At 58.6% G+C, this 82,003-nt stretch carries 55 protein-coding genes (1 of these 55 cut by a window edge); 29 read left to right on the top strand and 26 right to left on the bottom strand.

From position 1 onward, the window contains the following. The first annotated feature begins 538 nt into the window (after positions 1 to 538). The 4 genes from BLR16_RS23540 (at position 539) to BLR16_RS23520 (ending at position 5,089) form a co-directional block, all read left to right on the top strand. On the top strand, positions 539 to 1,855 hold the full coding sequence (locus BLR16_RS23540) for an MFS transporter (RefSeq protein ID WP_003434304.1): 1,317 nt from the start codon (positions 539 to 541) through the stop codon (positions 1,853 to 1,855). Between the two features lie 487 nt (positions 1,856 to 2,342). Beyond that, positions 2,343 to 2,612, top strand: coding sequence for a helix-turn-helix domain-containing protein (locus BLR16_RS23535; RefSeq protein WP_003363345.1), 270 nt, complete (start codon positions 2,343 to 2,345; stop codon positions 2,610 to 2,612). A gap of 182 nt (positions 2,613 to 2,794) precedes the next feature. Continuing rightward, a complete protein-coding gene (locus tag BLR16_RS23530) occupies positions 2,795 to 3,526 on the top strand; it encodes a hypothetical protein (protein ID WP_074809286.1) in 732 nt (243 codons plus the stop codon). Positions 3,527 to 4,219: 693 nt separating this feature from the next. Continuing rightward, the gene (locus tag BLR16_RS23520; RefSeq protein ID WP_074809291.1) at positions 4,220 to 5,089 is read left to right on the top strand and encodes a hypothetical protein; all 870 of its coding nucleotides are present in this window, start codon (positions 4,220 to 4,222) and stop codon (positions 5,087 to 5,089) included. Between the two features lie 4 nt (positions 5,090 to 5,093). Here the strand turns inward: BLR16_RS23520 and BLR16_RS23515 are convergent, their stop codons facing one another. Then, positions 5,094 to 6,170, bottom strand: coding sequence for a diguanylate cyclase (locus tag BLR16_RS23515; RefSeq protein ID WP_065350364.1), 1,077 nt, complete (start codon positions 6,168 to 6,170; stop codon positions 5,094 to 5,096). Positions 6,171 to 6,467: 297 nt separating this feature from the next. Next, entirely contained in the window at positions 6,468 to 7,670 is a 1,203-nt protein-coding gene (locus BLR16_RS23510; protein ID WP_054082160.1) for an MFS transporter, read from the bottom strand. Positions 7,671 to 7,780: 110 nt separating this feature from the next. Here BLR16_RS23510 and BLR16_RS23505 point away from each other — a divergent pair, with 110 nt between their 5' ends. Next, a complete protein-coding gene (locus BLR16_RS23505; RefSeq protein WP_003434308.1) occupies positions 7,781 to 8,689 on the top strand; it encodes a LysR family transcriptional regulator in 909 nt (302 codons plus the stop codon). A gap of 33 nt (positions 8,690 to 8,722) precedes the next feature. Here BLR16_RS23505 and BLR16_RS23500 read toward each other — a convergent pair whose 3' ends face one another. The 3 genes from BLR16_RS23500 to BLR16_RS23490 form a co-directional block, all read right to left on the bottom strand. Further along, positions 8,723 to 9,313 carry a DcrB/PsbP domain-containing protein gene (locus tag BLR16_RS23500; RefSeq protein WP_058397172.1) on the bottom strand — a complete coding sequence of 197 codons (591 nt, stop codon included), beginning with the start codon at positions 9,311 to 9,313 and terminating at the stop codon, positions 8,723 to 8,725. Between the two features lie 135 nt (positions 9,314 to 9,448). Continuing rightward, complete coding sequence (locus tag BLR16_RS23495) at positions 9,449 to 10,261, bottom strand: MlaA family lipoprotein (protein WP_003363329.1); 813 nt, start codon at positions 10,259 to 10,261, stop codon at positions 9,449 to 9,451. Further along, complete coding sequence (locus BLR16_RS23490) at positions 10,254 to 11,552, bottom strand: hypothetical protein (protein WP_003363327.1); 1,299 nt, start codon at positions 11,550 to 11,552, stop codon at positions 10,254 to 10,256. Before BLR16_RS23490 ends, BLR16_RS23495 begins: the two co-directional genes overlap by 8 nt. A gap of 1,180 nt (positions 11,553 to 12,732) precedes the next feature. Here BLR16_RS23490 and BLR16_RS23480 point away from each other — a divergent pair. From BLR16_RS23480 to BLR16_RS23470, 3 genes are all read left to right on the top strand, one after another. Further along, entirely contained in the window at positions 12,733 to 13,587 is an 855-nt protein-coding gene (locus BLR16_RS23480) for a glycine betaine ABC transporter substrate-binding protein (RefSeq protein WP_074809293.1), read from the top strand. Between the two features lie 234 nt (positions 13,588 to 13,821). Beyond that, positions 13,822 to 14,133, top strand: a complete 312-nt coding sequence (locus BLR16_RS23475) for a DUF485 domain-containing protein (RefSeq protein WP_003314526.1) — start codon at positions 13,822 to 13,824, stop codon at positions 14,131 to 14,133. Further along, positions 14,130 to 15,788, top strand: coding sequence for a cation acetate symporter (locus BLR16_RS23470; RefSeq protein WP_003363323.1), 1,659 nt, complete (start codon positions 14,130 to 14,132; stop codon positions 15,786 to 15,788). Before BLR16_RS23475 ends, BLR16_RS23470 begins: the two co-directional genes overlap by 4 nt. Before the next feature lie 117 nt (positions 15,789 to 15,905). Here the strand turns inward: BLR16_RS23470 and BLR16_RS23465 are convergent, their stop codons facing one another. Then, complete coding sequence (locus BLR16_RS23465; protein ID WP_002552554.1) at positions 15,906 to 16,064, bottom strand: DUF3309 family protein; 159 nt, start codon at positions 16,062 to 16,064, stop codon at positions 15,906 to 15,908. Between the two features lie 316 nt (positions 16,065 to 16,380). Between BLR16_RS23465 and BLR16_RS23460 the strand changes: the two genes are divergently transcribed. From BLR16_RS23460 to csrA, 4 genes are all read left to right on the top strand, one after another. Further along, on the top strand, positions 16,381 to 16,758 hold the full coding sequence (locus tag BLR16_RS23460) for a DUF2784 domain-containing protein (protein WP_074809294.1): 378 nt from the start codon (positions 16,381 to 16,383) through the stop codon (positions 16,756 to 16,758). A 103-nt stretch (positions 16,759 to 16,861) separates the two neighbouring features. Continuing rightward, the gene (locus BLR16_RS23455; protein ID WP_003363320.1) at positions 16,862 to 17,677 is read left to right on the top strand and encodes an SDR family oxidoreductase; all 816 of its coding nucleotides are present in this window, start codon (positions 16,862 to 16,864) and stop codon (positions 17,675 to 17,677) included. Positions 17,678 to 17,998: 321 nt separating this feature from the next. Further along, positions 17,999 to 18,331: a YnfA family protein gene (locus BLR16_RS23450; protein WP_003363318.1), complete on the top strand. Its 333-nt coding sequence runs from the start codon at positions 17,999 to 18,001 to the stop codon at positions 18,329 to 18,331. Positions 18,332 to 18,501: 170 nt separating this feature from the next. Beyond that, positions 18,502 to 18,696, top strand: coding sequence for a carbon storage regulator CsrA (gene csrA, locus BLR16_RS23445; RefSeq protein WP_003363316.1), 195 nt, complete (start codon positions 18,502 to 18,504; stop codon positions 18,694 to 18,696). A gap of 78 nt (positions 18,697 to 18,774) precedes the next feature. On the opposite strand, the gene BLR16_RS23440 is transcribed toward csrA, so the two are convergent. From BLR16_RS23440 to BLR16_RS23425, 4 genes are all read right to left on the bottom strand, one after another. Continuing rightward, the gene (locus BLR16_RS23440; RefSeq protein ID WP_003314533.1) at positions 18,775 to 19,002 is read right to left on the bottom strand and encodes a YheU family protein; all 228 of its coding nucleotides are present in this window, start codon (positions 19,000 to 19,002) and stop codon (positions 18,775 to 18,777) included. A gap of 67 nt (positions 19,003 to 19,069) precedes the next feature. Further along, positions 19,070 to 20,266 (bottom strand): osmoprotectant NAGGN system M42 family peptidase, encoded by a 1,197-nt coding sequence (locus BLR16_RS23435; RefSeq protein WP_003412697.1) that lies wholly within the window; start codon positions 20,264 to 20,266, stop codon positions 19,070 to 19,072. Positions 20,267 to 20,345: 79 nt separating this feature from the next. Next, positions 20,346 to 22,094 (bottom strand): N-acetylglutaminylglutamine synthetase, encoded by a 1,749-nt coding sequence (gene ngg, locus BLR16_RS23430; protein ID WP_054082162.1) that lies wholly within the window; start codon positions 22,092 to 22,094, stop codon positions 20,346 to 20,348. A gap of 3 nt (positions 22,095 to 22,097) precedes the next feature. Next, complete coding sequence (locus BLR16_RS23425) at positions 22,098 to 23,870, bottom strand: N-acetylglutaminylglutamine amidotransferase (protein ID WP_024661722.1); 1,773 nt, start codon at positions 23,868 to 23,870, stop codon at positions 22,098 to 22,100. 284 nt (positions 23,871 to 24,154) lie between these two features. Between BLR16_RS23425 and BLR16_RS23420 the strand changes: the two genes are divergently transcribed. Then, positions 24,155 to 24,337: a type II toxin-antitoxin system HicA family toxin gene (locus tag BLR16_RS23420; protein ID WP_003434313.1), complete on the top strand. Its 183-nt coding sequence runs from the start codon at positions 24,155 to 24,157 to the stop codon at positions 24,335 to 24,337. 35 nt (positions 24,338 to 24,372) lie between these two features. After that, positions 24,373 to 24,777, top strand: coding sequence for a type II toxin-antitoxin system HicB family antitoxin (locus tag BLR16_RS23415; protein WP_058397167.1), 405 nt, complete (start codon positions 24,373 to 24,375; stop codon positions 24,775 to 24,777). Between the two features lie 16 nt (positions 24,778 to 24,793). Here BLR16_RS23415 and BLR16_RS23410 read toward each other — a convergent pair whose 3' ends face one another. The 4 genes from BLR16_RS23410 to mnmC form a co-directional block, all read right to left on the bottom strand. Beyond that, positions 24,794 to 25,873, bottom strand: coding sequence for a lipocalin-like domain-containing protein (locus BLR16_RS23410; protein ID WP_074809295.1), 1,080 nt, complete (start codon positions 25,871 to 25,873; stop codon positions 24,794 to 24,796). Then, the gene (locus BLR16_RS23405) at positions 25,863 to 28,343 is read right to left on the bottom strand and encodes an ABC transporter permease (protein ID WP_058397165.1); all 2,481 of its coding nucleotides are present in this window, start codon (positions 28,341 to 28,343) and stop codon (positions 25,863 to 25,865) included. Before BLR16_RS23405 ends, BLR16_RS23410 begins: the two co-directional genes overlap by 11 nt. Further along, positions 28,343 to 29,011, bottom strand: coding sequence for an ABC transporter ATP-binding protein (locus BLR16_RS23400; protein WP_003434317.1), 669 nt, complete (start codon positions 29,009 to 29,011; stop codon positions 28,343 to 28,345). The genes BLR16_RS23405 and BLR16_RS23400 overlap by 1 nt, the downstream gene beginning before the upstream one ends. 174 nt (positions 29,012 to 29,185) lie before the next feature. After that, positions 29,186 to 31,168 (bottom strand): bifunctional tRNA (5-methylaminomethyl-2-thiouridine)(34)-methyltransferase MnmC2/FAD-dependent 5-carboxymethylaminomethyl-2-thiouridine(34) oxidoreductase MnmC1, encoded by a 1,983-nt coding sequence (gene mnmC, locus BLR16_RS23395; protein WP_074809297.1) that lies wholly within the window; start codon positions 31,166 to 31,168, stop codon positions 29,186 to 29,188. Between the two features lie 148 nt (positions 31,169 to 31,316). Here mnmC and pap point away from each other — a divergent pair, with 148 nt between their 5' ends. After that, a complete protein-coding gene (pap, locus tag BLR16_RS23390; protein ID WP_003363296.1) occupies positions 31,317 to 32,813 on the top strand; it encodes a polyphosphate:AMP phosphotransferase in 1,497 nt (498 codons plus the stop codon). A gap of 38 nt (positions 32,814 to 32,851) precedes the next feature. Here the strand turns inward: pap and BLR16_RS23385 are convergent, their stop codons facing one another. Beyond that, positions 32,852 to 33,265 carry a YbaN family protein gene (locus tag BLR16_RS23385; protein WP_003434320.1) on the bottom strand — a complete coding sequence of 138 codons (414 nt, stop codon included), beginning with the start codon at positions 33,263 to 33,265 and terminating at the stop codon, positions 32,852 to 32,854. Positions 33,266 to 33,275: 10 nt separating this feature from the next. After that, positions 33,276 to 33,863, bottom strand: coding sequence for a UPF0149 family protein (locus BLR16_RS23380; RefSeq protein WP_003314545.1), 588 nt, complete (start codon positions 33,861 to 33,863; stop codon positions 33,276 to 33,278). Between the two features lie 177 nt (positions 33,864 to 34,040). Here BLR16_RS23380 and recQ point away from each other — a divergent pair, with 177 nt between their 5' ends. The 3 genes from recQ (at position 34,041) to BLR16_RS23365 (ending at position 39,004) form a co-directional block, all read left to right on the top strand. Next, positions 34,041 to 36,170, top strand: a complete 2,130-nt coding sequence (gene recQ / locus BLR16_RS23375; RefSeq protein ID WP_003363290.1) for a DNA helicase RecQ — start codon at positions 34,041 to 34,043, stop codon at positions 36,168 to 36,170. Between the two features lie 93 nt (positions 36,171 to 36,263). Continuing rightward, positions 36,264 to 36,698, top strand: coding sequence for a MarR family transcriptional regulator (locus tag BLR16_RS23370; protein ID WP_058397161.1), 435 nt, complete (start codon positions 36,264 to 36,266; stop codon positions 36,696 to 36,698). Between the two features lie 95 nt (positions 36,699 to 36,793). Beyond that, positions 36,794 to 39,004, top strand: coding sequence for a motility hub landmark protein FimV (locus BLR16_RS23365; RefSeq protein ID WP_074809301.1), 2,211 nt, complete (start codon positions 36,794 to 36,796; stop codon positions 39,002 to 39,004). Positions 39,005 to 39,036: 32 nt separating this feature from the next. Here the strand turns inward: BLR16_RS23365 and BLR16_RS23360 are convergent, their stop codons facing one another. Then, positions 39,037 to 39,384: a topoisomerase DNA-binding C4 zinc finger domain-containing protein gene (locus tag BLR16_RS23360; protein WP_003434325.1), complete on the bottom strand. Its 348-nt coding sequence runs from the start codon at positions 39,382 to 39,384 to the stop codon at positions 39,037 to 39,039. A gap of 255 nt (positions 39,385 to 39,639) precedes the next feature. Here BLR16_RS23360 and BLR16_RS23355 point away from each other — a divergent pair, with 255 nt between their 5' ends. The 4 genes from BLR16_RS23355 (at position 39,640) to BLR16_RS23340 (ending at position 48,718) form a co-directional block, all read left to right on the top strand. Continuing rightward, positions 39,640 to 41,193: a methyl-accepting chemotaxis protein gene (locus BLR16_RS23355; protein ID WP_371124878.1), complete on the top strand. Its 1,554-nt coding sequence runs from the start codon at positions 39,640 to 39,642 to the stop codon at positions 41,191 to 41,193. A 647-nt stretch (positions 41,194 to 41,840) separates the two neighbouring features. Next, the gene (locus BLR16_RS23350) at positions 41,841 to 44,846 is read left to right on the top strand and encodes an autotransporter serine peptidase EprS (protein ID WP_092194491.1); all 3,006 of its coding nucleotides are present in this window, start codon (positions 41,841 to 41,843) and stop codon (positions 44,844 to 44,846) included. A 90-nt stretch (positions 44,847 to 44,936) separates the two neighbouring features. Further along, on the top strand, positions 44,937 to 48,053 hold the full coding sequence (locus tag BLR16_RS23345; protein WP_074809304.1) for an autotransporter serine protease: 3,117 nt from the start codon (positions 44,937 to 44,939) through the stop codon (positions 48,051 to 48,053). Positions 48,054 to 48,427: 374 nt separating this feature from the next. Further along, on the top strand, positions 48,428 to 48,718 hold the full coding sequence (locus BLR16_RS23340; RefSeq protein ID WP_003418233.1) for a hypothetical protein: 291 nt from the start codon (positions 48,428 to 48,430) through the stop codon (positions 48,716 to 48,718). A gap of 52 nt (positions 48,719 to 48,770) precedes the next feature. On the opposite strand, the gene BLR16_RS23335 is transcribed toward BLR16_RS23340, so the two are convergent. The 3 genes from BLR16_RS23335 to BLR16_RS23320 form a co-directional block, all read right to left on the bottom strand. Continuing rightward, complete coding sequence (locus tag BLR16_RS23335; RefSeq protein WP_074809306.1) at positions 48,771 to 49,325, bottom strand: BRO-N domain-containing protein; 555 nt, start codon at positions 49,323 to 49,325, stop codon at positions 48,771 to 48,773. 1,000 nt (positions 49,326 to 50,325) lie between these two features. Continuing rightward, entirely contained in the window at positions 50,326 to 50,895 is a 570-nt protein-coding gene (locus BLR16_RS23325; RefSeq protein WP_074809307.1) for a hypothetical protein, read from the bottom strand. Then, positions 50,895 to 52,361: a DUF6861 domain-containing protein gene (locus BLR16_RS23320; protein ID WP_074809309.1), complete on the bottom strand. Its 1,467-nt coding sequence runs from the start codon at positions 52,359 to 52,361 to the stop codon at positions 50,895 to 50,897. Before BLR16_RS23320 ends, BLR16_RS23325 begins: the two co-directional genes overlap by 1 nt. Before the next feature lie 368 nt (positions 52,362 to 52,729). Between BLR16_RS23320 and BLR16_RS23315 the strand changes: the two genes are divergently transcribed. Together BLR16_RS23315 and BLR16_RS23310 are read left to right on the top strand one after the other, a co-directional pair. After that, a complete protein-coding gene (locus BLR16_RS23315) occupies positions 52,730 to 54,283 on the top strand; it encodes an McrB family protein (protein WP_074809311.1) in 1,554 nt (517 codons plus the stop codon). Beyond that, complete coding sequence (locus BLR16_RS23310; protein WP_074809313.1) at positions 54,280 to 55,539, top strand: McrC family protein; 1,260 nt, start codon at positions 54,280 to 54,282, stop codon at positions 55,537 to 55,539. The genes BLR16_RS23315 and BLR16_RS23310 overlap by 4 nt, the downstream gene beginning before the upstream one ends. Here BLR16_RS23310 and BLR16_RS23305 read toward each other — a convergent pair. From BLR16_RS23305 to BLR16_RS23290, 4 genes are all read right to left on the bottom strand, one after another. Further along, the gene (locus tag BLR16_RS23305; protein ID WP_074809315.1) at positions 55,434 to 56,882 is read right to left on the bottom strand and encodes an ATP-binding protein; all 1,449 of its coding nucleotides are present in this window, start codon (positions 56,880 to 56,882) and stop codon (positions 55,434 to 55,436) included. The two genes, BLR16_RS23310 and BLR16_RS23305, sit on opposite strands and share 106 nt — an antisense overlap. Continuing rightward, on the bottom strand, positions 56,879 to 57,562 hold the full coding sequence (locus BLR16_RS23300; protein WP_003314561.1) for a response regulator: 684 nt from the start codon (positions 57,560 to 57,562) through the stop codon (positions 56,879 to 56,881). Before BLR16_RS23300 ends, BLR16_RS23305 begins: the two co-directional genes overlap by 4 nt. A gap of 260 nt (positions 57,563 to 57,822) precedes the next feature. After that, positions 57,823 to 58,059, bottom strand: coding sequence for a hypothetical protein (locus BLR16_RS23295; RefSeq protein WP_003434339.1), 237 nt, complete (start codon positions 58,057 to 58,059; stop codon positions 57,823 to 57,825). Positions 58,060 to 58,331: 272 nt separating this feature from the next. After that, complete coding sequence (locus tag BLR16_RS23290; RefSeq protein ID WP_003434341.1) at positions 58,332 to 59,543, bottom strand: multidrug effflux MFS transporter; 1,212 nt, start codon at positions 59,541 to 59,543, stop codon at positions 58,332 to 58,334. 148 nt (positions 59,544 to 59,691) lie between these two features. Here BLR16_RS23290 and BLR16_RS23285 point away from each other — a divergent pair, with 148 nt between their 5' ends. The 3 genes from BLR16_RS23285 (at position 59,692) to BLR16_RS23275 (ending at position 75,185) form a co-directional block, all read left to right on the top strand. Then, on the top strand, positions 59,692 to 60,288 hold the full coding sequence (locus tag BLR16_RS23285) for a TetR/AcrR family transcriptional regulator (RefSeq protein ID WP_003434343.1): 597 nt from the start codon (positions 59,692 to 59,694) through the stop codon (positions 60,286 to 60,288). Positions 60,289 to 60,321: 33 nt separating this feature from the next. Continuing rightward, on the top strand, positions 60,322 to 60,918 hold the full coding sequence (locus tag BLR16_RS23280; RefSeq protein ID WP_003434345.1) for a cytochrome b: 597 nt from the start codon (positions 60,322 to 60,324) through the stop codon (positions 60,916 to 60,918). Between the two features lie 659 nt (positions 60,919 to 61,577). Further along, on the top strand, positions 61,578 to 75,185 hold the full coding sequence (locus BLR16_RS23275; RefSeq protein ID WP_092194490.1) for a non-ribosomal peptide synthetase: 13,608 nt from the start codon (positions 61,578 to 61,580) through the stop codon (positions 75,183 to 75,185). 260 nt (positions 75,186 to 75,445) lie between these two features. Here BLR16_RS23275 and BLR16_RS23270 read toward each other — a convergent pair whose 3' ends face one another. Continuing rightward, positions 75,446 to 76,693, bottom strand: coding sequence for a ribonucleotide-diphosphate reductase subunit beta (locus BLR16_RS23270; protein ID WP_002554639.1), 1,248 nt, complete (start codon positions 76,691 to 76,693; stop codon positions 75,446 to 75,448). A gap of 225 nt (positions 76,694 to 76,918) precedes the next feature. Continuing rightward, positions 76,919 to 79,831, bottom strand: a complete 2,913-nt coding sequence (locus BLR16_RS23265; protein ID WP_003363268.1) for a ribonucleoside-diphosphate reductase subunit alpha — start codon at positions 79,829 to 79,831, stop codon at positions 76,919 to 76,921. A 708-nt stretch (positions 79,832 to 80,539) separates the two neighbouring features. Between BLR16_RS23265 and BLR16_RS23260 the strand changes: the two genes are divergently transcribed. After that, a complete protein-coding gene (locus tag BLR16_RS23260) occupies positions 80,540 to 81,283 on the top strand; it encodes a response regulator (protein WP_024661551.1) in 744 nt (247 codons plus the stop codon). Positions 81,284 to 81,287: 4 nt separating this feature from the next. Further along, positions 81,288 to 82,003, top strand: partial view of an ATP-binding protein gene (locus tag BLR16_RS23255; RefSeq protein WP_092194489.1) — the start only. 895 nt of this gene lie beyond the right edge of the window; only the first 716 of its 1,611 coding nucleotides appear in the window; the start codon lies at positions 81,288 to 81,290; its stop codon lies beyond the right edge, outside the window.

Here is an 82,003-nt window from a genome sequence, read left to right as displayed (position 1 = left end):
TGCAGGTCTCGACGCTCTGCGTCGCCAAGAGGACGCGGAGCGTCCGGAAAGGCATGCGACGCGGAGCGCCGCACGATAGTTGAAGTGATCGTTCCTCACGCTCCAGCGTGGGAATGCAGTTCTCGACGCTCTGCGTCGTCAAGAGGATGCGGAGCGTCCGGAACGGCATGCGACGCGGAGCGCCGCACGATAGTTGAAGTGATCGTTCCTCACGCTCCAGCGTGGGAATGCAGTGCTCGACGCTCTGCGTCGTCAATAGGACGCGGAGCGTCCGGAACGGCATGCGACGCGGAGCGCCGCACGATAGTTGAAGTGATCGTTCCTCACGCTCAAGCGTGGGAATGCAGTTCTCGACGCTCTGCGTCGTCAAGAGAACGCGGAGCGTCCGGCACGGCATGCGACGCAGAGCGTCGCACGATAGTTGCGATCATCGTTCCCGCTACAGGCCTCAGCTTCGTATCAGTGCGCCCGCAAGCTTTGCTATTCTTCGCGCCCTGTGAGCGCCAAGCGCTTTTTTCAGCCATGTTTCGGGGGCGTCATGACGGCCATCGTTCAATCCACTCCGCAACCTTTTACCAAAGGCGACTACAAGACCCTGAGTCTTGCGGCGCTGGGTGGGGCGCTGGAAATCTACGACTTCATCATTTTCGTATTCTTTGCACTGACCCTCAGCCAGCTGTTTTTCCCACCCGACATGCCCGAGTGGCTGCGTCTGCTGCAAAGCTTCGGGATCTTCGTGACCGGCTATCTGGCGCGCCCGCTGGGCGGGATTCTCATGGCGCACTTCGCCGACCGGCTGGGCCGCAAGCGCGTGTTCAGCCTGAGCATTCTGATGATGGCCCTGCCTTGTCTGCTGATCGGCATCATGCCCACCTACGCACAGATCGGTTACTGGGCGCCGCTGGTGCTGCTGGCGCTGCGCATCCTGCAAGGGGCCGCTGTGGGCGGCGAAGTGCCAAGCGCCTGGGTATTCGTGGCAGAACACGCGCCCAAGGGGCACCGCGGCTATGCACTGGGTGTACTGCAAGCCGGCCTGACGTTCGGGTACCTGCTGGGTGCACTGACCGCGACATGGCTGGCACGGGTCTTCAGCCCTGGCGAAATCCTCGACTGGGCATGGCGTATTCCGTTCCTGCTCGGTGGCGTATTCGGCGTGGTGGGCGTCTGGTTGCGCCGCTGGTTGAACGAAACCCCGGTATTTATCGCGATGCATGCCCAACGTGAACATCTGACAACGCTGCCACTTGGCCAGGTCCTGCGTGAGCACCGCCAATCCTTGCTGCCTGCTGCGCTGCTGACCTTTGTGCTGACCTCCGCAGTGGTGGTATTGGTGGTGATCACCCCGACCGTCATGCAGCAGCGCTTCGGTATCAGCGCCAGCGATACCTTTGCCCTGAGCGCCGTCGGCATCGTGTTTCTCAATATAGGCTGTGTGTTGGCAGGCATGCTGGTCGACCGCATCGGCGCCTGGCGCGGCATCATGTTCTACAGCCTGCTGATGCCGATGGGCATTGGCGTGCTTTACACCAGCCTCATCGAGCAATGGATGCCACTGGGCATCGCCTACGCGATTGCCGGGCTGGCGTGCGGGATTGTCGGTGTGGTGCCGTCGGTGATGGTCGGACTTTTCCCGGCGAACATCCGGGTGTCAGGCATCTCGTTCACTTACAACATCGCCTACGCCTTCTGGGCCAGCACCACGCCATTGATGCTGATTGCTCTGATGCCCTGGAATATCTGGGTGTGCGTGCTGTATAGCCTGATCATGGGCGCCACGGGCCTGATGACCGCTGCGGTATTCGGTCTGCGCCGGGGCGTGGTGGTGGATGACCTGGCAAGCGGTAAAGCCGGATAACACCAGGCCGGTTGACACGGCGAATGCCGTTCTCGCAGAGACCGGCGACATCCGCTGCTCACCTCTGCTGTGGGGTGAGTAGCCGTTCAAATATGAGCGCAAAGTTCCTGGCACCCGACGCTTTCAATTGTAACAAGTGATTGTAATTCCGTTTCCTCAAGTCTATCTTGCGCCTCTCTATACTGTTTACGTTATTTATCTAATGTGCTCTTGGGTCGTGCCTGTGGAAAATGTTTCTTCAGGTGGATCATTCGCAGTGTCGATACGTTGGTAGGCGTAATTATTCCGCGTTTCATGTAGGAGCTTTCCTCAATATTTTATTATTAAAGATTTTTCTTACAGCTTTCGGCTGTATTGCAGGACTTTTAAGGTGTATCTCGTGTTTATGCAAAACAAGACTAAATAAAATGATTTCTGTGCCGATTGACTGTTTGGGCCATGGAAGACGAATGTAAGAAACATCCTACAAATTTGCCTATTAGGCAAAATGATGGCAAGGGGAAGTATCATGTGGGTGACAATGAGAGAGCAGGAGGTTCTTGGCCTGTTGTTGCAGGGATGTACGAACAAGGAAATTGCCAGGCAGCTCAGTATCAGTGACTACACCGTTCGCGATCACGTATCTTCGCTGCTAAGAAAGAATCAGGTAAGGACGCGTGCCGAGCTCATGGCCAGGTGCGTATCTCTATTGCTTCCGGGGAACACTGCCCGACCCCCTACATCTGTCGGATTGCGTAGCGAGCCAGCACATACATAATGTGTCTTGTCGCAACCTGTAACGTGTTAATGCAATGAGCACTGCTGACGTTTTGCGGTGCAATCAATAATACCGTGCTGCTCTGTGACTGCTGTCGGCCACTGTTTCCCGGCTGTCTGCAGAAAGGAATATCCGAAACCTGCTCGCACGACGAACTGTAAACAATAAAAAAGGAGCCACTCATGACTGTTTGTTTTGTTCGGGGCGAGTCAGGTGCCGACACGGCGTTGCGGCTGGATCCGCAGCGGCCTGATTTTAATATGACAACGGACTTCCAGCATCTGGCAACCCGGCAGTCCGCGCTTTCGGTGACGCAACTTGCCGAGCAACAGGCAAAGCTGTCCGGCCCTGTTGGCCTGTTTGCCAAACTCTGTCGGCAGCTTCGTTCGCAGGGGCGTCAGGCACCGTTACTCGAAGAGGTTACCCGACTTGAGGGCCGTAAACGTCAATGGCTGGCCGAGCGCGCCGTACAATTCGCACTGGGCCTGCACGGCCGTCGGTCAGAAGCCGAGAACCCGTTCAAGGGCCTGGTGCGCGAAGACCTGTGCTGCATCGTATTCGATGAGCCATCGCCGCACACGCTGGTCGAGCGTTATGCCGCCAGCGAAGCGCTGCGAGCTCAGGACAGTGAGTACTTCGTCAAACTCATTGCTACCACGCGCAATACCGTCGAACGGCGAATCGTCTTTCATGGTCTGCTCGAACACTTCGACCGGCTGTTGCCCATCGAGAAGAGCATCTATCCGCTCAACTATCGCGCTGTTCAGCAAGCGTACCTCGATCATGAAGAAGCGCTCTATGGCGCGCTGATAAAGCAGCAGCCCCTCGGCACATTGCTTGAGAGGCATACGCCTGAGTGGCTGTTGGATAACCTGTCCTCATTTGAACTTTCCATCGATCAAGCGTGTGGCTAATCAGGTCTCGGACGTGGGTATTTATACCAGTCGGTTGATGAGGTTTTACAAGCGCTTCAGGTCTTTTCTAAAAAAACATGTTTAATCAGAGTGCGCGTTAGCGCGCTCGGTGAATGATAAAAAATAACGGTTCGTGCAGATGCTTTCAAGCCTGCGGCTTTCGCACAGCCGATGAATTTGATTTATAAATATTGGAGTACATCTATGAAAAAAATAGCACCTTTGCTTGTGTTGTTAGTGTCGGCTGCCAGCCAGGCGGGCGATTATTCTGTTACGACTACCCGAACACCGACGTTTATCAATGGGCCTGGTCCCAGTGCGTTTTCCCGACACCAATTGAGATTGGCTGATTACCCCCGCGGCGCGGCGAATAACTCTCGGTTGCAAAAGATTTCCTGGACCGCGACTACTTTTCCGGAAAGCGTGAACGAACGCGCAAATCTTTGTTTTAGGAGAGGCGGTGTACATGATTCTGATTGTATCTCTATAACGCCAGGCGTGCCTGGCAGTACTGAGAGGTTCAACAGTCTTGGTTTTAGCTATGCCTCCGACGTCATGATTAGGCACAGCGCTGAAAGTGGACCTTGGCAAAGCAAGCCTGCCGGGCCAGAAACAGTCACCTTTCATTTAACGTATTGATTGTTAATCCCTGGCGAGAACCGCCAGGGATCTTTCGGGGCAGGAGCCAACGTCATGCGAGTCATAAGTTCCGGAGCAGATGCACTAATAGCCGCGCAACAACTTGACGATAAAAGAGCGGCAAAAAACATGCCCTTAATTGCCAATTCACCCCTCCGATCAACCTCTCCAGACTCTGCGGTGACCATCAGCGGCCAGGCCCTCCTGAAACACAGGGTATTTGGGGGCGCGGACTCTGCTGGTTCTGCGCCCATGCTAGGAAAAGCCGAATGTGGAATGTCCATGCCCGAGGCGTTTTTTTTAACCCGGGATGATCGCAGGCTGCTGGGTGATGTTTACGAGTGGGCGAGCGCTCAGGGAGCTGATCTAGGCTATGTTGATGATCTGGCTTTTGGACTGGCCTCGTACAGAGAGAAAGATGATGGAAGAATATGGGGCCGCCAGAACCAGGGCAAAACATATGACATGGAAGGCCACAAGGTGTTCTACAGTTTTACCGAGTCGCACGCGGCCACCGCCAAGCGTATTACCGAAAGCGATGGGTTAAAAACAACGCGGCTGGATCAGGGGTTTGTTCGCTTCATCACCGACAAGGACTACGGGTCTATAGGCCACAATAATTTTGAGTTCATGGAAAAAGTCATCAACAGGTTTTCAACGGCGGGGGAAAGAGACGAGCAACTGGGCGCAGATTTCGCGACCTATAAAAGCCAGAAGAGCGACTACATAAGGACGCTGTCCAAGGAAAAATACACGCCTGGCGAAGGCGACTCTCGAGAAACGGCCGCCGTAAAAAAATCCACCAAACCCAAGGAAATCACTCTGGAAAGCCTGCGTGCCGATATGCGCGAGGCGTTCTTCAAGGCGATGGGGGTCAAGAGTTTCTCATCCCTGTTCGACATGCTGTTCAAGCATAAGCGTTGACGGATCAGGCCTGTGCGCCAAGCGACTGGTGGTCTGACGGCGCATCCTGAGGGCTGACTACGCGGTTGCGACCGGTGCTTTTAGCCAGATACAGGGCTTTGTCTGCTTCATGCAGCCACGAGGAGGCATCCGGCATTTCAGGGGAATAGGCGGCAATGCCGATACTGAGGCTGACCTTGAGATCGCAATGCAGGGTATAGGTCATTTCATCTATCGCCAGGCGCAGGCGCTCAAGGATTTCCTTTGCCTGAAACAAGCTGGTATCGGGCAGAATGACGCAGAATTCATCGCCGCCACAACGCCCGATCAAGTCGGAGTCGCGCAGGTTTTCTATCAGTGCTTCGCTGATACTCTGCAGCACCGTGTCGCCCATCAGGTGGCCATAAGTGTCGTTGATGACCTTGAAGTGATCGATATCGATCAGCGCGATGACGCACTCCTGATACGCGCCTTGGTTACTGGCGTACTTCAGGTCAAGCAGGTCCTTCCATGCGCCATGATTGAGCAGGCCGGTGAGGCTGTCTGTGCGGCTTACCTTGCGCAGGATGTTGCGGTGTTCCCACAGCTTGAGGGTGACCTGATGGCTCAGCCAGCCAATGAAAATGGGGTAGATCACCAGTACAGGAAGACAGGCATAGATCTGCGCCATGTTGCCGTGCAGATTGACCACAGGGTTGAGCGCGGCCAGTGAAATCAGCACGCCCAGTGCCTGTGCGCACAAGCCCTGGAGCATCAGGCGTGGCCCGGCGGCGGCCATGTTATGCATGGCCATCATGGCAAGGACGGTGACCCCGGGAACCGCACTGAAACCCATCGCACCCACCCAGAAACCGCCCAACAGCGAATCGAAAAGCAAATTGCGCCATTCGGCTTCATAGGGCTCGCGCGACTTTCTTGCAATCTGGTAGGCAACGTGCGGCCATACCAGAGCGTTGAACAGCGCCAACAACCACAGCCAGTGTGCAGCATTCACGTAATATAAAGACACAGCAACCGTCACAAAACCAACGCTTACACCGAGTGATCTCGGGGCGTAGATCCGCTTGGCGAATGCCATCCCTTTGCGGTGATAGGTGCTCATAGGTGCTTACCGGACATTACTTTTGAATCGGTCAGAAACCGCCACCACCTGACCGAAAGGCTGGAGTTTGAGCGTTCGCTAGTGTCAAGGGAAGTGTATTTTGCCTGGAGGTGTCAAATAGCTACATGGTGAGGAAAGATCACTGTTTAAAAGTCAATTAAATGACAGAAACAGTGCTAAAGCCTGTTCAAAAATATGACGATATATAATTCAACACACGGTAAATAACCGGGGCAGGGTGTCTGGGTGTTTGCAGACACACTGCCCGGCGAGTTCAATAAAGCGACAGTCAGGCGGTTATAACGGTGCCTTGTTTTTCTGAATGCTGGTCATCCATGCGACGGCAATGGACAGCAGCGCAACAACAGCGGCGACATACCCTACGGCACCCAGGCCCAGATGCTCGATGGTAAGGCCTCCGATGATCGAGCCCAGGCCGATGCCGGCATTGGCGGCCGAGACATTCAGGGTCCCTGCCAGTGCCTGGGCCTGAGGCGCTGCTTTCATCACCCTGATCTGGCAGATTGGAAACAGCGCCGTATGCGCGATGCCCCAAATCACCAGCACCACGGCCAGCAGCGGCATGGAGCCTGCGGCGGGTACGCTTGCGGTCATGCCCAGTGCGAGCAGCAGCGCAAAGGCCATGGTCGAGCCGAGGGGGCTGCGGTCCACATAACGTCCCCCCAGTGCATTACCGATCAGGCCGACCGCGCCGAAGCCCATCAACCACCATCCCACTTGAGCCGATTCGATGCCTGCGATGCGTTCCAGCGTGTCAGCCAGGTAGGTATAGGCACCGAACATGGCCGTGAACAGCAGGATGGACAGCAGCAGGTTGAAGAGGAAAAACGGATCCCGGAGAATTTTTGCCTGCTCGGCGAGGCCGACCTTTGCAGTAGGTTCGATACGGGGCATCGACAGTGCCAGCAACAGGGCCATCAACGCTGATAGCAGCGTCAGCGCCCAGAATGCGCCGCGCCAGCCCACGGCATCGGCAAATACTGTACCCAGCGGAATACCGAACAGCATGGCAGCCGAGATGCCGAGGTACACCTGCGCAACGGCCTTGCCGGCGCGCTTGGGTCCGGCCAGCAGACTTGCCGTTTCACTGGCCGTGCCCCAGAACACCGGCAAGGCCAATGCCGGAATGAACCGCGCCAGCGCCAGCACCCAGATGTTGCTCGACACCGCCGCCAGTGCGTTGGAGGCGGCGAAGATCAGCAGAATGACGATGAACGTGCGCTTGCGGTCCAGGTGCGAGAGCATGGCCGTCAGCGGTGGGCCAAAGAGCATCACCGTGAAGGCGAACAGCGTCACCAGCAAACCGGCAGTTGATATGGAAATTCCCAGATCGCGGGCCATTGAAGGCAGCAGACCGATAATGAGAAATTCTGTGGTGACGATCACGAAGCCGGCCAGGGCCAGAATCGCGATGGACAAACCGGCACCGGTCGAGCTTTCGCTGCGGGTGCCGGCAGCAGTGGTTTCCAGAGAAGGCATGGTACAGACCCCGTAAAAAATAAGTCCGCCAGCTTATTGCAGAAAAGAATTCCTATCTTTGGTAAATTTTCCCTGCATTATGGATTGAATTTCACCAATCGAGGTTTCATGTGCTGTCGACTGACCGCCTCAAAGGTATCGAAACGTTCGTTGCCGTTGCCAACGCGGGAAGCTTTACCGCAGCCGCTGAACGCTTGAACCTGACCAATTCTGCGGTCAGTAAAAGTGTGGCGCGCCTGGAAAGTCGTCTCGGCATGCGCCTGTTCGAGCGGACTACTCGCAGTCTGGCGCTGACGGAGGAGGGCGCGGCCTATCACACCGTGTGCGTGCGGATGCTTGCCGACCTGGAGGCTGCTGAAACTGCGCTGGCGGCTCAACGCACAGAGCCCGCCGGACAATTGCGCATCGATCTGCCTGCGACCTTCGGCCGTTTGCATGCGCTGCCGTTGATTCTTGCCTTCACCGGGCAGCATCACAAGTTGCGCCCGCGAATAACCTTCACCGACCGTTTCGTCGATATCCTTGAAGAGGGCATCGACCTGGCCGTGCGTATCGGTGGTCCACGGGTCTGGCCCGCAGGCGTCGCGCACCGGTATCTGGGCACCGAGCGGGTGATCTTCTGCGCTGCACCGGCGTATCTGCAGCGTCACGGCACCCCGCATACGTTCGAGGACCTGGCCAGTCATGCCTGCATTCTGTTTGGCCGTGGCGATGGCAGTACCAGCCCCTGGCTGTTTGTCGATGAGCAGGGGCAGCGGGAGGCACGCGCTGTAGAAGCACGACTGGTTATCGGCAACGCAGAGGCCCAGGTGGCAGCGGTGACGTCGGCATGGGGAATTGCCCAGCTGGCAACCTGGTTGATCAGGGAGCAGCTGCAGCGCGGCGAATTGGTGGAGATCCTCCCGCAACTGGCCACCGATGGCCTGGCCTTGCACCTGGCCTGGCCGCGTAACCGCGAGTCCCTGCCCAAGGTGCAGGTGCTGGTCGAGCGGTTGTCAGAGGCGTTGCGGGTGGACTGAGTCGTATCGGACCGGCTGACCGGTCCGCGCAGATCACTGGCCGATGACAGTCTTCACCAGCGCAGCATGCTCTTTCGGATTCTTTGCATTGGAGACCACGTTCAGCACCGCTGCGCGGGTACCCGATGCAGCGACGATCGATGTGCTCAGCACCTGGGCGTCGCTCATGGTCGCTGAGGTGTCCAGCTGGCGCACACCAAGACCGTTCTTCTTGACGATCTTCTTGTCACCCAGTTTTTTGAAGTCTTTGTAGCCGGTACTCTGCTGGGCAAGGATGCCGGTGACCAGTCCATCAAGTACTACACCGTCGTTATCGCTGGCCTGCACGCCCATTGGCATCGGCGTTTCGGTAACGATCAACACGCGCTTTTCAGCCGCATTGGTGTACAGCGACCCCGTCACACCCTGGGCCTTGGCTTTTGCGTCAATCTCGGGCATCTCGCCCTGTACGTAGCCCGCAGGAATGGTGAAGGTCAGTTTGCCGCCCAGCAGTGAAGCGTTTTGCACCGCAGCAGCGGTGGGCGCAGCAGCCTGCGGCTTGGTGGCAGCCTGAACGCTGACCATGCTCTGACATGCTGTCAGTGCGACACACACAGCGATTGCCTTGAAACCGAAAGAACGCATGGAAATTCCTTTTTTGTCTGTTAATGACACAGGCGTTTGCGCCTGAGGCATGTGAGTGACCGGGCAGGTAAAAGTGCCCATAAAAAAACGACCAGTCCGATCACTCAGGCTGGCCGTCGTTTTGCTGCGTTACGCTTATTCGGCGATTTGCAGTTTGCGCGACTCGGTGTAGACGTAACGCACTTTTTCATACTCGAACGGCGAGTTGAGCTGGCCGTAACGGAAGCTGGTGACGTAACGGCGATCAATGGCGCGCAACACGGTGATTTCCGGATGGTCGTTGCTGACTTCGGCCACGTTCAGGAAGTTGATCTGGTTTTCAGCCGTGTAGTCGAACAGCATGCCACCGGTGTCACGCAGGTTCGATGGACCGAACAATGGCAACACCAGATAAGGCCCTGCAGGCACACCGTAGAAGCCCAGCGTCTGGCCGAAGTCTTCGCTCTGACGCGGCAGGCCCATCATGGTCGCCGGGTCCCACAGACCGGCGATGCCGATGGTGGTGTTGAGCAGCAGACGGCCAGTGGTGTCCAGCGAGCGCTCGCCCTTGAACTGCAGCAGGCTGTTCAGCAGGTTGGAGACATCGCCCAGGTTGCTGAAAAAGTTGCTCACACCGCTGCGCACGAAGCCAGGGGTGATGTAGCGGTAGCCGTCCACGACCGGCAGGAATACCCATTCATCGAAACGGTAGTTGAAGTGGTAAACCCGGCGGTTCCAGGATTCCAGCGGATCATAGACTTCCAGTGCGTTGATGGAGGCGCGCTCGAACTCACGCTGATCCAGCCCCGGGTTGAATTGCAGCGACTTCAGCGGCTGGGTGAAACCGTCAGCATCGGTCTGACGGGCCACAGTGGCCGGGTGCTGAGCCTTGTTGCTGGTATCCGCGTCAGCGGCCTGGACTGTGCCGGCACAGAGCAGAGCGGCAAGAAGTAAAAGACGTTTAGCCACGGAAAAACTCCAGCATGGCGTCGGTGTTGACGCGGTAATTAAGGTTGCCGCAATGCCCGCCGTACGGGTAAACGGTCAGGCGATCGCCAAAGGTCTTGCGCAGGAAGCCGAGGTCACCCGAGCCCAGAATCACGTCGTCGGCGTTGTGCATGACGGCAATCTTGGTGTTGCTGTGCAGGTAATCTTTTAGGGCGTAGAGGCTGACCTGGTCGACCAGTTGCAGAAGGCTACCGCCGTCGGTGCGTGCGCGCCACATCGGGATGACCTGTTCGGTCAGGTAGCAATCGAAGTCGCACTGCAGGGCACGCTTGAGGAATGGCGTCAGACTGGTGCCTTCGGTGATCGGGAATTTCGGTGGCGTGATCAGACCGCGACGGTTGATCAGGTCGGAGGTGAACGCGATATCCGCCGACGAGAAGCGGAACGAGGTACCGATCAGCATCGCCATCTGTTCATTGGTCAGGTGCTGCTTGGACTGCTGGAAGTCGAACAGCAGTGCATCGTTGAGGTCGATGTAGCCCTTCTGGCGGAAGTAGCGAGTCAGCTTGGCCAGCACCAGTTCATAGAACGTAGTGGTGTTGTTGATGCCCTTGACGTTGGTTTGCACCAGTTTGTCGAGGTTGCTGATCGAGGTGTAGAGATTGACCGGCGGGTTGAGCAGCAGGACTTTCTTGAAGTTGAAGCTGCGACGGGTTTCGTCCAGCTTGCTGACGAATGCAGCATTCAGTGCGCCGAGGCTGTAACCGGTCAGGTAATAGTCGGTTACCGGCAGTTGCGCCTGCTGAGCCCGAATGGCCTGCATGACGCGATAAATGTCTTCTGCGTCGTCGGTGGAGACGCCGGGAGTCGCAAAGCGCGAGGCCGAGCTCATGAAGTCATAGCTGGTGGGCGAAGACAGCTGCACGACGTGGTAGCCCGCGCCGTAATAGAGCTTTTTCAGGAATTCATTGATGGTGCTGTTATACGGCGCGCCGGTGCCGGCGATCAGGAAGATCAGCGGGGCAGCGTGGTCCTGTTTGGCCAGGCGATAGTGCAACTTTTTCACTGCCCAGAAGTTGTCGGGCAGGGTGAACTCGCGCTCGGGATGCAGGTTCAGGGTGTAGACATCCTGATCGATATCTTCATCGTCAGGCAGGTCGGGGCGCAGATCGGGCGGTGTGGTCGCAATGGTCGCTTCAAACGGATTAGTCAGCGGGTAGCCATAGGTGGCGGAGTCGACATTGGTTGCCAGAGCGGACGCACTTAAACACAAGCCACCTATAACGGTGGCGAGGCGCAGAAAACGGAGCATGACTAAATCCCTTGGGAAAGAAGTGCTGATGAGATACGCAGGCTATGACCAAGGTGTAGTGCCAAAGTGCCCCATCCACCGGTTAACCCTGTAAATATGACGGAACAATACACGTTCTTTGGATTTTGCAATGCAGATATGCGGTTTATTTTTGCATGGCTAGTGTATTTGCTGCCCCGGCGCGACGTTTACACGGGCTGGGAACGGTAGGCAGGCCCTGGCCTGGCGGCGAATTTTCCGGCTTGCGGAAAGCACAAAGGAGAGCCGTAGCTCTCCTCCAATGTGGTTCACGTGCTCTTTTTATTGTTATAGGGCGGCCTGTTATTGTTGTTGGCGGCCAGTCCCTTTACAGCGTTGTTGTGCGACCCCCATCCGGGGTCAAGAGCAAACGTATTTTTTTGAGCGCTGATTCGCTTTAATCACCTGTCTGCACAACGGGTTGATCCCACCGGTTCTGGAGCTACCTGACGGTAGTTTTATTGTTCTCGGTCCGGTCGCGAGGCCTTCCATTGAAAGGTCCCTGTAAAGCGGGTCCACTCCAAAAAAATCTGTTAGCTGCGCCTCTGTCCGTTTTGTTCTTGTTGTGTCAGAGCCGTTACGTCTTATTTTTATTGGTTTGCTGCATCATTTCTTGTTTTTGTTGTACCAGAGATATAGCAGGACCCGTGCCAGTTTTTGAAATTCCTTTTAAATCATTTGTTTATGAATTCTGATGGTTGTCAGTTAGTCATAGAGCCGGAAAAAATGTTTCCGTGTTACCCGTTCACGGTGGTGATCGTAAACCTGCGGTAACACATCGTGTTTCCTTCGCAGTATGAGCCGGAATGGTGCGCCGCAAGTCTCTGTCGTCTATACGACGATGGTATGGGGGCCGGCGCTCGCCATTGGACAAAACGGTGCGTCTCCTGCCGTTGATGGCTGGATCGAGGCGTTTTTCGCTGTGCGTTGTCGTTGATGGCTCGATGTTGTCGTTTCCCATTGCCCCGGTGTCGCAGACAGAGCATGCCCGCCTGTCCGGCAGGTCGATGATCAGTGTGGCGTTGCAGTGCGTTTGATTGCGCGCGGCAGCGATAAAAACGTGCAAGGCGCCGCGTGCCCCAAGGTCGGGCGCGGGGCGGTCTGGAGAACAACGTTAACCATGCCCCGACACCCGTCGGTGCAGACTTCCGGGGAAGCGACAATGATGATGCGAAAAATACTGGGGGCGGGTGCCGCTCTGGTACTTGCGGTCAGCTCCACGCTGGCGGTTGCTGAAACCAAGACCCTGACCATCGGCTATGTGGAAGGCTGGTCCGACAGTGTCGCCACCACCTTCGTGGCCTCCGAAGTGATCAAGCAAAAGCTTGGTTATGACGTCAAGTTGCAGTCTGTCGCTGCAGGGATCATGTGGCAGGCGGTGGCCACCGACAAGCTCGACCTGATGCTGTCTGCGTGGCTTCCAGGCACGCATGGCGAGTACTACGCCAAGTACAAGGACCAGGTCGTCAACTATGGCCCCAACTTCAAGGACGCCAAGATTGGCCTGATCGTGCCTGAATACGTGAAGGCCAAAACCATCGAAGACCTGAAGACCGATGCTTCCTTCAACAAGAGGATCACCGGGATCGATGCGGGCTCGGGCGTGATGCTCAAGACCGATCAGGCTATCAAGGACTATGGTCTGGACGGCTATAAACTGCAGGCGAGCTCCGGCGCAGGCATGATTGCCGAGCTGACCCGCGCCGAGAAGGCGAAGAAATCCATCGTCGTCACCGGCTGGGTGCCGCACTGGATGTTCGCCAAATGGAAGCTGCGTTTCCTCGACGACCCGAAAGGTGTCTACGGTGAAGCTGAAACCGTCGACAACGTAGGCAGCCTTGGGCTGGAGAAAAAAGCCCCTGAGGTCGTGGCCTTCCTGAAAAAATTCCAGTGGGCATCCAAGGATGAAATCGGTGAGGTGATGCTGGCCATTCAGGACGGTGCCAAACCTGAAGCTGCAGCCAAGGACTGGGTAGCCAAGCACCCGGACCGTGTTGCTGCATGGACTGCCAAATAGTCTCAAAGTGTCTGAACAGCCGTTCTCGAGGCCGTCTGGTGTTATCGCCAGACGGCCTTTTGTTTTCCTGCCCCGGAGTGTTTTCGGTGCGACCGACTGCCGGCGGGTCCAGGCCGTGCGAGAAGAGCTATCTGCAGCTAATGTCGTTCTAATACTAAGGTCGTCTGGAGTGCGCGCCGGACCCGACTAAAGTGCATTACGTGACATCTCATCTGTGCTGCGAGGACAAAAACAATGAACGACAGCATTTACCTCTCGATTCAAAACAGCCCGCGTTTCAAGGAGCTGGTATCCAAAAGAGAGCGGTTCGCCTGGATTCTCTCGGCGATCATGCTTGGCCTGTATGCGGCCTTTATTCTTTTGATTGCTTACGGACCCCATATTCTGGGGGCCAAACTGAGTCCCACTTCGACCATTACCTGGGGAATGCCGATAGGCGTAGGGCTGATCCTTTCCGCGTTTATATTGACCGCCATCTATGTTCGCCGTGCCAACGGTGAATTCGATGACCTGAATAACGCGATCCTGAAGGAGGCTCAGCAATGATCCGGCGCCTATCAGCAGCACTTGGCCTGGCCGCCTTCGCGCCGACCCTCTGGGCGGCAGACGCGTTGACGGGTGCAGTGCAGAAGCAACCCCTGAACGTCGCCGCGATCGTCATGTTCGTGGTCTTCGTAGCCTTCACGCTGTACATCACCTACTGGGCGTCGAAAAAGAACAAGACCGCGTCGGACTATTACTCGGCAGGTGGCAAGATCACCGGTTTCCAGAACGGGCTGGCGATTGCCGGTGACTACATGTCGGCAGCCTCCTTTCTGGGGATTTCCGCACTGGTCTACACCTCCGGCTACGATGGCCTGATCTACTCGATCGGCTTCCTGGTGGGCTGGCCGATCATCCTGTTCCTGATCGCCGAACGCCTGCGTAACCTGGGTAAATACACCTTTGCCGACGTGGCCTCGTACCGCCTCAAGCAAAAGGAAATTCGTACCCTGTCTGCCTGCGGCTCGCTGGTGGTGGTGGCGTTTTACCTGATTGCGCAAATGGTCGGTGCCGGCAAGCTGATCCAGCTGCTGTTCGGTCTGGACTACGCCGTTGCGGTGGTGTTGGTCGGGATCCTAATGTGCCTCTATGTGCTGTTCGGCGGCATGCTCGCCACGACCTGGGTGCAGATCATCAAGGCGGTGATGTTGCTGTCCGGTGCGTCGTTCATGGCACTGATGGTCATGAAGCACGTCAACTTCGACTTCAACATGCTGTTCTCCGAAGCGATCAAGGTTCACCCCAAAGGTGAGGCGATCATGAGCCCTGGCGGGCTGGTGAAAGACCCGATCTCGGCGTTCTCGCTGGGTCTGGCCCTGATGTTCGGTACCGCAGGCCTGCCACACATCCTGATGCGCTTCTTCACCGTGAGCGATGCCAAGGAAGCCCGCAAGTCAGTGCTCTACGCAACAGGCTTTATCGGCTACTTCTACATCCTGACCTTCATCATCGGTTTCGGCGCGATCCTGCTGGTCAGCACCAATCCGGCGTTCAAGGATGCAGCGGGCGCCTTGCTGGGCGGTAACAACATGGCAGCGGTTCACCTGGCCGATGCGGTCGGTGGCAGTCTGTTCCTGGGCTTCATCTCGGCAGTAGCCTTCGCCACCATTCTGGCAGTGGTTGCCGGTCTGACTCTGGCGGGTGCTTCGGCGGTTTCCCACGACCTGTATGCCAGCGTCATCAAGGCAGGCAAAGCCAACGAGAAGGACGAGATCCGTATCTCGAAAATTACCACCATCGCTTTGGCGGTCGTGGCGATCTTTCTGGGTATTGCCTTTGAAAGCCAGAACATCGCCTTCATGGTGGGCCTGGCGTTCTCGGTCGCGGCAAGCTGCAACTTCCCGATCCTGTTGCTTTCCATGTACTGGAAAAACCTGACCACCCGTGGCGCCATGATCGGCGGCTGGATGGGCCTGATCAGTGCAGTGGTGCTGATGGTGCTGGGTCCTACCATCTGGGTGCAGATCCTGCATCACGAGAAAGCCATTTTCCCTTACGAATACCCGGCGCTGTTCTCCATCGCCATCGCCTTCGTAGGTATCTGGTTCTTCTCCATTACCGACAAGTCGAAAGCGGCAGAGGGCGAGCGCGCGCTGTTCTTCCCGCAATTCGTCCGCTCGCAGACGGGGCTGGGTGCCAGTGGTGCGGTTTCGCACTAAGTTCAGGTTGTTGTGAACGAAGCAGCCTTCGGGCTGCTTTTTCATGGCCGATAAAAAACCCCGCTTGAAAAAGCGGGGTTTTTATTGGCTACATGCGCTGCTGCGTGGAGCAGCAGGTCATATCTTGCCGAGCAATACCAGAATCAGCAGGATCACCAGGATCGTACCGATGATGCCCGACGGACCGTAGCCCCAGCTGCGCGAGTGCGGGAATACTGGCAAACCGCCAACTAGCAGCAGAATCAAAACGATGATAAGAATAGTGCCGATGCCCATGGTGAGTTCCCTCTTTACATTAGTGTTAATTAACAGATGCAGTTCAAACGTCATGCCGGACGGTATGAAGTTGCCTGCTTGACTCATCGGACTCTGGGCCTCGGAGAAAGGTTCGATCTATTTTTAATAATTTATTACATATTTGAAAATCATTGAAAATCAGGGGTTTGTCGCATTTTTGTCTGACAATAACTCGGTCTTTTTTTGACCTTATGCGTTTGATTCAGTCTTAAAAATAATTGAACTAAACACCTTGGAAGGTCTCCGCGCGGCGTGAACTTTCTACCTGAGGCATGGCCCACAAGAGGACACCGTGATGATTTATCGAGTGGCGGCGGATGCCGTGGTCGTGTTTCATCTACTGTTCATTGTGTTCGTCCTGTTCGGCGGACTGCTGGTATTGAGAAGGCCCTGGCTGGCACTGCTGCACGTTCCTGCTGCGGCCTGGGGGACAGCGGTCGAGTTTCTGCACCTGTATTGCCCGCTGACACCGCTGGAAAACACCCTGCGCAGCAACACTGGAGGGCAGGGCTACACCGGGGGCTTCGTGGAGCATTATCTGATCCCGCTGATTTACCCGGCCGGGCTTACGACGGGCATACAGCTTTGGCTGGGCGGCATTGTCGTGCTGCTCAATGTGTCGGTGTATGGCCTGTTGCTGGTGCGGTATGTGACACGAGCGAGGCGTTCATAGGGCTGCGGTTTGCACCAGGCATTCAGCGTCTTGATGGTGGGGTTGTGGCGCTTCCACTGTGATTACACTCAGGCAACTCCTGCACATCACAAGGCTCTCGGCTATGCAAAACCGCATCATGATTACTGGCGCCGGCTCAGGTCTGGGCCGTGAAATTGCACTGCGCTGGGCGCGCGAAGGGTGGCGGCTGGCACTGTCGGACGTGAACGATGCAGGCCTGCAGGAGACCCTTGCGCTGGTACGCGAGGTGGGTGGTGACGGTTTTGTGCAGCGTTGCGACGTTCGCGACTACAGCCAGCTCACCGCGTTTGCCCAAGCGTGCGAACAGCGCTTTGGCGGTATCGACATCATCGTCAACAACGCGGGTGTCGCTTCCGGTGGCTTCTTCAACGAATTGTCGCTGGAGGACTGGGACTGGCAGATCGCGATCAATCTGATGGGCGTGGTCAAAGGCTGCAAGGCGTTCCTGCCGATGTTGCTGGCCAGCAAGGGCCGGATCATCAACATCGCCTCGATGGCAGCGCTGATGCAGGCCCCGGCGATGAGCAATTACAACGTCGCCAAGGCCGGGGTCGTCGCGCTTTCCGAGAGCCTGCTGGTCGAACTGCATGACCAGGGGGTTGGTGTACATGTGGTCTGCCCATCGTTCTTTCAAACCAACCTGCTGGATTCCTTCCGTGGCCCTACGCCCGCAATGAAGGCGCAGATCGGCAGGTTGCTGGAGAAGTCGCCGATCACCGCCGCAGATATCGCCGACTACATCTTCAGGCAGGTGGGCGAAGGCGAATTCATGATCCTGCCCCACGAAGAGGGCCGTATGGCCTGGGACCTGAAGCGCAAACAGCCACAGGCGATGTATGACGAAATGACCGTCATGTGCGCCAAGATGCGCGCCAAGGCGCAAAAGGGGCATGCCTGACTAGCCCGGACGCTCCGCGTCCTCTTGCGACGCAGAGCGTCGCGATCTGCATTCCCACGCTGGAGCGTGAGGAACGATCACCTCAACTATCGTGCGACGCAGAGCGTCGCGATCTGAATTCCCACGCTGGAGCGTAGGGAACGATCACCGCAACTATCGTGCGACGCTCCGCGTCGCATGCCTTTCCGGACGCTCCGCGTCCTCTTGGGGGTACGGCGTTGCCTGTTCAAGGTTATCAAGGTCATGACCTATCAAGGTCATGACCGCACGGTTTTCTGGTAGGGTTGCGCGCATCTTTCAGCCCTGTCCTGAGAACCTTTCATGCTCAATTATCTGTGGTTCTTCCTCGCCGCCCTGTTCGAGATATTCGGCTGCTATGCCTTCTGGCTATGGCTGCGCCAGGGCAAGAGCGCGCTGTGGGTGATCCCTGCGCTGGTCAGCCTGACGCTGTTTGCACTGTTGCTGACACGTGTGGAGGCGGCTTACGCGGGGCGTGCCTATGCGGCGTATGGCGGGATCTACATTATTGCGTCGATCGCCTGGTTGGGGCTGGTCGAGCGGGTCAGGCCGCTGGGCACGGACTGGCTGGGTCTGGCGTTCTGCGTCCTCGGTGCGACCATCATTCTGCTGGGGCCACGTTGGTCTGCCTCCTGAGTAACCACCGCCGCGAACGAAATTTCCCACGGATTTGGCCGGAAAGTAAGACGTTTCCTTCAGTCTTTTCCGGTGCTGTTGCAGGACGTTACTGATTTGCCATCAGTGCATTGAAGCGCCACGTTTCGCCATGCACCCTGCCTCTTTTGCGCAACGCAAGGGTGGGAAAAATGCTGGTACTGATGCGGGAAATTGGCGAAACGTTTTCCATCGGTGATGACATCACCGTGCAGATTCTGGGGATCAACGGCAATCAGGTCAGGCTCGGGATCAATGCCCCGAAAGACGTCAAGGTGCACCGCGCCGAGGTCTACAAGCGCATTGCCAGGACGCTTTCGCAACAGGCAACGACGCCGCTTCAGTGAGCGGCGTTGTCAGCAAGCGATCTTATGGGCAGATGACCTGACTCGGCCTGTCGAAAACCCGGCTAAGGCACCGTGGCGTTATTCAAAAAACTCCTTGGGTACGTCGTGCTTGAGCATCAGCTGACACTGCTGGCTCTCCAGGTCGAAAAAGATCACCGCCTGGCCCTTGGTCAACGCATGACGCACGCGCAGTACCCGGGTTTGCAGCGGTGTTTCATCGCCATTATCGGTGCCCTCACGGGTGACGAAATCCTCGATCAGGCGAGTGAGGGTGTCAGGTTCCAGTTGGTCGTAGGGGATCAGCATGGCGGTTCTCGTGTCGATGAGCGGCGATGATAGAACTGCGGTGCCATGCACCGCAATTCACAGGGCCTCAACTCTCTTCGCGATTCTGCCCGATCAGGCTGTCGACCGGTGGCACGCGGGTATCGGATTCCATCTGCGCATCGTGCTCGATCTGATGGCTGAAGCGCTCCAGCGAGCTCTGCGCAGGCTTGGCATCGCTGGCGAATACCGGTGGGCTGAGCATGTAGGCACCGAGCAACTTGCTCAGCGCTGCCAGACTGTCGATATGCGTGCGCTCGTAGCCATGCGTCGCGTCACAGCCGAAGGCCAGCAGGGCGGTGCGGATGTCATGCCCCGAGGTCACCGCCGAGTGCGCATCACTGTAGTAATAGCGGAACAGGTCACGACGCACCGGCAGCTCGTTGTCCACGCCCAGCCGTAGCAGATGACGAGACAGGTGGTAGTCGTAAGGACCGCCCGAGTCCTGCATCGCCACGCTGACGGCGTGCTCGCTGGAGTGTTGACCCGGCGCAACCGGTGCAATGTCGATGCCGACGAATTCGCTCACATCCCAAGGCAGCACACCGGCTGCGCCCGTACCGGTTTCTTCGGTGATGGTGAACAGCGGGTGGCAATCGATCAACGGCTCGGCACCGCTGTCGACAATGGATTTCAGCGCGGCGAGCAGTGCCGCCACACCGGCCTTGTCATCCAGGTGACGGGCACTGATGTGTCCGCTCTCGGTGAACTCCGGCAGCGGGTCGAAAGCCACGAAGTCACCGATGCCGATGCCCAGTGATTCGCAGTCGGCGCGGGTGGTGCAATAGGCATCCAGGCGCAGCTCGACGTGGTCCCAACTGATCGGCATTTCGTCCACGGCGGTGTTGAACGCATGTCCGGAAGCCATCAGCGGCAGAACGCTGCCACGGATTACGCCGGTGTCGGTGAACACGCTGACCCGGCTGCCTTCGGCAAAGCGGCTCGACCAGCAGCCGACTGCAGCCAGCGCCAGGCGGCCGTTGTCTTTGACTTCCCGAACACTGGCACCAATGGTGTCCAGGTGCGCCGATACGGCCCGGTCGGGGCTGTTCTGCTTGCCCTTCAGCGTGGCGCGAATCGTGCCGCGGCGGGTCAGTTCGAACGGGATGCCGAGTTCTTCGAGGCGCTCGGCCACGTAACGCACAATAGTGTCGGTAAAGCCGGTAGGGCTTGGGATCGCGAGCATTTCCAACAGAACTTTCTGCAGGTATTTCAGATCCGGATCGGGGATATTTGCAGGGGTCATGGATGCTCCTCATGGAACAGTTGCAAGCCACGGGCTGCAAAGGCTGATGCGCCATTTGCAGCCGTGCCCGCAGCTGCGATCAGATATGCACAGGCAGGCTGTGCGGAAACAACAGATCGACGAAACGTTCGGCGGTGGGTTGTGGTTCGTGATTGGCAAGGCCTACGCGTTCATTGGCTTCGATGAACACATATTCAGGCTGATCGGCGGCCGGCACCATCAGGTCCAGACCGACGACCGGGATATCCAGCGCCCGTGCAGCACGTACTGCTGCGTCGCTGAGCACCGGGTGCAGAATGGCCGTGACATCTTCCAGGCAGCCGCCGGTGTGCAGATTGGCGGCACGGCGCACGGCCAGGCGCTGATCCATCGGCAGAATATCGGCGTAGTCAAAACCGGCCTCGCGCACCGTGCGCTCGGTTTCCTGATCCATCGGAATGCGGCTTTCGCCATCCGTTGCCGCGGCGCGGCGTCGGCTCTGGGCTTCGATCAACTGTTTGATGGTGTGGCGACCATCACCAATGATTTCAGCCGGACGGCGTATCGCCGCAGCCACGACCTGAAAGCCGATCACCACGATGCGCAAGTCCAGGCCTTCGTGAAAGCTTTCCAGGATCACGCGAGTATCGAACTGACGAGCCTGTTCGATGGCGGCTTGCACGTCTTCGATAGTGCGCAGATCAACCGCCACGCCCTGGCCTTGTTCACCGTCCAGCGGCTTGACCACGATTTGCCCGTGCGCTTCGAGAAACGCCAGATTATCGTCTGCGTTGCCCGCCCTTTGCTGTTCGGGCAAGCGCAGGCCGGCGGCCTTCAGGGCACGATGTGTCAGGCTCTTGTCCTGACACAGGGTCATGCTCACTGCGCTGGTCAGATCACTCAACGACTCGCGGCAGCGGATGCGACGACCGCCGTAGCTGAGAGTGAACAGCCCGGCATCCGCATCATCCACCTGCACGTCAATGCCGCGCCGGTGGGCTTCCTCGACAATGATCCGCGCGTACGGATTGAAGTCCGCCTGCGGGCCAGGGCCGAGAAACAATGACTCGTTAATGCCGTTTTTGCGCTTGATGGCGAAGGTCGGCAGGTTGCGGAAATTCAATTTGGCGTACAGCGCCTTGGCCTGATCGTTGTCATGCAGCACCGACAGGTCGAGGTAGCTCAGGCCGCGACTCATGAAATGCTCGATCAGGTGCCGGACCAGTACTTCGCCGACGCCCGGACGCGTGCATTGCGGGTCGACGGCCAGGCACCAGAGGCTGCTGCCTTTTTCCGGGTCATTGAAGGCCTTTTGATGATTGAGGCCCATGACGCTGCCGATGATCGTTTTGCTGCCCTCATCCTCGGCCACCCAATAGACCGGGCCACCTTCGTGGCGTGGGGTCAGCAGCTCGGGGTCGATGGGCAGCATGCCGCGCGCCAGATACAGGTTGTTGATGGCCTGCCAGTCACTTTCATTGTGCGCACGGCGGATGCGGTAGCCGCGAAACACACGGTGCGCCGGGCGGTAATCGCTGAACCACAGGCGCAACGTGTCCGACGGGTCGAGAAACAACTGCTGCGGCGACTGCGCCAACACCTGTTGCGGCGCTGCCACGTACAGGGCGATGTCGCGCTCGCCGGGTTTTTCGTTGAGCAGGTCCTGAGCCAGCGCGGCCGGATCAGGGTAGGTATGACCGATCAGCAAGCGTCCCCAGCCACAATGCAGCGCCAGAGGGTCTGCATCTATCTGGCTGCCGTCTTCAGCGAGTCGTGCCTGCAGACGTTCGTACGAGGGCGACTGGCCGCGCAACAGGCGCTGGCTATAAGTCGTCGCGTTCTGTTTCATCGATCACAGTCCCTGTTCGCTGAGCCACAGGTTCAGCGCTGCCAGTTGCCACAGCTTGGAGCCGCGCAATGGCGTGAGCTGGCCCTCGGGGTTGGTCAGCAGCTTGTCGACCATGGCAGGGTTGAACAGGCCGCGGTCCTGACTGGAGTCGGTCAGCAACTCGCGTACCCAGCTAAGCGTGTCGCCCTGCAAGTGTTTGAGGCCAGGCACCGGGAAGTAACCTTTTTTGCGGTCGATCACTTCCGAAGGAATGACCATGCGCGCAGCTTCTTTCAGCACCTGTTTGCCACCGTCGGGCAACTTGAATTTGCCGGGGATGCGAGCCGACAGTTCGACCAGACGATAGTCAAGGAACGGCGTGCGCGCTTCCAGGCCCCAGGCCATGGTCATGTTGTCGACACGTTTGACCGGGTCATCGACCAGCATCACCGTGCTGTCCAGGCGCAAGGCCTTGTCGACGGCGGCGCTGGCGCCTGGCTGGGCAAAGTGATCGCGAACGAAATCACCGGCGGCGTCATTGGCAGTGCGCCACTTCGGCTGCACAGTCTCGGCGTATTCCGCGTAGCTGCGGTCGACGAATGCATCGCGGTAGGCCGCCACCGGATCGCTCGCGCCGTCGACTTGCGGGTACCAGTGGTAACCGGCGAACAGTTCATCAGCGCCCTGACCGCTCTGTACCACCTTGCAGTGTTTCGACACTTCACGCGACAGCAGATAGAAGGCGATGCAGTCGTGGCTGACCATCGGTTCGCTCATGGCGCGGAACGCCGCAGGCAACTGCTCGATGATCTCACGTTCCTGGATACGCAACTGGTGATGGCGCGTGCCGTAGTGCTTGGCGATCAGGTCGGAATACTGAAATTCGTCGCCACGCTCGCCGCCGGCATCCTGGAAACCGATAGAGAAGGTCGACAGGTCCTCGACACCCACTTCGCGCAGCAGACCCACCAGCATGCTCGAGTCGACGCCGCCGGACAGCAGCACACCGACGTCCACGGCAGCACGCTGACGGATCGCTACCGCTTCACGCGTACTGTCCAGTACGCGGTCGCGCCAGTCTTCGAGGGTGAGATTTTTCTCGTCTTCGTGCGGGCCGTAGGGCAGGGTCCACCAGACTTTCTGTTCGACCTTGCCGCTGGCGTCGATACGCATCCAGCTGGCTGGCGGAAGTTTTTCGACGCCGGCCAGCAAGGTGCGCGGCGCAGGCACCACCGCGTGGAAGTTGAGGTAATGGTTGAGCGCCACCGGATCAAGCATCCCGCTGATGTCACCACCCTTGAGCAGGGCAGGCAGCGAGGACGCGAAACGCAGGCGCTTGTCGGTTTTCGACAGATACAAAGGCTTGACGCCGAGGCGGTCACGGGCGATGAACAGATTCTTGCTGTCACGTTCCCAGATGGCAAAGGCGAACATGCCATTGAGCTTGGGCAGCATGTCTGCGCCCCAGGCGTGATAGCCCTTGAGCAACACTTCGGTGTCACCGCCGGAATGGAACTGATAGCCAAGGCTTTCCAACTCGGCACGCAATTCAGGGAAGTTGTAGATCGCGCCGTTGAAGGCCATGGACAGGCCCAGATTGCTGTCGATCATCGGCTGCGCCGAGCCATCCGACAGGTCCATGATTTTCAGGCGACGATGACCAAGGGCAACTGGCCCCTGACTATGAAACCCCCACGCATCCGGGCCGCGAGGCGCCAGCTCATGGGTAATGCGTTCAACAGCGGCTAGGTCCGCTGGTTGATGGTCGAAACGTAATTCACCTGCTAATCCGCACATAAGTCCTTACCGGGTTTCCGTTGGGGAGGTGACTGAGAAAGTGCAGTCACCCAGAAACTGACCCAGTGAGGGCATGGTAGTTTTAGATCAAAAAGTTATAAGAGTTTGTTTTCAGCTGGTTTGGCTGCATTGGCTGGCTCCCTCGTCGAGCCAGGCAACCACAGGCTAGTCTTCGCGAAATAAGTTGTGAAGGAATAAAAAAGATAACTCTGGGTGCCTTTTTTGTATTGTCTTAACATGCGCCCAGGGTTATATTTTTTAAGTCGAATGACTGGAGGGTGGGGCTGCAGAGCAGGCAATTGATAAAGGAGCTTGAAGCAGATGGATGGATTCTGGATCGTGTTTCAGGCAGTCACCATATGTTCAAGCATCCTGAAAAACTTCAGACAGTCCCCGTACCGCATCCCAAGAAAGACTTGCCATTCGGAACGGTGCGGGCCATCAAAAAGCTTGCCGGGCTGGTTTAGTCCAGTTTTGCCCTGATACCCTTTTGGAGAAAAAAATGAAATATCCAATGTGCATAGAATGGGGAAGCGAAACCACGGCGTTTGGTATCCAGATTCCCGATATCCCAGGTGCCGTAACCGCAGGCGATACGTTCGAGGAAGCCCACGCCGCGGCGGTGGAGATTGCTCATATCATGCTTCAGGAAATAGCAGCTGGTGGTGGAACCATACCCAAGGCCGGCACTGTTGCCGAGCACGCCAGGAATACCGATTTCGCCGGAATGGGCTGGGGCATGATCGAGATTGACGTAACGCCTTATCTTGGTAAGACGGAGAAGGTCAACGTCACACTGCCTGGTTTCGTGATCAAGCAGATCGATCGCTATGTACGGGATCACAGCATCAAGAGTCGTTCCACCTTCCTGGCCGACGCGGCGCTGGAAAAACTGGGCCGGGCATGACGGCTAATCGGAGTGCTCAATACCCGGTCATCTCCAGATACCCCACGCCTTCCTGACTCCCGCTGAATCTCACCGGCCCCTCCCAGTAGGGAATACTCACGCCCATCCAGGCGACCGGATTCAGCGCATCGGTGGTGATGTCCAGGTTTCGATCGGGGACCCTGACTCTCCAGCGGGTGGGCACTTTATGCTCGCCGATCACGGTTTCCTTTAATGGCTCCAGGCTGATCTCGTTGGCGTGCAGCATCCGGGTAGTGCCGTCGGCGCTTATCCAGTTACCGGTCAGGTAGGGGGCACCGTTCTTGTGGCGGATGCGATAGAGCATCAGGCGATCGCCATCTGCAAGTTGCAGCGAAAACCAGTCCCAGCCGCTCTGGTTGGCGGTCAGTGGCTGGCTGCTCCATTCCCGGTCCAGCCAGGCGTGGCCGGTGACCTGATAGGACTTGCCTTGTATTTCCACGCTGCCTTTGGCGTCGAAGAACGGCTGGCTGTAGTAGTAGGACGCCTGGCCCGCCTCCGATTTCTGGCTGTAGCCCTGTTCACCCTGCAGCACCAGCGGTTTGCTGGATGTCAGGTTCAGGTCGTAGCGAAAGTCCTTGCCGCTGGCCTTCAGTTGCATGGCAGTCAGCGGATCACCGCTGCGGACATTGCTGGTAAAGGCCCAGTCATCAATCCACGCCGAGAACGGGGCCAGTGTCACGTCGGCCTGACCGATACCGCCGCGCCCATAACGCTCCGCCACATAATGGCCGCTGCTTGAAGTCGCCGCCGCATGGCCCAGCCAGATCGTGCCGTCATTCCAGCCGCTGCCGGTCTGTTGGCCGGGGCGCAGGGCATTGCGAAACAGCGTCCACTGCACGCCGAACTGCTGGCCGGCGTCATCCTTGAGGGTGGCGGTGATGTACCACCACTCGATACGAAAGTCGGGGTGCTGGCCGTGGTCCTGCGGGAATGAAAAGACCTTGCCGGGTGTCACCTGCGCATAGCTGTCGGCCGTATTGCCCAGACCGGCGAAACCGCTTTCAGGCTGCGGTTTGTCGTCGCAGGCGGTGAGTAGCGCTGCGATGACCAGCGGCACCAGCCATTTACTGTTCATTGGCGAATGTCCTGATTAGATCCGCTGGACGACTACGGTACAGCCTCAGCAACGGCCAGGCCGAGGCCAGCAAAGTCGCCAGCATCGCCAGCGCCATCAATTGCAGCAGTTGCAGCGGGAACACCTGCAGCGGCAGGCGCCAGCCAAAGGCGCGAACGTTGACCACCGCATCCAGGCACCAGGCCAGCAGCAGCCCCAGTGGCAGCGCGAGCACCAGTGTCAGGACCGCCAGCAGCCAGGTCTGCCCCAGGTTGAGCAGCATCAATTGCCGTCGCGTGACGCCCAGCGCCCACAACGGGGCAAGCTGCCCGAGGCGGCTCTGGCTCTGGGTCAGCAGGCTGATGAACAGCGCCACGCCAGCCACGCCCAGTGTCAGGCTGTTGAGTGCGGCAGTGGCGGCAAACGTACGTTCAAAGACCTGGCTCGACCAGCCCTTGAGCTGGCTTTGATCGATGATGTGATTGTCGTCCAGCTTGAAACGCGCTTGCAGCCGGGTGACCAGCGACGGGATTGTCGCCTGATCGACCCTCAGGTTGAAACGCACCGGCATCGATTGCGGCCAGTGGGCGAGCAGGTGCCGGGCATTGACCAGGAGATGGCCTTTGGGGTTGCCATAGTCGGCATAGATCCCGACGATGCGTGGGGTCCACTTGCCAGTGGGCACCGGGACATTCAGCGTATCTTCCAGCCCCAGTTGAAGGCGGCGGGCCAATTGTTCGCTGAGCATGACTGTGTCTTCATCGCGCAACAGATTCCACGGATCACCGGCGACGGATTCCAGCAACGCCCAGTGCTGGCGATAGGTGTCGTGATCGATCACGCCAAACAGGTCCGCTGGCCAGCCCTTGACTTGCACCGGCACTTGCCAGTTGGGCAGCACGGCGCGGATATCCTGTTGCTGGCTCAGCCAAGTGTTCAGCGGCTCGGCCTGCTCCGGATTCTGCGGGCTGACATACAGTTCGGCGGTCAGGCGTTGCTCCAGCCAACTGTTGAACGTCTGACGAAAACCCGACGTCATGCTGCCTGCGCCGATGTTCGCGGCCATCGCCAGCAACAGGGCCATCAGCGCCAGACTCAGGGCGGGCAACTGTTGACGGCAATCCGCCAGAAACCATTGCCCGAGCACTGAGCGACTGCGCTTCAACAGACCGCCAAGCATGGCGTCCAGTAAAACCGGCAGGGCCAGTGCGGCACTGAGCAGCAGGGCGGACACCATCACAAACCCCAGCATCAGACTGGTGCCGAACGACAGCGCGCTCACGCCAACCACAACGCCCAGCACCGCCACCCACGCCTGACGCCGCAACCAGCGTGCATGGGCTTGCTGCCATGCCTGTGCATCGGCCAGCGCCAGCAACGGCAGGCGCGCAGCCCGCAACAGGCTGTTGGCACCGGCCAGCAACGCGCCAAGCAGACTCAGGCCGATACCGCTCAGCCACCACCACAGACTGAGGTTCAACTGGCCGGCGACCTCCGCGCCGTACAAGCCGCGCAGGCTGGCCGCGACATCCGGCAATAACAGGCTGGCCAGCAAGTAGCCGCTGACCACGCCAAAAATACCGCCCAACAGGGCCAGCGCACCTAGCTCCACGCCCAGCGCAGCTATCAACAGGCGTGCGCTGACGCCACAGGCACGCAAGTTACGCAACAGCCCACGGCGCTGTTCGAGGGCCAGGCCAATGGCCGCGTGGACAATGAACAGGCCGACGATGAAGGACAGCACCCCGAGCGCATTCAGATTGAGGTGGAAGCTTTCGGTGAGACGCTCCAGATTGTTTTCTTCGCCGCTTTTCTTGATCACCAGCAGGTCATTCAGGGCTGCCGGCAGTGCAGGGTTCTGCCGGGCAAAATCCTTGGCCAGCAACATTCCGGACAATTGCCCCGGCTGGCCCAGCAACGGTTGCGCAAAGCCTATGTCAGTCAGCAAAACGCCGGGCGCCATGTCGGGTTTGGCGTGCAAAGGGGGCAGCGGAACACCGGTTTCGGTCAACGGCTGCTGGCCTTCTTCGAGCCCCAGCGCTTGCAGGGTCTGCGGTGCAATCCAGGTCATGCCCGGCGGCGTGAGGAAGTCCACGACCTGTTCGGCGTTCAGCGTCTGCCCGGCCAGTGCCGAGCCGGTCGGCAAGGTCACCGGCTCGATACCCATCAGTTGCAGGCGACGGTCTTCGCGCCCTTGAAGCACGATACGGCCTTGCAGCATGGGCGATACGGGCCAGCCTTCGCGGCGCAACTCGATAAACAATGCCTGCGGGAACAGCCCGCCGCTGCTGGCGGCGATACGGGTCTGCGGCTCGCCACCAATCAGCTGGCTGGCGCGCTGGTAGCTTTCCCGCGCCTGGCTATTGAGCGCCTGCACACCAGTAAGTAGCGCGGTGGCCAGCCACAAGCCGGTCAGCAAACTGAAAAACTGCACCGGATGACGGCGCCAATGGCTCAGCAGGGCGCGCAGCGTCCAATAGAAAACCCGCATCAGCGTTCGCCTTCGTCAGCCAGACGCCCCATATGCAGTACCACTTTACGCGACAGGCGCTGCGCGACGCGCGGGCTGTGGGTGACCATCAGCAGGCTGGTGGGGCTGTCGGCGAGAATATCCAGCAGCAGTTGCAGCACCTCGTCGCTGGTGGCTTCGTCGAGATTGCCGGTGGGTTCGTCAGCCAGCAGCAGGCCGGGTCGAGAGGCGAGCGCGCGGCCTATTGCCACTCGTTGCTGCTGTCCGCCGGAGAGCTGTTCGGGATAGCGATCCAGCAGTGCGGCCAGACCCAGGCGCTCGATCAAATGCGCCTGCCAGGCTGCATCTACGCGCCCGGCCAGTCGTGCCTGAAATGCCAGGTTGTCGGCTATCTTCAGGCTGCCGATCAGGTTGAACTGCTGAAACACCAGACCGATCTCGGTACGCCGCCAGTTGGCCAGTTGGCTTTCGTTCATCAGGTCCAGACGCTGGCCTGCAACCTCGATGCTGCCATCGTCGACCTGATCCAGGCCCGCCACCAAATGCAGCAAGGTGCTCTTGCCACTGCCGGACTCACCCATCAACGCCAGGCTTTCGCCCTGTGCCAGATGCAGATCGACACCACGCAAGACATCCAGCGGTCCCTGTGCCGTGGTGTAGCGCTTGAATACGTTTCGCACTTGCAGCATGAGCGGCTCTATATGCTTGACTGAGTTCAAAGAGTAGCGCCTGAGCGCAAGCGCGTCGCGACCAGATATCAGCTATCGTGCGACGCTCCGCGTCGTCATGCCGTTCAGGACGCTCTGCGTCCTCTTTGCTACGCAGAGCGTCGCGACCAGCATTCCCGAACGACAATCATAAAGCTACTTCCCGCCGCCGCGAATCAACCCGCGCAGGGCAAAGCGGTTGGGGTGACAGGCCTCGGCCACGCTGCGTGGCAAAGGCAGTGGTTCGTTGTCGAGCCAGGCGGCGATCAGTTCGCCACACAGCGGCGCGGTGATCAGCCCGCGCGAACCGTGGCCGCTGTTGACGTACAGGCCGTCCAGCCACGGGCAGGCGATGTCCGGCACCTGACGTGCGTCCTTGCCCAGCGCGGCATAGGTCTGCATGAACGCCTTGCGGTCGGCCAGTGGGCCGACGATGGGCAGGTAATCCGGGCTGGTGCAGCGAAACGCCGCGCGCCCCTGCAATTGCTCGTGCGCCAATTCGGCGGCCCCAAGGCGCGAACTGAGGTCTTCCGAGATCTCCCGCAACAGCCCCAGATTGTCCAGATGATCGGCCAGGTTCGGCGTCAGGTCAGTGCTGTTGAAATCGAAACTGGCCCCCAGCGTATGTTCGCTCAGACGCGCCGGAGCCACATAACCCTCGGCGCACACCACGCTGCGCAATGCCGTGCTGGCCTGAGTCTGCGGCAAACGGGTGATCTGTCCGCGGATGCGTTTGAGCGGTAAGTCGGCACTCTGCGAAAACTGCTGGATATCAGCTGCCCCGGCCAGCACCACGACCGGAGCACTGTCGATCAACTGTTCGTCACTCCAGACCTGCCACTGATCATCGACGCGTCTCAGCTCCAATGCCTGCTGATGAGCGATCAGACGGATATTGGCGTGCGCGGCCTGTGCGTGACACAGCGCAGGCGGATGAACCCAGCCGCCTTCGGGGTAAAACAGCCCGCCACTGTTCAGCGCAACGCCGCTCTGCGCTTCGGCCGCAGGCTGGTCCAGCAGGTGCAGGAGTGATTCGGGGAAGGCATCGGCCAGCTGTTTCTGACGCAGCGCTTCCTTGTCATCGAAGGTCAGTTGCAGCACCCCGCAAGCGTCCCAGTCGACGCCGCGCTGCAAGCGTTCAAGCAGCCTTCGCGTATGACCGAAACCACTGAGGATCAACTGTGACAGCGCTGTACCGTGCGCCGACAGTTTCAGGTACAGCACGCCCTGCGGGTTGCCGGATGCTTCCAGTGCAGGTGCGGCGTGGCGCTCCAGCAGGCTGACCTGCCAACCGCGTTGCGCCAGACTCTGCGCGGTGGCGCAGCCGGCCAGCCCCGCGCCAATCACCAGCGCTTTGCGCTCGCCGCCAATCGGCGCGGGGCGGGCGAACCAGGGCTTGGAGGCAGGCGGGTGCGCCACGTCCTCTGGCCAGGCGATAAAAGTGCCGCGCAGCACTTCCCATTTATGGCCGATGCCCGGCACGCGCTTCATCTTGAAACCTGCCGCATTCAGCGAGCGGCGCACCCAGCCGGTGCTGGTGAAGGTGCCAATCGTGGTGCTCAATGTGGACAGGCGCGCCAGTTCGGCAAACAGCTCGGGGGTCCACATTTCCGGGTTTTTCGCTGGCGCAAAACCGTCGAGAAACCAGGCGTCCATCTGCCCGTCCAGTTGCGGCAGCATCTGCAGCGCATCGCCAATCAGCAGCGTCAGGGTTACACGGCCGCCAGCGAACACCAGACGCTGAAAGCCTTCGTGCACAGCCACATATTGATCGAGCAATTGACCCGCGAACGGCGACAGCTCTGGCCACAACGCCAGGGCACGCTGCAGGTCGGCGCGGCTCAGCGGGTATTTCTCGACGCTGACGAACTGCAGGCGCGCATTGGCGGGCGCGCACTCGTCGAACAACTGCCAGGCACAGAGGAAATTCAGCCCGGTGCCGAAGCCGGTTTCACCTATGATCAGCCTGCCGTCGTCCGGCAATTCGGTGAAGCGTCGGCGCAGGTCGTTCTGCAACAGAAACACATGGCGCGTTTCGTCCAGACCGGACTCGGTGGAAAAGTATACGTCGGAAAAATCGCGGGAACGCGGGTTGCCGTGTTCGTCCCAGTCGATCTGGGCGTGGCGGGTAATGGTCATGTCGGGCTCGGCAGAGGCAGTGGCGGCATTTTAGCCGTCTGCGCAGAGAAAAGTGCTATCAAGGACGTGCGGATTGACCGATGCCTGCAATCAATGGTCACAATCCCCATCAGGCGTTCTCTGAGCCAACATCAATCAGGAGTTGTGCATGTTTGAATCCGCTGAAATCGGTCATGCCATTGACGACGAGACCTACGAAGCTGCTTTGCCCGAGTTGCGCGAAGCCTTGCTGGAAGCTCAGATAGACCTGCACGAGCAGGCCGGTCGACAGATCATCGTATTGATCAACGGCATAGAGGGCGCAGGCAAGGGCGAGACCGTCAAACTGCTCAGCGAATGGATGGACCCGCGCCTGATCGAGGTGCGCACCTTCGATCAGCAGACCGATGAAGAACTCGCTCACCCGCCCGTCTGGCGTTACTGGCGGCAATTGCCGGCCAAGGGCCGCATGGGTATTTTCTTCGGCAACTGGTACAGCCAGATGCTCCAGGACCGGGTTCACGGTCGCTTCAAGGACGCGGTACTCGATCAGGCCATCAGCGGTGCCGAGCGATTGGAAAAGATGCTCTGCGATGAAGGCGCGCTGATCTTCAAGTTCTGGTTTCACCTGTCCAAAAAACAGATGAAGCTGCGCCTCAAGACCCTCAAGGATGATCCGCTGCACAGCTGGCGCATCAGCCCGCTGGACTGGCAGCAGTCCAAAACCTACGACAAGTTCGTGCGCTTCGGCGAACGTGTCCTGCGTCGCACCAGCCGCGAATACGCCCCTTGGCATGTGATCGAGGGTGTGGACGCCAACTACCGTAGCCTGACCGTCGGCCGCCTGTTGCTGGAAGGCATGCAGGCCGCGCTGAACAAGGCCGAGCCCGAGACCGCTGCGCTGACGGTCGGGCCGCTGGCGATTCACAGTAACGAGCTGACGCTGCTCGACAGCCTCGACCTGAGCCTGAACCTGAGCAAGGACGACTATCAGCAGCAGTTGATTGCCGAGCAGGCGCGGCTGTCCGGCAACATGCGCGACAAGCGCATGAAAAGCCACGCGCTGCTGGCAGTGTTCGAAGGCAACGATGCGGCAGGCAAGGGCGGTGCGATCCGTCGCGTTGCGGCGGCACTGGACCCGCGCCAATACGCCATCGTACCGATCGCCGCGCCGACCCAGGATGAGCGCGCGCAACCGTATCTGTGGCGTTTCTGGCGGCAGATACCGGCGCGCGGCAAATTCACTATTTTCGACCGTTCATGGTACGGCCGTGTGCTGGTCGAGCGGGTCGAGGGCTTTTGCAGCGAGTCGGACTGGAAGCGCGCCTACTCGGAAATCAATGACTTCGAAGAGCAGCTCACCGACGCAGGCGTTGTGGTGGTCAAGTTCTGGTTGGCCATCGATCAGCAGACCCAGCTGGAACGCTTCAAGGAGCGCGAAAAGATCCCTTTCAAGCGCTACAAGATCACCGAGGACGACTGGCGCAACCGCAAGAAATGGCCTGACTACCGCCAGGCAGTCGGCGACATGGTGGATCGCACCAGCACCGAAATCGCGCCGTGGACATTGATTGAGGCCAACGACAAGCGCTGGGCCAGGGTCAAGGTGTTGCGCACCCTCAACGAAGCGCTGGAAGCGGCCTTCGACAAGGACAAGAAGAAGTGATGGTCTGAGTGTTGCGGTGGCGTCGGCTTTGCTCGGCGCTACCTCTTGCAACTGCCCGGTGCTCGCGTCTTCTGCCTGAGAATATAGATCGTCACCAGCACTGCGCTGGTCAGCATGAAGACTCGTGCCCAAGGTGATGGAACCAGGTAGCAGGACAGGCTGATGCTGAGCCACATCAGACCGATGGCGTACACCTTGCCCTTGAGCGGGATGCCGTTGCCTTCGAGGTAATCACGAATCCACGGACCGAGCTGCGGGTGGTTGACCAGCCAGTCGTAGAAGCGCGGAGAGCTGCGCGCGAAGCAGGCAGCGGCCAGCAGCAGAAAGGGCGTGGTGGGCAGCACCGGCAGGAAAATACCGACGACGCCCAGTACCACGCTCAGCCAGCCTACCGCTACAAGCAGATAGCGCACCGCTCTGTGCCGGCTGGTGCGCGGTGAGCCTTGCGCCATAGGCGCCGACTCAGTGATGGCGGGGCTTGAGGATCGCCGGCTTTTCGTCGGGTGCCTGGCAGAGCAGGTACAGGGCGGTCAGCGCTTCGGGGATCTGCACGATCATGTCGTCCATCAGGTTGGCGTCCTGGGCGATGTCGGCGAACTCCGGCTGCTCGTCGAACAGACCCGAACCGACCATGATCGGCAGGAGCATTTCGCTGACTTCTTCCTCAGCACTTTCGAACCATGCGTTTTCACGCAGGAACACGCCTTCCATGAAGCCGATGCACCAGCCGCGCAGATCGGAATCATCCGGGTCGTCGCCCAGGTCCAGATCGCACGGCAGCTCGAACTCTTCATCCGAGGCCAGCTGGCGGGCAATGTGAGCCTTGAGGGCAATCAGCGTCGCTTCGACTTCTGTCTGTTGCGCTTCGCTGGAGTACTGCGGCGGCTCGGAGAACAGTGCGTCGATCCACTCGCGCTCCGGCACCTCTTCAGCGCAGATGGACAAGGCGGTCAGGTAGCCATGCGCGGCCACGTAGTCCAGTGCTTCTTCGTGCAGTTCATCTGCATCGAGGAAGACTTGCAGGCGGGTTAATTGCTCAGCGAAGGACATGGAAGCGCTACCTTGAAAATAAACGATGCTGGATTCTAGGCCCTGAGCGTCCGTGGCGCCAGCGCGCAGGCCAATTGCAGTTAATTTCGACCGCTCATGTCCCAGTCATCCATTGCTCCCGAGCGCTCGGGTATACTCCTCCGTTTTGCAGTGCAGCAGGATATTCCGGGGTTTTTTATGCTTGAGCAGGCACAACGCGTACTTAAAGACATCTTCGGTTACGACAGCTTTCGTGGTCGCCAGGGTGCCATTATTGAGCGTGTAGCCAGCGGTGGTGATGCGCTGGTGCTGATGCCCACCGGTGGCGGCAAGTCCCTGTGTTTTCAGGTGCCGGGGCTGTTGCGTGACGGGCTGTGCGTGGTTGTGTCGCCACTCATCGCGCTGATGGACGACCAGGTTGCGACGCTGGATGAACTGGGCGTGTCGGCCGCTGCACTCAACTCGACCCTCAGCGCCGAGCAGCAGCGTGACCTGGCCAATCGCATTCGTCTGGGCGAAGTCAAAATGCTGTACCTCGCCCCGGAGCGTCTGGTCCAGCCACGCATGCTGTCATTCCTGCAAAACCTCAAGATCGCCCTGTTTGCCATCGACGAAGCGCACTGCGTGTCGCAATGGGGCCATGACTTCCGCCCTGAGTACCTGCAACTGGGGCAACTGGCCGAGCTGTTTCCGGATGTACCGCGCATCGCGCTGACCGCCACCGCCGACAAGCGCACCCGGGAGGAAATCGTCACGCGTCTGCACCTGCAGAACGCCGAGCGCTTTCTGTCCAGCTTCGACCGGCCCAACATCTTCTATCGCATCGTGCCCAAGGAACAGCCGCGCAAACAGCTGCTGGCTTTCCTTTCCGAGCGCCGCAGTGATGCCGGTATCGTCTATTGCCTGTCGCGCAAGAAAGTCGATGAGGTCGCCGTCTTCCTCAGTGAAAACGGCTACCCTGCGTTGCCTTATCACGCCGGTCTGCCGTCCGAAACCCGGGCGGCCAACCAGAAGCGCTTCCTTAACGAGGAAGGGCTGATCATGGTCGCCACCATCGCGTTCGGCATGGGCATCGACAAGCCCAACGTGCGCTTCGTGGCGCACATGGACCTGCCCAAATCGCTTGAGGCTTATTACCAGGAAACCGGCCGGGCAGGGCGTGACGGTCTGCCCGCCGATGCCTGGATGGCCTACGGTCTGCAAGACGTGCTGATGCTCAAGCAGATGCTGCAGAACTCCGAAGGCGACGAGCGCCACAAGCGATTGGAGCAGCACAAGCTCGATGCCATGCTGGCCCTGTGCGAAGAAACCCGTTGCCGTCGGCAGACCCTGCTGGCCTATTTCGACGAAGACATGCCCAACCCGTGCGGCCATTGCGACAACTGCGTCGATGGCGTGCAGACCTGGGATGCCACCGAACCTGCGCGTCAGGCGCTGTCGGCCATCTACCGAACCGGCCAGCGCTATGGCGTCGGTCATCTGGTCGACGTGCTGCTCGGCAAGTCCAACGACAAGGTAGAGAGCTTCGGCCATCAGCACCTGTCGGTATTCGGGGTGGGCAAGGCGCGCACCGAGGCCGAGTGGCGCTCGCTGTTCCGCCAGCTGGTTGCGCGTGGTCTGGCGGACATCGACCTTGAAGGCTATGGCGGCCTGCGCCTCAGCGAGACGTGCCGCCCTCTGCTACGTGGCGAAGTTTCTTTGGAACTGCGCAAGGACCTCAAACCACAAACCACGTCGCGAAGCAGCTCCGGCAGCCCGGCCAGTCAACTGGTGCGTGGCGAAGAGCGCGAGCAGTGGGAAGCCCTGCGTGCCTTGCGCCGCAAGCTGGCTGAAGAGCACGGCGTCCCGCCTTACGTTATTTTTCCGGACTCGACCCTGCTGGAAATGCTACGCAGCAAGCCCGGATCAATGGCCGAGATGGCCAAGGTCAGCGGCGTCGGTGCGCGCAAGCTGGAGCGTTATGGCGAAGCCTTTCTTGAAGTGCTCAGTGGCAAGGCCGAGGCTCCACGCGTGGTCGCCGATGTGCGTCACGAACTGATCAGCCTGGCGCGCGCGGGCATGACCCCGACGCAGATCGCCGGTCAGTTGCAGTGCTCGGAAAAGAATGTCTACACCCTGCTGGCCGAGGCCATCGGCAAGCAGCAGTTATCCATCGAGCAGGCGCTGGACTTGCCGGAGGACCTGCTGGGTGAGGTGCAGGACGCCTTTCTCGATGGCGAAGGAGAACTGCCGCCGGTGTCGGCGATTGCCGAGCAGTTCGCCGGGCGGGTGCCTGAGGGCGTGCTGTATTGCGTGCGTGCAGCGCTGCAATCGGAGTTTGAGGTATAACAGCGTGCGGCGGAGCGTCACCGTCCCGTGCTTGCTTGAACATAAGGACCATGCTTAGCTCGCTAATAATTAGTTTGAATCACGAGTTTCCTTATGCCAATGACTGATGAACATCGTTTCGGGATGCAACTCGGACACCTCACGCGAGGCTGGCGTGCCGAGCTGGATCGCAGGCTGGCCGATCTTGGCCTGTCTCAGGCTCGCTGGCTGGTCCTGCTGCACCTCGCGCGCTTCGCCGAACCGCCCACCCAGCGCGAGCTGGCGCAAAGCGTAGGCGTAGAAGGCCCCACCCTGGCGCGTTTGCTCGACAGTCTTGAAAAACAGGGCCTGGTTCAGCGTCAGGCGGTGCTCGAGGATCGACGTGCGAAGAAGATCCTGCTCAGTGACACGGCATTGCCCCTGATCGAAAAAATTGAAAACATCGCCAATGTCTTGCGCATCGAGCTGTTCGAGGGCGTGAGCGAAGAGGATTTGCGCGTCAGCATGCGCGTGCATTCGCAGATTCTCGCCAATCTGGAAAGATCCTGAGACGAAGCTGCGCATTCTCAACCATAATCGTTCAACGGATACTGACGTCCATCTGATTACGTGAGAAGCCTGCCGTGGTTTCCATAAGGGTTCGCATGCTGAAGAGTTCACTGGCTGCTGTCGAAGGTGCAGGTCGCAGGGCGCGCATGGCGTTGGGCAAGGGCGTGCTGGCGGTCTCGTTGCTGACCTGCTCTACGCTGGCGTCTGCGTTGGGCCTGGGTGAAATCACCTTGCACTCGGCGCTCAACCAGCCATTGAATGCCGAGATCCAGTTGCTGGAAACCGGCGGTCTGAGCAATGAAGACGTGATCGCCCGGCTTGCATCGCCTGAAGCGTTCGCCAAGGCGGGTATAGAACGTGTGTTCTTTCTCAATGACCTGCGCTTCACGCCGGTACTGCGCGGTGACCGCGGCGTGATCCGGGTGGTTTCCAGCAAGCCGGTTACCGAACCCTACTTGAGTTTTCTCGTCCAGTTGGCGCGGCCGAATGGCGATTTGCTGCACGAGTATACGGTGTTGCTTGATCCTGCCACTTCGGCACAAGGTCTGGCCGCCACGCGCAGTCGCAACCAGCAGCGCTCGGCCACCTCCGCTTCGGAAAGCCGCATGCCGATCGCGCCACCGGCGGCCGTGCAGGGCAAACACTATACGGTCGCCAGTGGCGACACGCTCAATGGTATCGCCAGCCGCTTGCAGGGGCCGGGCAATAAGGTGTCGGCAAGCCAGCTGGCGGACGGTATTCGTTCGCTCAACCCACAGGTATTTGCCGCAGGCGCCGGTTCTGCGCTTAAAGTCGGTCAGGACCTGTTGCTGCCGGACGCAGCCGTATTGCCAACCGCCGCAGCGCCTGCCGCAAGCGCTGCTGCGCCGTCGCCAAAACCTGCTGAATTGCAGCGTACCGCCGAGCAGTTGTCAGCTGCGGCCATCGAAAACCAGCAATTGGCTCAGTCGCTGGAGGCGCTCAAGGCTCAGACTCAGGAACTGCAAGAGCAGATGAGCGGCAAGGACAAACAGATCATCGCCTTGCGCAGCGATCTGGCCGCCTCGCAATCCGCTGCCACGCCATCTGCACCTGCAACAGCCACGCCTGCACCTGCAACACCTGCGGCTGCGCCGGCCACTCCTGCTCAGCCTGTTGCTGCATCGGGTGACGACTCATTCCTGAGCCTGCCGATACTGCTCGCTGCCGTATTGATCGTGCTTCTGATGGTGGCGTTTGCTTATTCGAAACGACGTCAGCAGCGCAAGGACTCAGCAGCGCCCGCCGTTACCCCGGACGACCCATTGATCAAGCCCGCGCAGGCCGCCATGCTTCCGGTGTTCGAAGTTCCTGCGGTGGCGCCGCAACCCGTGGTGCAGACCCCGTCACCGGCACCGGCCAAACCGTCGCCAGCGCAACGCTCGCCAGGCTCTGCTCCGGATGCGCTGGATGGCGTGAGCATTTACATTGCCTACGGACGCTTCACCGAGGCGATGGGTATTCTGCGCAGCGCCCTGGAAACCCAGCCCGAGCGTGATGACATTCGCATCCGCCTGCTGGAGTTGCTGGCGGAGCAGGGCGATGGCAGCGGTTTCGTTCGCGAAGAACAGGCCGCGCTGGAGCATGGTGTCGACCCGCAGACCATTCAGGATATTCGTGATCGCTTCCCACAGCTCAAGGCTGCCGAGGTCGCTCCCTTGGCGGCGGTCGTCCCGGCTGTCACAGTGGCGGCCAGCACATTGTCGTTCGACAAATCCGAACCCGAGCCTGCGCTCTACCTGCAGCCCGAGCCTGAGCCAAAACCCGCCGCGCAGCTGGATGAAAGCGCCGCTGCGGCGCTGAATCCACAGCATACCGACGAGTTTCAGTTGAACCTGGATGACCTGTCGATGGACGCCGACTGGGATCTGGTCGACCCGTTCGACAGCCCGCCGCCGCGTGCCAAGCCTGCCGCTGCGCCAGCGCCCGCTGAAGTCGACCCCGGTTTTTCATCGGACCTGACCCAGCTGCCGGAAGTCTTCGAACTCTCGGACGAACAGTTCCTCAGTGATTTTTCCGAGCCCGAAATCGTGGAGCCTGTCGAGGTCATTGCGCCTTCTGCCGCCGACGGCCTGAGCGACGATTTCCTCGACAGCTTCATGAACGATGACGCCGATTTCGACCTGCTGGATCTGGAAGAACCGCCCCTCAGCCAGATCAATCAGGCGCAGGTGCTGATTGAGGACGGCGATCTCGAATCGGCCCGTGAAATCCTCCAGCAAGTCATTGACGAGTCCGACGAAGAGCATCAGCGCATGGCGCGCGAGCTGCTGGCCAGCATTACCTGAGCGACGCTGTCGAGGCGCGACCGGTCTGGCGTTTAGCGAAAGATCGGTCGGATCCCCCGACATTTCGGATAGGCCACACAACCCCAGAATTCTCCGGCGTTCTTGCCGGTGCGGGCCACCTTGATCACCATGGTTTTCCGGCAATGCGGACACGCAGGCGCCGCCGGCTTTGCCGTGGGTGTTGGCGGCGCAGGTGTGCGGGGCTGTTTGCCGGGTTTGGCACGGCGGGTTTTGACAGGCACTTGCGGTTCAGGCGGGAGCGCTTCAGGCGCAGCGGGCTCCGGGTGCTGTCGCTGCGGCGTGCCTCCTGCAACCCGGCTCAATAACCCGCGCAGTGTCTTGATCAGTGCGTTCAGCGCAGAGGCTGCGTTGCGTGCCATTGGAGTGCCTTGGGTCGGGTCGCGATCAGGGCAGCATGGTGCAGGCATCCTCGTCGTGGCGCAAACACTTGATTTCGCCATCATGCCTGACGTTCCTTGAACAGCGTATTCCCGCTAGCTGTTAAATCCCTGAGTCGTGTGGGCGATAACAGTGCATCATGACGATCGGTTGTCACTTTGAAAGGCAGTGCTACACCTTCAACAGCTGCCCGGAGTATCAGCATCATCACGGAGCGATTATCAATGCGCGTCAACATGCCTATCACGCAGACTGAACGGACTTTCCCTGCCTCTGAACGCCTCATTTCCACCACCGACCTCAACAGCCACATTACTTATTGCAACGACGCCTTCGTCACGCTGAGCGGCTTCACTCGCGAAGAGCTGGTCGGGCAGCCGCATAACCTCGTGCGCCACCCGGACATGCCAGCCTCGGTGTTTGCGCATATGTGGGAAACCATCAAGCAGGGCAAGCCGTGGATGGGTGTGGTCAAGAACCGCTCCAAGCAGGGCGATTACTACTGGGTCAGCGCTTATGTGACGGCGGTGTACGAAAACGGCCGGATCATCGGGTACGAGTCGGTGCGCTCGCTGCCGACCCGCGATCAGGTGCGGCGCGCCGAAGCGCTGTATGCGCGCTTGCGGGCGGGCAAGTCGGCAGTTTCCGCCAGCAGCTCAGCGACCTATCACCTGATTCGTCAGTTACCGATGATCCTCTGCGCGCTTGCGCTGGCTGTGGGTGTCTACCTGCTCGACGATTTGCCGTCGATCATCATGATCCCGATTGTGATGGTTGTGCTGGGCGTTTTTCTTGAAGTGCGCCAGCGCAGCAGCATCCGCAAAACCCTTGAAGAACACCCCAAGGCCTTCACCAGTGCACTGATTGCGCTGACCTACAGCGACAATCGCGGCCCGCAGGCGCAGCTCGACCTGGCCATGCTCAGCGAAGAGGCGCGCCTGCAAACGGCCCTGACGCGTCTGGCGGATACCGGGGAAAGCGTGCGCCAGCATGCCGGGCGGTCAGCGCAATTGTCCCTGCGCCAGGCCGAGTCGCTGGATCAGCAGCGCAGTGAGGCCGATCAGTCAGCCACGGCCATCAACCAGATGGCGGCGACCATTCAGGAAGTCACCCACAACGTGCAGAACACTGCCCATGCTGCCGAAGAAGCCGACAAGCTGGCACAGCAAGGGCGTGGTCTGGCCGATGAAAGCCTGTTGGCGATTCGACACATGGCCACCTCGGTGACCGACATTGGCAACGCTGTGGGGGAACTGGCTGACGCGACCCAATCGATCGGCAGTGTGGTCGATGTGATCACCTCGATCGCTCAGCAAACCAATTTACTGGCGCTCAACGCGGCCATCGAAGCGGCGCGTGCCGGTGAACAGGGACGTGGTTTTGCAGTGGTAGCTGATGAGGTGCGCTCACTGGCGTCTCGCACGCAGTCGTCGACCGAGCAGATCCAGCAAATCATCACCTCGCTGCGCGATGGCGCCGATCGAGCGGTACAGACCGCCAGCAAGGGCGAGCAGATCTCTCAGGAGAGTGTCGCCAGTGTTGAAGCCGTGCAGAAGGCGCTGGATGGCATCAGCCAGTCGGTGACCCGCATTACCGGCATGAGCCAGCAGATGGCGTCGGCGTCTGAAGAACAGAGCCACGTTGCGGAAACCATCAGCCAGCAAATCACCCGCATCGCGCAACTCTGCGACGAAAGCGCCAGCCAGGCGCAGCAAGGCTCGCAGATCAGCAGCGAGCTGGAAGAAATGGCGCATTACCTGCACAGCCTGGCCGAGCGGTTCAGTCGCTAAGCATGCGCAGAGGACGCAGAGCGTCCGGAACGGCATTACCACGCGGAGCGTGGTAACGATGATCTGCGTTGGATTTGGCCATGTACGCTGATCGCAGACCCCGGAATCTTGCGCTGTTCCGCACTCTCTGGATTGGACACAGAGCGTCCTGAGCGGCATTACCACGCGCAGCCTGGTAACGAGAGTCGGGGGTATTGCGGCTGCGTGCGTTTACGCAAAACCCAACCCCACCACCTATCGTGCCCATCGCTCCGCGTGGGCATGCAGTTCATGACGCTCCGCGTCATCTGTTTGCCGTAAAGCAGACTCCATTTGGGTGATTATCAATTATTGTCGGACAATTATTGGTATATCCGAATAAATAAGGCGCTTAACTGAAGTTGTTGAAGATATTGGCTGGAAAACTAGAAAAAGTGGAGGGCGTGCAATTAAATTGCCACTACTCAATTCAATTATCTCCATATCAAAAAAACAAAAAAACTCAATACATTCAAACGGATATCACTGAACTATATATCCAGTAATGCATTATCCTTATGTACTTAAACTTGTATCAGAATTGAAATAAATCTGTTGCCAAGTGCATAACTGCAGACTATGTTCTGGAATCGCTCAATGAAGAGCCGACCATTATCAGGTGTGCAGGGATGCGAAAGTCCAAGCGTTTGGGTGTTGTCCGTTATTCGTTCAAGCCTGTAGCAACAGGCGCGCTTTGTGCGCTGTCTTTTACGTTTGGCTGCTCGGCTTATGCTGACTATGTCGAACAGGGCAAGCCGGGTGACGCTGCCAGTTGGCGGTCGGCAGAATTCCAGAGCGATTGGGGGCTGGGCCGTATCCAGGCTGATCAGGCTTACGCCGCTGGCATCACCGGGGCCGGTGTCAAGATCGGTGCGCTGGACTCGGGTTTCGACCCGTCCCACCCGGAAGCCACGCCATCCCGCTACCACGCAGTCACCGCTACCGGTACTTACGTTGACGGCTCGCCGTTCAGCATCACCGGTGCCATCAACCCGAACAACGACACCCACGGCACGCACGTCACCGGCACCATGGGCGCGGCGCGCGATGGCGTCGGCATGCACGGCGTGGCGTATAACGCTCAGATCTACGTCGGCAACACCAACCAGAATGACAGCTTCCTGTTCGGCCCCAACCCCGACCCGCAGTATTTCAAGGCGGTGTACGGCGCCTTGGCGGATGCCGGCGTGCGCGCCATCAACAACAGCTGGGGCAGCCAGCCGGCCGACGTGACCTACGCCACCGAAGCCGGTGTGCGCGCTGCCTACGCTCAGCACTACAACCGCGGCACCTGGCTGGACGAAGCGGCGAATGTCTCGCGCAAGGGTGTGATCAACGTGTTCAGCGCCGGCAACAGCGGTTACGCCAATGCCAGCGTGCGGGCGTCGCTGCCGTTTTTCGAGCCGGACCTCGAAGGCCACTGGCTGGCCGTGTCGGGCCTCGACAGCAGCAACGGTCAACGCTACAACCAGTGCGGCCTGTCCAAATACTGGTGCATCACCATGCCCGGTCGGCTGGTCAACAGCACCGTGCCGGGCGGTGGCTACGGCATTAAATCCGGCACTTCCATGTCCGCGCCGCATGCCACTGGCGCGCTGGCGCTGGTGATGGAGCGCTTCCCGTACATGAACAACGAGCAGGCGCTGCAAGTGCTGCTGACCACCGCCACCCAGCTCGACGGTTCGATCACCCAGGCACCGACCAATAGCGTCGGCTGGGGTGTGGCGAATCTGGAACGGGCGATGCGCGGCCCCGGCCAATTGCTCGGCACCTTCGATGCCAATCTGGGCGCAGGTTTGACTGATGTGTGGAGCAACGATATTTCCGATCAGGCGCTAATCCAGCGTCAGGCCGAGGACAGCGCCGAGCAGGCGACCTGGCAGCAGACGCTGATCAACAGAGGCTGGCAGAACGGCGTTGCCAGCACCGCCAGCCAGCAGGATCAGGCCGACTACGCCACCGGCACCGCTCGCGCCGCTGCTGCTGCGCAACGCCAGTATCAGGGCAGCCTGATCAAATCCGGCGCAGGCCGCCTGATTCTCGACGGCGCCAACACCTATCGCGGTGACACGCTGGTCAATGGCGGCGTGCTGTCGGTCAATGGGTCGCTGGTGTCAGCCGTGCAGGTCAATGCCGGCGGCACACTGGGCGGCAATGGCCAGATCGGCGGGCTGACAGCGCGCAACGGCGGTATCGTCGCGCCGGGCAATTCCATCGGTACATTGCAGGTCAATGGTGATGTGACCCTCGAGCCGGGTTCGACCTACGCCGTGGAGCTTTCACCGACCGCCAGTGACCGCATCGTCGCCACTGGCAGCGCTACCGTGTCAGGCGCGAACATGACGCTGGCTCTGGAGAATACAACGCCAGTGGCCTTGAGTTCTGCACCGATCCAAAGCGTGGTAGGTCGCCAGTACAACGTGCTGCAAGCCGCCAACGGTATCAACGGCCAGTTTGGCAGCGTCTCTTCCAACTACGCCTTCCTCGGTGGCCGACTCGACTACGCAGCCACCGGCGTGACACTGAACGTTGAGCAAACCGCCGCTTTCAATAGCGTGGCGCAAACCCCTAATCAGGCTGCCGTGGCGACTGCCGCCGAACAACTCGGCGCCGGTAACGCGGTGTACGAAAACCTGCTGCTTACCCAGAGCGCCGCCTCCGCACGCGACAGCTTCCAGCAATTGTCCGGCGAAATTTACCCGGCTATCGGCAGCGTGTTGATCAACGACAGCCGTCAGGTCCGCGATGCCGTGGGTGAGCGCCTGGGCGCCAGCGTGTTTGGCACCGATGGCAACACTGCCGCACAAGATAACGTCTGGCTCAAAGCCCTGGGCGCATGGGGCAAGACCGACTCGCGCGACGACACCGCCGGTTACACCTCCTCGATTGGCGGGCTGCTCGCCGGTGTCGATGGCAACCTTGCCGATGACACCCGTCTGGGCGCCGTCGCAGGCTACAGCGACAGCTCGTTGAACATGGGCTCCGGCACGCATTCCCGGGCTTCGGTGGACAGCTACCATCTGGGCGCTTACCTCGGCCATGAAATCGGCGCACTGCGCCTGACCCTCGGCGCCGCACACAGCTGGCATCGCATCGATGCGCAACGCGACGTGCAGGTCGGCGGCGCAGCGGGCAAGGAGAAAACCAAACACGACGCACAGAGCACCCAAGTGTTCACCGAGGCGGCGTATCGCATTCACCTGCAACCCGCGACGCTTGAGCCGTTCGCCAATCTGGCCTATGTCCACCTGAACACCGATGGCTTCACCGAGAAGGGCGACGCTGCCGCGCTGTCTGCCGGTAGCGACAACCGTGATGCGGTACTCAGTACCCTGGGCCTGCGTGCCCTGAAGAGCATCGCGATCAGCGACCGCCAGAAGGTCGACCTGTCGGGCAGCCTCGGCTGGCAGCACAACCTGAGCAACACCGACTCCGAACAGCATCTGGCCTTTGCCTCCGGTGGCAGCAGCTTCGCTATCGAAAGCTCGCCACTGGTGCGTGACGCTGCGCTGGTGGGTGCTCATGCCAGCCTGGCGTTGAGCAAAGAGGCGAGGATCAGCCTCGATTACAGCGGCCAACTGGCCAGTCGTGAGAAAAGTCACGGTGTGGGCCTGAGTCTGAACTGGCAGTTCTAAGCAGTACGCAACCCTAAAACCAAAAGAACGACGCGCATGCAGATGCATGCGCGCGGAGATTCGTGCGCGTTAACTAAGGACGGTAGCTTGATGAAAGATGCATTCAACACTCGACACACCTCTGTCAAACCCTTGGGCCACGCCATTCGGGCGATCAATCGCGCCTCCTGCGGCGCGCTCGCCTGCTACCTGGCGACACTGGGCGTGGCGCATGCCGCACCGTATGTGGAAGCAGGGCAGGCGGGCAATGCGGCCAGCTGGCGCAGTGCCGAATTCAATGCCGACTGGGGCCTGGGCGCGATCAATGCTGATCAGGCCTACGCTGCAGGCTACTCGGGCAAGGACATCAAACTGGGCATCTTCGACCAGCCGGTCTATGCCCCGCATCCGGAATTCGACAGCCCCAACAAGGTGGTCAATCTGGTCACCAGCGGCATCCGCGAATACACCGACCCGTATATCCCGGTGAAGGCGGGCGACGCTTTCCGCTACGACGGCGCACCGAGCCTGGACTCCGGCGGCAAACTCGGGAACCACGGCACCCACGTGGGCGGCATCGCCGGTGGCAATCGCGATGGCGGTCCGATGCACGGCGTGGCTTACAACGCGCAAATCATCAGCGCCGACAACGGCGACCCGGGCCCGGAAGACGGCATCGTGCTGGGCAACGACGGCGCGGTGTATCAAGCCGGCTGGAACGCGCTGGTCAACAGCGGCGCGCGGGTCATCAACAACAGCTGGGGCATCGGCATTACCGACCGTTTCAGCAAGGGCGGTCGCGATCCGGCGTTCCCGCACTTCACCGTGCAGGACGCACAAGTGCAGTTCGACCAGATCCGCCAGATCCTCGGCACGCGTCCGGGTGGCGCGTATCAGGGGGCCATCGACGCGGCACGCAGCGGCGTGGTGACCATCTTCGCCGCAGGCAACGACTACAACCTCAACAACCCCGACGCAATGGCCGGACTCGGCTATTTCGTACCGGAGATCGCCCCCAACTGGCTGACCGTCGCCGCCCTGCAACAAAACCCGGATGCCGCAGCGGCCGCCACCACGCCCTACACGCTGAGCACCTTCTCGTCGCGCTGCGGCTACACCGCCAGCTTCTGCGTCTCGGCGCCGGGCACGCGCATCTACAGCTCGGTGCTCAACGGCACCAGCCTTGCAGACCTGACCGTCGGCTGGGCCAACAAGAACGGCACCTCGATGGCCGCACCTCACGTCGCAGGCAGTATGGCTGTGCTGATGGAGCGCTTCCCGTACATGACCGGCGCGCAGGTCGCCGACGTGCTGAAGACCACCGCCACCGACCTTGGCGCACCGGGCGTCGACGCGCTGTACGGCTGGGGCATGATCAACCTCGGCAAGGCTATCAACGGCCCGAGCATGTTCGTCACCGAGGCAGATATTCCTGCCGAATTCCGTATCGACGGCGCCTACGGCGACAGCCAGTTCGTGGCTGACCTGCCAGGCGTCGGTGCGATCGTCGATGCCGGCAAACCGACGCAGCGCACCTGCACCGGGCCGCAATGCGGGCTGGATGTGTGGAGCAACAACATCTCCGGCCACGGCGGCCTGACCAAACAAGGCATCGGCACCCTGGTGTTGAGCGGGGCCAACAGCTACAGCGGCCCGACGCTGGTCAATCAAGGACGCTTGGCCATCAACGGCTCGCTGGCCTCTGCCGTCACCGTCAATAACGGCGGCATTCTGGGTGGCAACGGTAGCGTCGCGTCGCTGACCGCCAACCGTGGCGGCACAATTGCACCGGGCAACTCCATCGGCACCCTGCAAGTGGCGGGCAACCTCAACCTGGCACCGGGCTCGACCTACGCGGTTGAATTCTCGCCCACTGCCAGCGACCGCATCGTGGTCGGCGGCACCGCGACCGTAAGCGGCGCCAACATGGCCCTGTCCCTGGAAAACGACAACGCAGCACTGCTCAGCAGCAACCAGACCCGCAGCGTTCTGGGTCAGCAGTTCAACGTACTGCAAGCGGCTGGCGGCATTCAGGGTCAGTTCGGTTCGGTGACGGATAACTACGCATTCCTCGACGGCAACCTGAATTACACCGGCACTGGCGTAACCCTGGCCCTGGAGCGCAATGGCGACAGCTTCGCCAGCGCGGCGCAAACGTCCAATCAACGCAGCGTGGCCCAAGCCATTGAGCAACTGAGTGCGGGCAACTCCGTCTATGAGAGCATCATCCTCAGCCAGGACGCCGCCAGCGCACGCCGCGCATTCACCCAACTGTCCGGCGAAGTGCACCCGGCCATCGCCACGCAATTGATCAACGACAGCCGCCAACTGCGCGACGCCGTGGGTGACCGTCTGCGCGTGGAAGGCTTGTACGACCAGCCAGCATCGGGCACTGAAGATAACTCGGTGTGGGTCAAAGCGCTGGGTGCCTGGGGCAAAAACAGCGGCAGCAGTGACAGCGCCAGCTCGACCTCATCGCTGGGTGGCCTGCTGGCAGGCGTCGACGGCCTGATCAGCGAACACACCCGTTTGGGCGTGATGGCAGGTTACAGCGACACCTCGCTGAGCCTGGGCGACGACACCCACTCGCGGGCCTCGGCAGACAGCTACCACCTGGGCGCCTACATCGGCCACGAACAGGGCGCACTGCGCCTCACCGCAGGCGCGTCGCACAGCTGGCACCGCATCGACGTGAAACGCGATCTGCAATTCGGCGCGTTCGCCGATCGTCAGAAGGTCAAGCGCGACGCCCAGTCGAGCCAGGTCTTCACCGAAGCCGCCTACCGCCTGAACCTGCAACCGCTGGCACTGGAGCCATTCGCCAACCTGGCTTACGTCCACTTCGACAGCGACAGCTTCACCGAAAAAGGCGGCGCCACGGCCCTCAAAGGCAGCGACGACACCCGCGACACCGTGCTCTCGACCCTGGGCATGCGCGCCGGCAACCGCTTCAACCTCAACGACACACAAAAACTCGACGTCTCCGCCACCCTCGGCTGGCAGCACAACCTGAGCGACACCTCGTCCGAACAACACCTGGCCTTCGCCAGCGCCGGCAACAGCTTCAACGTGCAAAGCGTCTCAATGGACCGCGACGCCGCCGTAGTCGGTGCCCGCGCCAGCCTGGCCTTGGGCAGGGACGCACGCATCAACCTGGACTACAACGGCTTGCTAGGTGCACGCGATAAAACCCACGGCGTGGGTCTGTCGCTGGATTGGCAGTTCTGATGTGGGATGCCTGCGGGGTGCAGTAGCCCCGCAGGCACTCGGTAATACCTATCGTGCCAATGCTCCGCGTTGGCACGCATCTCGTGACGCTCTGCGTCACATCCAAGCCATCACGCGAATGCTGGATCACTCATAAGTCCAAGCTTCTGCCCGCAGGGCGTAGGAGCAACCGGGGCGGCGATCCGCATTGCTCGCGATATGCCGGGAACCGGCAGCAAAACCTGTGCATGCGGTACATCCTCTGCGAACCAAGTTTCAGGCTTGGCCTATCCATGCCTCCACCAGATCACCTCAATAAACAAAATTTGATGGCCTAATAGCATCATGGTAAAACCTTGCAACAGACACTCGTCTGCACTCGCTAAGGAATAGCCATGAAAAAGACAAGGACAGGCTTCGTCGCCATACTCGCATTCCTCTGTGCCTTCTCCGCAAACGCCAGAGAAGCCCAGGTAACAGACGCCTCAATCGTCAAAGCCATCATCCAGGAATCCATCGACAGCTACCCCGGCAACTGCCCGTGCCCCTACAACTCTGCCCGTAATGGCAGCCAATGTGGCAAACGCAGCGCTTACAGCCGCAAAGGCGGCTACGCACCCATCTGCTACAAGGATGACGTCACCAAAGAAATGATCAACGACTACCGACGCCGCCTGAAAGACTGATCCCACGAGACACAATGGCCGTTACCCACACGGCACGGCCATCACCACGCATTCAACCCAGCCGAGAAGCAGGCAGCACCGCCCGCCACCAGGACCTGCCCAAACTACGTGGCTGCCCCTCAACCTGCATCTGCGGATGCGCCAACAGCATCGGCATATCCCGCAACCGTATCCACGGCTCGCTGTGCCAGTGCAACATACTCACCGACAACCCCGGCCACTGCAGCATGCTCTGGTGCGGCGTGCAGTCATCAAACGGCACCTGCCCATCCCGCAACGCAGGCACCACCTCGTTGGTAAGCCACTGCCGCAACCCACGATTCTCCGCATGGTAGTGATGCACCATCATCGCGTACGCCCCCGACTCACTGACCATCAGCTCTGGCTGCGCTTCGCCATGCAAGTCGAGCGTGATCATCCGGTGCTGGTCAGCATCCAGCTTGCGCAGCGTCCGCTCGTTCAATGGCCAGCCGATCATGCGACCGAGATCTCGGGCACTGAACCAGGGTTGGTTTTCGAGGAGGAGGGCGAGGAGTTGGCGGTTGTGGCGGTGGAAGGGGGTTGGGGTGTGAGGCGTTGTCTGATTTAGGCTTGCGATGTGGGGCATCTAGGTAATCTCTACATTTTTAGCTTTTTGAGAGCTAGGCGTCGGGAGCTAAGAAACCCCAATGTAGAAAAGGCCGGACGTATTCCCCTTGCGGGTCTTGTATTGGTCCACTCCCGACATATCAGAGATTTTAGGACGCGCAGCCGAAGGCCGCAGGTACAAAAAGCCGCATTTTATCGGAAGCGGTCAGGCCGCTACATTTGAGTTTCTTGGGCGTTTCTTAGGCGCGGTGTTAGGGTAGGGCACGCTTTATCGTTGTGGAAGGCTAAATAGTGTAGGACTTTTCTGAAAATATCCGAAGCATCAGCTTGTGGGGCGTAGCCTTCATTTAGGTATAAGGCAAATCGCTGTGATGTGCTGATCTGGTATGTATTCAAGAGGGACACCCAGCCCGGTGATCTCGACCGCTCCGTAGTTATCATCAGTGTAGAAGAACTCTTCGGTCTCATCCAGCTCAAGCCGGGTGTAGGGTAGAAGTTCGGAAACTAGACTCCCAAGTCCTATATCCCCAAGGAGAGTTCCTTTGTAAATATAGTTTTGAGCTGCGTCTCCAGAGAAACTAAAATTATAAATCTTTATAAAGGTAACTCTATCGCTTCTCAATGAAATGGACAGCGCTGGTGTACCTTTGAGTAGTCTGTTTATTACCGTGTCGTCAGAAAGCGAGAATGCGTAGCCACTATCGCCATCTGAATCAGGCTCGTAAATTTCCCCCTTTAGAATTGGAGAATCTCCGAACTAATAGAGCAACCCCTCTTCATCCACCACATACCGAGAGAGCACAGATTTCAATAGTTTTGCACTAGCATACATGGGTATGCCAGCCTGCGATTTACATGGAATGATGGGCGCTTTCCATGAGATTTTAAAGTCTTCATTTATCATCACATTTTTAGCTCTGCTCTATTGATAGAATATCGCGCTTATGGTGGTTTTACCTTTTTTACTATCATGATATGGTTTTGTAGTGGGCGTAAATGATGGTTTAAAGATTCGCATCTTATATGGCGGGTGCAGGTATGATGCATATGCTAGTGATTATCTGATCGGGTTGGTCTTCAAGAGAGGCACTCCATCCTCCTATTTCGACTTGTCCATAGTGATTATCTGTATAAAACCATCCTAGACCATCGTCGAATTCCAAATCTGTAAGCGGTAGAAATTCAGATACTTTACTGCCTAAAGTCAGTCCGCCGGGTAGTGCTCCTTTGTAGATAAAGTCCTCCGCTGAGTCACCAGGAAAGCTAAAGTTGTATACCTTGATGATAAAAACCTTTCTATTTTTGATCGCGATTGATAAAGCAGGTAATACTTTGTTGCTTATGTCTATAATGTGATCGTCAAGAAGAAAAAATTTGTAGCCGCCATCGCCGTTTGTGTCTATTTCATTCTTTGTTAGTCGGAAAATAGGTGAGTTTTCAAATTGATATAAGTTATTTTGCTTGTCGACTATATATTCGGCGAGAGAGGACTCTACCAAGTCTGCGCTGATGTGAAGTGGTATACCTGCTAGTGATTTGCAAGGTATGATCGGAGCGCTCCACGAGATTTTAAAGGTTGAGTCTGACATTATTCTGGTATCCATGTATTGTTGGAAGGGTTGAAAATTACCTTTTGCCCTTCAGGATTTAAATATACAGTATTTTTATCGTAGATTACTTGTCCTTTGCCGAAAAATGTTGGCCTGTATGTGTTGGGCTCTACAATTTTTATTTGGCTGCCGTCGTTATAAGATATTTTATAATATTCGCCAATGTGGTCTGAATCAATTTGTTTTCCGACAGTTGAAGGGCTGTATTGGATTTTCTTTATCCCTGTAGCACTGCCTTCAATTTCAAATATTTGAGCATTCTGAGATGAACCAGCCCTAGGGGGAACATCAGTCACTGTTGCGCCATCCATAGTAAACGACTGCTTGATATCCTCTATCGTTTTTCCCCAAATACTTTCAGGTTTGTCCACGATGTTTCGAGGTATGCCTGCCTGTTTAGCCAGATCTTCACGCAAACCGTCTCTGGCGAGAGCGGAGGTTGCCGGAATTTCATCCAGCATCTCTTCTAGATGCTTCGGCTTCTCGTAGACTGGTTCAGGTATTGGCTCGGAATTTTTGACCATGTCGTTGCTAGCGGTTGACGGTCGGCCAATGCTGTCATATTTGGGCTCTGCCTTTTTTAGCGGCGTTGATTCTGTAACCCGCAATTCTGGATGAGCCAGCAGCTTCTGCTCATTGCGAGCCAACCAACCCGCAATTTGTTTATTAGTCATGTCCGCTTGAAGCTTTGCGCTACGTGCCGCAATGCCATCCAGGCTGCCTACGACCCCTGCCTTGATCTGACCTCGTGTGATGTAGGTAACAATGGCAGTCAGTAGGAGCATGACTAATTGCTCCTGACCTCTGGCAAGTTGCCCTGCGGCTGCGTCTATACGCTCATCAATCAACCACGCAGAAGCGCCTGTGGGATCTAGCCCCGGCGGTTTGACACCTTCCTCTGCGTTCCAGGCTGTGACCATGCCTTCATAAAGGGTTGCGAGACAAGCTGGGAGGCCTTGATAGAAATAATCAGCGATGGCTGAAAGCCCCATGCCCAGCAGAATCAGGTTGCCGACCTGTAAGCCTATGCCGCTGCCTGCTATGGCTCCTGGTACAGCGCCCGCTCCGAACGCTAGCGACCCAGCGGCACCACCAACAAGAGTCCCGACGGCCACGCTGCCGCCCATAATCATGGCGACCTCTTTGACCAGTTGCAGCAAGACAGGAAGGATTTCCGTAATGTCTATGGAAGCCCATTTGCGCATCAGATTTAGCTGGATGATCGGATAGGACTTGGCCATCGCCAACTTCACCGATTCGATGCGGTTTCCGCCGATACTGCCGAAGGCCAATGTGGCCTCGTTACTGACTCGTCGAGTGAAACCGTTCCAACCATCGAAAGCGCTTTCCCAGCCTTGATCGAAAGACTGATTCAGATGGTTGAATTTGTTATCGAGGGTTCGCTCGATGTCGTCCCATTTGGGGACGTTGGCTAAAAGATCCATTCACTCATCCCTGTCCTTGAAAAAGGTAAGTCCCGAGTCTCGATCCCTGAGCCATCGAATTCTAACGTGCCCGATAAGGTTTCGGGTGACACCATTTTTCTCATCAGAGTAACGAACAGCAATGATGTCAATAAGTCATTATTCGTGATCGTCAGAGGTGTATGGACTGCTGTGCCTTGAATTATCGGCGTTTTTTCTAAGCATTTCGTTTGAAAAGTTTTTCGGTGGATCATCAAAAAAGAGACGTGGCGCACCTTCGGTGGACTGCTTGCGTGTCTCATCCAGAACGGTCGCTCTCGGGGCTTCGCTTTACCCATGCTGACAATCTAGATACTGTTGTCGGACTTTTCCTACAAGGACGTTCGGCAATGCCTTCGCTCAATCAGATTTTCTTCGGTCCGCCCGGTACGGGGAAAACCTACGCCACAGTCGAAGCGACGTTGCAGATCCTTGATCAGCCTTTTCTTGCTAAGAATGCTGGTAGCCGATCAGCGTTAAAAGCTCGGTTTGACGAGCTGCTCGCAGCAGGCGACGTGCGCTTTGTGACCTTTCATCAGAGCTTCAGCTATGAAGACTTTGTTGAAGGGCTTCGCGCTACAACTGACGAGCAAGGTCAGATCCGTTACGAAGTGGTATCTGGCGCCTTCAAGAGCCTCTGCGAGTCAATTGCGAGTGAACTGAGCGGAAAATACCGAGCATTCAAAGTCGGTGATCGTTACGGCACAGGCTATAAGGTAATTCGAGCGAATGACTATATTATTGAGTTAGAAAAGCCAAAAGGCAAAAATTTTGGCCTTGCTATGAGTCTACTTAATGCTCTGGCTGATGATGTTTCTCAAGGTGTACTGAGTGTTAATGACTTGAGTACAGGTAATTGGGAGGAAAAACTACCGAACTCTACTTATGATCCTTACTTGGTCAAAGGCTATCGCAATATCGTTCCCGTATTGATTGAGCACATGCTCAGCAAGCGAAATGAAGATTTCCGGACGGCAGAGGTCGCTCAGAGTGAACGGCCAAAAGTGCTGATCATTGATGAGATCAACCGAGGCAACGTCTCGCGCATCTTCGGCGAGTTGATCACCCTCATCGAACCTTCCAAGCGTGCGGGCGCATCAGAGGCTCTCGAGGTCACGCTGCCTTACTCGAAAGAGCGCTTCAGCATTCCCAGCAACATCCACTTGATCGGCACCATGAACACATCTGACCGATCATTGGCCGCACTTGATATTGCCCTGCGTCGTCGTTTCACGTTCATTGAGGTGCCGCCTAATCCAGAGCTTCTTGAAGACATAGAGGTTGATGGCATCGCTATCGACGAATTGCTCAGTGTGATGAACCAGCGCATAGCCGTCCTGCTCGATCAGGATCATTGCCTGGGGCACGCGTACTTCATGCCTCTTGAGAGCGATCCGACATTGGAGCGCCTGGCAGGCATTTTTCGAGAGCAAATCCTGCCGCTACTTCAGGAGTATTTTTTCGAAGATTGGCAGCGTATCCAATGGGTCCTCAACGACCAACGCAAAGCCCCAGAAAATAGGTTCTTGATCCAGCCGAGCCAAGACTTCAGTGTGCTGTTTGGAGATGCCGTCACAGTGGGGCAGAACAACGAGCGTTGGGAGTTGAATCTGCCTGCATTCAAGAATATCGAGTCATATCTGGGCGTGATCGATCACAACCTGAGCGTCAGCGCGCCGCTGGAAGCCAAAACCGTCAGAACGGAAGGCGTAGACATACGACAAGCCGCCAATGGCAGTATTCAGGTCTATCGTGAAGGCCAGCAGGTCAAACCTGCCAAGCCACATTTGCGAGAGATTGCCAGCAAACATGGTCTGTCTATTACATCAGCATCGGGCATCACGCTGAATACTCGGGACCTCGGGCGCAAGATCATTAAATTCCTGAGCGAACAGCAAAGGTGAAAACCACCGTAACGGTCCGGGAATATGCTCGGCTGACAACCGGCGATGTTCTCAGCCCAACGCTCGACGTAGCCCAAGTATCGCCCTCAGCTTTTGACTGGCTCTGCGAAACCAGTTCACGCTTTAGCAAAGCGGGTACCGCACTGGTTCAAGTCGAAGGCCGCCGCTGGCTTAAACTCGATAATTACGTTGGCGCGCTGGAGACACCCTGCGGTACGCGTATCGAAATCCTGCCTAAGCATTTTGAACAAGGCGACTGCATCCAGCAAAGCCGTGCGCTGCTCAGGCGCATGATTCAGAAGTCACTAGACCTACCTACACGTAAGGTCGGCGCAACCGCATTACAGCGTTTCGATGCGCCGTTGACCGAATGGGTAATGAGCAGCTTTCTGGAAGCGCTCGACCACCTCATCAAGCGCGGCCTTCGCTTCGACTACCAACGTGTCGAAGAGGAGCAGCGTTATCTGCGTGGCCAGCTCAATACTGCCCGCCAAATGCGCCAACCTCCTGGCCGACAGCACCACTTTCAAATTCGTCACGACGTATTCCTGCCCGATCGGGCCGAGAACCGCCTTCTCAAAACAGCGTTAGATACCGTTTGTAAAACCACTCAAGACCCCAGTAACTGGCGTCTTTCCCACGAACTGCGCTCACTGTTGCTAGAGATCCCAAACAGCCGAGACACCACTCAAGATTTCAAGCAGTGGCGTCACGACCGGCTCATGGCCCATTACCAGCCTGTAAAACCGTGGTGCGAACTCATCATCCAACAGCAAACACCGCTGGCGGTTGCAGGCGAATGGCAGGGCATGAGCTTACTGTTCCCGATGGAGAAGCTGTTCGAGCGCTACGTGGCTGCTTGCCTTAGAGATTCACTGCCGCCAGACGCTACGCTATATACGCAGCGTAGCGGTGAGTACTTGTGCACTCATCAGGGCAAGAAGGTCTTTCAGCTACGGCCCGATCTGATGATTACTCAGGGGGAGAAGAGCTGGGTTCTGGACACCAAATGGAAGCGGCTGGACAGCGAGCTGGGTGGCAAAAATTATGGCCTGAGCCAGACTGATTTTTATCAGTTGTTTGCGTATGGGCAGAAGTATTTGAACGGGCAGGGGGATCTGGTGCTGATTTACCCGAAACGTGCTTCGTTTCAGGAGGCGTTGCCGGTTTTTGAGTTTTCGGAGGGGCTGCGGTTGTGGGTGGTACCGTTTGATATCGAGACAGGATGTTTGATATCAGGCGTGCTGCATTTATAGGTCTTTTCGTAACTTTCCCCTTTGGCGGGCACCAAAGGCATGCCTAGCGCCACCTCGAAATACTGACTGGTGGTTGTGAATTTTATTGTGCACCCGCATCTCTCGACTATAGCTTGCACGATGGCGAGGCCAAGACCGCAGCCAGTACTTGAGCTACCGCGCCAAAATCGCTCGGTCAGGAGATGAATATTATCTTGTGACATCTCAACGCTCACGTTCTTAACCGTCACCAACGCGAACCCGCTATCGTCGGTCACACTAACGACCACCTGCGTATTTGCTGGGCTGTGGCGCAGCGCATTATCAAGTAGGTTGCGAAGCGCAGCCACGGCAAGTACGGCCGGCATATCCAGGCACGCCAAGGGTCTTACAAACTGAAAGGTCTGAACTATCCGCTCTGTGCTGGACGTTGCATCCTGAACAGCTAACGAAACGACCTGTTCGACACCGCATTGACTTCCATCATCAAATGACAGACTGCCTTCAACCCTGGCCAACAGAAGCAATTGCTCAAGCGTGCTATGCAGACGATCAGTACCTTGCTCGGCTCGGCTCAACGCCAAGCACTGCGCGTCCCCTGAAGTCATTTGCGCAACCTGCAAATGGGTCTTAATGGCCGTCAATGGACTACGTAATTCATGTGCTGCATCACCCGTCAGGCGGCGTTCACGCTCGATTGCCCGGCTGATACGCATCAACAAGTGATTTTGAGTTTCCAGCAAAGGCTTTAACTCACAAGGAAGCATCTGAAGGTGCAGTGGTTCAAGGGAGTCGATGTTGCGCTTTCTCAATTCGTCGCGCATACGATTGAGTGGCGCCAGGCCCTTACCTATTCCCAACCAAAGCGTTGCGACGCAGGACAAAAGCGCTACCAATACTGGCATTGACGCTGATAGCAGGACAGAGTGATTCAGTTGCTCACGCTCTTGCTCGCGGTCAGCCGTCGTGATGCGAACGTCGTCCTGCACAAGCGTGAAACTTCTCCAATGCTCTCCATCAATCACTTGGTCATAAAAACCACCGCTGGGACTGGCGATGACAGTGCCAGTATTGCTGCGGTTACTTGCCAAAATTTCCCCGCGCAACGAACTGACCTCACACGCCATGCCATCGGGGATGCCCAACTGATCGGCGCTGAAATGAGCCCCGTGATCTTTGCTGGACAAAGGTTGAGGCAACTGGGCGACCAAACCCGCAACCATTCGTGCTGATGCCACAAGTCGCTGATCCAGTGAGTACATCATTTGGCTACGTACATCTTGGAACATCCAGGTCGCAGCGAGTGTCCAGACCGCGACAAAAGCAACACCCAGTATCAGACTTAAGCGTAAACGCAGGCTCACGAACAGCAACTCTGGAGTGAAGAAGCAACGCCTAGTCGATACCCTGAGCCTCTAACCGTCTCGATGATTTGCCCTCCCAATTTGCGCCTTAGATGAAAAATATGGACATTAAGTGCATTGCTCTCGACCTCATCAGTGAACCCGTACACGCTATCTTTTAGTTGCTCAAGCGAGAGAACACGCCCTGGATTGTTCAGGAGGGCCAAAAGCACTGCTTGTTCACGACGCGAAAGGTCTATGGCAGTGCCAGATAGCCAGGTTTCCCGCGTACTGGGGTCGTAAGTGAGAATGCCATGTTCGATGTGGTTTACCGTTCGTCCTGCAACGCGACGAACCAACGTATGTAATCGAGCAAAGAGTTCCCTAAGGTCGAATGGCTTTACCATGTAGTCATCAGCTCCAGCGTGGAGCCCCTTGACCCGATCATCCACGTCATCACGTGCGGTCAAAATCAACACCGGGATGTTATGCCCTCGACTTCTTAAGGATCTCAAAAGGCTGATACCGTCTTCATCGGGCAACCCCAGATCAAGAATCATCACGTCAAACTGCGCCGCATCTAAGATCGCATGAGCCGCAGAGGCTGAGCCAACACGGTCAAGGTTAAGGCCTTGAGCATGCAAACCAGCGACGATGCCACTGGCAATAAGCTCGTCATCTTCACAAAGCAGAACGTGCATTGGTGGACCCTAATGGAGGAAAGAATTACACATAGAACGCATCGGAGCCGCTACGGTCTGCGTTCACGAAAAATAACTATGCCTGATGTTGCAGATTGCCTGTCTGACTGAACGTTTATTTCTCAACAGGCAGATGATTGATACAGCTATGTTCATATCATCCGCCCCAAAAAAACAGGCTGAGCGTTATCTTCAATCACTTTAAATATTCGAGCCCTCATCAACGTCAGTGCGTTGGCTTAGGCAGTGGAAAACATTTTTCAATGGATTGGCTTTTCTTCAGATTTTGACACATATTTATGTTTGATTGATGAGGTGACAGCCGATTTCTCGTTGTGCTTTTTGTCTTCAGGCTCCGCAAGTTTCTCACGTGCTTGCTGACGCTCAAGCGCTCTAGCTTCTTGGCGTTTTTGCAACATATCAGCGCCGTCTTGAGCAAAAGCGGCGCAGCAACACAGACTAAGAAACGAAGCCAAAACCAGCGTCGGCGTTTTCATTAATACATTCCTCTCGGGGCAGGTTTGCAGAGCTAATCCGTCTGCTTGGATGAGCTATAATTTAATGCACCTCGATTAACCCAGTATTAAGAGCGACTAAAAATCACAAAAAAATACAGACGTATACGATTATTCCTGTCGTTCAGCGCCCTCGCGCCGACTGTAAACTACAGCAGCCTTTATAAAGGGCGAGTTTGCTATACAAAAGAACTGCTAAACATTCGCTCTTGTAAATGCCGACAACAGGTCACCCTGCAAATGAGCGCACATCGTCACTGTACGGGTATGACTTTTTCGCTCACGCTACGGACACTAATGAAAACAAGAGCAAGGCTCACCAACGCAGCCGCAAGCAGCAAAGCCAACCATGCATGCGCGCCGATCTGTGCGAGAGAGCCGGCCAACGGTGTAGCAAGCGAACCTAGAATGTGCGTGCTGGCACCTAATAAAGCGGCAGTGGCACCTAAAGCTCGTTCTTGTGAGGCCATCGCAATGGACATGAGTGATGGTTCGGCGATCCCAAAACCGAAAACAGCGATGAATAGCGCTGGGACGATGCCATAAAGATCTGCACCTACGTACACGGCGAGCAGTGCCAGCGCTGAACCGCCGCTCATCATGGCAACTCCAAGCAGTGCCATCAGGCTCGCCGAGCATCTGCTGGCCAAACGGCTACCGGTCATTGCACCCAACATCATAGCCACGCCCGTGCCGCCGAATACAAAGCCGAAGATGTCTGAACGCAAGGCGTAGCCACTTTGGTAAACAAAAGATGCACCACCGACGTAGCCAAACAAAAAGAAAAACACGGATGAAAGGGCCAGAGCAGGAAGGATAAATCGCTTATCCGCAACAAGACGCCGATAGGTGCCGAACACACTGGCAGGCCTGAACGGCGTGCGCTTTTCTCTGGCTAAGGTTTCCGGTAGGCAAACACTGGAGTTTAACAAAGCCAACACACCGACAATGGCCAGCGCCAGCATCACGGCTCGCCATCCGAAGTGCACATTGATGATGCCGCCGAATGCCGGTGCGAGTATCGGGGCGGCACCCTGTATGGTCACGAGCAGAGCGAAGAGCTGCGTGGCACGAATGCCGCTGGAGAGGTCGCGCACCGAGCTCATGGCGATAACGAGCACCAGCGCAACAGACAGCCCCTGAAAGAATCGAGCGAGCAGCATGGCGCCCATCGACTCGCTTAAGGATGCCCATAACGAAGCCAGGATGAACGCCGCCAGGCCCGCCAGCAAAGGGCGTCGGCGGCCTAGCGCGTCGATAACCGGCCCGAACACGAGCTGTCCCGCGCCCATTGCCAATAAAAACACCGTCAACGTCAGCTGCATGGTGGCGTAGTCAGTATTCAGGTCCTTGGTCATCTGGGGCATGGCCGCCAAGTACATATCGATGGCCGAGGGCCCAAGTATTGTGATCAAGGCCAGAGAGGCTGCTGCCTTGAAGCCGACGGTGTGCTGTGGGGTATCCATAATTTGACCGACTCGTACCTTCAGGATGCACTTGCAACGCATCAAAGAGAATTCACATACGCTACGCATGCAAAATCAAATCGTATTGACATTCGAGAGGTATGTCAATTAGCGTACGCGGCGTATGTGAGCTAAAAAGGATGTTTTTATGCAGCAACAACGCCGTACGCGCGCCGGAATGATTGAGCAAACTCGCGCCAAGCTGGTAGCAGCCGCCCGGCAGGCATTTGCCAGCCAGGGCTTCGCTCATACTTCAATGGATGATTTCACCGCCGAAGTCAGTCTGACGAGGGGGGCGATCTATCACCATTTTGGCAATAAGGAAGGATTGCTACTCGCAGTCATCGAGCAGATCGAGACCGAAGTGGGCGAACGCCTTCAGGCAATTTCGGATGCGGCACCTTCTCCGTGGGAAGCATTCCGTCGACGTTGTCGCGCCTATCTTGAACTGGCACTGGAGCCGGAAATCCGCCGGATTATCTTGCAGGATGCACGAGCCATCTTCGGTGATGTTCCGCAAGCCGCTCAGTCATTGGGCATTGCCGCACTGCAAGCCGCGCTCGACGGACTGATTGCCGAAGGTGTCGTGGCACCGCTGCACACAACCGTGACAGCCCGAATGATCTATGGCGCTGTCACCGAAGCATCGTTCTGGATCGCAGAACCTGATGGCGACATTGAGGCACGTTTGGCCCAAGCACTTGAAGGCTTGGAACGGCTACTAAGCGGTCTGCTTAATAGCTAACCGCTGCCACCTCACTTTTCAGGAATACCTACTATGCAATGGCGCAATAGCGCGACCTGTTTTGGTGGCCTTGCCAAATTTTTTCACTGGACGAGCGCGGCTTCATTTATCGCGGCTTACATCGTCGTCTATTACGTTATCTGGTTCATGGATGACACCTCGCCGGAGTCTTTGCCAGTGCTCAATATTCATTGGGTGCTTGGCCTGCTAGTCGGTTTTCTAGTGTTGCCCAGGTTGCTATGGCGATTGCTGGACATGCAGCCGGATAACCCGCCCGGTTCGGCGTTGGAACACATACTCGCGCACGTTGCACACGGGGGACTCTATGGTCTGATGATTGCGATGCCGCTAACGGGCTACTTGGGCACGGGGGCACCTACTGACTTCGGACTGTTCAGCATGACAGGCTTCAATGAAACCAAGCTATTCGCCTGGTTCAGTGTCACATTCAGTTTAAGCTATGAAGCGTTTGAGGCTCCGATAGATACTGTTCATCATTTCCTTGGGAAGTGGGTTGCCTGGGTCGTGGTGAGCCTGCATGTGTTAGCTGCGCTCTTCCATCACCTGGTACGCCGCGACAGTGTTTTGAGACGTATGCTGCCTTGGTCAAGCCTGCCTAAAGCGTCATGAGCTGTGGGAGCCCGGCAAGCGTGGAGAACGCTTCCAAATTAAGGGATTGATGTTTAAATCCTGCCTCTGACAGAGGGGCAGGAGTCATTAGTCTACTATCTCCTTTGTTCCATGCTAATTGTTGACTGGCCAGCCAATTGAGCAGCGCCTTGAGCAAAGTTCAAACCCCGCGTCTATCGATCAGTCCCGCGCCTCCAGATAATGTGATATGCCGCGTTTTGCCTTGGCAAATGAAGCGAAAACGGTTTATTGAATGTGGGAGGGTGCACTGGTAATACGGGACAAGCCCTCATTTCTGTTTTTCTCTTTGTAAGTGTCAACGCTATTATTGCAGGTCTAGCAGCTTATCTGGGGTCAGGGTCTTTTTTCGTCGGTTCGAACCGTTCACGACTTAGGGGGAAATAGAGAAACCCGCAGTCCGGAAGTATCAAGGTGCTACTAGCCGGTACTGTCGGCACATCAATGACATTCTCCCAGGTCCCTATCGCAGTCATGCAGACAGGGCAAGCCAGGTTCTGACATCCGGTTTATCTGCGACAAACTTGTGCTGTAACTGCCGAGTTCTGTATGGAACTTGGCCAGCACGCCAGGAATTCGGCAGGGCCGCGGACATCGTCACTCGGCTCCCGAAAGGATATTAAAATCAGGGATGTTTACGCATGACGTCGTCGCATCAACACGTATCGAACAACTCCAATGTCTCGTATGAACTATCTTCTGTACAGCAGGGTATCTGGCTCGGTCAGATAGCGAACCCGGACATACCGCTGTACAACATTGGCATGAAGCTGGAGATCAAGGGTGATCTCGATATTCCAATGTTCGAGAAGGCTATCAATCTCGTTGTCAGGCATAATGATGCGCTACGACTTGCCTTGTTCCAAGAGGGTGATATAGCCCGGCAGAGAGTGTTGCCATCTGTCGATATCACACTCGAACTCGTCGACTTTTCAGACTACGTTGACAGCGTCGAGCGAGCGCAGGAATACCTTCAACACGCATTTTCCCGACCTTTCAATCCATTGGAAGGCATTCTTTGGGAGGCGCAGCTCGTACGGTGCAGTGCATCCCGTCACTACTGGCTGGGTCGCTACCATCATTTGGTCATGGACGGCTCAGGGGCGACGCTGTTTTGCCATGCAGTCGCGAAGGCCTACAACAATTTACTGGTGGGCATCGACGAGCTCGAGGAAGGCCCTTCCTACAGAGACTTCCTGGTCAAAGACCAGGCCTATCTGAATTCGCCGCGCCTGGAGCGTGACCGGTCGTTTTGGCGCGAACGCTACGCACAAATACCGCCATCCCTGCTGCAGTGGTCCGGCGACCATGCCGTGGGTTCGATGTGCAAGAGCGGTCATATTCGCTCGACGATCAAGCGTGACCTGTTCAATGCTGTGGCCGCGGTTGCCACCGAGCATGGCCTTTCTCCTGTCACGGTATTCTTTGCAGTCGTCAGTGCCTATTTTTCACGCGTCGGTGGTGCAGAAGAAGTCATCATTGGCATGCCCCTGCATAACCGCACGACGGCCCGCCAGAAACAGACGATCGGGATGTTTTCTTCCGTCATCCCGATCGGCGTACGGGTTGACCCTAATCGCTCCCTGCTCGAATTGATGGGCGATGTGGCCGCCGAATTGCGACGCTGCTACCGCCACGAGCACTTCCCGATTGCGGAACTGAATCGCGCCCTGAATATTGGCCATTCCAGGCGCAAGCAGATCTTCGACATCACGCTTTCATTCGAAAAATTTGACGCAGACTTTTTCTTTGGCGGCGCCCCTTCGAAGGCGATCAGGATGTACAGCGGCTTCGATCAGACGCCGCTCTCAATCGCTATCTGTGATTACTATTCGGATGAAGACGTAGTCGTTGACTTCAACTTCAATCTGGCCTGCTTTCGCCCGGACGAAGTTGAGCGGATTCGGGACCGCATTACGCTGCTCCTGGAGTCGGTTGCCGCTCATGAATCGACGCCGATTGGCCAGCTTGCGCTTATGGGGGAAGCGGAGCGCCGGCAAGTGCTGGTCGAGTTCAACGCAACACATCAGGCCTTGCAACAGGATCTATTGGTCCATCAGCTTTTCGAACAGCAAGCGCAGCAGCAGCCCCAAGCGCTTGCACTGGTCTGCGGCGACGAGCGCGTGACCTACGCTGAACTCAACGAACGCAGTAATCAGGTGGCTCATGCCTTGCTGTCACTGGGCATTGCTCTGGACGACCGCGTGGCGATCTGTGTGGAACGCAGTGTTGAGATGGTGGTGGGCTTGCTGGGGATCCTGAAGGCGGGCGCTGCCTACGTGCCGCTGGACCCTGGGTATCCGCCGGAGCGGTTGCGCTACATGCTGGAGGACAGCGCGCCAGTGGCGGTGCTGGTGCAGCGTACGACCCGGGAGTTGCTGGGTGCGCTGGCGATGCCGGTGCTGGATCTGCAAAGCGTGAACCGGGCGGCTGAAGCCTGGCATGATCGCGTGTTGCCGACGGTCGCGCCACAGCACCTGGCTTATGTGATCTATACCTCGGGTTCGACCGGCCAGCCCAAGGGCGTGATGATCGAGCATCGCAATCTCGTGAACCTGGTGGCCTGGCATTGCGAGGCGTTCGGTCTGACCCATCGCAAGCGGGTTTCGAGCGTGGCCGGTGTCGGTTTCGATGCTTGCGTCTGGGAACTATGGCCAGCGCTGTGCGTGGGAGCCAGCCTGTCGCTGTTGCCTGGACAAGCGCTTGGCAATGATGTGGATGCGCTGCTGGGATGGTGGCGTCGGCAAGATCTGGATGTGAGCTTCTTGCCTACGCCGATTGCCGAGATTGCATTCGCCCAAGGGATCGAGCCGGCGTCGCTGCAAACGTTGCTGATCGGTGGAGACCGGTTGCGTCAGTTTCCCAATCCGGATAGTCGGGTTGCGCTGATCAACAACTATGGTCCGACCGAGACCACGGTTGTGGCCACATCCGGTCTGATCGATGCAACGCAGTCGGTATTGCACATAGGCCGTCCGATAGCCAATACGCAGGTTTACCTGTTGGATGCGCACGGCCAGCCTGTGCCTATCGGGGTCAGCGGCGAGATTTATATCGGCGGCGCGGGGGTTGCCCGGGGTTATCTGAACAGGCCGGAACTGACGGCGGAGCGTTTTCTGGATGACCCGTTCAGTGCCGAAACGGCGGCGCGGATGTACAGGACCGGCGATCTGGGGCGCTGGTTGGCGGACGGCAATATCGAGTACCTGGGGCGCAATGACGATCAGGTCAAGCTCCGCGGAGTTCGTATCGAGCTGGGCGAGATTGAGGCGCAACTGAGGCAGATCGCGGACATCAGAGACGCGGTGGTGATTGCCCAGGAGGATACGCCGGGTGAAAAGCGTCTGACGGCGTACTACACGATGCAGGAAGCTGCACAGGCCATGACAGCGCAGACGTTGCGTGCTGCCTTGCAGGCGAGGCTGCCGGAATACATGGTGCCGGCGGCGTATGTGAAAGTGTCCGAATGGCCGCTGACGCCGAACGGCAAGCTGGATCGACGGGCATTGCCGGCGCCGGAGGACGACGCTTATGCCAGTCGTGACTACGAGGCGCCGGCAGGCGAAGTCGAGCGTGCGCTGGCGGAGATCTGGCAGGAGCTGCTCGGTGTCGATCGGGCGGGGCGCAACGATCACTTCTTCGAGCTGGGTGGGCATTCGCTGCTGGCGATGAGGCTTATCTCCCTGGTCCGGCAGCGTTTGAACGTGGAATTGGAACTGGCCGCGTTATTCGCGAATCCGCAGCTCGAGGCGCTTGCCTGCGTGGTGGCGCAGGCACAAAACAATACACTGCCGCAGATTGTGCCAACGTCACGAGAGGCGCAACTGCCGCTGTCGTTTGCTCAGCAACGGTTGTGGTTTCTGGCGCAGATGGAAGGTGCCAGCGCTGCTTACCACATACCGGCGGGGCTGCGCATCGTCGGCGCGCTGGATGAGGCGGCCTTGCAGCGTGCGTTGAACCGGATTGTGGCGCGTCACGAAGTACTGCGCACAACGTTTGTCCAGACCGGGGATCAGGCCGTAGTGCTCTGCATCCATCCCGAGGAAACAGGCTGCCCGTTGCGCAAGTACGATCTCACGACGCATGCCGATAGCTCGAGTGAGTTGGCACGACTGATGGACGAAGAAGCCATTGGGCGCTTCGATCTTCAGCAGGGACCGCTGATTCGAGGGAGTCTGGTTCGGCTGAGCGATGACGAGCATGTGTTGCTGTTGACGATGCACCACATCGTATCGGATGGCTGGTCGATGGGCGTGTTGACGCGCGAGTTGGGAGCACTCTACGCGAGCGGTTGCCAAGCTGATGCAGACCCGTTGCCGCAGTTGTCGATCCAGTACGCTGACTATGCGGTGTGGCAACGAGGCTGGTTGAGCGGCGAGGTATTGCACAAGCAAAGCACCTACTGGCAGACCGCTCTGCTCGATGCGCCGGCATTGCTGATGTTGCCCTCTGATCGTGTACGTCCGGCGCAACAGGACTATACGGGCGATGCGGTGCCCGTGGTGCTGGATGCGACGCTGAGCCATGAGCTCAAGGCGCTGAGTCGGCGGCACGGCACGACCCTGTTCATGACATTGCTGGCGGGCTGGGCGACGGTATTGAGTCGTTTGTCCGGGCAGGATGAGGTGGTGATCGGTTCGCCGGTGGCGAACCGGATGAGCGCTGAGGTCGAGGGCCTGATCGGGTTTTTTGTCAACACCCTGGCGTTGCGGGTGAATGTGTCGGACGATCCGGCGGTCGAGGCATTGCTGAGTCGCGTCAAGGCCTGCACGCTGGCGGCCTATGAACACCAGGATCTGCCTTTCGAGCAGGTGGTGGAGTTGCTCAAGCCGGTGCGCAGCTTGTCCCATAGCCCGCTGTTCCAGGCGATGCTGTCGTGGCAGAACACGCCGCCCGCAGAACTGGCGTTGGAGGGGCTGGAGCTAACGCTGCTGGATTCGGTAGCACGCACCACCAAGTACGATGTGTCCCTCGACTTGGCGGAGGTGGAGGGACGGATCGTCGGTTCGCTGGAATATGCGACGGCGCTGTTCGACCGCGAGACGGCCCAACGCTACGTGGCGTATCTGGAACGGGTGCTGCGTGCGATGGTCGAGAACGAGCGCCAGGTTGTGGGCGCGATCGAGCTTTTGGGCGAAACCGAACGTCGGCAAGTGCTTGTCGAGTTCAACGCGACACATCAGGCCTGGCCACAGGATCTATTGGTCCATCAACTTTTCGAACAGCAAGCGCAGCAGCAGCCTCAAGCGCTTGCACTGGTGTGCGGCGACGAGCGTGTGACGTACGCGGACCTCAACGAACGCAGCAATCAGGTGGCTGATATTTTGCTGTCACTGGGCATTGCTCCGGACGACCGCGTGGCGATCTGTGTGGAACGCAGTGTGGAGATGGTGGTGGGCTTGCTGGGGATCCTGAAGGCGGGTGGTGCCTACGTGCCGCTGGACCCTGGGTATCCGCCGGAGCGGTTGCGCTACATGCTGGAGGACAGCGCGCCGGTGGCGGTGCTGGTGCAGCGTACGACCCGGGACTTGCTGGGTGCGTTGGCGATGCCGGTGCTGGATCTGCAAGGCGTGAACTGGGCGGCTGAAACCGAGCATGACCGCGTGTTGCCGACGGTCACGCCACAGCACCTGGCTTATGTGATCTATACCTCGGGTTCGACCGGTCAGCCCAAGGGCGTGATGATCGAGCATCGCGCCATTGTGAACCGCCTGTTGTGGGCACAGGACCAATATCGGCTGAGTCGCGAAGACCGCGTCTTGCAAAAGACACCGTTCGGTTTTGACGTGTCGGTCTGGGAATTTTTTCTACCCTTGCTCGCGGGTGCGCAATTGGTGATCGCGCGTCCGGGAGGCCATCAGGACCCCGAGTATCTGGCCGAGTTGATCGCAGACTCGGGTGTCACGATATTGCATTTCGTACCGTCCATGTTGCAGAGCTTCCTCAATCAGTCTGGCCCGCTGGCCTGTAGCACATTGCGGCAGGTGTTCTGTAGCGGCGAGGCGTTGCCCTATAGTTTGCAAAAGCACTTCGAGCAACGCTTTGCACATGTGCAATTGCACAACCTGTATGGCCCCACTGAAGCCGCTGTCGACGTCACCTACTGGCACTGTGTGCCCGACCTGCATGCGGGGATCGTGCCGATCGGCCGGCCGGTCGCCAATACCCGGATGTATCTGCTGGACCCGCACATGCAACCGGTCCCGGTTGGCGTCTGCGGCGAGATTTATATCGCGGGTGTACAGCTCGCACGCGGCTATTTGAATCGTGATTCGCTGACCGCAGAGCGGTTCGTGAAAGACCGTTTCAGCAACGACCCGACGGCGCGGATGTACAGGAGCGGCGATTTGGGTCGTTGGCTGGCGGACGGCAATATCGAGTACCTGGGACGCAACGACGATCAGGTCAAGCTCCGTGGCTTCCGTATCGAGCTGGGCGAGATTGAGGCGCAGTTGGCTGGGTGCCCTGGTGTCGGAGAGGCGGTGGTGATTGCCCGGGAAGACACGCCGGGTGACAAACGTCTGATCGCGTATTACACGACGCGGGAAGCGAAAGAGATCATTGCGGTGCAGACGCTACGGTCGGCCTTGCAGGCGAGTCTTCCGGAGTACATGGTGCCGGCCGCGTATGTGAAACTGCCGGGGTGGCCGCTGACACCTAACGGCAAGCTGAATCGCCGGGCGTTGCCTGTGCCGGAGGCTGACGCTTATGTGAGCCGCGGCTACGAAGCGCCGTGCGGGACGGTGGAGACGGCGCTTGCCGACATCTGGCAGGAGCTGCTTGGTGTCGAACGGGTGGGTCGCCACGATCACTTCTTCGAACTGGGTGGGCATTCGCTACTGGCCGTCAGTCTGATGGGCCGGATGCGTCAAGCGGGACTGTCGGCGGATGTGCGGCTGCTGTTTGCCCAGCCAACCCTTTCGGCGTTTGCCGAGGTATTGGGTAACGGTCATGAGGTAGAGGTGCCCGCCAACGGAATCGTGGTCGGGTGCACACGAATTACACCGTCGATGTTGCCGCTCGCGGACCTGAGCGAGGATGCCATCGAGCGGATTGTGCGTGCTGTGCCAGGCGGGACGGCGAACGTCCAGGATATCTATGCACTGGCGCCACTGCAGGAAGGGGTGTTGTTCCACCACCTTGCGTCGGTCGAGGGTGACCCCTATTTGCTAAATACGCGTTTTGCGCTGCCAAGCGAAGACCACCTGAAGGCGTTTGTCCGGGCACTTCAGGGTGTGATTGCCAGGCATGACATCTTGAGAACGGCGGTGCTGTGGGAGGGGCTGGACGAGCCGGTTCAGACAGTCTGGCGCGAAGCGCCATTGGCCGTTGAAGCGTTGGAGCTGAAGTCGGCCGACGGAGACATCGAACAGCAACTCCAAGAGCGCTTCGACCCCAGGCATTACCGGCTGGATTTGACGAAAGCGCCCTTGATGAAGATGGCTTACGTCTACGACGAAGCGAATAGTCGCTGGGTGGCGATTTTGCTGTTTCACCATATGGTGCTGGACCATACGGCGCTGGAAGTGGTGCAACATGAGGTACAGGCGGATCTGCTGGGGCAGGCAGCCGGACTGCCGGATTCGGTACCCTATCGCAACCATGTGGCGCAGGCGCGACTGGGCGTAAGCCAAGCGGCGCATGAAGCGTTCTTCCAGGAAATGCTCGGTCAGGTGACGGAGCCGACGCTGCCATTCGGTTTGCACGATGTGCAGGGTGACGGTCGGGACATCAAGCAAGCCAGGCAGGCAGTGGCCGCAGAGCTGGCGGGCAGGATCCGCCGGCAAGCCAGGAGTCTGGGCGTAAGTGCTGCCAGCCTGCATCATCTGGCCTGGGCGCAGGTGCTGGGGCGCACATCGGGCCAGGAAGACGTGGTGTTCGGTACGGTGTTGCTGGGACGCATGCAGGGTGGCGACGGTGCCGACCGCTCGTTGGGGATGTTCATCAACACCTTGCCGTTGTGCTTGAACGTCGGTGAGCAAGGCGTGCGTGAGGGGGTGAAGGCCACGCATGCCCGCCTGACCGCGCTGCTCGGTCACGAACATGCGTCGTTGGCGCTGGCGCAACGCTGCAGCGCCATTGCTCCGCCGTTGCCGCTGTTCAGCGCGCTGCTGAATTACCGCCACAGCGCCGAACCGCAAGTCTCGGACCAGGGAGACCGCGCCTGGGGCGGAATCGAGGTCTTGGGCTGGAATGAGCGAACCAACTATCCACTGACACTGGCTGTGGACGATCTGGGCGAGGGCTTTGCACTGACCGTTCAAGCCACGGCGGGGATCGATCCGCAGCGGGTATGTGCTTACATGGAGACGGCGCTGGAGAGTCTGGTCGACGCGCTGGAACACTCACCTGAGTCGTTGCTGCGCAGTCTGGAGATGCTGCCGCGATCCGAGCGTCAGTTGCTGCAGGAGTGGAATGCGACGGCCGTGGATTATCCGCAAGGCACCTGCGTCCATCAGTTATTCGAAGCGCAAGTAGAAAAAACGCCAGAAGCGATTGCGCTGGTATTTGAGGCGCACACATTCACTTATGCGCAACTGAATGCGCGCGCCAACCAGTTGGCGCATCATCTGATCGGCCTGGGCATCGGGCCGGATGACCGGGTGGCGATCTGCGTCGAGCGTAGCCCGGAAATGGTAGTGGGCTTGCTGGGCATCCTGAAGGCGGGTGCTGCCTACGTGCCGCTGGACCCGGCGTATCCGGAGCAGCGGTTGCGCTACATGCTGGAAGACAGCGCGCCGGCGGCGGTGCTGGTGCAGAGCGCGACCCGGGCGTTGCCGGGCGAGTTGACGGTGCCACTGCTGGACTTGGAAGGCGGGTGCTGGGAAGCTGAGGCTCACCATGATCCAGTGGCGCGAGCCGTCAAGCCGGATCATCTGGCCTATGTGATCTACACCTCAGGCTCGAGCGGCCAACCCAAGGGCGTGTTGATCGAGCAAAGGGGCTTTCTAAACCTGATGCACTGGTATCTGGCCGAGCTGAAACTGGCGCCCGATGATGCCGTACTGCTTGTTTCCTCCTATAGCTTCGATCTGACGCAAAAAAATATTCTCGGTCCGTTATTGGTCGGTGGAACACTGCACCTGGCCAGAGAGGCTTTCATTCCCGAGGTGCTGCTGGAGCAGATTCAACGCGAGCGTATTACCCATATCAATCTTTCACCCAGTGCGTTCAACACGCTCATCGACGCAAACGATTCAAGGCAACTTGACAGCATTCGCCGGGTGGTACTGGGTGGAGAGCCTATTCAAGTCGCCAGGCTGGAAATGCTTCCCGAGCCGAGGCCCGAATTCATTAACAGTTACGGGCCCACGGAGTGTAGCGACGTGGTGGCCTGGCATAGACTGGTTGACGATATCGACTGTTATCGGTCTTCGGTATTTCCAATTGGCCGTCCGATCGCGAACACACGGATTTACCTGCTGGATACACACGGCCAGCCGGTGCCCATCGGGGTCAGCGGCGAGATCCATATCGGCGGTGCGGGGGTTGCCCGTGGCTATCTGAATCTGCCGGAACTGACGGCGGAGCGTTTCCTGGACGACCCGTTCAGTGCCGAGCCTGCGGCGCGGATGTACAAGAGCGGCGATCTGGGACGCTGGCTGGCGGACGGCAATATCGAGTACCTGGGGCGCAACGACGATCAGGTCAAGCTCCGCGGTTTTCGTATCGAACTGGGCGAGATCGAGTCGAAACTGTCTGAGTGCCCTGGAGTCAGGGAGGCGGTGGTGCTGGTGCGCGAGCACCGTCCCGGCGACAAACGCCTGGTGGCGTACCTGACGGCGCAGGAAGGCGCCGTATTGTCGGTGGCGCAGTTGCGCGAGCAACTGTCGCAGGGGCTGGCGGAGTACATGATCCCGAGTGCCTTCGTAACGCTGGCGCGTTTCCCGCTAACGCCAAACGGCAAGCTGGATCGACGGGCATTGCCGGCGCCGGAGGACGACGCTTATGCCAGTCGTGATTACGAGGCGCCGGCAGGTGAAGTCGAGCATGCGCTGGCGCAGATCTGGCAGGCGTTGCTGGGGCTGGAGCGTGTCGGTCGTCATGACCACTTCTTCGAACTGGGCGGGCATTCGTTACTGGCGGTACAACTGGTGTCGCGTCTGCGTCAACGCTTCGAAGTCGAGGTGGCACTGCGGGATGTGTTTGCCGAGCCGACGCTGCAAGGTCTGGCACGTCAGGTGGAGAACGCCCGGCTCTCGGCGCAGACGCCGTTGACGCTGGTGGATCGCGATCTGCCATTGCCGCTGTCGTGGGCGCAGCAACGCTTGTGGTTCCTCGATCAACTGGACCGCGCGGCGGGTGCTGCTTATCACATCCCTGCAGGACTGCGCTTGCGCGGCCGATTGGACAGAGACGCCTTGCAGGCCACGCTTGACCGGATCGTGGCGCGCCACGAAACCCTGCGCACCCATTTTGCCTTGCACGAGGGCCAGGCGATCCAGGTGATCGCGCCGGCGACCCAAGGGTTCGCCCTGGCCAGTCATGACCTTCGCCCGCTGGACAGCGCGGCGCAACACGAGGCCGTAGAGCGGCTCGCTCGCGAGGAGGCGCTGGCGCCGTTCGACTTGTCGAGCGGTCCGCTGATTCGCGGGCGGCTTGTGCAACTGTCGGAGACGGAGCACATCCTGCTGGTGACCCAGCACCATATCGTTTATGACGGTTGGTCGACGGGCGTTCTGCTGCACGAAATCGGTATGTTGTACCGCGCCTTCAGCCAGGGGCTGGCCGACCCTCTGCCGGCACTGGCCTTCCAGTATGTCGACTACGCCGCGTGGCAGCGGCAGTGGTTGCAGGGCGAAACGCTGCACACGCAGGTCGAGTTCTGGCGGCAGCACCTGAGTGGTGCACCGGCCTTGCTGGAGCTGCCAACCGACCACCGCCGCCCACCGTTGCGCAGTTATGCCGGCGGACGGGTGAGCCTGGCCCTGAGCCCGGCATTGACGGCAGGGTTGCGGCAGTTGGGTCAGCGTCACGGTGCGACGCTGTTTATGACCTTGCTGGCGGGCTGGTCGAGTCTGTTGAGCCGCTTCAGCGGGCAGGACGATGTGGTGATCGGCACGCCGGTGGCGAATCGTCCGCGCAGCGAACTGGAGTCGCTGATCGGCTTCTTCGTCAACACACTGGCGCTGCGGATCAGGCCGCAAGGGCGCCTGAGCGTGGCCGCGTTGCTGGAGCAGGTCAAGACGGTCATGCTGGCGGCGCATGCGCATCAGGACCTGCCGTTCGAGCAGGTGGTGGAGGCGTTGCAACCACCGCGCAGCCTGGGCCATAGCCCAATCTTCCAGGTCATGCTGGCGCTGAACAACACCCCGGGCGGCGGCGAACTCAGTCTGCCGGAGCTGAGTCTGGAGCCGCTGCAAGCACCGCACACGACGGCCCAGTTCGACCTGTCGCTTGCGCTGGTCGAGGCGGATGGCGGGTTGGTCGGCTCTCTGGAATACGCGAGTGATCTGTTCGAGCGTGCGACGATCGAGCGGATGGCGGGGCACCTGCAAGTACTTCTGGAAGCCATGGTGGCGGATGACCAGCAAGCGGTCGCAGAACTGCCGCTGCTGTCCTGCGAGCAACGTCGGCAGGTGTTGGAGTCGTTCAACGATACGGCAGCGGCCTACCCGGCGGGCAAGTTGCTCCATCAACTGTTCGAGGAACAGGTAGCACAACAGCCCGATGCCCTGGCGGTGGTCGATGAAACCGGAAGCCTGACTTATGGCGAACTCAATGCCCGGGCGAATCGACTGGCACATTACCTGATCGGCCTGGGTATCCAGCCGGATGATCGGGTTGCGATCTGTGCGCAGCGCAGCCTGGAAATGGTGGTGGGCTTGCTGGGTATTTTGAAGGCGGGCAGTGCGTATGTGCCGCTGGATCCTGGGTATCCGTCCGAGCGATTGCGCTACATGCTGGAAGACAGCGCGCCGGTGGCGGTGCTGGTGCAGGCCGAGACCCGGACGTTGCTGGGCGAGTTGGCGGTGCCGACGCTCGACCTGCAAGCTGGCGACTGGGAGGTTGAGGCTGAACATAATCCCGTAGTGCCGGCCATCACACCGCAACACCTGGCCTATGTGATTTATACCTCGGGTTCCACTGGTAAACCCAAAGGCGTGGCCAACCAGCATGACGGCGTCGTCAACCGGTTGTGGTGGGCAAAGAGCGAATACCGGATTGGAGCCGAAGATCGTGTCTTGCAGAAGACGCCCTTCGGTTTCGATGTATCGGTCTGGGAGATCTTCCTGCCTCTGCTGGCCGGGGCACAACTGGTCATGGCCCGCCCCGGCGGGCATCAAGACCCTCACTACCTGATGGAGGTGATCGAGCGCCGAAGCATCAGCATGCTGCACTTTGTTCCTTCCATGCTGCAGGCCTTCGTCAATCAGACGCCAGCAGGGCGGTGTTCGACGCTCAAGCGAGTACTTTGCAGTGGTGAAGCGCTGCCGCATGCTTTGCTATTGCAAGGCCAGGCACATTTCCCAAAAAGCGAGTTGCACAATCTGTACGGCCCCACCGAAGCAGCCATTGACGTCACGGCATGGCATTACGTGGCAGAGCAGGATATCGGTATCGTTCCGATCGGCCGTCCGATAGCGAATACACAGATTTACCTGTTGGATGCGCACGGCCAGCCGGTACCGATCGGGGTCAGCGGCGAGATCCATATCGGCGGTATCGGGGTTGCCCGAGGTTATCTGAATCGTCCGGAATTGACGGCGGAGCGTTTCCTGGAAGATCCGTTCAGTACCGAGCCGGCGGCGCGGATGTACAGGAGCGGTGATCTGGGGCGCTGGCTGGCAGACGGCAATATCGAGTACCTGGGGCGTAACGACGATCAGGTCAAGCTCCGGGGCTACCGTATCGAACTGGGCGAGATCGAGTCGCAGCTTGCGGGTTGCCCTGGGGTCAGGGAGGCGGTAGTGCTGGCGCGCGAGCACCGTCCCGGCGACAAACGCCTGGTGGCGTATTTGACGGCGCAGGAAGGCGTCGTATTGTCGGCGACGCAGTTGCGTGAGCAACTGTCGCAAGGGCTGGCGGAGTACATGATCCCGAGCGCCTTTGTAACGCTGACGCGTTTCCCGCTAACGCCGAACGGCAAGCTGGATCGACGGGCATTGCCGGCGCCGGAAGACGACGCTTATGCCAGTCGTGGTTACGAGGCGCCGGTAGGTGAAATCGAACATGCGCTGGCGGAGATCTGGCAGGCGTTGCTGGGGCTGGAGCGGGTGGGTCGCCATGACCACTTCTTTGAACTGGGCGGGCATTCGCTGCTGGCAGTGCAACTGGTTTCGTGCCTGCGTCAGCGCTTCCAGGTCGAAGTGGCACTAGGCGATCTGTTCATGCACCCGACAATCTGTGAACTTGCCGCGTCTTGCCATAGCGGTCTGAGCAAGGCTCTGCATCCGAATCTGACCACCATTCGCAAAGAGGGGGCTCAACATCCTTTGTTCCTCATTCATGAAGGGTCAGGGGATATCGGCTATGCCCAACAGTTGGCAAAGCAAATTCCCTCTGACATTCCGGTGTATGGATTTTCGGCGAGCGGACTGCAAAGTGGGGAGGAACACCTCACCACTATCGAGGCAATGGCCTCACGCTACATTGAGGGGATCCGCCATATACAGCCACAGGGGCCGTATCGCGTCGCTGGCTGGTCTGCCGGGGGAACGATCGCCTATGAAATTGCCCATCAACTGATAGGGGCCGGTGCTACGGTAGAATTCCTCGGGCTTATCGACACCACCAGCGACTATCGGCATTTGTTTGATGCGCAGGAGGGCGGGTACGCTCATCTCGATGAAAGGCCGGATTTCGACGAGATCGAAGCCTTATTGAGACTTCTGCCGCCTGATGTACGTCAGGGGCCTGTCAGACACTTGGCTGCTGCTCGGGATTTCGAGGCCTTGTTGGCTTATACGCAAGTTCAAGGTCTGCTTCCTGAAGGTATAGAGAGTGATCTTGCAAAAAGATACCTGGCACTGATCCGCAGTATCGGTCTGGCGCTCTACCGTTACATGCCGCCCGCGCTACCGGTGCGTGTCACTTTATTCTCAGCAATGGGAGAAAACCGTAGTGATATCAGCATTGGTTGGGAGGCGCTGATGCCCAAGGAGCAACTGCAAGTCATCTCCATCATGGGAACTCATCACTCCATTGTGAAAGAGCCCGACATTCGTGAGCTGGGGCGGGCGATCCTTGAGGCGGTCACCAATAAGGGGAGGGCCAGCCAAACCAGATTGCCTTTGGAAACCGTGTAGTTTCGTTTGACCTTCCCTTTGCCATCATCCGTCGTCCTGGTCTTTGCCGTCTGGGATGATGGCCGAGAGGAAGGTCAAGCAAGGCAAAAACAGGCGAGGCCCGGCCGGAGTCGCATTCGACCGGATTTAACCGAGTCAAACCTCACATTTTTGCCGAAACAAAAATAAAAAAGGCTGCCAGTTGGCAGCCCTTTTCTCAGAACCCGTTTCATTTTTGATGAGATGGGTTCAGCTTTTATTGCAACTCCGCGGGATGCAAATCAATCCCAGCTCAAAGCTCCACCAGTCTGATACTCAATAACCCGAGTCTCAAAGAAGTTCTTCTCTTTCTTCAGGTCCATGATCTCGCTCATCCAAGGGAACGGATTCGTCGTCCCTGGATACTCTTCCTTCAACCCAATCTGGCTCAAACGACGGTTAGCGATAAACTTCAGGTAATCCTCCATCATCGCAGCGTTCATGCCCAGCACACCGCGGGGCATGGTGTCGCGGGCGTATTCGATTTCCAGCTGGGTGCCTTGCAGGATCATCTGCGTGGCTTCTTCTTTCATCTCGGCATCCCACAGGTGCGGGTTTTCGATTTTGATCTGGTTGATCACGTCGATGCCGAAGTTCAGGTGCATGGACTCGTCGCGCAGGATGTACTGGAACTGCTCGGCGACGCCGGTCATCTTGTTGCGGCGGCCCATGGAGAGGATCTGGGTGAAGCCGCAATAGAAGAAGATGCCTTCCAGTACGCAGTAGTAGGCGATCAGGTTGCGCAGCAGCTCTTTGTCGGTTTCGACGGTGCCGGTTTCGAACTTCGGATCGGAGATCGAACGGGTGTACTTCAGGCCCCAGGCTGCTTTTTTAGCGACCGATGGGATCTCGTGGTACATGTTGAAGATCTCGCCTTCATCCATGGCCAGCGATTCGATGCAGTACTGGTAGGCGTGGGTGTGGATCGCCTCTTCGAAGGCCTGGCGCAGGATGTACTGACGGCACTCCGGGTTGGTGATCAGGCGGTACACGGCCAGTACCAGGTTGTTGGCAACCAGCGAGTCAGCAGTGGAGAAGAAGCCCAGGTTACGCATGACGATGCGGCGCTCGTCGTCGGTCAGGCCTTCCGGGTTTTTCCAGAGGGCGATGTCGGCGGTCATGTTGACTTCTTGCGGCATCCAGTGGTTTGCGCAACCGTCCAGGTACTTCTGCCAGGCCCAGTCGTACTTGAAAGGCACGAGCTGGTTGAGGTCGGCGCGGCAGTTGATCATCATTTTTTCGTCAACGGCGACGCGGGCGCTGGCGCCTTCGAGTTCGGCCAGGCCTTCAGCGACGTCCAGTGCGTCCAGCGCTTTCTTGGCGCGGATCAGGGCAGCGGAGTCGGCGGCGGTAACGGCGCGGGCTTCTTGTGCAGCCAGGCCACCGGCGCTGTCGAGGCGGTCCATGTTGGCTTCGTTGGCGTGACCGGCGTTGGTCGCTTTGGCGACTACTTCGCCGTCTTCTTTATCGAATTCGTCCCAGCTCAGCATGGTGTAATTCTCCTGCTTGAGGGTCAGTCGGGTGGACTGGCCTGTTGGATCCAGAGGGGGTGTTGCTTGCTTTTAAGGTGTTGCGCGCAAGGAACATGAATTTTTGGCTTTTGAGGCCTTTGGGTGAGGAGGCGGGCGGTAAGGGTAGGTTTCCCTTACCGGCCTCTTCGCGAGCAAGCTCGCTCCCACAGTTCTAAACGCGCTGTGGGGGCGAGGTGGGTTGCCTTACTGGCAAGCCTCACAATCCGGCTCGTCGATTGCGCAAGCCTTTGGCACTGGGGCCGGGCCGGCCGGTGCTGCTTCGGTTGGACGCGGGGCGGTGATCGCCGAGTCGTCCGGGCCGTGGCCGCCGCTCGATACTGCGTTGAGCTTGCCGGTGTTGACGGTGGATTTCTCGGTGCTGGTCGCGGCCAGGGCACGGAGGTAGTAGGTGGTTTTCAGACCACGGTACCAGGCCATGCGGTAGGTCACGTCCAGCTTCTTGCCCGAAGCGCCAGCGATGTACAGGTTCAGCGACTGAGCCTGGTCGATCCACTTCTGACGACGGCTTGCCGCGTCGACGATCCACTTGGTGTCCACTTCGAAAGCAGTCGCGTAAAGCTCCTTGAGCTCCTGCGGGATGCGCTCGATCTGCTGTACCGAACCGTCGTAGTACTTCAGGTCGTTGATCATGACCGAGTCCCACAGGTCGCGGGCCTTGAGGTCGCGTACCAGGTACGGGTTGATCACGGTGAATTCGCCGGACAGGTTCGATTTCACGTAGAGGTTCTGATAGGTCGGTTCGATCGACTGCGACACGCCAGTGATGTTGGCGATGGTGGCGGTCGGTGCGATGGCCATGATGTTCGAGTTACGGATACCTTTCTGCACACGGGCACGAACCGGCGCCCAGTCCAGGGTTTCCTTCAGGTCGACATCGATGTACTTCTCGCCACGCTGCTCGATCAGGATCTGTTGCGAATCCAGCGGCAGGATGCCTTTGGACCACAGCGAACCCTGGAACGTCTCGTAGGCACCGCGCTCGTCGGCCAGGTCGCAGGACGCCTGGATGGCGTAGTAGCTGACCGCTTCCATGGACGTGTCGGCGAACTGCACGGCAGCATCGGAACCGTACGGGATGTGCTGCAGGTACAGCGCATCCTGGAAGCCCATGATACCGAGGCCGACCGGACGGTGGCGCAGGTTGGAGTTCTTGGCCTGCGGTACCGAGTAGTAGTTGATGTCGATCACGTTATCGAGCATGCGTACTGCTACATCGACGGTGCGCTTGAGCTTGTCGGTGTCCAGCTTGCCGTTGACGATGTGGTTCGGCAGGTTGATCGAGCCCAGGTTGCAGACCGCGATCTCGTCCTTGTTGGTGTTCAGGGTGATCTCGGTGCACAGGTTCGAGCTGTGAACCACGCCCACGTGCTGCTGCGGGCTGCGCAGGTTGCACGGGTCCTTGAAGGTCAGCCAAGGGTGGCCGGTTTCGAACAGCATCGAGAGCATCTTGCGCCACAGATCCTTGGCCTGGATGGTCTTGAACAGTTTGATCTTGCCTGGGTATTCGGTCAGCGCTTCGTAGTACTCGTAACGCTCCTGGAAGGCCTTGCCGGTCAGGTCGTGCAGGTCCGGTACTTCGGATGGCGAGAACAGGGTCCACGGGCCGTCGTCGAAGACGCGCTTCATGAACAGGTCAGGGATCCAGTTGGCGGTGTTCATGTCGTGGGTACGACGACGGTCATCACCGGTGTTCTTGCGCAGCTCGATGAACTCTTCGATGTCCATGTGCCAGGTTTCCAGGTAGGCACAGACAGCGCCCTTGCGCTTGCCGCCCTGGTTGACCGCAACGGCGGTGTCGTTGACCACTTTCAGGAACGGCACGACGCCTTGCGATTTGCCGTTGGTGCCCTTGATGTACGAGCCCAGCGCACGAACCGGTGTCCAGTCGTTGCCCAGGCCGCCTGCGAATTTGGACAGCATGGCGTTGTCGTGGATCGCGTGGTAGATGCCCGACAGGTCATCCGGCACGGTGGTCAGGTAGCAGCTGGACAGCTGTGGACGCAGGGTGCCGGCGTTGAACAGCGTCGGGGTCGACGACATGTAGTCGAACGACGACAGCAGGTTGTAGAACTCGATGGCGCGGTCTTCACGGGCTTTCTCTTCGATTGCCAGGCCCATGGCCACGCGCATGAAGAAGATCTGCGGCAGTTCGAAACGCACGCCATCCTTGTGGATGAAGTAACGGTCGTACAGGGTTTGCAGGCCCAGGTAGGTGAACTGCTGATCACGCTCGTGGTTGATCGCCTTGCCGAGTTTTTCGAGGTCGAATTCGGCCAGCACAGGGTTGAGCAGTTCGAACTTGATACCGGTGGCGACGTAGGCAGGCAGCGCCTTGGCGTACAGGTCGGCCATTTCGTGGTGAGTGGCGCTGTCGGCGACACCGAGGAAACCCAGGCCTTCGGCACGCAGGGTGTCCATCAGCAGACGGGCGGTGACGAACGAGTAGTTCGGCTCGCGCTCGACCAGGGTACGGGCGGTCATCACCAGCGCGGTGTTGACGTCTTTCAGGGCCACGCCGTCGTACAGGTTTTTCAGGGTTTCGGTCTGGATCAGGTCGGCGTCGACTTCAGCCAGGCCTTCGCACGCTTCGGTGACGATGGTGTTCAGGCGGCCCATGTCCAGCGGCGCAAAGCTGCCGTCGGCGCGGGTGATGCGGATCGACGGGTGAGCCTGGACCTGCTCTTCGGGGGCGCGAACGGCACGCTCCTTGGCGCGCGAGTCACGGTAGATGACGTAGTCGCGAGCCACTTTCTGCTCGCCGGCACGCATCAGTGCCAGTTCGACCTGATCCTGGATTTCTTCGATGTGGATGGTGCCGCCCGAAGGCATGCGACGCTTGAACGTGGCGCTGACCTGTTCGGTCAGGCGTGCAACGGTGTCATGGATGCGCGACGAGGCAGCAGCATTGCCGCCTTCAACTGCAAGAAACGCCTTGGTGATGGCAACGGTGATCTTGTCGTCCGTGTAGGGAACGACAGTACCGTTACGCTTGATCACGCGCAGTTGACCGGGGGCAGTGGCAGACAGATCCTGCTGGGTCTGGCTTGCCTGCGGCGCGCCGGTCGGCGAGTTCTCGCGAGTTGTGTCTGTTTGCATGTGTGACTCCACGTTCTTTAAGTTTGTTCGGGCATTGCTGCCCACCATTTCGTTTAGAGCAGTCAGTCGCAAAAGGCGACCAAAGGGCTCCAAAACGAAGGTGAAAGCGGGGTGCTGTCGCCGCTTCCAGGTTTTGAAGCCAAAAAGGACCGGGCTATGCCCGATCCTTCGAAAATCTGATCAAGAGTGCGTGTTCGATGTTGCAAAACGTGTACGGGATGGCTCTGGTTCACGCGCGAGCGTCTTGGTGCCTAAACTGGCTTGAAGTTCAACCCCTCAGACGCAACAAAAATGCTTGAATTTCCCATTTGAGTTGTGCTGGCGTTTTTATTCAAAACCCCACATGTAGGGTGTGTCTCGTCGCCGGGCTACAAGATAATGCGTTTTGGACATGAATTGCAACGCACCGCTTGTGGATAAAGTGTGTGTAGTTTGTGTATGAATCGCACACCTTGCGTGTAGGCCGCATAACTACTGGATCGTGACCGTTTGTCACCGTTTTCTGTAGGCACTGGTGAGGCACTGCTGATTTTTAAGGGCGCGAACCCTATCACAAAAAAACACAGCTGAAAGGCCGTTCTGGCATGTCATGTGCTATGCCGCGTGCGGTGTCGTGTGATCCGCGCAAGGGTTGCTACACTCGCCTGCGACGTGGTGCCGCAACCCCTGCATTTCAAAAACAAAAAGCGCTCGATAACGACAAGGAAGATTGCTGTGGAGCCACATACCTGGCACGTGCTGATCGTCGAGGATGACCAGCGACTGGCCGAACTGACCAGCGATTATCTGCAGAGCCACGGTCTGCGCGTGAGCATCGAAGGCGACGGCGCGCTGGCGGCGGCGCGGATCATCGCCGAGCAGCCGGATCTGGTGATCCTCGACCTGATGCTGCCCGGCGAGGACGGTTTCAGCATCTGCCGCAGCGTACGTGACCGCTACGACGGGCCGATTCTGATGCTCACCGCGCGCACCGATGATACCGACCATATAGAAGGGCTCGACACCGGCGCCGACGATTTCGTCTGCAAACCGGTGCATCCGCGCGTGTTGTTGGCGCGTATCAAAGCCCTGCTGCGCCGCAGTGAAGCGCCGCAGGTGCCGGCTGCCGAGCTGCGCCGTCTGGTGTTCGGTCCGTTGGTGGTGGACAACGCACTGCGTGAGGCCTGGCTGCGCGAGCAGAGCATCGAACTGACCGGTGCCGAGTTCGACCTGCTGTGGCTGCTGGTGGCCAACGCCGGGCGCACGCTGTCCCGCGAAGAGATATTCACCGCGTTGCGCGGCGTGGGGTACGACGGGCAGGATCGCTCCATCGATGTGCGTATCTCACGTATCCGCCCTAAAATCGGCGACGATCCCATTCATCCGCGTCTGATCAAGACCGTGCGCAGCAAGGGCTATCTGTTTGTGCCCGAAGCGGCGCAGGACATGAGCGGCCACGTGTTCAGCGGATGACCTGATGAATTCGATCTTTCTGCGCATCTACGGTGGTGTGTTTGGCGTGTTGGTGCTGGTCGCGCTGCTTGGCGTGCTGGCCCTGCATGTGCTCAATCAGTCGCGCGGCGAGCAGTACCGCGAGCGTCTGGCTCACGGCACCTTTACGATCATGGCCGACAATCTGGTGCCGCTTGATGGCATCGAACGGCGCCGCGCCCTGGCGATCTGGGAGCGCCTGCTGGGGATTCCCCTGAGCCTGCAAAGCCTTGAGCAGGCTCACCTCGACAGCAGCGCACTGGGCCAACTGGCGCGCGGCAAGGTGGTGGTCGAACAGATCGGGCCGCACGCTGCCAGGGTTTATCGTCAGTTGAGCGACAAGGAGCCGCTGTTGCTGACCGGCGAAGTGCAGCAGATCACCGAACAATTGGCGAGAGCCACTATCTACCTGTTGATCGATGAACTGGTGCGCTTTCCGGTCGACGAGCAACCGGCGCGGCTGCAGGCCCTGCGCAGCGACAAGGGATTCGGTTTCGACCTGCACCTGCTGGCGCTGGATCAGGCGGATCTGGACGATGACCAGCGCCGCCGCGTCTATGAGGGCGATACGGTCATGGCGCTGGGCAAGGGCGGCGATTCGATCCGCGTGCTGGCCGGGATCGTCGACACCAACTGGGTGCTGGAAATCGGTCCGCTGTACCAGATGAACCCTTATCCGCTGCATTGGCTGTTGCTGATCGC

Origin of the sequence: Pseudomonas sp. BS3767 (assembly GCF_900099665.1) — a bacterium.
GTDB classification, from domain to species: domain Bacteria; phylum Pseudomonadota; class Gammaproteobacteria; order Pseudomonadales; family Pseudomonadaceae; genus Aquipseudomonas; species Aquipseudomonas cerasi.
The sequence above is the reverse complement of the archived record's forward strand: the minus strand, read 5'-3'. Positions and strand labels throughout refer to the sequence as shown.

Excerpts from the sequence above, each read along its gene's own strand:
- mnmC (WP_074809297.1), bottom strand. The coding sequence starts at position 31,168 with ATGACCATTACCCGCCACGCCCAGATCGACTGGGACGAACACGGCAAC.
- BLR16_RS23475 (WP_003314526.1), top strand. The coding sequence starts at position 13,822 with ATGAACGACAGCATTTACCTCTCGATTCAAAACAGCCCGCGTTTCAAG.
- BLR16_RS23540 (WP_003434304.1), top strand. The coding sequence starts at position 539 with ATGACGGCCATCGTTCAATCCACTCCGCAACCTTTTACCAAAGGCGAC.
- BLR16_RS23270 (WP_002554639.1), bottom strand. The coding sequence starts at position 76,693 with ATGCTGAGCTGGGACGAATTCGATAAAGAAGACGGCGAAGTAGTCGCC.
- BLR16_RS23435 (WP_003412697.1), bottom strand. The coding sequence starts at position 20,266 with ATGACCCCTGCAAATATCCCCGATCCGGATCTGAAATACCTGCAGAAA.
- BLR16_RS23295 (WP_003434339.1), bottom strand. The coding sequence starts at position 58,059 with ATGAAAACGCCGACGCTGGTTTTGGCTTCGTTTCTTAGTCTGTGTTGC.
- BLR16_RS23350 (WP_092194491.1), top strand. The coding sequence starts at position 41,841 with ATGCGAAAGTCCAAGCGTTTGGGTGTTGTCCGTTATTCGTTCAAGCCT.
- BLR16_RS23510 (WP_054082160.1), bottom strand. The coding sequence starts at position 7,670 with ATGCCTTCTCTGGAAACCACTGCTGCCGGCACCCGCAGCGAAAGCTCG.
- BLR16_RS23290 (WP_003434341.1), bottom strand. The coding sequence starts at position 59,543 with ATGGATACCCCACAGCACACCGTCGGCTTCAAGGCAGCAGCCTCTCTG.
- BLR16_RS23285 (WP_003434343.1), top strand. The coding sequence starts at position 59,692 with ATGCAGCAACAACGCCGTACGCGCGCCGGAATGATTGAGCAAACTCGC.
- BLR16_RS23520 (WP_074809291.1), top strand. The coding sequence starts at position 4,220 with ATGCGAGTCATAAGTTCCGGAGCAGATGCACTAATAGCCGCGCAACAA.
- BLR16_RS23325 (WP_074809307.1), bottom strand. The coding sequence starts at position 50,895 with ATGTCAGACTCAACCTTTAAAATCTCGTGGAGCGCTCCGATCATACCT.
- BLR16_RS23480 (WP_074809293.1), top strand. The coding sequence starts at position 12,733 with ATGATGATGCGAAAAATACTGGGGGCGGGTGCCGCTCTGGTACTTGCG.
- BLR16_RS23340 (WP_003418233.1), top strand. The coding sequence starts at position 48,428 with ATGAAAAAGACAAGGACAGGCTTCGTCGCCATACTCGCATTCCTCTGT.
- BLR16_RS23460 (WP_074809294.1), top strand. The coding sequence starts at position 16,381 with ATGATTTATCGAGTGGCGGCGGATGCCGTGGTCGTGTTTCATCTACTG.
- BLR16_RS23405 (WP_058397165.1), bottom strand. The coding sequence starts at position 28,343 with ATGCGGGTTTTCTATTGGACGCTGCGCGCCCTGCTGAGCCATTGGCGC.
- BLR16_RS23355 (WP_371124878.1), top strand. The coding sequence starts at position 39,640 with ATGCCTATCACGCAGACTGAACGGACTTTCCCTGCCTCTGAACGCCTC.
- BLR16_RS23300 (WP_003314561.1), bottom strand. The coding sequence starts at position 57,562 with ATGCACGTTCTGCTTTGTGAAGATGACGAGCTTATTGCCAGTGGCATC.
- BLR16_RS23385 (WP_003434320.1), bottom strand. The coding sequence starts at position 33,265 with ATGGCGCAAGGCTCACCGCGCACCAGCCGGCACAGAGCGGTGCGCTAT.
- BLR16_RS23380 (WP_003314545.1), bottom strand. The coding sequence starts at position 33,863 with ATGTCCTTCGCTGAGCAATTAACCCGCCTGCAAGTCTTCCTCGATGCA.
- BLR16_RS23400 (WP_003434317.1), bottom strand. The coding sequence starts at position 29,011 with ATGCTGCAAGTGCGAAACGTATTCAAGCGCTACACCACGGCACAGGGA.
- BLR16_RS23535 (WP_003363345.1), top strand. The coding sequence starts at position 2,343 with ATGATGGCAAGGGGAAGTATCATGTGGGTGACAATGAGAGAGCAGGAG.
- recQ (WP_003363290.1), top strand. The coding sequence starts at position 34,041 with ATGCTTGAGCAGGCACAACGCGTACTTAAAGACATCTTCGGTTACGAC.
- BLR16_RS23280 (WP_003434345.1), top strand. The coding sequence starts at position 60,322 with ATGCAATGGCGCAATAGCGCGACCTGTTTTGGTGGCCTTGCCAAATTT.
- ngg (WP_054082162.1), bottom strand. The coding sequence starts at position 22,094 with ATGAAACAGAACGCGACGACTTATAGCCAGCGCCTGTTGCGCGGCCAG.
- BLR16_RS23500 (WP_058397172.1), bottom strand. The coding sequence starts at position 9,313 with ATGCGTTCTTTCGGTTTCAAGGCAATCGCTGTGTGTGTCGCACTGACA.
- BLR16_RS23320 (WP_074809309.1), bottom strand. The coding sequence starts at position 52,361 with ATGGATCTTTTAGCCAACGTCCCCAAATGGGACGACATCGAGCGAACC.
- BLR16_RS23450 (WP_003363318.1), top strand. The coding sequence starts at position 17,999 with ATGCTCAATTATCTGTGGTTCTTCCTCGCCGCCCTGTTCGAGATATTC.
- BLR16_RS23360 (WP_003434325.1), bottom strand. The coding sequence starts at position 39,384 with ATGGCACGCAACGCAGCCTCTGCGCTGAACGCACTGATCAAGACACTG.
- BLR16_RS23275 (WP_092194490.1), top strand. The coding sequence starts at position 61,578 with ATGACGTCGTCGCATCAACACGTATCGAACAACTCCAATGTCTCGTAT.
- BLR16_RS23515 (WP_065350364.1), bottom strand. The coding sequence starts at position 6,170 with ATGAGCACCTATCACCGCAAAGGGATGGCATTCGCCAAGCGGATCTAC.
- pap (WP_003363296.1), top strand. The coding sequence starts at position 31,317 with ATGTTTGAATCCGCTGAAATCGGTCATGCCATTGACGACGAGACCTAC.
- BLR16_RS23415 (WP_058397167.1), top strand. The coding sequence starts at position 24,373 with ATGAAATATCCAATGTGCATAGAATGGGGAAGCGAAACCACGGCGTTT.
- BLR16_RS23410 (WP_074809295.1), bottom strand. The coding sequence starts at position 25,873 with ATGAACAGTAAATGGCTGGTGCCGCTGGTCATCGCAGCGCTACTCACC.
- csrA (WP_003363316.1), top strand. The coding sequence starts at position 18,502 with ATGCTGGTACTGATGCGGGAAATTGGCGAAACGTTTTCCATCGGTGAT.
- BLR16_RS23470 (WP_003363323.1), top strand. The coding sequence starts at position 14,130 with ATGATCCGGCGCCTATCAGCAGCACTTGGCCTGGCCGCCTTCGCGCCG.
- BLR16_RS23440 (WP_003314533.1), bottom strand. The coding sequence starts at position 19,002 with ATGCTGATCCCCTACGACCAACTGGAACCTGACACCCTCACTCGCCTG.
- BLR16_RS23455 (WP_003363320.1), top strand. The coding sequence starts at position 16,862 with ATGCAAAACCGCATCATGATTACTGGCGCCGGCTCAGGTCTGGGCCGT.
- BLR16_RS23465 (WP_002552554.1), bottom strand. The coding sequence starts at position 16,064 with ATGGGCATCGGCACTATTCTTATCATCGTTTTGATTCTGCTGCTAGTT.
- BLR16_RS23365 (WP_074809301.1), top strand. The coding sequence starts at position 36,794 with ATGCTGAAGAGTTCACTGGCTGCTGTCGAAGGTGCAGGTCGCAGGGCG.
- BLR16_RS23530 (WP_074809286.1), top strand. The coding sequence starts at position 2,795 with ATGACTGTTTGTTTTGTTCGGGGCGAGTCAGGTGCCGACACGGCGTTG.
- BLR16_RS23315 (WP_074809311.1), top strand. The coding sequence starts at position 52,730 with ATGCCTTCGCTCAATCAGATTTTCTTCGGTCCGCCCGGTACGGGGAAA.
- BLR16_RS23425 (WP_024661722.1), bottom strand. The coding sequence starts at position 23,870 with ATGTGCGGATTAGCAGGTGAATTACGTTTCGACCATCAACCAGCGGAC.
- BLR16_RS23345 (WP_074809304.1), top strand. The coding sequence starts at position 44,937 with ATGAAAGATGCATTCAACACTCGACACACCTCTGTCAAACCCTTGGGC.
- BLR16_RS23490 (WP_003363327.1), bottom strand. The coding sequence starts at position 11,552 with ATGCTCCGTTTTCTGCGCCTCGCCACCGTTATAGGTGGCTTGTGTTTA.
- BLR16_RS23370 (WP_058397161.1), top strand. The coding sequence starts at position 36,264 with ATGCCAATGACTGATGAACATCGTTTCGGGATGCAACTCGGACACCTC.
- BLR16_RS23265 (WP_003363268.1), bottom strand. The coding sequence starts at position 79,831 with ATGCAAACAGACACAACTCGCGAGAACTCGCCGACCGGCGCGCCGCAG.
- BLR16_RS23335 (WP_074809306.1), bottom strand. The coding sequence starts at position 49,325 with ATGCCCCACATCGCAAGCCTAAATCAGACAACGCCTCACACCCCAACC.